At 62.5% G+C, this 115343-nt stretch carries 92 protein-coding genes (2 of these 92 running past the window's edge); 34 read left to right on the top strand and 58 right to left on the bottom strand.

Features of this window, described 5'->3' with window-relative positions; genetic code table 11:
• The 6 genes from CO664_RS11565 to pbpC form a co-directional block, all read left to right on the top strand.
• A protein-coding gene (locus CO664_RS11565; RefSeq protein WP_097538821.1) for a PotD/PotF family extracellular solute-binding protein crosses the window boundary here: on the top strand, positions 1 to 200 show its end. It extends 1090 nt beyond the left edge of the window; the window shows 200 of its 1290 coding nt (coding positions 1091–1290); its start codon lies off the left edge, out of view; the stop codon is at positions 198 to 200.
• Positions 201 to 391: 191 nt separating this feature from the next.
• Positions 392 to 1273, top strand: coding sequence for an ABC transporter permease (locus CO664_RS11560; protein WP_234820266.1), 882 nt, complete (start codon positions 392 to 394; stop codon positions 1271 to 1273).
• Between the two features lies 1 nt (position 1274).
• Entirely contained in the window at positions 1275 to 2096 is an 822-nt protein-coding gene (locus CO664_RS11555) for an ABC transporter permease (RefSeq protein WP_097538819.1), read from the top strand.
• A gap of 5 nt (positions 2097 to 2101) precedes the next feature.
• Positions 2102 to 2839, top strand: a complete 738-nt coding sequence (locus tag CO664_RS11550; protein WP_097538818.1) for an aspartate/glutamate racemase family protein — start codon at positions 2102 to 2104, stop codon at positions 2837 to 2839.
• A gap of 109 nt (positions 2840 to 2948) precedes the next feature.
• Positions 2949 to 8399, top strand: coding sequence for an alpha-2-macroglobulin family protein (locus CO664_RS11545; RefSeq protein WP_097538817.1), 5451 nt, complete (start codon positions 2949 to 2951; stop codon positions 8397 to 8399).
• Between the two features lie 383 nt (positions 8400 to 8782).
• Positions 8783 to 10819 carry a penicillin-binding protein 1C gene (gene pbpC / locus CO664_RS11540; RefSeq protein WP_234820232.1) on the top strand — a complete coding sequence of 679 codons (2037 nt, stop codon included), beginning with the start codon at positions 8783 to 8785 and terminating at the stop codon, positions 10817 to 10819.
• Between the two features lie 77 nt (positions 10820 to 10896).
• Here the strand turns inward: pbpC and CO664_RS11535 are convergent, their stop codons facing one another.
• A complete protein-coding gene (locus tag CO664_RS11535; RefSeq protein WP_097538815.1) occupies positions 10897 to 11202 on the bottom strand; it encodes a DUF982 domain-containing protein in 306 nt (101 codons plus the stop codon).
• A 261-nt stretch (positions 11203 to 11463) separates the two neighbouring features.
• Here CO664_RS11535 and CO664_RS11530 point away from each other — a divergent pair, with 261 nt between their 5' ends.
• On the top strand, positions 11464 to 11943 hold the full coding sequence (locus CO664_RS11530) for an Hsp20 family protein (RefSeq protein WP_097539179.1): 480 nt from the start codon (positions 11464 to 11466) through the stop codon (positions 11941 to 11943).
• Positions 11944 to 12095: 152 nt separating this feature from the next.
• Here CO664_RS11530 and guaD read toward each other — a convergent pair whose 3' ends face one another.
• Both guaD and CO664_RS11520 read right to left on the bottom strand, forming a co-directional pair.
• Entirely contained in the window at positions 12096 to 13442 is a 1347-nt protein-coding gene (guaD, locus tag CO664_RS11525; protein WP_097538814.1) for a guanine deaminase, read from the bottom strand.
• A complete protein-coding gene (locus CO664_RS11520; RefSeq protein ID WP_097538813.1) occupies positions 13439 to 14677 on the bottom strand; it encodes a urate hydroxylase PuuD in 1239 nt (412 codons plus the stop codon). The genes guaD and CO664_RS11520 overlap by 4 nt, the downstream gene beginning before the upstream one ends.
• A 254-nt stretch (positions 14678 to 14931) precedes the next feature.
• Here CO664_RS11520 and CO664_RS11515 point away from each other — a divergent pair, with 254 nt between their 5' ends.
• Positions 14932 to 15882: a LysR family transcriptional regulator gene (locus CO664_RS11515; protein ID WP_097538812.1), complete on the top strand. Its 951-nt coding sequence runs from the start codon at positions 14932 to 14934 to the stop codon at positions 15880 to 15882.
• Between the two features lie 282 nt (positions 15883 to 16164).
• On the opposite strand, the gene CO664_RS11510 is transcribed toward CO664_RS11515, so the two are convergent.
• Together CO664_RS11510 and CO664_RS11505 are read right to left on the bottom strand one after the other, a co-directional pair.
• A complete protein-coding gene (locus CO664_RS11510; RefSeq protein ID WP_097538811.1) occupies positions 16165 to 17016 on the bottom strand; it encodes a hypothetical protein in 852 nt (283 codons plus the stop codon).
• Between the two features lie 251 nt (positions 17017 to 17267).
• A complete protein-coding gene (locus tag CO664_RS11505) occupies positions 17268 to 17747 on the bottom strand; it encodes a RidA family protein (protein WP_037417007.1) in 480 nt (159 codons plus the stop codon).
• A 196-nt stretch (positions 17748 to 17943) separates the two neighbouring features.
• On the opposite strand from CO664_RS11505, the gene CO664_RS11500 reads away from it, so the two are divergent.
• Positions 17944 to 18675, top strand: coding sequence for a TetR/AcrR family transcriptional regulator C-terminal domain-containing protein (locus CO664_RS11500; protein WP_097538810.1), 732 nt, complete (start codon positions 17944 to 17946; stop codon positions 18673 to 18675).
• Positions 18676 to 18747: 72 nt separating this feature from the next.
• On the opposite strand, the gene xdhC is transcribed toward CO664_RS11500, so the two are convergent.
• The 4 genes from xdhC to uraH are packed head-to-tail and all read right to left on the bottom strand — an operon-like array spanning position 18748 to position 23849.
• Entirely contained in the window at positions 18748 to 19632 is an 885-nt protein-coding gene (xdhC, locus tag CO664_RS11495; RefSeq protein ID WP_234820230.1) for a xanthine dehydrogenase accessory protein XdhC, read from the bottom strand.
• A gap of 5 nt (positions 19633 to 19637) precedes the next feature.
• Entirely contained in the window at positions 19638 to 21983 is a 2346-nt protein-coding gene (gene xdhB / locus CO664_RS11490; protein ID WP_097524565.1) for a xanthine dehydrogenase molybdopterin binding subunit, read from the bottom strand.
• Between the two features lie 12 nt (positions 21984 to 21995).
• Complete coding sequence (gene xdhA / locus CO664_RS11485; protein WP_097538809.1) at positions 21996 to 23477, bottom strand: xanthine dehydrogenase small subunit; 1482 nt, start codon at positions 23475 to 23477, stop codon at positions 21996 to 21998.
• A 6-nt stretch (positions 23478 to 23483) separates the two neighbouring features.
• A complete protein-coding gene (uraH, locus tag CO664_RS11480; protein ID WP_097524563.1) occupies positions 23484 to 23849 on the bottom strand; it encodes a hydroxyisourate hydrolase in 366 nt (121 codons plus the stop codon).
• Between the two features lie 166 nt (positions 23850 to 24015).
• Here uraH and puuE point away from each other — a divergent pair, with 166 nt between their 5' ends.
• Entirely contained in the window at positions 24016 to 25431 is a 1416-nt protein-coding gene (puuE, locus tag CO664_RS11475; protein WP_097538808.1) for an allantoinase PuuE, read from the top strand.
• Positions 25432 to 25548: 117 nt separating this feature from the next.
• On the opposite strand, the gene CO664_RS11470 is transcribed toward puuE, so the two are convergent.
• The 7 genes from CO664_RS11470 to pobA all read right to left on the bottom strand — a co-directional run bounded on the left by CO664_RS11470 (position 25549) and on the right by pobA (position 33087).
• Positions 25549 to 26841 (bottom strand): NCS2 family permease, encoded by a 1293-nt coding sequence (locus CO664_RS11470; RefSeq protein WP_097539178.1) that lies wholly within the window; start codon positions 26839 to 26841, stop codon positions 25549 to 25551.
• A gap of 326 nt (positions 26842 to 27167) precedes the next feature.
• Positions 27168 to 27884 (bottom strand): ABC transporter ATP-binding protein, encoded by a 717-nt coding sequence (locus CO664_RS11465; RefSeq protein ID WP_097538807.1) that lies wholly within the window; start codon positions 27882 to 27884, stop codon positions 27168 to 27170.
• Positions 27865 to 28629 carry an ABC transporter ATP-binding protein gene (locus tag CO664_RS11460; RefSeq protein WP_097538806.1) on the bottom strand — a complete coding sequence of 255 codons (765 nt, stop codon included), beginning with the start codon at positions 28627 to 28629 and terminating at the stop codon, positions 27865 to 27867. The genes CO664_RS11465 and CO664_RS11460 overlap by 20 nt, the downstream gene beginning before the upstream one ends.
• Entirely contained in the window at positions 28626 to 29627 is a 1002-nt protein-coding gene (locus tag CO664_RS11455) for a branched-chain amino acid ABC transporter permease (protein ID WP_097539177.1), read from the bottom strand. Before CO664_RS11455 ends, CO664_RS11460 begins: the two co-directional genes overlap by 4 nt.
• A 5-nt stretch (positions 29628 to 29632) precedes the next feature.
• A complete protein-coding gene (locus CO664_RS11450; RefSeq protein WP_097538805.1) occupies positions 29633 to 30496 on the bottom strand; it encodes a branched-chain amino acid ABC transporter permease in 864 nt (287 codons plus the stop codon).
• Between the two features lie 61 nt (positions 30497 to 30557).
• Complete coding sequence (locus tag CO664_RS11445) at positions 30558 to 31730, bottom strand: ABC transporter substrate-binding protein (protein WP_097538804.1); 1173 nt, start codon at positions 31728 to 31730, stop codon at positions 30558 to 30560.
• A gap of 184 nt (positions 31731 to 31914) precedes the next feature.
• Positions 31915 to 33087, bottom strand: a complete 1173-nt coding sequence (gene pobA, locus CO664_RS11440) for a 4-hydroxybenzoate 3-monooxygenase (protein WP_097538803.1) — start codon at positions 33085 to 33087, stop codon at positions 31915 to 31917.
• 152 nt (positions 33088 to 33239) lie between these two features.
• Between pobA and CO664_RS11435 the strand changes: the two genes are divergently transcribed.
• Positions 33240 to 34127 carry a helix-turn-helix domain-containing protein gene (locus CO664_RS11435; RefSeq protein ID WP_097538802.1) on the top strand — a complete coding sequence of 296 codons (888 nt, stop codon included), beginning with the start codon at positions 33240 to 33242 and terminating at the stop codon, positions 34125 to 34127.
• A gap of 76 nt (positions 34128 to 34203) precedes the next feature.
• Here the strand turns inward: CO664_RS11435 and katG are convergent, their stop codons facing one another.
• The gene (gene katG, locus CO664_RS11430; protein WP_176536564.1) at positions 34204 to 36402 is read right to left on the bottom strand and encodes a catalase/peroxidase HPI; all 2199 of its coding nucleotides are present in this window, start codon (positions 36400 to 36402) and stop codon (positions 34204 to 34206) included.
• A 1012-nt stretch (positions 36403 to 37414) separates the two neighbouring features.
• Positions 37415 to 38890 carry an FAD-dependent oxidoreductase gene (locus CO664_RS11420; protein WP_097524557.1) on the bottom strand — a complete coding sequence of 492 codons (1476 nt, stop codon included), beginning with the start codon at positions 38888 to 38890 and terminating at the stop codon, positions 37415 to 37417.
• A gap of 282 nt (positions 38891 to 39172) precedes the next feature.
• On the opposite strand from CO664_RS11420, the gene CO664_RS11415 reads away from it, so the two are divergent.
• Positions 39173 to 39853 (top strand): redoxin family protein, encoded by a 681-nt coding sequence (locus tag CO664_RS11415; RefSeq protein ID WP_037416940.1) that lies wholly within the window; start codon positions 39173 to 39175, stop codon positions 39851 to 39853.
• Positions 39854 to 40023: 170 nt separating this feature from the next.
• Positions 40024 to 40911: a LysR family transcriptional regulator gene (locus CO664_RS11410; protein ID WP_176536563.1), complete on the top strand. Its 888-nt coding sequence runs from the start codon at positions 40024 to 40026 to the stop codon at positions 40909 to 40911.
• Between the two features lie 18 nt (positions 40912 to 40929).
• Here the strand turns inward: CO664_RS11410 and panD are convergent, their stop codons facing one another.
• Both panD and CO664_RS11400 read right to left on the bottom strand, forming a co-directional pair.
• Positions 40930 to 41382 (bottom strand): aspartate 1-decarboxylase, encoded by a 453-nt coding sequence (gene panD / locus CO664_RS11405; RefSeq protein ID WP_037416938.1) that lies wholly within the window; start codon positions 41380 to 41382, stop codon positions 40930 to 40932.
• 549 nt (positions 41383 to 41931) lie between these two features.
• The gene (locus CO664_RS11400; RefSeq protein ID WP_097538800.1) at positions 41932 to 42399 is read right to left on the bottom strand and encodes an SRPBCC family protein; all 468 of its coding nucleotides are present in this window, start codon (positions 42397 to 42399) and stop codon (positions 41932 to 41934) included.
• Between the two features lie 489 nt (positions 42400 to 42888).
• On the opposite strand from CO664_RS11400, the gene CO664_RS11395 reads away from it, so the two are divergent.
• The 4 genes from CO664_RS11395 (at position 42889) to CO664_RS11380 (ending at position 46235) form a co-directional block, all read left to right on the top strand.
• Positions 42889 to 44181 (top strand): CmpA/NrtA family ABC transporter substrate-binding protein, encoded by a 1293-nt coding sequence (locus tag CO664_RS11395; RefSeq protein WP_037416934.1) that lies wholly within the window; start codon positions 42889 to 42891, stop codon positions 44179 to 44181.
• A 63-nt stretch (positions 44182 to 44244) separates the two neighbouring features.
• A complete protein-coding gene (ntrB, locus tag CO664_RS11390; protein WP_037416932.1) occupies positions 44245 to 45138 on the top strand; it encodes a nitrate ABC transporter permease in 894 nt (297 codons plus the stop codon).
• A gap of 17 nt (positions 45139 to 45155) precedes the next feature.
• Complete coding sequence (locus CO664_RS11385; RefSeq protein WP_037384655.1) at positions 45156 to 45956, top strand: ABC transporter ATP-binding protein; 801 nt, start codon at positions 45156 to 45158, stop codon at positions 45954 to 45956.
• Positions 45957 to 46037: 81 nt separating this feature from the next.
• Positions 46038 to 46235: a heavy-metal-associated domain-containing protein gene (locus tag CO664_RS11380; protein ID WP_037416928.1), complete on the top strand. Its 198-nt coding sequence runs from the start codon at positions 46038 to 46040 to the stop codon at positions 46233 to 46235.
• 285 nt (positions 46236 to 46520) lie between these two features.
• Here the strand turns inward: CO664_RS11380 and CO664_RS11375 are convergent, their stop codons facing one another.
• Positions 46521 to 47264 (bottom strand): SDR family oxidoreductase, encoded by a 744-nt coding sequence (locus tag CO664_RS11375; RefSeq protein WP_097538799.1) that lies wholly within the window; start codon positions 47262 to 47264, stop codon positions 46521 to 46523.
• A complete protein-coding gene (locus tag CO664_RS11370; protein WP_037416924.1) occupies positions 47257 to 48006 on the bottom strand; it encodes an SDR family oxidoreductase in 750 nt (249 codons plus the stop codon). Before CO664_RS11370 ends, CO664_RS11375 begins: the two co-directional genes overlap by 8 nt.
• A 224-nt stretch (positions 48007 to 48230) precedes the next feature.
• On the opposite strand from CO664_RS11370, the gene CO664_RS11365 reads away from it, so the two are divergent.
• Positions 48231 to 48962 carry a FadR/GntR family transcriptional regulator gene (locus CO664_RS11365; RefSeq protein WP_097524550.1) on the top strand — a complete coding sequence of 244 codons (732 nt, stop codon included), beginning with the start codon at positions 48231 to 48233 and terminating at the stop codon, positions 48960 to 48962.
• Between the two features lie 154 nt (positions 48963 to 49116).
• On the opposite strand, the gene CO664_RS11360 is transcribed toward CO664_RS11365, so the two are convergent.
• The 7 genes from CO664_RS11360 to CO664_RS30685 all read right to left on the bottom strand — a co-directional run bounded on the left by CO664_RS11360 (position 49117) and on the right by CO664_RS30685 (position 58162).
• Complete coding sequence (locus tag CO664_RS11360; protein WP_097538798.1) at positions 49117 to 50802, bottom strand: thiamine pyrophosphate-binding protein; 1686 nt, start codon at positions 50800 to 50802, stop codon at positions 49117 to 49119.
• Positions 50803 to 50823: 21 nt separating this feature from the next.
• The gene (locus CO664_RS11355) at positions 50824 to 52017 is read right to left on the bottom strand and encodes an FAD-binding oxidoreductase (protein WP_097538797.1); all 1194 of its coding nucleotides are present in this window, start codon (positions 52015 to 52017) and stop codon (positions 50824 to 50826) included.
• The gene (locus tag CO664_RS11350) at positions 52017 to 52829 is read right to left on the bottom strand and encodes an NAD(P)-dependent oxidoreductase (protein ID WP_037416913.1); all 813 of its coding nucleotides are present in this window, start codon (positions 52827 to 52829) and stop codon (positions 52017 to 52019) included. Before CO664_RS11350 ends, CO664_RS11355 begins: the two co-directional genes overlap by 1 nt.
• A gap of 15 nt (positions 52830 to 52844) precedes the next feature.
• On the bottom strand, positions 52845 to 54056 hold the full coding sequence (locus CO664_RS11345) for a pyridoxal phosphate-dependent aminotransferase (protein ID WP_176536562.1): 1212 nt from the start codon (positions 54054 to 54056) through the stop codon (positions 52845 to 52847).
• Entirely contained in the window at positions 54053 to 55711 is a 1659-nt protein-coding gene (locus CO664_RS11340) for a hydantoinase B/oxoprolinase family protein (RefSeq protein WP_097538796.1), read from the bottom strand. The genes CO664_RS11345 and CO664_RS11340 overlap by 4 nt, the downstream gene beginning before the upstream one ends.
• Before the next feature lie 10 nt (positions 55712 to 55721).
• Positions 55722 to 57803: a hydantoinase/oxoprolinase family protein gene (locus tag CO664_RS11335; protein WP_097538795.1), complete on the bottom strand. Its 2082-nt coding sequence runs from the start codon at positions 57801 to 57803 to the stop codon at positions 55722 to 55724.
• A 209-nt stretch (positions 57804 to 58012) separates the two neighbouring features.
• On the bottom strand, positions 58013 to 58162 hold the full coding sequence (locus tag CO664_RS30685) for a hypothetical protein (RefSeq protein ID WP_158254920.1): 150 nt from the start codon (positions 58160 to 58162) through the stop codon (positions 58013 to 58015).
• Positions 58163 to 58166: 4 nt separating this feature from the next.
• Here CO664_RS30685 and CO664_RS11330 point away from each other — a divergent pair, with 4 nt between their 5' ends.
• The 3 genes from CO664_RS11330 to CO664_RS11320 all read left to right on the top strand — a co-directional run bounded on the left by CO664_RS11330 (position 58167) and on the right by CO664_RS11320 (position 61774).
• Positions 58167 to 60665: a heavy metal translocating P-type ATPase gene (locus CO664_RS11330; protein WP_097538794.1), complete on the top strand. Its 2499-nt coding sequence runs from the start codon at positions 58167 to 58169 to the stop codon at positions 60663 to 60665.
• A gap of 82 nt (positions 60666 to 60747) precedes the next feature.
• Positions 60748 to 61230, top strand: a complete 483-nt coding sequence (cueR, locus tag CO664_RS11325; protein WP_097538793.1) for a Cu(I)-responsive transcriptional regulator — start codon at positions 60748 to 60750, stop codon at positions 61228 to 61230.
• 70 nt (positions 61231 to 61300) lie between these two features.
• Positions 61301 to 61774, top strand: coding sequence for a DUF411 domain-containing protein (locus CO664_RS11320; RefSeq protein WP_097538792.1), 474 nt, complete (start codon positions 61301 to 61303; stop codon positions 61772 to 61774).
• A gap of 15 nt (positions 61775 to 61789) precedes the next feature.
• On the opposite strand, the gene CO664_RS11315 is transcribed toward CO664_RS11320, so the two are convergent.
• The 3 genes from CO664_RS11315 to CO664_RS11305 form a co-directional block, all read right to left on the bottom strand.
• On the bottom strand, positions 61790 to 62539 hold the full coding sequence (locus CO664_RS11315; protein WP_097538791.1) for an FkbM family methyltransferase: 750 nt from the start codon (positions 62537 to 62539) through the stop codon (positions 61790 to 61792).
• A gap of 95 nt (positions 62540 to 62634) precedes the next feature.
• Complete coding sequence (locus CO664_RS11310; RefSeq protein WP_037416890.1) at positions 62635 to 63099, bottom strand: Crp/Fnr family transcriptional regulator; 465 nt, start codon at positions 63097 to 63099, stop codon at positions 62635 to 62637.
• A gap of 93 nt (positions 63100 to 63192) precedes the next feature.
• Positions 63193 to 65904: an ABC transporter ATP-binding protein gene (locus CO664_RS11305; protein WP_097538790.1), complete on the bottom strand. Its 2712-nt coding sequence runs from the start codon at positions 65902 to 65904 to the stop codon at positions 63193 to 63195.
• A gap of 307 nt (positions 65905 to 66211) precedes the next feature.
• Between CO664_RS11305 and CO664_RS11300 the strand changes: the two genes are divergently transcribed.
• Positions 66212 to 66886 (top strand): SAM-dependent methyltransferase, encoded by a 675-nt coding sequence (locus CO664_RS11300; protein ID WP_097538789.1) that lies wholly within the window; start codon positions 66212 to 66214, stop codon positions 66884 to 66886.
• On the opposite strand, the gene CO664_RS11295 is transcribed toward CO664_RS11300, so the two are convergent.
• From CO664_RS11295 to CO664_RS11255, 9 genes are all read right to left on the bottom strand, one after another.
• The gene (locus CO664_RS11295) at positions 66864 to 68045 is read right to left on the bottom strand and encodes a glycosyltransferase (protein ID WP_097538788.1); all 1182 of its coding nucleotides are present in this window, start codon (positions 68043 to 68045) and stop codon (positions 66864 to 66866) included. The two genes, CO664_RS11300 and CO664_RS11295, sit on opposite strands and share 23 nt — an antisense overlap.
• Positions 68027 to 69274, bottom strand: coding sequence for a glycosyltransferase family 4 protein (locus tag CO664_RS11290; RefSeq protein ID WP_097538787.1), 1248 nt, complete (start codon positions 69272 to 69274; stop codon positions 68027 to 68029). The genes CO664_RS11295 and CO664_RS11290 overlap by 19 nt, the downstream gene beginning before the upstream one ends.
• Before the next feature lie 7 nt (positions 69275 to 69281).
• Positions 69282 to 70496, bottom strand: coding sequence for a glycosyltransferase family protein (locus CO664_RS11285; RefSeq protein WP_097538786.1), 1215 nt, complete (start codon positions 70494 to 70496; stop codon positions 69282 to 69284).
• Between the two features lie 77 nt (positions 70497 to 70573).
• The gene (locus CO664_RS11280; protein ID WP_037416868.1) at positions 70574 to 71749 is read right to left on the bottom strand and encodes an ABC transporter permease; all 1176 of its coding nucleotides are present in this window, start codon (positions 71747 to 71749) and stop codon (positions 70574 to 70576) included.
• On the bottom strand, positions 71746 to 72744 hold the full coding sequence (locus CO664_RS11275) for an ABC transporter permease (RefSeq protein ID WP_037384592.1): 999 nt from the start codon (positions 72742 to 72744) through the stop codon (positions 71746 to 71748). The genes CO664_RS11280 and CO664_RS11275 overlap by 4 nt, the downstream gene beginning before the upstream one ends.
• 1 nt (position 72745) lies before the next feature.
• Positions 72746 to 74647, bottom strand: a complete 1902-nt coding sequence (locus CO664_RS11270) for an ABC transporter substrate-binding protein (protein ID WP_097538785.1) — start codon at positions 74645 to 74647, stop codon at positions 72746 to 72748.
• Entirely contained in the window at positions 74644 to 76536 is a 1893-nt protein-coding gene (locus CO664_RS11265) for an ABC transporter ATP-binding protein (RefSeq protein WP_097538784.1), read from the bottom strand. The genes CO664_RS11270 and CO664_RS11265 overlap by 4 nt, the downstream gene beginning before the upstream one ends.
• 212 nt (positions 76537 to 76748) lie before the next feature.
• A complete protein-coding gene (locus tag CO664_RS11260; protein WP_097538783.1) occupies positions 76749 to 77720 on the bottom strand; it encodes a polysaccharide lyase in 972 nt (323 codons plus the stop codon).
• Positions 77721 to 77727: 7 nt separating this feature from the next.
• Positions 77728 to 79077: an adenylate/guanylate cyclase domain-containing protein gene (locus tag CO664_RS11255; protein WP_097524536.1), complete on the bottom strand. Its 1350-nt coding sequence runs from the start codon at positions 79075 to 79077 to the stop codon at positions 77728 to 77730.
• Positions 79078 to 79493: 416 nt separating this feature from the next.
• On the opposite strand from CO664_RS11255, the gene CO664_RS11250 reads away from it, so the two are divergent.
• On the top strand, positions 79494 to 80831 hold the full coding sequence (locus tag CO664_RS11250) for a nucleotide sugar dehydrogenase (protein WP_176536561.1): 1338 nt from the start codon (positions 79494 to 79496) through the stop codon (positions 80829 to 80831).
• Here the strand turns inward: CO664_RS11250 and CO664_RS11245 are convergent.
• Positions 80821 to 82008 carry a DUF3095 domain-containing protein gene (locus CO664_RS11245; RefSeq protein WP_097538781.1) on the bottom strand — a complete coding sequence of 396 codons (1188 nt, stop codon included), beginning with the start codon at positions 82006 to 82008 and terminating at the stop codon, positions 80821 to 80823. The genes CO664_RS11250 and CO664_RS11245 overlap by 11 nt on opposite strands.
• A gap of 272 nt (positions 82009 to 82280) precedes the next feature.
• On the opposite strand from CO664_RS11245, the gene CO664_RS11240 reads away from it, so the two are divergent.
• Entirely contained in the window at positions 82281 to 83111 is an 831-nt protein-coding gene (locus CO664_RS11240; protein WP_097524533.1) for an MBL fold metallo-hydrolase, read from the top strand.
• Here CO664_RS11240 and CO664_RS11235 read toward each other — a convergent pair.
• From CO664_RS11235 to CO664_RS11220, 4 genes are all read right to left on the bottom strand, one after another.
• On the bottom strand, positions 83098 to 83868 hold the full coding sequence (locus tag CO664_RS11235) for a polysaccharide deacetylase family protein (RefSeq protein WP_097524532.1): 771 nt from the start codon (positions 83866 to 83868) through the stop codon (positions 83098 to 83100). The genes CO664_RS11240 and CO664_RS11235 overlap by 14 nt on opposite strands.
• Positions 83865 to 84962 carry a glycosyltransferase family 4 protein gene (locus tag CO664_RS11230; protein WP_097538780.1) on the bottom strand — a complete coding sequence of 366 codons (1098 nt, stop codon included), beginning with the start codon at positions 84960 to 84962 and terminating at the stop codon, positions 83865 to 83867. The genes CO664_RS11235 and CO664_RS11230 overlap by 4 nt, the downstream gene beginning before the upstream one ends.
• Positions 84963 to 85036: 74 nt before the next feature.
• Complete coding sequence (locus CO664_RS11225; RefSeq protein ID WP_097538779.1) at positions 85037 to 87142, bottom strand: mechanosensitive ion channel family protein; 2106 nt, start codon at positions 87140 to 87142, stop codon at positions 85037 to 85039.
• 194 nt (positions 87143 to 87336) lie between these two features.
• Positions 87337 to 88515: a glycosyltransferase family 4 protein gene (locus CO664_RS11220; protein WP_097538778.1), complete on the bottom strand. Its 1179-nt coding sequence runs from the start codon at positions 88513 to 88515 to the stop codon at positions 87337 to 87339.
• A gap of 318 nt (positions 88516 to 88833) precedes the next feature.
• On the opposite strand from CO664_RS11220, the gene CO664_RS11215 reads away from it, so the two are divergent.
• Entirely contained in the window at positions 88834 to 90069 is a 1236-nt protein-coding gene (locus CO664_RS11215; RefSeq protein ID WP_234820228.1) for a hypothetical protein, read from the top strand.
• A 41-nt stretch (positions 90070 to 90110) separates the two neighbouring features.
• On the opposite strand, the gene CO664_RS11210 is transcribed toward CO664_RS11215, so the two are convergent.
• The 4 genes from CO664_RS11210 to CO664_RS11195 form a co-directional block, all read right to left on the bottom strand.
• Entirely contained in the window at positions 90111 to 91298 is a 1188-nt protein-coding gene (locus tag CO664_RS11210) for a DegT/DnrJ/EryC1/StrS aminotransferase family protein (protein ID WP_097538777.1), read from the bottom strand.
• 94 nt (positions 91299 to 91392) lie between these two features.
• The gene (locus tag CO664_RS11205; protein ID WP_097524527.1) at positions 91393 to 92079 is read right to left on the bottom strand and encodes a PIG-L deacetylase family protein; all 687 of its coding nucleotides are present in this window, start codon (positions 92077 to 92079) and stop codon (positions 91393 to 91395) included.
• Between the two features lie 34 nt (positions 92080 to 92113).
• Positions 92114 to 92791: a sugar transferase gene (locus CO664_RS11200; protein ID WP_176536560.1), complete on the bottom strand. Its 678-nt coding sequence runs from the start codon at positions 92789 to 92791 to the stop codon at positions 92114 to 92116.
• A gap of 55 nt (positions 92792 to 92846) precedes the next feature.
• Complete coding sequence (locus CO664_RS11195; protein WP_037416830.1) at positions 92847 to 94100, bottom strand: polysaccharide biosynthesis/export family protein; 1254 nt, start codon at positions 94098 to 94100, stop codon at positions 92847 to 92849.
• A gap of 293 nt (positions 94101 to 94393) precedes the next feature.
• Between CO664_RS11195 and CO664_RS11190 the strand changes: the two genes are divergently transcribed.
• Both CO664_RS11190 and CO664_RS11185 read left to right on the top strand, forming a co-directional pair.
• Positions 94394 to 95722 (top strand): lipopolysaccharide biosynthesis protein, encoded by a 1329-nt coding sequence (locus CO664_RS11190; protein ID WP_097524524.1) that lies wholly within the window; start codon positions 94394 to 94396, stop codon positions 95720 to 95722.
• A 48-nt stretch (positions 95723 to 95770) separates the two neighbouring features.
• A complete protein-coding gene (locus CO664_RS11185) occupies positions 95771 to 96607 on the top strand; it encodes a sulfotransferase (RefSeq protein WP_037416824.1) in 837 nt (278 codons plus the stop codon).
• A 19-nt stretch (positions 96608 to 96626) separates the two neighbouring features.
• On the opposite strand, the gene CO664_RS11180 is transcribed toward CO664_RS11185, so the two are convergent.
• The 6 genes from CO664_RS11180 to CO664_RS11155 form a co-directional block, all read right to left on the bottom strand.
• Positions 96627 to 97520, bottom strand: coding sequence for an ATP-binding protein (locus CO664_RS11180; protein ID WP_097538775.1), 894 nt, complete (start codon positions 97518 to 97520; stop codon positions 96627 to 96629).
• A 66-nt stretch (positions 97521 to 97586) separates the two neighbouring features.
• A complete protein-coding gene (locus CO664_RS11175) occupies positions 97587 to 99002 on the bottom strand; it encodes a pectate lyase (protein ID WP_176536559.1) in 1416 nt (471 codons plus the stop codon).
• A gap of 104 nt (positions 99003 to 99106) precedes the next feature.
• Positions 99107 to 100033: a sulfotransferase gene (locus tag CO664_RS11170; protein WP_037416980.1), complete on the bottom strand. Its 927-nt coding sequence runs from the start codon at positions 100031 to 100033 to the stop codon at positions 99107 to 99109.
• 372 nt (positions 100034 to 100405) lie between these two features.
• Positions 100406 to 101710, bottom strand: coding sequence for an O-antigen ligase family protein (locus CO664_RS11165; RefSeq protein ID WP_097538773.1), 1305 nt, complete (start codon positions 101708 to 101710; stop codon positions 100406 to 100408).
• A gap of 12 nt (positions 101711 to 101722) precedes the next feature.
• Positions 101723 to 102922, bottom strand: coding sequence for a glycosyltransferase family 4 protein (locus CO664_RS31680; RefSeq protein WP_097538772.1), 1200 nt, complete (start codon positions 102920 to 102922; stop codon positions 101723 to 101725).
• Positions 102923 to 103068: 146 nt separating this feature from the next.
• A complete protein-coding gene (locus tag CO664_RS11155) occupies positions 103069 to 105069 on the bottom strand; it encodes a tyrosine-protein kinase domain-containing protein (RefSeq protein ID WP_037416977.1) in 2001 nt (666 codons plus the stop codon).
• A gap of 384 nt (positions 105070 to 105453) precedes the next feature.
• On the opposite strand from CO664_RS11155, the gene CO664_RS11145 reads away from it, so the two are divergent.
• The 3 genes from CO664_RS11145 to CO664_RS11135 all read left to right on the top strand — a co-directional run bounded on the left by CO664_RS11145 (position 105454) and on the right by CO664_RS11135 (position 108908).
• Positions 105454 to 106368 carry a methionyl-tRNA formyltransferase gene (locus CO664_RS11145; RefSeq protein WP_097538770.1) on the top strand — a complete coding sequence of 305 codons (915 nt, stop codon included), beginning with the start codon at positions 105454 to 105456 and terminating at the stop codon, positions 106366 to 106368.
• Between the two features lie 138 nt (positions 106369 to 106506).
• Positions 106507 to 108267, top strand: coding sequence for a sensor histidine kinase (locus tag CO664_RS11140; RefSeq protein WP_097539174.1), 1761 nt, complete (start codon positions 106507 to 106509; stop codon positions 108265 to 108267).
• On the top strand, positions 108228 to 108908 hold the full coding sequence (locus CO664_RS11135; protein WP_097524519.1) for a response regulator transcription factor: 681 nt from the start codon (positions 108228 to 108230) through the stop codon (positions 108906 to 108908). The genes CO664_RS11140 and CO664_RS11135 overlap by 40 nt, the downstream gene beginning before the upstream one ends.
• A 3-nt stretch (positions 108909 to 108911) precedes the next feature.
• Here the strand turns inward: CO664_RS11135 and CO664_RS11130 are convergent, their stop codons facing one another.
• Complete coding sequence (locus CO664_RS11130; RefSeq protein ID WP_097538769.1) at positions 108912 to 110285, bottom strand: SGNH/GDSL hydrolase family protein; 1374 nt, start codon at positions 110283 to 110285, stop codon at positions 108912 to 108914.
• Between the two features lie 434 nt (positions 110286 to 110719).
• On the opposite strand from CO664_RS11130, the gene CO664_RS11125 reads away from it, so the two are divergent.
• The 3 genes from CO664_RS11125 to CO664_RS11115 are packed head-to-tail and all read left to right on the top strand — an operon-like array spanning position 110720 to position 113200.
• Complete coding sequence (locus CO664_RS11125; RefSeq protein ID WP_097538768.1) at positions 110720 to 111151, top strand: hypothetical protein; 432 nt, start codon at positions 110720 to 110722, stop codon at positions 111149 to 111151.
• A gap of 57 nt (positions 111152 to 111208) precedes the next feature.
• On the top strand, positions 111209 to 111358 hold the full coding sequence (locus CO664_RS11120) for a DUF5989 family protein (RefSeq protein WP_082912469.1): 150 nt from the start codon (positions 111209 to 111211) through the stop codon (positions 111356 to 111358).
• 9 nt (positions 111359 to 111367) lie between these two features.
• On the top strand, positions 111368 to 113200 hold the full coding sequence (locus tag CO664_RS11115) for a carbamoyltransferase (RefSeq protein WP_097538767.1): 1833 nt from the start codon (positions 111368 to 111370) through the stop codon (positions 113198 to 113200).
• A 7-nt stretch (positions 113201 to 113207) separates the two neighbouring features.
• Here CO664_RS11115 and CO664_RS11110 read toward each other — a convergent pair whose 3' ends face one another.
• Complete coding sequence (locus tag CO664_RS11110) at positions 113208 to 113699, bottom strand: hypothetical protein (RefSeq protein WP_037416798.1); 492 nt, start codon at positions 113697 to 113699, stop codon at positions 113208 to 113210.
• 676 nt (positions 113700 to 114375) lie between these two features.
• Here CO664_RS11110 and CO664_RS11105 point away from each other — a divergent pair.
• Positions 114376 to 115343, top strand: the 5' end (the start) of a protein-coding gene (locus CO664_RS11105) for a nucleoside-diphosphate sugar epimerase/dehydratase (protein WP_234820224.1). Its footprint extends 1144 nt past the window's final position; only the first 968 of its 2112 coding nucleotides appear in the window; the start codon lies at positions 114376 to 114378; its stop codon lies beyond the right edge, outside the window.

Raw genomic sequence — 115343 nt, 5'->3', positions numbered from 1 at the left:
ACGAATGGGGCTTCTGGGTCGAGGGCAAGCCGGCCAAGGGCGACATCCTCTCGCCGGAGGGCAAGGTCATGGAAAAGGCCGGGGCAGTGCGCGACGGCGGCTCCTTCGAGGAACGGATGGGCAAGGTCGCCTGCTGGAACTCGGTGATGGACGAGGACCGCTACATGGTGCGCCGCTGGAACGAGTTCATCGCGGCTTGAGCGAGAGGTTTTGCGCTCTCCCTGGTTTAACTAACCCTCTCCCCGCTCGCGGTGAGAGGGAACCGAGACGTCGCCGCAAGCTCCCTTCTCCCTGCTTGCGGGGAGAGGGTGCCGGCAGGCGGATGAGGGGCTGCCAAAGCTGTATGTATTCGGAAGGATAAATAATGACGGCAGTCGCAACCTCAGGAGAAATGAAAGCCGACAAGGCACGCCGCGGCCTTGCCGCGCCGTCCTGGCTGATCGCCTATCTCCAGGTAGCGCCCCTTCTCCTCATCCTCGGCTTTTTCTTCATCCTGCCGATCCTGATGATCATCGTCGTCAGCTTCTGGGATTACGACTTCGCCGGCCTTTATCCCGACTTCCTGACGATGAACTATACCGACACTCTCGGCTCCTGGGTCACCTGGAAGACCTATCTCAACACGCTGAAATTCACCGCCATCACCTGGGCGCTGACGCTATTCATCGGCTTCTGGGTCGCCTACTTCCTTGCCTTCCATGTCCGCACGACGACGATGCAGATGGTGCTCTTCCTCGTCTGCACCGTACCGTTCCTCACCTCGAACATCATCCGGATGATCTCCTGGATACCGGTCCTCGGCCGCAACGGCCTCGTCAACTCCACCCTGACCAAGCTTGGCCTCGTGGCGAAGCCGATCGAATGGCTGCTCTATTCCGATTTCGCCGTGGTCCTCGCCCTGGTGCATCTCAACACGCTGTTTATGGTGACGCCGATCTTCAACACGCTGATGCGCATCGACCGTTCGCTTATCGAAGCGGCGCGTGACTGCGGCGCGAGCGGCTGGCAGGTGCTCTGGAACGTCGTCCTGCCGCTTGCCAAGCCCGGCATGGCGATCGGCTCGATCTTTGTCGTCACGCTAGTCATGGCCGATTTCTCGACGGTTCAGGTGATGTCCGGCGGGCAGAGTGCATCAGTCGCGCTGATGATGAAGAACCAGATGTCGCTGCTGCAATATCCGGCGGCGGCCGCCAATGCGGTCGTGCTGCTCATCGTGGTGCTGCTGATGGTTGCGGCGATCCTCAGGGTCGTCGATATCCGCAAGGAGCTCTGACATGAAGAACGAGAGACGCGGCAAGGAATTCTACCTGCTCGCAGCCTTCTTCGCGCTGTTCGTGCTGTTTCTCTACGGGCCGCTTTCGGCCGTCCTGATCCTCTCTTTCCAGGGGCCGGACGGCGGCCTCACCTTCCCATTGAACGGCGTCTCGCTTCACTGGTTCTACAATCTCTTCGAAAAGCAGGCCGTCGGCGATTTCGGCGCCTCGTTCCGCCGCTCTTTCACGCTCGGGCTGATGGTCATGGTGGTGAACGTCGCTGTCGCGCTGCTTGCGGGGCTTGCCTTCCGCCACCGCTTCCGCGGCTCGACCGCCCTGTTCTACATGACCGTCGCAAGCCTGGTGGTACCGTCGATCATTATCTCGCTCGGCATTGGCGTCGTCTTCCAGCAATTCGGCCTGAAACCTACCTGGTATTCCTCGGGCTTCGGCGCGCATCTCACTTGGGCGCTTCCCTTCGGCGTGCTTATCATGTTCGCCGTCTTCAACCGCTTCTCGCCGGCCTATGAGGAGGCCGCCCGCGACCTCGGCGCGACCTCCTGGCAGACCTTCCGCCACGTCGTGTTGCCAATGATCGCTCCGAGTCTGATCGGCGTTGGCCTGTTCGGCTTCACGCTCTCCTATGACGAGTTCGCCCGCACGCTGATGACCTCCGGCACCTACAACACCCTGCCGCTGGAAATCTACGGCATGACCACCAACGTTACGACGCCGGTGCTCTATGCGCTTGGCACCGTCACGACGCTCTTCTCCTTCACCATCATTCTCGCAGCGCTCGCCATTATCCTCGTGCTTCGGCGCCGTCACGCAAGGTTAAGCTGACGTCCATGCGCATTCTACTCGTCAATCCCAACACGACCGTCTCAATGACCGAAAAGGCGGCGGCCGCCGCACGGGCGGTGGCGGCGCACGGCACCGAAGTCATCGCTGCCACGTCAAGGAGCGGGCCGGCCTCGATCGAAGGGCACTACGATGGAGCGATCGCCGTCCCCGGCGTGCTCATGGAAATACGCGAAGGAGAGGCGGCGGGAGCAAACGCCGCGATCATCGCCTGCTTCGACGATACCGGGCTTGAAGCCGCCCGAGCCCTCGCCGGGATCCCCGTGCTCGGTCTTTGCGAATCCGCGGTGATCACCGCCGCACTCGTTGCCCAGCGCTTCGCCGTGGTCACGACGCTCGAGCGTTCCCGCGTCCTCATCGAAAACCTTGTGCGCCGCTACGGCATGGGCGACCGGGCGAAGGTCCTTGCCGCCGACATTCCGGTCCTCGCGCTTGAAGACAAGGCGTCGAGCGCTTCCGACAAGCTTAGGCGGCGGATCGAACGGGCGCTAGACGACGGGGGCGCCGAGGCGATCGTCCTCGGCTGTGCCGGCATGGCCGACCTCGCGCAATCGCTGCAGCGCGAATACGACATTCCGGTCATCGACGGCGTCTCGGCGGCGGTCAAGCAGGCCGAAGCGCTCGTCGCACAGGGACTCGTGACCAGCAAGCGCGGCTCCTATGCCTCGCCCCTCTCGAAGGCTTATACCGGGGCGATGGAGGCCTTTGCGCCGGCTCGCAGCTGACCCGTGCCGACGAATCCCTATGGTTGCAAAGCTGGTTGTTGACAACGCTCTTCGAAGGTTGAAAGAGTGGTGCTCACTCGAAGCGGGCAGCGTTGGGAGGACTTTGTCGATGCGCGCGTTTCTCGGCCTTACCACCCTTCTCTTCGCGCTTCTTTCCCTCGGCACTCCGGCCGCGGCCGCCGAAGCCGACCGCAAGGTCGAGGTGACCGGCGACGCCGATTATTTCGGCTTCGATCTACGGACCGAGCAGAATGTCTCGCTCGACGAGTGCCAGGCACGCTGCATCGCCGACCGCGCCTGCAGGGCCTTCACCTACAATCCCAAGGTGAAGTGGTGTTTTCTCAAGTCCGACTTCAACCAGCTGAACACGTTCAAGGGTGCCATCGCCGGCAAGGTCGTCGAGACCGCCGCGGGCGAACCGGATCTCGGCGCCCCGCCACGACTGCCCTTCGTGTCGGACGACCTCCTGCAGCAGGCGCGCGACGTCAAGGCTGGGCTCGCCTTGGCAGACGATCAACTGGGCTTCGGCGTCAACGGGTTGATCGAAGCGGGCCGCAACGAGTTGACAGCCGGCAATTTCGTCGCGGCGCTCAAGGCTTTCCGCGGCGCGCTGGCGATCACCCCGGAGCATGGGGACTTGTGGCTGGAGACCGCCAGAACAGCCAACCGCTTCAGCGGCGGCACGGATCTAGCAAGCGAGGCCGCCCTTGCAGCGCTCAACGGCTACCAGCTGACGAGGACCGCCCAGAGCCGCGCCGATGCGCTGGCCATCCTCGCCCAGGCGCTCGACAACCTGCAGAATTACCGAGCCGCGCTCCAGGCCTACAAGGCGAGCCTCGAGCTCGTGCAGGCCAAGACGGTCGAGACGGCTTATCTCGACCTCAAGGAGCGCCAGGGCTTCCGCGTCACCGGCCACACGGTCGATGCGGATGGCGCAAGCCCGCGCGCCTGCGTGCAATTCTCCGAACAGCTGCTGAAGAACGGCCCCGACTACGCCTCCTTCGTGACGCTCGACGGCGTCGCCCCGAAGGCGGTCGAGGCCAAGGGCAGCGAGATCTGCGTCGATGGGCTCAAGCACGGCCAGCGCTACAAGCTGGCCTTGAGGCCGGGACTGCCATCGTCTGTAGACGAAGTCATCGAGACGCCGGTCAGCCTTGACATCTATGTCAAGGACCGCGCGCCGATGGTGCGCTTCACCGGCGACAGTTTCGTGCTTCCTTCGACGGCGCGGCGCGGCATCCCGATCGTCTCGGTGAACTCGGAAAGCGCCAACCTCAAGCTCTATCGCGTCGGCGACCGCAGCATCTCGTCGTTGCTGACAAGCTCTCAGTTCCTTACCCAGCTCGACGGCTATAGTGCCGAGCGCATCGAGACCGAGAGCGGAGAGCTCGTCTGGCAAGGCAGCATCGACATCAAGACCGACCTCAACAAGGAAGTGGTGACGAGCTTCCCGGTCGATGAGGCGCTGCCGAAGCGCAAACCCGGCGTCTATGTGCTGACGGCGGCTTCCGCGACTGCGCTCAGCCAGGACTGGGACGCGCGCGCCACGCAATGGTTCGTCGTTTCCGATATCGGCATCTCGACCTATGCCGGAACCGACGGGCTCACCGTCTTTGCGCGCTCGCTCGCAGGCGCCAAGCCGCTTGCCGAGGTCGAACTGCAGCTGGTCGCCAAGAACAATGAAGTGCTGGGCACCGCCACGACCGATGCGGAAGGCAGAGCGATCTTCGCCGCCGGCCTGATCCGCGGCACGGCGAGCATGGTGCCCGCCGTGATCACGGCCAGGAAAGGCGAGGATGATTACGTCTTTCTCGATATGACGCGCGCCGGCTTCGACCTTTCCGACCGCGGCGTCACCGGCCGTGCCGCACCCGGCGCGATCGACATCTACGCCTGGACGGAACGCGGCATCTACCGCACCGGCGAGACGGTGCATGCCGCAGCGCTTGCCCGAGACATCAACGGTCAGGCGATCGAAAACCTGCCGCTCACTTTCGTCTTCCTGCGCCCGGACGGGGTGGAGGATCGGCGGATCGTCAGCAATGGCGGCAAACTCGGCGGCCATACACTCGATCTGCCGATCCAGGAAAATGCCATGCGCGGCACCTGGACGATGCAGATCTTCACCGATCCGAAGGGCTCGGCGATCGGCGAGAAGCAGTTCCTCGTCGACGATTTCGTGCCGGACCGCACCGAGTTCGACCTGGCGAGCGATGCGAAGGCGATCGAAGTCGGCACGCCGATCGAGGTCGCCGTCGACGGGCGCTTCCTCTATGGCGCACCGGCTGCGGGCCTGACACTGGAAGGCGAAGTGGCGGTCAGGCCGACGCGTGAGAACGAAGCCTTCAAGGGCTATGTCTTCGGGCTCGCCGACGAGGAGGCGAGCGAAGACAACCGCGTGCCGCTCGAAGGGCTCGAACCGCTCGACCAGGATGGGAAGGCCGTCATTGCACTCGATCTCGGCGAGGTGCCGGCGACGACGCAGCTGCTCAACGCCACGCTCACGGTTCGCATGCGCGAAGGCGGCGGCAGGGCCGTCGAGCGCGCCCTGACGCTGCCGGTCAAGCCGGACGGTCCGATGATCGGCATCAAGCCCGAATTTTCCGGCGAGCTCGCCGAGAATTCGGTCGGCAAATTCCATGTCATCGCCATCGACGCGAACGGCGCCAAGGTCGCGATGCCCGACCTCTCCTGGAAGCTGATCAGCGTCGAGCGGAACTATCAATGGTATCGCGACGGCAGCGCCTGGAAATACGAGCCGGTCATCTCCACGAAGCAGGTGGCAAACGGCACGGTCGACGTGACCGAGAACGGCGCCGAGATCGCCGTGCCGGTCGGCTGGGGCCGCTATCGCCTGGAGATAGAAACCGCGGCGGCGGACGGCCCGACCTCCAGCGTCGAGTTCGACGCCGGCTGGTATGTCGAAGCCACGTCGACGGAAACCCCGGACGGGTTGGAGATCGCCCTCGACAAGGCAAACTACGCGATTGGCGAGACGGCGAAACTCAAGGTTTCGCCGCGTTTTGCCGGCGAATTGCTGGTGACCGTCGGCACCGAAAACCTGATCACGACGAAGACGGCGACGATCGCCGAGACGGGCGGTGAAGTGGAACTGCCGGTCACCGCCGAATGGGGCGCCGGGGCCTACGTGACGGCGACGCTTTATCGGCCCGGCGACGCTCAGGAAAGCCGCATGCCGATGCGGGCGATCGGCATCAAGTGGCTTGCCGTCGACCCGGCCGATCGCAAGCTTGCTGTGGGTCTCGACGCACCGGAGAGGACGCAGCCGCGCCAGCCGCTCGATATCAGTCTCCAGGTCCGCGGCGCGGGCGCCAACGAGGACGCTTACGTCACGGTTGCCGCCGTCGATGTCGGAATCCTGAACCTTACGCGCTACGAGGCGCCCGACCCGGACGGCTGGTATTTCGGCCAGCGACGGCTCGGCCTTGAAATCCGCGACCTCTACGGTCGCCTCATCGACGGCTCGCTCGGCGCCACAGGGCGACTGCGCACCGGCGGCGACGGCGGGCAGATGCCGCTGCAGGGCAGCCCGCCGACCGAAAAGTTGGTCGCCTTCTTCTCCGGGCCGGTGAAGCTCGACGCCGAAGGCACGGCGCATGTCCGCTTCGACATCCCGCAGTTCAACGGCACGGCCCGCATCATGGCGGTCGCCTGGACGAAGTCCGGCGTCGGCCATGCGGTGAGGGACGTCGTCGTCCGCGACCCGATCGTCGTCACTGCCAGCCTGCCGAAGTTCCTGGCGCCCGGAGACCGGGCCGGCCTCAGGCTCGACATCGCCAACACGGACGGCCCGGCCGGTAACTATCAGTTGCAGGTGACGACCAACGGTCCGGCCACGGTCGAACAGATCGCTCCATCCCAGACCATACAGCTCGGTGCCGGCGGCAAATCCACAGTGACGCTGCCGCTCACCGGCCAATATCCGGGCAACGGCCTTGTCACCGTCACCCTCTCGAACGCCGAGGGCCTGTCACTGGAGCAGGCGGTGAACATCCCGGTTCGCCCGGCCGCACTGCCGATCACGCAGCGCCAGGTCGTCAACATCGCCGCCGGCAGCAGCCTGACGGTAGACGATCAACTGCTGGCCGACAGTCTGCTGCAGGGCGCCTCGGTCAGCCTCAACGTGACCCGTTCGGCCGCCTTCGACGTTCCGGCGCTGCTGATGTCGCTCGACCGGTACCCCTATGGCTGTGCCGAACAGACGACGAGCCGCGCCTTGCCGCTGCTCTATCTCAGCGAACTCTCGAAACAATCTGGACTGGCGGAGGACGGCGAGGTGGCAAAGCGCGTGCAGGAGGCGATCTACCGCGTGCTTTCCTACCAGTCCTCCTCCGGCAGCTTCGGCCTCTGGAGCCCCGGTTCCGGCGATCTCTGGCTCGACGCCTATGTCACCGACTTCCTGACCCGCGCCCGCGAGCAGAAGTTCGACGTGCCGGAACAGGCGATGGTCCAGGCGCTCGAAAACCTGCAGAACGCCCTGAGCTACGAAACGAACGTCAAGGACCGCGGCAACGAGATCGCCTACGCGCTCTACGTGCTCGCTCGCAACCGCAAGGCCGCGATCAGCGACCTTCGCTACTATGCAGATACGTTGCTTGGCGATTTTCCGACGCCGCTTGCCAAGGCGCATATCGCCGCGGCACTCGCGCTCTACGGCGATGGCGGGCGATCGCAGGATATCTTCGCGGCGGCGGTCAACATGTCCACCGGCCTCGTCAATGTCAGTCTCGCCCGCTCCGACTACGGCTCGTCGCTGCGCGACGACGCGGCGGTGCTGGCGCTCGCAGCCGAAAGCCGGCCGGTGCCGCCGATCATTCCGGAGCTTTCAAAAATTGTCGCCCGGGAATGGGAGCAGGCCCGCTACACCAGCACCCAGGAACAGGCCTGGATGCTGCTCGCGGCGCGCGCCGTCCAGGGCGGCGACGAGGATATGAAGCTGGAGGTCAACGGCGCCCAGCGCACCGGCAGCTATGCTGCCCGGATAACCGGCGATGCGCTGATCGAGCACCCCGTCGCCATTCGCAACCACGGCACTGACGCCGTTTCCGCCGTGGTGACGACCGTTGCGGCACCCGCCCAGCCGCTCTCGGCCGGCGGCGACGGCTTCACCATCGAGCGGACATATTACACCCTCGACGGCGCCGAGGCGAATGTCAGTGAGGCGCGACAGAACGAACGCTACGTGGTCGTGCTCAAGGCAACGGAGAGCAACGACTGGCCGTCGCGCGTGCTGATCACCGACCTCCTGCCCGCCGGCTTCGAGATCGACAATCCGAGTCTTGTCGACAGTGCCCAACTCTCGAATTTCGAATGGATCGGCGAAGTTCAGGCCGCCCACACCGAGTTCCGCAGCGACCGCTTCGTCGCCGCCTTCGACCGGTCGAGCGGCGACAATCGCGAGATCACGCTTGCCTATGTCGTGCGCGCCGTGACCCTCGGTACGTACGACCATCCGGCCGCAAGCGTCGAGGACATGTACCGGCCACAGTTCTCGGCCCGGACGGCGACTGGGCGCATGGAGGTGCTGGCGGCACAGTAGAACGCGCGATGTCCATTTGGCGACAGTTCATTATCGGTGTGCCGGGGCGGTTTCTTGAGCGATTGTGCCGCCAGGGCGTCGGCCCGGCATCACCCCCCTCTGCCCTGCCGGGCATCTCCCCCAGAAGGGGGGAGATCGGGGATGCGACCGCTCGCTCCACAACCGGCATCGCGCTCAAGGCGCGTCCGCCGATTGTAGACGGAACCACCAAGTTCGACGCGTTTTGGAAGCAGAGACCTAGCAACCGGCCGATCTCCCCCCTTGTGGGGGAGATGTCAGGCAGGACAGAGGGGGATAGCGCCGGCCCGATCCATTGCGATGCTCCTCGAAGCCCAACGCGTTCCCCAGTACGTGCCCTGATCACGCTGGCGATCGTCCTTATCATGACTGTACTTGTGGCGATCGGCCTAGAATGGGCTGACCGAACCTTCCCGCCGCCACTTGAGCGCGCCCAGATCTTCTCCCGCGAGGTTCTCGACAAGGATGGACACCTCTTGCGCGCCTTCGCTACGCCGGATGGCCGCTGGCGGCTGAAGACGAGGGTTGATGATGTCGACCCGCGTTTCCTCGACATGCTGGTCGCCTATGAGGATCAGCGGTTTTACGAGCACCACGGCGTCGATCCGCTGGCGCTCGGACGGGCGGCACTGCAATTCGTCACCAATGGCCGCATTGTTTCCGGCGCCTCGACGCTCTCGATGCAGGTGGCGCGGCTGATCGAGCCGCGCGAGCGGCGGACATGGGCGGCAAAGCTGTTGCAGGTTGCGCGCGCCATCCAGATCGAGCGGCGGCTCGGCAAGGATCAGATCCTCGCCCTTTATCTCACCCATGCCCCCTATGGCGGCAATCTCGAAGGCGTGCGTGCCGCAAGCCTTGCCTGGTTCGGCAAGGAGCCGCGCCGCCTCGCGGTCGGCGAGGCGGCCCTGCTCGTCGCGCTGCCGCAATTGCCCGAGAAGCGTCGCCCGGACCGCAACCTGGCGGCCGCCGATGCCGCGCGAGAACGGGTGCTCGGCCGCGCCGCGGTCGCCAAGGTCATCGGCCAAGGCGAATCTGAGCGTGCGGCGATGACCGCCATACCGACCCGCCGCCTGCAGCTGCCGGCCCATGCGGCGCATCTGGCGGAAGCCGCGCTCCGCAAGGAGCCGAAGGCGCTCCGCCACGAGACGACGCTCCGTCGCGACATCCAGCGCGAGCTGGAAACGGTGGCGCGGGAGGGGGCGCAGCGGTTGGGACCGAAAGTGTCGGTAGCAATGGTGATGGCCGATGCGAGGACCGGCGAGATCGTCGGCGAGGTCGGCTCGGCGGATTATTTCGACGCAAGCCGCTCCGGCTGGATCGACATGGCGCGAGTCACCCGCTCGCCCGGATCGACGCTGAAGCCTTTCATCTACGGGCTTGCCTTCGAGGAAGGCATCGTCAGCCAGGAGACGATCATCGAGGATCGGCCGGCGGATTTCTTCGGCTATCGGCCGCGCAACTTCGACATGAGCTACCAGGGCGATGTCAGCGTGCGCGAGGCGCTCCAGCTTTCGCTCAACGTGCCGGCGATTCGGCTGCTCGACGCAGTCGGGCCGTCGCGTCTGATGGTTCGCTTCCGCCGCGCCGAGGTGCACCCGAAGCTGCCGCCGAACGAAGCGCCGGGATTGGCCATCGGCCTTGGCGGCGTCGGCATCACGCTTCGCGACCTCGTTCAGCTCTATGCCGGGCTTGCTAATCGCGGCTGGCCGGTTCGGCTCGGCGACGGCATCGAAGGCAAGCCGGGGCTGATCGACGGCGAGCCGCTGCTTTCGACGGTCGCCACCTGGCAGGTCGCCGACATCCTCTCCGGCGTGCTGCCTCCGGCCGGAACCCGTCAGCACGGTATCGCCTACAAGACGGGCACCAGCTATGGCTATCGCGATGCATGGTCGGTCGGCTTCGACGGCCGCTACGTGCTCGGCGTCTGGGCGGGGCGGCCGGACAACGGCGCCGTCCCCGGATTGAGCGGCTATGGCGCGGCCGCTCCGATCCTGTTCGAAGGCTTTGCCAAGGCCGGCATCGCTATCACCGCGCTGCCGGACGCGCCGGCCGGCGCCATTCGCCTGGGGCAGGCCGACCTGCCGATCGGTCAAAGGCGCTTCTCGGTGACGGCGAACGGCCTGCCGTCCACATCCATCCGTGAAGCCGCGCCGCGGATCGTCTTTCCGCCGGAAGGCGCGCGTGTCGAGCTTGGTGCCGCCGCCGGCCAGGCAATGATCCCTTTGACCCTGAAACTGCAAGGCGGCCGGGCACCGTTCCGCTGGCTGGCGAACGGCCGCCCGCTGCCGGACGTGACGCGCCGCCGCGTCAGCCAATGGCTGCCCGACGGCGGCGGCTATTCGACCCTGACGGTCATCGACGCGCTGGGCCGGGCCTCTACGGTGCGCGTTTTTGTCGAATGATGCTCAATGTCCGGGTATAAAGCGACGTTAGGCATTGATCGGAAGGCCGGAGCGCTTCCGACCAATCATTCCCTTCATCAGGCTGATATCGCAGTCTTTGCTTCAGCGCTTCGCGGTTCGTGGCGCGGCGTCACCATAACCAGCGGCATGCCCGCCTCCAAGCAGGCCGCGATGAAGGCCTCCCGGGCCACCGCCGCCGGTGTCATCCTGTTCAGTGCCCGCAGGCAGGTGCGCAGCGCGCGCTCGTAGCGCTCTCCTTTGCGCAGCGGCCACTCGTTCTCGAGAAAATCGACAGCCTCGTAAACTGAGGTGAAGGTCCGTTCCAGGCCGTTTGAGAGGCGCACTGTCAGCGGAATCGTCCAGGGAATCTCATTGAGAAGCATTTTTTCCTCCTTTCTGATGCCGTCAATGGTTGGCGTCGAAAAGCCAGATTCAAGAACCCGACAAGCCCGAGCCGCGCACTTCTTCTCCAGGCCGCCGCGGGGCGCCCGAGAAGCGGTGAAATGGGCGTGAAATGCCTCTTGAATCCATGGTTCGAGCAACTAAATCGATCGTGTGGGCCGCCTTTCAGGGGTCTCACTGTCGAGGAGCTCCGGCCTCTTCGGCGCTCCTCATCGTCCATGTTGCTCAAGGAGGATATGGCTATGAGAACAACCTTCGATTTTTCGCCGCTGTCACGCTCCAGCGTGGGCTTCGACCACTTGTTCGAACTGCTCGACTCTGCAAACCGCATGGCGCCGGCTGACAACTGGCCGCCTTACGACATCATGCGCGTTGGCGAGAGCCAGTATCGCATAGCGATGTCGGTTGCAGGCTTCAGCCCGGACGAACTCACCATCACGCACGAGCAGCGGCTGCTCGTCGTCAGCGGTGAGAAGGTCGGCGAGGACAATGCGGAGTATTTGTATCGCGGCATTGCCGCTCGTAACTTCGAGCGCCGCTTCCAGCTTGCCGACCATGTGATGGTCACCGGCGCAAACCTCACCAACGGTTTGCTGACGATCGATCTCGTCCGCGAGCTTCCGGAACAGATGAAGCCGCGGCGCATCGATATCCAGCAGGCCGGCTCGCTGCCCGCCGGCGAGGTGAACAAGCAGATCAAGGGCAACAAGCACGCCGCCTAGCGGCGAAGAAATTCCGCCAAAGCGCCGGCGATGTCGGCACTTCGGCTTGGGGCAAACGGGGGGCGAGGTGCAGAAATCCGGCGACGGGCCTCATCCCGTTCCATCGCTTCTTCCCGTTCGAAACGGGGGCCGGATCTGCCGGCCTCCGGCCTTTAAACCAGTTCCGCCTTCTTCGGGGCCAAGTTCTTGCCTTGTCCTCTCCTGCCGTGCTTCATCGGCCGCCCCGCCACATAGACTTCCGCGACGCAGCGATCGTCGCCCATCGTCTGCAGGACGAAGAGCTCTTCGGCAAGTGAGGATGCCACCTGCATCCTGAGTTCCATCGCCGGCTTGGCACGGCTGTCGAGAATGACGATATCGGCGTCGGCGCCGGCATGCAGCGAACCGATGCGATGCTCGAGGTCGAGGGCACGGGCGTTGCCGAGCGTCATCATGTAGAAGGAGCGGAGCGGCGAAAGCCGCTGGCCTTGAAGGTGGAGCACCTTATAGGCTTCGTCCAGCGTTTCCAGCATCGAGAAGCTCGTTCCGGCGCCAACATCGGTTGCGACTGAATGGCGGGCACCGAGCTTATCGAAGCGGTCGCGATCGAACAGGCCGCTGCCGAGGAACAGGTTGGAGGTCGGGCAGAACACGCCGACGGCGCCGGTCTCGGCAAGCACCGATATCTCGCGGTCGCTCAAATAGATGCAATGGCCGAGCAGCGTCTTGCGGCCCAGAAGCTCATATCGGGCGTAAATGTCGGTATAGTCCTTCGCTTCCGGATAGAGCGAGGTGGCAAAGGCAATCTCGTCCTTGTTCTCGGAAAGATGCGTCTGCACGTAGCAGTCCGGATGTTCGGCGACGAGCGCCCGGCTCATCTCCATCTGCTCGGGCGTCGAGGTGATGGCGAAGCGCGGACCGATCGCGTAATGCGCCCGCCCCCGGCCGTGCCACTTGCCGATCAGGTGCTTCGTTTCGTCATAACCCTTCTGCGGCGTGTCACGAAGCGCCTCGGGGGCGTTGCGATCCATCATCACCTTGCCGCCGATCATCAGCATGTTGCGCTCTTCGGCTGCCGTGAAAAAGGCGTCGACGCTTTCCGGATGGACCGAGCAATAGGCGACGGCCGTCGTCGTGCCGTTCGCGAGAAGCTCGTCCATGAAGCGGCCGGCGACGAAGTCGGCGTGCCGGCGCTCCCTGAACTTCTGTTCCTCGACGAAGATATAGGTGTTCAGCCATTCCAGAAGCTGGGCGCCATAGGAGGCGATCGCCTGCGTCTGCGGGAAATGCAGGTGCGTATCGATGAGACCCGGCAGGACGAGATGAGGGCGATGATCGGCGATGCTGATACCGCGGCCGGTCCGTTTCGCCACGTCAGCATAGGTGCCGACATCGGCAACCTTGCCGTTGCGGACGAGAACGGCGCCGTCCTCGTGATAGCGGTAGGCGGTCGCATCGTCGATGCCCTCGGGCTCCTTGACGAAGGTCAGCACGCGGCCGCGGATCAGCAAGTCATTCATTGAATCGTTCCTTCCTTCACGGCTGTCTCGTACCAGGTGGCCAGCAACTGCCGTTCCTCCTCGGTGACACCGGTGACATTGGCGGGCGGCATGGCGTGCGAACGCCCCGCCTGCAGATAGATTTCGCGGGCGTGCTCGACGATATCGCCGTCGCTTTCGAGGATGACGCCCTTGGGCGGTACGACGATGCCTTCCCAGCCGGGCTCCCGCGCATGGCACATGGAGCAGCGGCCAAGCACCGTGTCACGCACCTTCGAAAAGTCCGCCGCGGCCACGACCGCCCGCTCGGCGGTCGACGCCCTCGCCTCGCTTCCCTCGGTCAGAACCTTGGGCACCGTCGAAAGCCACATGATGACGATGAAGAGGAGCACGGTGACCAGCCAGGTCCAGGTCGGGGCGCCCTTTCGGGCGTGCTGCGTGTTGAACCAGTGGCGGATGGTGACGCCCATCAGGAACACCAGCGAGGCGATGATCCAGCTGTACTCGGTGCCGAAGGCGAGCGGATAGTGGTTCGACAGCATCAGGAACAGAACAGGCAGCGTAAGGTAGTTGTTGTGCGTCGAACGCTGCTTGGCCTGCTTGCCGAGAGCCGGATCCGGCGTGCGGCCGGCGATGAGATCGGCGACCACCTTCTTCTGGTTCGGGATGATGATGAAGAACACGTTCGCCGACATGATCGTCGCCGTGAAGGCGCCGAGATGCAGATAGGCGGCGCGGCCGGTGAAGAGCTGGGTATAACCCCAGGCGACGGCGACGAGGATGAAATAGAGCAGCACCATCAGGCGGGTGTTGTCGTTGCCGAGCGGCGAACGACAGATCGTGTCATAGGCGAGCCAGCCGAAGGCGAGCGACGCCAGCGAGATGGCGATCGCCGTCGGCTTCGACACGTCGAGCACGCTCGGATCGATCAGATAGAGATCCGCGCCGGCATAATAGACGAGGGCCAGCATGCCGAAGCCGGAAAGCCAGGTGACGTAGGATTCCCATTTAAACCAGATCAGGTGCTCCGGCATGTTTTCCGGCGCGACGAGATATTTCTGGATGTGATAGAAGCCGCCGCCGTGGACCTGCCACTCCTCGCCATAGGCTCCGGCTGGCAGGTCCGGCCGCTGCCTGAGGCCGAGGTCGAGCGCGACGAAATAGAACGACGAGCCGATCCAGGCAATGCCGGTAATGACGTGCAGCCACCGCACCGCGAATGTCAGCCAGTCCCAGGCAATGGCATATTCGTACATAGAGGCCTCCCATTTCTCTAAAGTGCGTCGCGTTCAAACGAGTTGACGTGACGCGCTTTAGATCTTTGTCTTCATGCATGCCGTTGTCCCAAAACCGCTTACGCACTTTCGGGCGACATGCATTGGGCCGCATTATGTGTCATTGCTTGGAGGCGCGAGAAATGCCGCGAGATCACCAACTCTTTCAAAAAAAACTATAAAATAGGCGCCTGGCAGGCGCGGTAGTCTGGACCCGGAGGAGCGGAGGCGGGAGCATGTCCTATCTCGATAATGTGCGCGTCTTCGTGCGCGTCGTGGAACTTGGAACGCTGTCGGCCGCGGGCCGCGACCAGCGGGTAACCCCGGCCGTCGCAAGCAACAGAATCAAGGAGTTGGAGCGGCATATGGGCGTGCGCCTGTTCAATCGCACGACCCGGAAACTGACGCCGACCGAGCATGGCCGCGTCTTCTATGACGGTGCCGTAAAGATCCTCGAGGCGGTGAACGAGGCGGAAAGCGCCATCGCCGATCTGTCGCGCAATCCCAAGGGCGCCGTGCGCATTACCGCGCCGCTCGGCATAGGTCGGCGGCTGATCGCATCGGGCGTTCCCGAATTCCACGACCGCTATCCGGATATCGAGGTGCGGCTGCGGCTTTCCGACCGCAATGTCGATATCCTGAGCGAAGGAATCGATGTCGCCTTCCGGCTCGGAATTCTCGAGGATTCCAACCTGCGCATGCGCGGCATCATGAATTGCGATCGCGTGCTCTGCGGCGCTCCAAGCTATCTCGAGAAGCGCGGCGTTCCAAGGTCGCCGGACGAGCTCATCACCGAGCACCACGACTGTCTGCTGCTGCGCTATCCCGGATCGAAGGAATATTACTGGACGCTGCAGACGCCGGAGGGGGTACGCAAGTTCGAGGTCGGCGGTCCCTACGATTCCGACGACGGCGACGTTCTGACCCAATGGGCGCTCGACGGCCGCGGCATCATCAACAAGCCGCTCTTCGAAGTGAAGCAGCATATCAACGATGGCACGCTCGTGCCGATCCTCGAAGACGCGCCGCCGCTCGGCGCACAGCTCGCGGCCATTTACCCGCACAAACGGTTTCAGGATCCCAAGGTGCGCCTGATCATCGACTTCATGGCCGAGCGCTGTCAGCGGCTGATCGGCAAGATGCTGGCCGAGCCCGCGACGGCGCGGCTGGAGGAGAGTGTGACGTAGAGTGGGTCGGGGCGGAACGAGAGCCTCGTCCGGAAACGCAACTAGGCGAAGGAGTACTTGTAGCGACTTGGTGGCGAAACTGACGCTAGTCGCGGAGACGAACTCCCGCTTGGGGTGGGAAGCAGGCACCCCGCTACGGCTAGCGAGAACGGCCGCCATACCGGGGGCCCAAGACATGATATCGGCGGCCGACAGGCGGAAACATCCGTTTTCGCTGTCCGTGGGAATGATTGATAGCTGGCGTATTACCTGAATCAGGTTTCAGGTTCTTGACCGGGCTGCCTATTCTCCTCGGAAGCCGAGTGGTCTCCATGACTTCAGGCATTCTTCCGGTCTACCATCATACACTTGTCGCGCAGGCGTGGGGGCCTCCTGACATTTGGTGAGTGCCTGTCGAGGTGGTCGGCTCGTCGAGCACCCCACGGACGGAGCATTTTGATCGCCCGTACGGGAGGAACCCGGCGGCGCGTGTTCGACCGCCTCGCTTCCCGTTTCTCGCCACAATGCGGTAACCGCAAGGATCAACACGCCACTGGCGCCGAACTCGAGGACTTCTTCCAGGATTGTTGCCTTGTATGACGTCACGAGATCGAGCGTCACGGCACTGGCAAGCATCACGACAGCCACGGCTAAGCGGCATTCAAACGCCCGTGCGAAAATTCGATGCAGGATAGCCCAAACCGTTCGTTGAAACGCGTAAAGAAGCACGACCGCCACGGTCAGGCAAAGCAGCGCCCCAGTCGCTGCCGCAAGGTAGCGCGCGGGCCCAGAGTCTCTCAAGAGCCGGAAGACTACAATGACGATATCATGACCGCCGTCGAACTCGCCTCCGCCGCGCATTTTTGGCATCTGCACATCAAATATGCGGGCGCCGAAACTGATCTCGCTGAGGAACAGTATCAGACACAATCCGCTGGTGCAGACTAGGGTGATCGTCTCAATTGAGGATAAGAATACGCGCCTTCGAATCGCCGTTCCTAATGCGAGCAGAGATGCTGTGCCAAAACCCATGGCGCCGAGATTTTCCACGAGGTTATCCTCAACAATCAAGTCCGGCCGTGAAAGACCGAGGGCGAAGAACAAGGCTACTCCGGCGGCTACCGAACAGAAAAACACAACATTCTCGCGGCTCATCGCTCCTGCCCCTGTCATAAGACTGTCATAAACAAGTCAAGGGGAATTTGGCGAACGTGCGGCGGTAGAAAACAAGCTTACTTCTTCAGCATTGAGGAAGGCTCAAAGTGTGACCGTTCGACTTCATGTCGTCTCTTGCGTCAGTCGGGTTTCGCGGGTGACTGCTCGGCTCCACTCTCGCATGCACTACGGTGGCAAAATATAGGAAACGGCCATTCGGCGTCGTTCCGCCGAACGGCTCGATAGCGTCACTATTTCAGAACGACCACGGCTTCGACCTCGAAGAGCATGGGGTCGATTGCAAGCTTCGGTACCGGAATGAGAGTCTGCGCCGGTAGCGCCTCGCCGAACATGTCCTTGACGTTCCTGGTCAGCACCTCAAGCTTGGACATATCGTGATCGACCACGAAGACCGTAAGCTTGGCAACCTGATCCGGTTTTGCGCCGAGCGCATCGAGGGCACTGCGCAAATTCGCGTAGGCCTGTTTAACCTGGACGGCGAAATCGGGTGACAAGGCTCCGGTGCTGTCCTGGCCGCCCTGTCCGGAGATGTAGGCCACCCGGCCTTCGCGGGGCACGATCACCGCCGTGCTGTAGCCGTTCGGCGTGGGGTCGTAGAGGTTTTGCGGATTGACTATGGTCAGCTTGAGATCATTCGCCGTCGCTGCAGTGGGAATTCCCATGGTCATGATGATGAGCCCTCCGATAAGATGCTTGATTGCGCGTGACATGGCTTTCTCTTGGCTCTGAAGACCGTGAGCAACGCTCCCTGGCGGCCTGCAGGATTGAACTTCCAGACATTGCCATATGAGTGACTCGTACGGCGTACGATTCCATCGCATCGTACACCGTACGAGTCAATCGCCGAGCATCGACATCCGTTGCATTGTTGGTTTAAATCGACGGTCTGATCGGCAGGGAAGACGGATGGCAGCCAAACGTAGCGATGCTCGGATCAACCGCTCTCAACGGAAAGACGTGTCGCTCCCGTCCGCGCAAGAGCAGCGCAGCGAACCGCCTCTCTCCCTCGAAAGGATCGTGGCGACCGCGGTGGAACTGCTGGACGCTCAAGGGATCGACGGGTTGACGATGCGTCGGCTGGCCGATCGCCTCGGCTCGGGCGCTATGAGCCTATATTGGCACGTCGACAACAAGGAAGAGGTCTTCGATCTGGCGCTCGATTCCGTGCTCGAATATCGCGGACCGGCACAAATAGCTGTGTCTCGAGACTGGCGCGGGCAAGTCGTTCATATGCTTGAAGACTGGCGCGCCACCATGCTGCGCCACCCGTGGTCGGCATCGCTGCTGCCGCGCCGGGCGCTCGGCCCGAACATCCTCAATCGTTTGGAACTCTTGAGCAAGACCCTGTCCGGCGCCGGTGTAGCGGATGCAGATTTGAACGTCGCGATATGGTCGCTCTGGAACTATGTAATGGGAGCCACCATCACCCGGGCGAACTTCGACCTCTCGGACGAGGACAGGGCCGCGGCGCAGCAGCGCCTTGCGCGTCTCGACGAACACTACCCAACGATCGAGCGCTCTCGCCTGCTGCTGGATAATGATTGGGACGGCGCTTTCAGGAAGGGCCTGGACTTCCTGCTTGACGGCCTCACTCCTACAGCGCCGCGCGTCCAATCGGACGCGCTAAAGTCGCTGTAGCACTTTGATTGCTGCATGATCCTCAAATCGATTTCGATTTAAGGGGGTCATGCAGTGGCTAATGAACATCCGTCATTTCCTGGAGGAGACGGTGCCGGTCGAAACCCGCATGTCGGCTTTTTTCGGCTCGTCCGCCAACGTGCCCTTTGGCTGCTGCGTGAGGACCGCCGTCATGATCTCGGCCGCGGCGAGTGCAGCGATGACGGCGGGCCGCTTGTCCTTGACTGCGCTGCCGCCGATCGGGCAGACGAGCCGGCCGAAGAGTTCGGGGCGGCCGACATCGCGCGAGAGCCAGTTCCTGAAGGTGGCCCGCTTTGTCTTCGAGCCGATCATGCCGACATATGAGGCATCCTCGCGGCCAAGCGCTTCCGCGGCGATCAAGAAATCCAGGGCATGATCGTGCGTGAGAATGACGAAGGCGCTCCCCGGCGGGGCGTCGCGGACGACCGCCTCCGGCATCGCCGTCAGGCAGGTCTCGATGCCCTGCACGCCGACCGCCGACAGTTCGTCCTCGCGGGTGTCGACGAGTACGGTCCTGACCGGCACAAACGACAACGCCAGGGCGAGCGCATCGCCGACATGGCCCGCCCCGAAGACATAGACATGCGGCCGGCGGGCGATTTCCGTGTCGCTGCGCTCGATCAATGCCGCCCGGGTTTCCGGATCGACAGCCGTGAACGCCAGCGCCACACGCCCGCCGCAGCATTGGCCTATCTCCGGACCGAGCGGGATCGTCAGCCGGTCATCGGCGGCCGTCCCCTTGAGCAATCGGCGGGCATGGTCGATCGCCATATATTCCAGCTGACCGCCGCCGATCGTGGCGAAGGTGCGCTCCTTCGAGACGAGCATCCAGGCATCCGTATCGCGCGGCGTCGAGCCCGCCGCTCCCGACACCTCGACGAGAATGCAGGCCGCTTCCCCGCTCAGAAACTGTCGAATGTCCTCTCTGCCCGTCATGCCGGTCACCCATCCGCCTTGCCGCGCGTCGCGGCGCGCAGCCGCTCTATCGCCATCAGCACCCGTTCCGGTGTTGCCGGGGCATCGATGCGCGGCGGAATACGATACTCCGCAACGCTTGCCGCTGCCATGGATATCGCCTCCAGGACGGAAATCCCCAGCATGAAGGGCGGTTCCCCGACCGCCTTCGATCGGCGGATGGTCTCCTCGCGATTGAGCGACCATTCCACCAGCCGCACGTTGAAGATGCGCGGGCGGTCGGAGGCGAGCGGGATCTTGTAGGTGGACGGCGCATGGGTGCGCAGCCGTCCCTTCGCGTCCCACCACAATTCCTCCGTCGTCAGCCAGCCCATGCCCTGCACGAAGGCGCCTTCGACTTGGCCGAGATCGAGTGCCGGATTGAGCGACTTGCCGACGTCATGAAGGATGTCCGTACGCTCGACCTGGTACTCGCCGGTCAGCGTGTCAACGCTGACTTCGGAGCAGGAGGCACCGTAGGCGTAGTAGTAGAACGGGCGGCCCCGGCCTTCCGCGCGGCTCCAGTGGATCTTCGGCGTCTTGTAGAAGCCGGCCGCCGAAAGCTGCACCCGCGCCGCATAGGCTGATTTGATGAAGTCGGCAAAGGCGATGCGCTCGCTGCCGATCCGCACCACGTTCGGCTCGAAGGCAACATCCGCTTCGCTGGCGCCGTACCGCTGCGCCGCGAAGCCGACGAGCCGTGCCTTGATCTGCTGCGCCGCGTTGGCGGCCGCCATGCCGTTCAGGTCCGAGCCCGAGGAGGCCGCCGTCGCCGAGGTATTCGGCACCTTGCCGGTCGAGGTCGCCGTGACCTTGATGCGGTCGAGGTCGACCTGGAACTCATCCGCGACCACTTGGGCGACCTTGGTATAGAGCCCCTGCCCCATCTCGGTGCCGCCGTGATTCAGCTGGATCGAACCGTCCGTATAGACATGGATGAGAGCGCCGGCCTGGTTGTATTCGGTCTTGGTGAAGGAGATGCCAAACTTGACCGGCGTCAGCGCGATGCCGCGTTTGATCACATGGTTCTCGCGGTTGAAGGCGAGCACCACCTCACGCCGGGCGGCATAGTCGGCCGAGGCTTCGAGTTCCTCGATGACCCGGCCGATGATGTTGTCTTCAACCGTCTGGTGATAGGGCGTCAGGTTGCGCCCTTCGCCGCCGTAGAAATTCAGCTTGCGGATTTCGAGCGGATCCTTGCCGAGCGTATAGGCGATGTCCTCGATCATCCGCTCGCCGCCGACCATGCCCTGTGGTCCGCCGAAGCCGCGGAAGGCGGTGTTCGACACCGTGTTCGTCTTCAGCGGGCGCGATCGCAGCCGGACATTCGGGTAGAAATAGCAATTGTCGGCGTGGAACAGCGCGCGGTCGGTCACGGGACCGGAGAGATCGGCCGAGAATCCGCAGCGCGCCGCAAAGACCGCGTCCACCGCCGCGATGCGGCCATCGTCGTCGAAGCCGATCCTGTAGTCGACGTGGAAGTCGTGGCGCTTTCCGGTCGCCGTCATGTCGTCGTCGCGGTCGGGACGCACTTTTACCGGGCGACGGTATTTCCTTGCGGCAAGGGCAGCAACCGCGGCGAAGAGATTGGCCTGCGTCTCCTTGCCGCCGAAGGCGCCGCCCATGCGGCGGATATTCACGGTGATCGCGTTCGACGGAATGCCGAGCACCTGGGCGACCATGTGCTGCGTCTCGCTCGGATGCTGTGTCGAGGCGATGACGGTCACCTCGTCGTCTTCGCCGGGAATGGCGAAGGAGATGTGTCCTTCGAGATAGAAGTGGTCCTGGCCGCCGATCCGCATCTCGCCCTGGACGATGTTCTTCGCCTTGGCAAAGCCGGCGTCGATATCGCCGCGCTCGAGTTTCAGGGGATCGATCACCAGCGGGTAATTGGCGGCCGCCGCCTCGACGACGTCGGTCACATGCGGAAGGTCGCGATATTCGATCTTCACCCTTGCCGCGGCCCGGCGGGCGGCGTCGCGCGAGGTGGCGATCACCGCGAAGATCGGCTGACCATGGAACTCGACCTTGCCGGTCGCAAAAACCGGGTCGTCGTGCTTGTGGGCCGGGCTGATGTCGTTCTCGCCGGGAATATCCTCAGCCGTGAGAATGCCGACGACGCCGGGGCTGCTCTCCACCGCCTCGAAATCGATCGACAGGATTTCCGCATGGGCGCGCTGGGAGAGCCCCAGATAGCCGTGCAGCGTGCCCGCCGGCTCCGCCATGTCGTCGATATATTCGGCCGTGCCCGACACATGCTTGTGACCGGATTCGTGCCGCTCCTGCTCGTGGACGCCGCCGCGGATGCGGTCGATGGGCTGCATCACATTCATCGTTCCACCCTCCTAGACAGCCACCGCAACCGTGCGGTCGATACGGACAATCCCTTTATCCTGCGTCTCCAGATAGAAGCGACGCAGGAGGTTCTTGGCGACGAGCATGCGATAATCCGCCGAGGCACGCCAATCGGTCAAAGGCGTGAAATCCTGTTCGAAGGCGCCGACGGCCGCTTCGATCGCGGCACCGGTCCAGCCTCGCCCCTTGAGCGCGGCCTCGACATTCGCCGCGCGCTTCGGCGTGCCGGCCATGCCGCCGAAGGCGATCGTCGCATCCGCAACCTTGCCCTCGCTATCGAGCGTCACGCGGAACGCGCCGCAGACGGAGGAAATATCCTCGTCGAGCCGCTTAGAAACCTTGTAGACGGCAAACCGGTCGGCGCCGCTCAGGAACGGGATATGGACGGACTCGACGAATTCGCCTGGATGACGGTCCTGCCTGCCATACTCGATGAAAAAGGATCCAAGCGGCACCGTCCGTCGGGCCCCGCCCTTCCGCAACGTCACCGAGGCGCCGAGCGCGATCAGCGCCGGCGGCGTATCGCCGATCGGCGAGCCGTTGGCGATATTGCCGCCGATCGTACCCATGTTGCGCACCTGCTCGCCGCCGATCCGGTCCCAGAGCTCGCGCAATTGCGGGAGGTGGCGGACGATCACGGTATAGGCTTCGGTGTAGCTCACACCGGCCGCGAGCGTGATGCCCTCATCGTCGACGGAGATCCGGCGCAATTCCTCGAGGTGCGAGAGGTGGACGACCGGGGCGATATCACGCATGAATTTCGTTACCCAAAGCCCGACATCGGTGGAGCCGGCCACGATCGTCGCATTTGGGTTGCTTTCCAGGACATCAGCGAAATCGTGGAGCGAAGCCGGCAGCACCACGCGATCGGCCTCGTTGCCGATCTCGACGCGGCGGCCGTCCCTGAGGGCGGCAAGCTGGCCGGCGATCTTCTCGCGCTCGGCAACCAGCGGGTCCTTTCCGACCTCGCCGATTGACGAAATCGCCTGGGCGGCGCGAATGATCGCCGCATATCCGGTGCAGCGACAGAGATTGCCCTGCAGCGCCTTCTCGATCTCCTGGACGCTGGGCCTTGGGTTTTCCATCCAGAGACCGTAGAGCGACATGACGAAGCCCGGCGTACAGAAGCCGCATTGCGACGCGTGCGTGTCGACCATCGCCCGCTGCACCGGGTGGAGCGGCCCATTCGGCTCGGCGAGCGCCTCGACGGTGACGACATGACAGCCATCGAGCGAGGCAACGAAACGGATGCAGCCATTGACGGATTCGTATTTCAGCCTGCCGTCGTAAAGGCGGCCGACGAGCACCGTGCAGGCGCCGCAGTCGCCTTCTGCGCAGCCTTCCTTGGTGCCGCGGAGATTGCGGTCGATGCGCAGGAAATCGAGCATCGTCTGGACCGGCGAGACATCGGCAAGCTCGACCTGCCGGTCGTTCAGGAGGAAGCGGATCGTATTGCGGATTTCGGTCGTCATTGCCGGTCAGCTCCCGCGATAGGTGGAATAGCCGTAGGGGGAAAGCAGGAGCGGCACGTGGTAATGCGCGTTTTGATCGGCAATGCCGAAGCGGATCGGGATGAGATCGAGGAACGGATTGCTGCCGCTCTCGGCCCCTAGATATTCGCCGGTATGGAAGCGCAACTCGTAAATGCCGGTCGTCATCGCCTCGCCGCTGAGCAGCGGCTCATCGCAGCGGCCGTCGTCGTTCGTCCGGGCCGAGACGAGATGCTCCCGCCACTCGCCATCCAGACGGTAAAGGTCGATGCGCAGCTTCGCCGCAGGCTTGCCGCTTGCCGTGTCCAGCACATGGGTCGTCAGACGCCCCGGGTTTCCGCCTCGAGATCGCATGCGTGTCGCTCCTCCCACTCACTCTCAACGGCTGAAGTATCCAAAGCACCGGTCCCTTTGTGTAGCGGGCGCGAGCTTCGAGACTTTCAAATTTTTCGAGGGGAATGAGCCCGCGGATTTCTCGCTACGACTGGCTATCCAGCGACAAAATCAGGAGGAAAGTTGCATGAGATATCCCCGTGATCTCCTGGGATACGGCCCCAGTCCAAAGGCCGTTTGGCCGAACGAAGCACGGATCGCCGTACAATTCGTCGTCAATTACGAAGAGGGTGGCGAAAACTGCGTGCTGCACGGCGATGCGGCATCGGAGGCGTTTCTGTCGGAAATCGTCGGCGCCCAGGCCTGGCCCGGCAAGCGCCACTGGAACATGGAGTCGATCTACGAATATGGCGCGCGGGCCGGCTTCTGGCGACTGCACCGGCTTTTCACGGAACGTCAGGTGCCGGTCACCGTTTATGGCGTCGCGACCGCGCTGAAGCGATCGCCGACGCAGGTCGCTGCTATGCAGGATGCCGGCTGGGAGATCGCCTCGCACGGACTGAAATGGATCGAGCACAAGGATTTCAGTGTCGAACAGGAGCGCGCCGAAATCGCCGAGGCGATCCGGCTCCACACGATCGTCACCGGCGAACGGCCGCGCGGCTGGTATACGGGCCGCTGTTCGGAAAACACCCTCGACCTCGTCACCGAAGCCGGCGGGTTCGACTATGTTTCCGACTCCTATGCCGACGACCTGCCCTATTGGCACGAGCATCAGGACCGGCATCAGCTCGTCATTCCGTATACGCTCGACACCAACGACATGCGTTTCGCGACGGCACAGGGCTTCAACAGCGGCGACCAATTCTTCAGCTATCTGAAGGACAGCTTCGACGTTCTCTATGCCGAGGGTAAGGCAGGGTCGCCGAAGATGATGAGCATCGGCCTTCACTGCCGCCTCGCCGGCCGGCCGGGCCGGGCCGCGGCACTAGCCCGCTTCATCGACTATGTGAAGAGCCACGGCAAGGTCTGGCTGGCGCGCCGGATCGACATCGCCCGCTACTGGGCCGAGGCCTATCCGTTCCAGCCGCACGGCGACCGCCCGTTCCTGCTTTCCGAAGAGGCGTTCGTCGCCCGCTTCGGCGGCATATTCGAACATTCGGACTGGATCGCCGAGCGCGCCTTCGCCGGCGAGCTTTCTCCGGCAACCGACACGGCGACCGGCCTGCACGCGGCGTTGACCGCGGTCTTCCGAGAGGCGAGCGATGCGGAAAGGCTTGCGGTGCTCAACGCCCACCCGGACCTCGCCGGCAAACTCGCCCAGGCAAAGCGCCTGACCGAGAGCTCGACCAACGAGCAGGCCTCAGCCGGACTCGACGCCCTGACGGACGGCGAGCGCGAGCGCTTCACGACGCTCAATGCGTCCTACGTCGAGAAGTTCGGCTTCCCCTTCATTATTGCGGTCAGGAGCCGCAGCAAGGACGACATCCTCGCCGCCTTCGAAAGCCGCATCGGCAACGACCGCGAGACGGAGTTCGAGACCGCCTGCCGTCAGGTGGAAAGAATCGCCCTGCTGCGGCTTCGCGAGATGCTGCCGGCTTAACCCGCCATCTTCAGCCGATTGCTTGTTGAACGAAAATCGGCCGGACCCGCAATATGACGGGTCCGGCCGATTTCGTTTTGTCATGAGAGGGGCGTTGGTCGCCTCTCCGGAACTCCGTCAACCGCCAAAGAAGGCGAATCGCACGACGAAAAGGGCGGCGACGATCTGCGTGGCGGGATGGATGACGCTCCAGCGGCCGGTGCAGATCTTCAGGACCACGTAGCTCACGAAGCCGAAAGCCAGCCCGTTCGCGATCGAGTAGGTGAAGGGCATTGCGATCGCGGTCAGCGCCGCCGGTGCCGCTTCGGTCAGATCGTCCCACTCGATTTCGGTGAGCTCGCGGATCATCAGCCCGGCCACGTAAAGCAGCGCCGGCGCCGTTGCATAGGACGGAACGGCGGCCGCCAGCGGCGAGATAAAGAGGGCGGCAAGGAACAGCACCGAAATGGTGAGCGCCGTCAGACCCGTCCGGCCGCCCGCCTGCACGCCGGAGGCGCTCTCGACATAGGCCGTGGTGCTGCTGGTGCCGATCAGAGAGCCGGCGATGATCGCCGAGCTGTCGGCAAGCAGGGCGCGCCCGAGACGGTTCGGCTTGCCCTCTTCGACGAGTTTCGCCCGCTTGGCGACGCCGATCAGCGTACCGGTAGCGTCGAAGACCTCGACGAGCACGAAGACGAGGATGACGTGAACGAGGCCACCATGCAGCGCGCCCATGATGTCGAGCTGCATGAAGGTCGGAGCGATGCTCGGCGGCGCCGCGACCACGCCCTTGAACTCGGAAACCCCGAGGAACGTGGACAGGATCGTGACCACGAGAATACCGATCAGGATCGAGCCCCGGACCTTCAGCGAGTCGAGCACTGCGATGACGAAAAAGCCGAGAATGGCGAGCAGCGGCCCGGTCTGCTTGAGGTCGCCGAGGCCGACCAGCGTTGCCGGATTGTCGACGACGATGCCGGCGTTCTTGAGCGCGATGATGCCGAGGAACAGGCCGATACCGGCCGCGATGGCGCTGCGCAGCGAATGCGGGATGCCGGCGATCAGCCAGCTTCTGACCCCGGTGACCGTCAGGAACAGGAAGATGAGGCCGGAGATGAACACCGCGCCGAGGGCCTGCTGCCAGGTGAAGCCGAGAGCGGCCACGACCGTGAAGGCAAAGAAGGCATTGAGGCCCATGCCGGGCGCCATGCCGATCGGCCAGTTGGCGACGAGCGCCATGACGGCGGAACCGAGCGCCGCCGCCAGACAGGTCGCGACGAAGATCGCGTCACGGTCCATGCCAGTGGTCGACAAGATATCGGGGTTTACGAAGATGATGTACGACATCGTCAGGAATGTCGTGAGACCGGCGACCACCTCCGTGCGGATCGTCGTATCGTGCTCTTTCAGTTTGAACAGTCGCTCAAGCATATTTCCTCCCTTGGCAGCCGTCATCTCGACGCAGCCGAACAACAGAGGCCAGGTCGCTGCTCCTCCAGCATCCGGCCGTTGCATTTTTGACCCCTCTCCGGAACTCTTCGTCGGGCGGTCATGGCGACCATTGGGCCGCGCCGGATGGGATCCCCATGCAGCGCCCTAATTGTGCGGCGTCGCGCGCATGATCGCTAGCCGCCCATTTCGACGGCGAAAGCGAAAGACTTTCAAATTTTTGAGGGCATTCCGCCGGATTTCCTTGAGAAAATCCTCCTTAAGTCGGCGATACGACCAAGCGGCCCACAGCGCCGATCGGACGGCGGCTAATGCAAGCCGCCGACTCCCAGAAGCCGCTCGACGGCCGTGTGATCCTTCGTCAGCGCCGCCGGCGTTCCGCTCCACGCGAGCCTTCCCCGCTCGAGAACGATGACGTGGTCGGCGAAATCGAGCGCGCTCTGAATGCGCTGTTCGACGAGCAGGATCGTCATGTCGCCGACCTTTGCAAGTTCGGCGAAGGCCTTCATCAGTTCCTCGCAGATGACCGGCGCCAGCCCCTCGAGCGGTTCGTCGAGGAGCAGGACGGAGGGACGCCCGAGGATCGATCGGGCGGTCGACAGCATCTGCTGCTCGCCGCCGGAGAGCTGGGAACCCAGATTCTTGCGGCGCTCGTAGAGACGCGGAAACATCTCGTAGGCTTCCTTGAGCGCGTTTTTGGGGCGTCCCTTGAGGCCGACGAAGAGGTTTTCCTCCACCGTCAGCGTCGGAAAGACGCAGCGCGCCTGCGGCACGAAACCGAGGCCCTTCAACGCGCGAGAGGCGCTCGGCATCGCCGTGACGTCCGTCTCGCCGAGCCGGATGCGTCCGTCGTAACGCCGCGTCTGGCCGGCGAGCGTGGCGAGCAGCGTCGTCTTGCCCATGCCGTTGCGGCCGAGCACGGCGAGCCGCGCCCCGGCAGGCACCGAAAAGGAGATCCCTTCCAGCACCCGCGTCGGCCCGTAGCCGGCCGACAGGTTCTCGACTTCAAGCGGCGTGGCCGGCATTGGCATAGCTCCCGAGATAGGCTTCGCGCACGCGCGGGTCCTTAGTGACGTCCGACGGCGAGCCGTCGAAGATTATCGTGCCTGCGGCGAGCACGATGACGCGCTTGGCAAAGCGGAAGACGAGGTCCATGTCGTGCTCGATCATCAACACGGCGAGATCGGCCGGAAGGTCTGCGAGCGCCTGCTCGATCCGGCCGGTGTCGCTTTGCGGCACGCCGGCCGCCGGCTCGTCGAGGAGGAGCACCTTCGGCTTCAGCGCCAACGCTACGGCGATTTCCAATAGCCGCTGCTGGCCATAGGCGATTTCGCTGACCGGCCGGTGCATCAGCTCGCGTAGCCCGAGCTTGCCGAGCAGTTCGCCGACCTCCGCCATGACGTCGGGCATGGCGAGGAAATGGCCGAACAGGCGGCCCGCCCGTCCGTCGCGCTGCAACACCGCAAGAGCCACGTGTTCGGCAGGCGTCATCTCCTGGAAGAGGCGCGTCACCTGAAACGACCGTACCAGGCCGCGCCGCACCCGCCCGATCGCGTCGATGCGCGTGACGCTCTCGCTGCCGAGCAGGACATCGCCGGAATCGGGCGCCAGGTTGCCGGTGACGAGATTGACCAAGGTCGTCTTGCCGGCGCCGTTCGGGCCGATCAGCGCGACGCGGTCGCCCGGGGCCATGGCGAGGCTGACGTCGTTGGTGACGGCAAGACCGCCGAAGGATCGCTTCAAGTTCCTGACTTCGAAAATCGCGCTCATCGGGGCGTCCTCCGCCATCTGGACGCCAGATCGGCAACCGTGCCGTAGAGACCCTTCGGCGCGAAGAGGACGACGGCGATCAGCAGGGCGCCGACCATGGTCAGCCAGTGAAACGGGTTGGCGGCGGAGACGAGGTCCTCGAAGAACATGAAGACGATCGTGCCGGTGAGCGCGCCGAACAACGAGCCGGTGCCGCCAAGGACGAGCATAACGAGGCTCTCGGCCGAGAGCGTGAAGGACAGGCTGTCGAGGCCGACGACCTGTGTCGAGATGGCATTGAGCGCGCCGCCCGTGCCGGCAACCGCGCCGGAAATGACGTGCATCTTCATCAACGCTGTCTTCGGTGAGGCGCCCATGGCGCGGATGCGGATCGGGTCCTCCTTGATGCCGCGGCAGAGCATGCCGAAAGGCGAACGGACGATGAGCCGCAAGATCGCGAAGACGACTGAAAGCAGGACGATGCCGAAGACGTAGGCGGTGCGGCCCCATAGGTCGAATTCGAAGTGACCGAGCAGCGGATCGGGCGCGATGCCGGCGAGCCCGTCGCTGCCGCCTGTCCAGGAGGAGGCCTTGTTTGCAAACTCGTGGAACAGATGAATGAGCGCGATCGACAGGACGAGTTGCGGAAGGCCGTGGGCGCGAAGGATAACGACCCCGCAGACGAGACCCGCAAGGGCACCCCCGAGGATGCCGCAGGCAAGCATCAGCAGTGGATCGGTGATGCCGAAGTGCGCCGCCGCAATGCCGGCCGCATAGGCGCCCGACCCGAACAGCGCGGCGTGGCCGAGCGTCGCCACGCCGCAATAGCCGGTCACGAGGTCGAGCGACAGCACGAGGAGCGCGATCGCGGTGATGCGCGTCAGCAGCGCCAGATTGTTCGGAAACAGGAGGTAGCCGAGCACGGCCAAGACCAGAATTGCCGCAAGACCGGCGAGATCGCGGCCGAGCTTGCGCCCTTTGCCGGGCGCGCTCGTCATCGCATCGTTCATCGTTGCCATGGTCACTATCTTGTCCTTCCGGAAAGCCCGCGGGGAAAGACGCAGACGATGGCTATGACCGCGAGGTAGAAGAAAAATTCGCCGAATTCCGGCACGAGATAGCGGCCGGCGGTATCGATGCCGCCGAGCAGCAGGCAGGCGATTAACGCACCCGGTATCGACCCCGCGCCGCCGACGGAAACCACGACGAGGAAGGTCACCATGTAACGTAGCGCGTAATAGGGTTCGACCGGCAGCAGTTCGGCGCCGACGACGCCGCCGAGCGCGGCAAGCCCGACGGCAACGGCGAAGCTCACCGCATAGACGATCTCGGTGCGCACGCCGAGCGCCGCCGCCATCGCCGCATTGTCGACAGCCGCCCGAAGCTTCACGCCGAAGGCGGTCTTTTCGATCAGGTACCAGAGGGCGGCGGCAACGGAGAGGCCGCAAAGGATGGCAAAAATCCTGTGCGTGGCGATCGATCGGAAGCCGAGATCGACCGACCCCTGAAGCGCCGAAGGCAGGGGAACGGTCTTCAGCGTCGGGCCAAAGACGTAATTGGCGATGCCGATGATGCAGAAGGTGATGCCGATCGTCATCAGCACCTGGGTGAGTTCCGGCGCTCCGTAAATGCGCCGGTAAAGCAGGCGCTCGATCGGAACGGCGATGGCGATTGTGCCGAAGATGGCAATCAGCACAGCAAAACCGTAGCCGAGCCCCAAATCACGAGCGGCATAGGACGCGATGTATCCGCCGATCATGGCGAAGGCTCCGTGCGCGAGGTTGACCACACGCATCAGGCCCATGGTCACGGAAAGACCGATCGAAATCACGAACAGCACCATGCCGTAAGCGAGCGCGTCGACCGCTATGCTGAAGACGGTTTGCATGACCCCTATCCTGTTTTGGTAGAGCGGGGCCGGCGGCCCCGCATCCAATTCGCCGAACGGCCTACTTCAGCGCCGCAAGACCGGGATCGCCCTGCTTCTCGAAGGTCGCGATCTCCTTGTTGTAATAGGAGCCGTCCTCGGCCTTGGCGACTTCGCGCAGGTAGATGTTCTGAGTGATGTGGCGCGACTCCGGATCGATCGACACCGGCCCGCGCGGGCTCGTCCAGGATAGCCCCTTGACGGCATCGACCGCCTTCTGGGCGTCCTGTTCGCCGCCCGTCGCCTCGATCATCTTGTAGATGACGTGCATGCCGTCATAGGCGCCGACGGAGGGGAAAGAAAGCTCGGCCCGATTGCCGATCGCCTTGCCGGCTGCCTCGACGAACGCCTTGTTTTCCGGCGAATCGTGTGAGACCGCGTAGTGGAAGGTCGTCTGGATCCCAAGTGCAGCTTCGCCCAGCGCCGGCAAGTCCGATTCCTGCGTCAGGTCGCCCGGTGCGAAGAACTTGATGCCGGCGCCCTTTAGGCCGTTTTCGTTGAAGGACTTGACGAAGCCAAGCGTCGTCGGACCGGATGGCAGGAAGGCGAAGACGCCTTCGGCCCCGGAATCCTTGATACGCTGCATGATCGGCGAGAAGTCATTGGTGGCGAGCGGCATGCGGATCGCCTCGACGATCTGTCCGCCGACCGCTTCGAACCCCTTCTTGAAGGCGTTCTCCGCATCTACGCCCGGGCCGTAGTCGCTGACCACCGAGATGATTTTCGAGACGCCGGCGTCCTTCGCCACCTTGGCGATCGGCGTCGAGGTCTGCCAGAGCGTGAACGAGGTGCGCACGACCAGCGGGCTCTTGGTGACGATCGCCGACGTTGCGGCATTCATGATGACGAGCGGCACGTTGGCCTGCTCGAGCAGCGGCGTTACCGCCATCGCGTCGGGCGTGAAATAGAAGCCGGCGAGATATTGCACGCCTTCCTTGACAACGAGCTCCTGCGCCAGCGCCTTGGATTGAGCGGGATCGGGCTGCGGCACGTCCCGGTAGATGATTTCGATGTCGTCGTCGCCGACCTTGCTGCCGTTCAGCGCCATATAGGCATCGATGCCGGCCTTGAAGTTCTTGCCCTGCAGCGCGAACGGGCCGGAAAACGGCCCGATGACCCCGACCTTGATCGTGTCGGCATGCGCTGCACCCGCAATCGTAAGTGCCGCCAAGGCGGCGAGAATAGTCCGTTTCATTTTTCCTCCCCACGGCACCCGGCTCACTCCCGTCCGGTGCCCGTCCAAGATCAACTGCGAATTGATCGTCGTCAGTTTGCCACTTGAGACGGCGGTGAATAATGAAAGATAGGCCGCCCCACATAACTGCACAGTTATGAATACTCCTCTATCAAACCTCCCTTCCCTCGGCATCAGCACAAGGTCAAAACGGCAACCCGACATAATTCTCGGCGAGCGCCGTCGCCGCGGCCCGCGAATGGGTGAGATAGTCGAGCTCGGCCTCCTGGATTTTCTGGTCGAATTCGCTGGTGTCGGGAAAACGGTGCATCATCGTCGTCATCCACCAGGAAAAGCGAACCGCCTTCCAGACACGCGCGAGCGCCCGGGCCGAATAGGAGTCGACGGCTGCATTGGAGCGGTCCTGATAGTGCTCGAGCAAGCCCTCGAACAGGTAGTGCACATCGCTCGCCGCAAGGTTCAGCCCCTTGGCCCCGGTCGGCGGCACGATATGGGCGGCATCGCCGACAAGAAACATTCGCTCGAAGCGCATCGGCTCGGCGACGAAGGATCGAAGCGGCGCGATCGATTTCTCGAAGGAAGGACCGGTCACCACCCGTTCGGCGTGATGGATCGGCAGGCGGCGACGCAACTCGTCCCAGAAACGCTCGTCGTCCCAATCGTCGAGCTTCTCGTCGAGCGGGGACTGGATGTAGTACCGGCTGCGGCTCAAGGACCGCATCGAACATAGAGCGAAGCCGCGCGGGTGATTGGCATAGACCAGTTCGTGATCGACTGGCGGCACGTCGGCGAGGATGCCGAGCCAGCCGAAGGGATAGACCTTCTCATAGGCGCGGATCGCGCGCTCCGGCACGGACCTGCGGCTGACCCCGTGGAAGCCGTCGCAGCCCGCAATGAAATCGCAGTCGATCCGATTCGTGATGCCATCCTTTTCATAGGTGACGTAAGGCGCATGGCCCTCGAAATCATACGGCTTCACATTCGCCGCCTCGTAGAGCGACGACGCGCCCGACTGTTCGCGATGATCCATCAGGTCGCGGGTAAGCTCCGTCTGGCCATAGATCAGCACCCGTTTGCCGCCTGTCAGACCGTTAAGGTCGATACGATGATCGCGGCCGTCGAAAGCGAGCGAAAATCCGTCATGCGGGAGGCCTTCGGCATGCATCCGCGTTCCCGATTGCGCCTCGTCCATAAGCCGGACGGTGCCTTCCTCCAAAACGCCGGCGCGCACCCGGCCGAGAATGTGTTCCTTGCTGGCGCGGTCGAGGACAAGATTGTCAATGCCCGCCAGTGTCAACAATTGCCCAAGCAGCAGACCGGACGGGCCGGAACCGATGATGACGACTTGGGTTCGCATGTATCTCCTCACCAAACAAGCCGGCGAAGCCGTTGATGTGCCCGCTGCAAAATTGGCCTTTGTCAGGAAGTTTGCGCGCCGCCGGCCCTTGTCTCAATGGACATTTCTGCCATGTTCTTGGACTTTTCGAACATCGATGCTGCGTGAGCCATATGAAGCGACCTGTCCCGACCTACGAGCTCTATGGCGAGGAAGCCGGCGAACGGCCGGATTTCTGGCTGCATTGCGAGACAATCCCTTCGCGCAGCCGCCTGCACCACTGGGAGATCGGCCTTCATCGCCACGAGAGCTTCTTTCAGATCCTCTACATCGCCAAGGGTTCAGGCGATGCGCTGTTCGACGGCACGGCCAGGCCGATTTCGCCGCCGGCGGTGATCACCATCCCGCCCGCCGTCAGCCATGGCTTTCGCTTTTCGGCTGACATCGACGGTTTCGTGTTCACGGTGCTCGCATCGCATCTGCCGGTCGCGCCGGGTGGCCGCAACAGGCTCGGCGGCTGGCTGGCGACACCACGCCTGACGCCACTCGGCGAGAGCGACGACGGCCGCTACATCGCCGAGACATTGCAGCGCCTGGCCGAGGAATGGGACGCGCGCCGCAGCCACCGCACCGGCTTGCTCGATGCCTATCTGATGACGGCGTTGGGATTGGCGGCGCGGCTCGCGGATGAGCCGCGCGACAGCGAGCCAGCCGGGGAGAGCGAAAACGAGCGGCGCATGGAACGCTTCGACGCCCTGCTCCGGCAGCACTATCTGGACCACCGTCCGGCCGCTTTCTATGCGCGCGAGCTCGGCGTCTCGCCGACCCATCTCAATCGCGTCGTCCGCGCAGTCGCCGGGCAGAGCGTGCACGAGGTGATCGCCGGTCGGCTGCTGGACGCCGCGAGGCGCCAGCTCGTCTTCACCCGTGCGAGCGTCCAGGAGATCAGCTTCCGCCTCGGCTTCTCGGACGCAGCCTATTTCTCACGCTTCTTCGTCCGCCACATCGGCATGACGCCGCGGGCCTGGCGGATCACCGAGCGGCAAAGGCTCGGTGTATGACGTGCCTTGCCGTCTGCTGCATCAGTGAGGTGGGCGCGGCCAAGGCGGCCGCGCCCACATGTCTTTCGGCTCGCGATCAGACGAGATCGAAGCGATCGGCGTTCATCACCTTCGTCCAGGCCGCCACGAAGTCGCGGACGAACTTCTCCTGCGAGTCGCCCTGGCCATAGACCTCGGCAATGGCCCTCAGTTGCGAGTTCGAACCGAAGACGAGGTCAACGCGGGTGCCGGTCCACTTGATTTCGTCCGTCTTGCGGTCGCGCCCCTCGAAAACATACTTCGATTCCGCAGAGACCTTCCATGCCGTGCCCATGTCGAGCAGGTTGACGAAGAAGTCATTGGTGAGCGTCTCGGGCCGCGTCGTGAACACGCCGTGCTGGGACTGCCCGGTGTTGGCGTTCAACACGCGCATGCCGCCGATGAGAACCGTCATTTCCGGTGCGGTCAGCGTCAGAAGCTGCGCCCTGTCGATCAGCAGTTCTTCCGGCGAAATCAGATAGTCGCCCTTCTGATAGTTGCGGAAGCCGTCGGAGATCGGTTCCAGTACGCCGAAGGAGTCCACATCGGTCTGCTCCTCGGTCGCATCGGTGCGGCCGGGCGCAAAGGGAACTTCGATGTCGTGGCCGGCGTTCTTCGCCGCCTTCTCGACCGCGGCGGCGGCGCCGAGAACGATCAGGTCTGCGAGCGATACCTTCTTGCCGCCGGACTGGGCGTCGTTGAATGCCTCCCGAATGCCTTCGAGCGTTTCGAGCACGGTCGCAAGCTGGGCCGGCTGGTTGACCTCCCAATCCTTCTGCGGTGCGAGGCGGATGCGCGCACCGTTTGCCCCGCCGCGCTTGTCCGAACCGCGGAAGGTCGATGCCGACGCCCAGGCGGTCGATACCAGCTGAGAGACCGACAGGCCGGACGCAAGAATCCGTTCCTTGAGATCGGCGATGTCCTCTTCGTCGACGAGCGGGTGGTCGACGGCCGGGACCGGATCCTGCCAGATCAGTTCCTCGGACGGAACCTCCGGGCCGAGATAGCGCACCCGTGGCCCCATGTCGCGATGGGTCAGCTTGAACCAGGCACGGGCAAACGCATCCGCGAACTGGTCCGGGTTCTCGAAGAAGCGCCGCGCGATCTTCTCGTAAGCCGGATCGAAGCGCAGCGCGAGGTCGGTCGTCAGCATGGCCGGCGCGTGGCGCTTGGACTGGTCATGGGCATCCGGAACCGTGCCCGCGCCCATGCCGTTTTTCGGCGTCCACTGATGCGCACCGGCCGGGCTCTTCGTGAGCTCCCATTCGTAGCCGAACAGGTTCCAGAAGAAGTTGTTGCTCCACTTCGTCGGCGTGCTCGTCCAGGTGACTTCCAGGCCGCTGCCGATCGTGTCGCCGCCTTTGCCGGTTCCGAAGCTGCTGGTCCAGCCGAAGCCCTGTTCGGCGATATCCGCGCCTTCGGGCTCAACGCCGACATGCGAGGCGTCGCCAGCACCGTGCGTCTTGCCGAACGTATGTCCGCCGGCGATCAGCGCTACGGTCTCCTCGTCGTTCATCGCCATGCGGGCGAAGGTCTCGCGGATGTCCCGGGCAGCGGCAAGCGGATCCGGGTTGCCGTTCGGACCTTCCGGATTCACATAGATCAGGCCCATCTGCACGGCGGCCAGCGGCTTTTCGAGCTCTCGCTCTTCCGTATAGCGCTTGTCGGCAAGCCAGGTATCCTCGGCACCCCAGTAGACGTCTTCCTCGGGCTCCCAAACGTCAGCGCGGCCGCCGGCAAAGCCAAAGGTCTTGAAGCCCATCGACTCGAGCGCAACGTTGCCGGTGAGGATCATCAGGTCGGCCCAGGAAATGCTGTTGCCGTATTTCTGCTTGATAGGCCAAAGCAGCCGGCGCGCCTTGTCGAGATTGACGTTGTCCGGCCAGCTGTTGAGCGGCGCGAAACGCTGCTGGCCCGCACCCGCACCGCCGCGGCCGTCGCCGGTGCGGTAGGTGCCGGCGCTATGCCATGCCATGCGGATGAAGAGCGGCCCGTAATGGCCGAAGTCGGCCGGCCACCAATCCTGCGAATCGGTCATCAGCGCGTGGAGGTCTTTCTTCAGGGCCTCCAGGTCGAGTTTCTTGAATTCCTCGGTATAGTTGAACGCCTGGCCCATCGGGTCGGACAGCGACGAGTGTTGGTGAAGAATCTGCACATTCAACTGGTTCGGCCACCAGTCCCGATTCGACCTTCCGCCATGGGCCGTGTGGGTGTGCGCCACCGGACACTTGCCCGCACTCTCGACCTTGGAATCCATTATGCTCTCCATTGCGCTTGGCTTCAATTGCGCCATCCAGATGACATCGGTCTTCAACCTCGGGCGTTCTGCATGGCGGTGCGTCAGAGCTGGCCGCTGCACTGAAGGGGCAGCAGCTGCATCTGGTGCGACCATACCGATTCAGTTCCATTAGTTTAAGTTGGATTTTCCGATTGCGTCGATAGGATAAACTTATTGTCCAACGAACTTCTCTCTCGTATTGCAGCGAATCTCGCCTGAGGCGTGCATCGGCGCTCTTTCAGGAATGCCAGCGCGCCTAGGACCTTAGTCCGGGGTAGCGGGTCCAAAGGTCTTAGGCCCGTTGCCGAGCGCTGCTCGGCAATACATACTCGATAGTGAGCACCTGCGGAACAACGGCCAGCCCCCCGCCGCCGCGGCCGTGCGATGATCCTGGAGCGGTGCGCCGATGCCCTTCCGCGCCGCTCCAGGACCTCAACTACGGCGCGCGTCCTGCTTGACGCACAGATATCGCTGTCGCCTTTGAATCTCTGCATGTTTTTATCTCCAGAACGGCGATGATCTAGAGGAACATGCAGTAGCGAGCTTTCCTATTGAGGTGTCCGATGAACTCCGAAAAAATGAGAAAGCTCATAGAGGACTGCCAAAGGGACTTATGGGAATACCTATCCTCCGACTGCGGGATCAGCGACAGGGAGATCATTATCGCGCTCCTCAATCGGTTGAATGGACCACAAGCCAAGGATGCGCTGGGGGTGGATTGCGATTGGCGCCCGCGACTTGAGGAACAATGGGTCGGGGAGCGCACTGGAACCAACCAGAACGAAGCAAGGCTCAGAATAATTTTCAACCGTCTCGCAAATGGATCGGCGCATACCTGAGCGTTATCGATGAAGGCGACACGACGCTCTTCCCGCACCGGAAGCGTCATCGATGAAGCGCTTCAACTCGTCATGATGCCGCTCTTACGGCGCCAGGGCTCTGTTGCGGCATCTTCAAGCGTCAGTCGCAGTGAAACTGCCCGTCGCCCTCGCTATAGCTCCGCCGGAGCAAGCGGCTTGCGGGCCGGACCGTGGATCACCGATCCATCTGCTGCGAAAATCGAGCCGTGGCAGGGACAATCCCATGTCCGATCGGCATTGTTCCAAGTCACCGTGCAGCCCTTGTGGGTGCAGGAGGCGGAGACGGCACGCAGGGTTCCGTCATCGTCCCGGCAGACGGCGAGCTTCTCGTCGCCGCGCAGGACGACGCCGCCTTCACCCGGTCGTATGTCCCTCGCGCTGCCGACAATCGACTGGCTGTCGCCATTCTTGTGAAAGCCCTTCGGATAAGGCCGGGTCGGATCATAAAGGCTCCGCCAGGGGCTGGCGCGGCCAAGGATCGTGTCGGCGATCATAATGCCGGCCGCGGTGCCGTTGCTAATGCCCCAGGCGTTGAAGCCGGTGGCGATATGGAAGCCCGGCGCCTTTTCGGGATCGGGTTCGCCAACATAGGGCACCCGGTCGGCGGTGTCGTAGTCCTCGTTGCACCAGTGCCAGGCCAGCTCGCCGACGGCCAGGTTCTGCCGCGCCCACTCCTCGAGTTCGATGAAGCGCGCGGCGACGTTCCCGTCCTGGCCGGTATTGAACTTCGGACCGAGCACGACAAGCAGGGGGCCGGCGTCATCCCTCCCCGTTCTGATCGAGTGTGTCGGATCGTCGATGCCGATGAACATGCCATCGACGGCGAGCGGACTGTCGACGCGGAAGGCGATCGCGGTATGGCACCGCGGCTGTGTGCGGTTTGCCATGCCGACGGGGCTCTTGACCGTCATGTTGGTCGCGACGACCACGTGTTCCGCATGAACCGTCCCGCCAGAAGTGACCACGCGCCAGCGGCTCGCCACGTCGATCAGAATCGCTCGGCTCTGTTCGAACAGGCGCGCGCCCCGGTCCGCCGCGGCGCGCGCCAATCCGACGAGATATTTCGCCGGGTTGAATTGCGCCTCACCAGGAAAACAAACTGCAGCCGTGGTCTCGAAAGGCAGCGGTGCACGATCGAGCACCTGTGCCTCGAGCCCGACCTGTCGCGCCGTCTCCGCCTCGGCAATGATGGCTTCGCGGCCCGCCGAGCTGGTGGCATAGGTATAGGCGTTCTTGCGCTCGAGATCGCAGGCGATCGCATAGTCGCGGATCCAGTCCTTGATCAGCGCGGCTCCGGCCGAATTCGCCTCCGCATAGCTACGCGCCCGTGCCAAACCGAGGCTGTCGATGAGGTGGCGATAGATCAAGGCGTGCTGGGTGGTGATTTTCGCCGTCGAACGCCCGGTCACCTGCCCGCCGATCTCGAGCGCTTCGAGCAGGATCACCGAACGGCCAGCTTCGGAAAGGCGAAGCGCTGCGGTAAGCCCGACGATCCCGCCTCCAACCACGACCGTCTCGGCATGGATCGAGCCGTCGAGCGGAGAATAGCCCGTCGGCCCGGCGCCAGCCACCCAGCAGCTTCCCCGTTTTCCCGGCAGATCGACCATCGTGGCATGTCCTCGTTCAGGTGGTCCGATAACCACGCCTGTTCGGGAATGTTCCCGCCCGGCAGCCCTGCACATATCGAGTGAACCTCAAATGGACATGCCTCCAGGCCACGGGAACGGATCGTGCAGTGTCGTTTAGCGCTTGCTCATGGACCGTTGTGGGGCCATGCTGAATTCAGAAGCTGGCTGTGCGGCAAAGCGAGAGGTCAGGCCTATTCAGCGGCCTCGAAGCCCTGCCGTACTGCCTTTCTCGGCCGTACCTTGACGCGAGGAGTTTGTCCGATGTCTGCGCACGCTGCCAACAATCCCTTGCAACCGGGCGATCAGGCGCCGAACGTCGTGTTCGACGCGATTTCGCGCGAGGGGAAGATCGCACTTGACGATTTTCGCGGCCGCAGCCCGCTGCTTGTGGGCCTGTTTCGCGGCCTGCATTGCCCGTTCTGCCGCCGCCATGTGGCGGCGATGGCCCAGCTCAACCCGGCGCTCCGCGAAAAGGGCGTTCAGACGCTTGCCGTGGTAAACACTCCCGTCGAACGGGCCCGTCTCTACTTCCGTTTCCATCCGATCGCTGGTCTTCTCGCCGCATCCGATCCGGCCCGCGCATCGCACCGCGCCTTCGGCTTGCCCATCGTCGAGTTCACCGAAAACGAGACTGACTGGCCAACCAAAATCGGAATGGACGCGGTCATGGAGATGCGCGTCGACCTGCCGGGCGAATTGCCTGAACCGATGAATCCTCCCGCGGCAGGAGACCTCCTTGCCGAAAAGGACCCGTACGAAATCAAGGACGCCGATAAGCAGGTCAGCCTGGCCAATCATATGCAGCTCGTCGGCCATTTCCTGCTCGACCGTGAAGGCGTCGTGCGCTGGAGCTTCACCGAAGTCGAGGAGAACGGCCAGAATCTTTGCCGGGCGCTGAGCCCCGAAGAACTGATGTCGGCCGCTTCGAACGTTGCCCATTGACCTGGCTCCTCCCTGCGGAGCTCCGCTATGCGAATCGCGCGGGTGTTCGGCTCCGGCGGCGCGATCAGAAGCCCTGCAAAGGGAAGCGCCGCTCCATGCAGATAATGATTGTTCTTCCGGCGAAGCAAGCCTACTTTGCGCCGTCTCCATGTATGGAATACATAGTTCAGATGCGCCCGCGCCGGTTTCTTCCCTCCATCAGTCTCCTCTCGGCCTTCGAGGCGGTCTTGCGTAACGGCTCGATCTCGGCGGCGGCGCGAGAAGTCAATCTGACGCAAAGCACCGTGAGCCGCCTTGTCCAGAACCTCGAGGAGCAATTGGGCCGGCCGCTGTTCGAACGCCACAGGCAGAGGCTCATTCCGACCGAAGCAGCTCAGGCCTATGGACGGGACGTCACCCGGGCGCTCGACCTCATCCAGCGCGGCAGCATGGAGTTTTCCGCCAATCCGGGCGGCGGCGCCCTGTCGCTCGCCATCCTGCCGGCCTTCGGCACGCGATGGCTGGCGCCGCGGCTCGGTACGTTCCTAACCCGGAATCCGGGCGTGACGATCAATCTTGCGACGCGCCTCAAGCGGTTCAATTTTGCCGCCGAGGGTTTCGACGCAGCCATTCATTTCGGAGCGGACGATTGGCGCGACGCGGGGCACATGAAACTCTTCGAGGAGCGTTTGACCGCCTGCATCGCTCCGTCGCTTCTCTCCGAACACCCGGTTCGCACGGTCGACGACATGGCCGGTCTGCCGCTGCTGCAGTTGGAGACACGCGGGAACGCCTGGGAGATCTGGTTTGCCGCTCAAGGCGCCGAAGCCCCGAGCGTCACGGGAATGTTGCTGGACCAGTTCGCCACGATGACGCAGGCCGCCATTTCGGGCCTCGGTGTGGCCCTGCTTCCCGATTATCTCGCCGATGTCGAGATAGAGGAAAAGCGCCTTGTGCCGCTTCTCAAACGTTCTGTTCCGGGTTCCGGCGCCTATTGGCTGGTCTGGCCCGAGTCGCGGGCCAACCACCCGCCGCTCGAAGCCTTCCGCAGCTGGCTCGCCGCCGAGGTCTCCTCCTGAGCCCCGCTCCAGAGTCGGCTATGCTCCTGCCACTGGAAGCGGGATCGGCTGTCTCCTGTCCTCTTCATCGAGAATGCTGAACGTAAACTTGCCCTGCTGGTCGCGCTCGACCGAATAGGTCAAGCGATCGCGAACATGGTTGTTCTCGTCGAAGGTCAGCACCCTCGGTTTCAGCTCCGTCAGCCGGCTCTCGTCGAGATAGACCGAGTTGCAAATGATGACCTGATCGCCCGGCTGGCAGGTGCGGGCGGCCGCCCCGTTGAGGATGCAGCACCGCGAGCCGCGCTCGCCGAGAATGACATAGGTGGAGATGCGCGCGCCGGAGTTCTTGTTCCAGATCTCAACGAACTCCATCGGCAGGATGCCCGCCGCCTCACAGTGGTCCGGATCCAAGGTGATCGAGCCGTGATAATTGAGGTTAGCCTCGGTCACGTGGATGCCGTGAAGTTTGCCAGCAACCAGTTTTCTCATGTTCCTCCCCTCGCTTCCGCCGCGTTGTCATAGAGCAACGGCTGTCGAAGGGAAAGTGACGTCAGAAACGGCGTGTGCTCGCCGGAGGCGCGTGTCGGATATTCGCCGACGTTTCACAATGAATGCGGCGGCTGGATGCCAAGCGGCCTGAGCCGTGATACACGGCTGGAACGAGCATCTTTCCACTCCGCCGCTAGAGGTTGCTGCACGCCCGAACGTGGGCAAAGGATAAGGCGAAGAACACGATGCCTATTGCGAATACGACAAGGTCCATGTCGATAATTCCTGTCTGTTGTTTCTACTGACTGCGCGTCCCCGATAGGCGGCGCCGGCCGCCCGGTAGGTGATCGCGATGGCGTGCATATCCGTCGCCGCAGCGATCGAGGCGATGCGGCGCGTGGATCAATAGAATATGGCTCAAGCGCATAGGACGAGAGAGGTCCAAGAGGAAAGAAATAGGATTCCTATAGGAATTCGGCCGCCTCGGGGCTCATGCACGCAAACGCGCTTCGGCGTGAACATGCGAGACGCGAACGAAGCGCCAATTCCTCAAGCACTCCGGGCGAGGCGACGCACGAGGCCCTGCCGACCGCGTTCCATGACGACGTCATGGTTCCAGCTGAAGACGGGCTTCAGGATGACACCAAGCCTGACCATCCAGGGTTTCGTCACCTTGACGATCCAGTCGTAGCGGATATTGCATACCGCTCCGTCCGGCCGCAGCGTCCATCGACCGGTCCCATCGAGCTCGCCTGAAGCTTTGCCCTCGATAAGCGATAGCGGTTCAACCCTGGTCGTTTCCATGTTGAAGGCCAAGTCATAGGGCAAAGCGGTGGACCATTTCATCCGACGCACGGCGCCGATGCCGGACTCGTCGCCTGGGCGCAGAAGCGTGACCTCATTGACCGAGGGCCACCAGTCCGGCCAGCTCTCGGGCGTGCTGAGCTCCCGCCAGACATCCTGGACAGAGGCGTCGACGGCCCAGGTCGTGACAAGATGAAACTCGGTCGATGCCATCGCGGTCTATCTCGCGGAGGCCGATGAATGGCCCTCACCAATATACGCGATCCGGGCGGGCCGAAACAGCACCGCATGCTGTCGGTCATGCCGCAAGGCAACGATTGGGAGCGCCGCTACTGCCCGTAGGAAATGCGACGGCGCACATAGTTTGCGCGGCATGCAAAATTACTGGATGGTGCAACGCACAATAATTCATCTTCTGCAGGTCATGCTATATTTTTGGGCATATCGGAATTGGCTAATTTTCCCTCGTCAATTCAGCCACATACGAGATCTGGCGGTGTTTGGCACGACGCTTGCATTGGTGTGCTTGCTTCGGTCAACGGCGATTGAAGCAAGTTCAGGCGAAATGCGCCTGCGAAGGACAGTGACGTCGCGACGGTCTTTGCCTCCGAAAGGGATACCTCCCGATCCCCGGAGCGCGATTTCCGAGCGGCGTTTTTTTCGTCGGTTTTCGACCGGCCAACAAGTTGAGGGAACGTGCGCATGACCAAGATATCGATCGGCGGCTTTACTCGCCGCAGCCTGCTGAAGACGACCGCGACGGCCGCCATGGTCGGCGCAGCGAAAACGCTATTGCCCTCCGGGGCCTTTGCCCAGGGGGCTGGTCCGGAGACGGCGAAAGCCATCCTCGGTTTCATCGCGCTGACCGATTCCGCACCGCTGATCATCGCCAAGGAGAAGGGCTTCTTCGACAAATACGGAATGACCGAAGTCGAGGTGGTGAAGCAGGCCTCCTGGGGAACGACGCGCGACAATCTGGTGCTCGGCTCTGCCGGCGCCGGCATCGATGGGGCACATATCCTGACGCCGATGCCCTATCTCATCTCGACCGGCAAGGTGACGCAGAACAACCAGCCGCTGCCGATGGCGATACTCACCCGCCTCAACCTCGATGCCCAGGGCATTTCAGTCGGCGCGGCCTATGCGGATCTCAAGATCGGTCTCGATGCCTCGGTGCTGAAGGACGCCTTCGCCAAGAAGAAGGCGGCGGGTGCGGCGGCAAAGGTCGCGATGACCTTCCCCGGCGGTACGCATGACCTCTGGATCCGCTACTGGCTCGCCGCCGGCGGCATCGATCCGGACAAGGACGTCGAGACGATCGTCGTACCGCCGCCGCAGATGGTCGCCAACATGAAGGTCGGCACCATGGACTGTTTCTGCGTCGGCGAGCCCTGGAACGAGCAGCTCGTCAACCAGAAGATCGGCTACACCGCCGTGAACACCGCCGAGCTCTGGGCCAAGCACCCCGAAAAGTCCTTCGCCATGCGCGCCGATTGGGTCGAGAAGAACCCTCGCGCCGCCAAGGCGCTGGTCATGGCCGTCGAGGAAGCCGCGCAATGGTGCGACGACATGGCGAACAAGGACGAGCTTGCCAAGATCGTCGGCAAGCGCAGCTGGTTCAACGTGCCGCCGAAGGACATCGTCGACCGGCTGAAGGGCGAATACGACTACGGCAACGGCAAGGTCGTGGAGAACAGCCCGCATTTCATGAAGTTCTGGCGCGACCACGCCTCCTACCCCTTCCAGAGCCACGACGCCTGGTTCCTCACCGAGAACATCCGCTGGGGCAAGCTTGCACCGGATACGGATATCAAGGGGCTGATCGCCAAGGTCAACCGCGAGGACATCTGGCGCGAAGCGGCGAAGGATCTCGGCGTCGCCGACATTCCGCCCTCCACCTCGCGCGGCCCGGAAACTTTCTTCGACGGCAAGGTCTTCGATCCCGCCAATCCCGAAGCCTATCTGAAGAGCCTGGCAATCAGCCGCATCGCCTGATGCCGCAATCGCAGCCGGGCCCGGTCCCGGCTGCCGTCGACCGAGAACCCGTAGGAGAAGGGCATGTCCGCCACCAATCTGAAGCTCAAACCGCAGGCGCCGCCGCAGTCCTCGGCGCAGGTGATTGCTCTCGAGGCTACGGCAAGACCGCGCTTTGACAGCCGCCTGCCGCGCTTTGCCGCTCAAACCATCACCAATCTCTTGCCGCTGCTGGTGACGCTGACCTTCCTCACCCTCGCTTGGCAGCTCGCCTGTGCCTCGCCCGATTCGAGCCTGCCGGCGCCGACGCGCGTGCTCGAGGAGAGCTGGGAATTGATCGCGCATCCCTTCTATGTCGGTCAGGGTGTCGACCAGGGTCTCTTCTGGCACGTCTTCGCCAGCCTGCAGCGCGTCGCCCTCGGCTATGCCATGGCCGCCGCCGTCGGCGTGGCGCTCGGCACTCTGGTCGGCCAGAGCGCGCTCGCCATGCGCGGCCTCGACCCCATCTTCCAGGTGCTGCGCACCGTGCCGCCGCTCGCCTGGCTGCCGCTTTCGCTGGCCGCCTTCCAGGACGGCAACCCCTCGGCGATCTTCGTCATCTTCATCACCGCGATCTGGCCGATCATCATCAACACCGCCGTCGGCATCCGCAACATTCCGCAGGACTACCAGAACGTCGCCAGGGTGCTGCGGCTGAACGGCTTCGAATATTTCGCCAAGATCATGCTGCCGGCCGCCGCCCCGTATATATTCACTGGCTTGAGGATCGGCATTGGTCTCTCATGGCTGGCGATCGTCGCCGCCGAGATGCTGATCGGCGGCGTCGGCATCGGCTTCTTCATCTGGGATGCGTGGAACTCGTCGCTGATCAGCGACATCATCGTGGCGCTGATCTATGTCGGCATCGTCGGTTTCCTCCTCGACCGCATCATCGCGCTCATCGGCCGCGCAGTCGCCCGCGGCACGGCAAACGCCTGAAGAAAAGGAGGCTTTTCATGCCCAAGAGCTATCTCTCGCTGGAACTCATCGACAAGACCTTCGAACGTGGCGGCACCCGCAGCGAGGTTCTGAAACAGGTGTCGCTCGCGGTCGACAAGGGCGAGTTCATCTCGATTATCGGCCATTCCGGCTGCGGCAAGTCGACCCTGCTCAACATCGTCGCCGGATTGACGCAGGCGACGAGTGGCGTCGTGCTGCTGGACGGCCAGGTGGTCGACGAGCCGGGACCGGACCGCGCCGTCGTCTTCCAGAACCATTCGCTGCTGCCGTGGCTGACGGTCTACGAAAACGTCCGGCTCGCCGTCGACAAGGTGTTCTCGGCGACTCGCACCAGGCAGGAACGGCATGAATGGACCATGCGCAACCTCGAACTGGTGCAGATGGCGCATGCCGCCGACAAGCGCCCTTCGGAAGTCTCCGGCGGCATGAAGCAGCGCGTCGGCATCGCCCGTTCGCTGGCGATGGAGCCGAAGGTGCTGCTGCTCGACGAACCCTTCGGGGCGCTCGACGCGCTGACCCGTGCCCATCTGCAGGATCAGGTGATGCAGATCCACGCGACGCTCGGGAACACGGTCTTGATGATCACCCATGACGTCGACGAAGCGGTCCTGCTTTCCGACCGCATCGTGATGATGACCAACGGCCCCTCCGCCCGGATCGGCGAAATCCTCGACGTGCCGCTCGCCCGCCCGCGCCGGCGCATCGAGCTCGCCTCCGATCGCACCTACCTGAAATGCCGCGAAGCGGTGCTCAAGTTCCTCTACGAGCGCCATCGCTTCGTCGAGGCTGCGGAGTGATCGAGGGCGCGCCGGGCGCTCTTGACCTTCCAACGGTGGGAAGCCCCATCTTCGGTTCCTAACGAAAATCGGAGACAGGAAATGCACCGCTACAAGATCGAAGACATGACCTGCAGCCATTGCGCAAGCGTGGTGGAAAGGGCGATTCGCGGCGTCGATCCCGCCGCGGCAATCAAGGTGGACCTCGGCAAGAAGGAAGTCAGCATCGAGACCGCGGCCAACAAGACTGCGATCTCCGACGCGCTCAGAGCGGCCGGCTACGAAAGCCGGCCGCTCTGATCCACGCTGCCGGCCAACCCCCTCAGCGACCGGTTCACGATAAGCGAGCTATCTCAATCCTCACCCGGATACTGAAATCCTGGAGGAAGCTGCAGGCTGGCGGCATAGGCCGGCTCAGGCGCGGCGGCCTGCGCATGTTCCCGCGGCTTCATTCAATGGGCCGCGACGACGGAACGGATCGCCAATGGGCGATAGCGTTGGAGGAGATCCGGATTCTTCTCTTCCTTCGCCGCCTCGTCGTTGCGTCCTGACTTTGCTTGCCCCCTGGGCCAGAGAACGGACGGCTCAAGCGGTCACGTGCTTCACCATGGTGCCGCCACCGCTTGCCTGATCGGTCGGGAAGACTTCGACACGGGCGACATCGACAAATACCGGCAAATCGATGACATCGTTGATGATGCGGGCGATATTTTCCGGCTGAATCGAGCGGTATCCGTCGTACAGCATGGCCTTTGCCTGACCATCCGGAATCGAGGTCCGATAGAGAGACGTCTCCACGCGGCCCGGAACGATTTCGCTGACGCGGACGGAAGTCCCCAGGAGATCGCAACGCAGGTTGTCGCAGAAGAGACTTAGTCCCGCCTTCGACGGTCCATAGACCGCCATGTTGGGATAGGCTGCCCGCCCGCCGCTGGAACCCACATAAATCAGATGCCCGCGCTTACGTGCGACCATGCCTGGCAGGAAGACGCGCGTTAAGTGCATCGGGGCCTTGAGATTGATATCGATCATCGCATCGATCTCGGAAGGTTCGATCTCGTGGAATGTGGCGCGGGTGGAAAGAATGCCGGCGTTGTTGACGAGGATATCGACTTCAACATCCTTCAACGCCTCGGCGATGACGGCCGTATCGCGCACGTCGGCCCGCACCGGAACAGCGCCGCACCCATCTGCCAGTTCCGCAAGCAGGCTTTCGTTGCGGCCGACCGCGTAAACCGTCAAGCCGCGTTGCCGCAGAGCCGAAACCGTCGATTTGCCGATACCGCTAGTCGCGCCGGTGACGACTGCCACGCGATAGGTGTCAGACATAGATATAGCCCCCGCTGACGACGACATTCTCGCCTGTGGCATAGGTGTTGCGGCTGGACGCCATCATGACGATCCATTCGGCCATTTCGACGGGCTCGGCGGCGCGGCCAAGGGCGCTCGCCTTGGCCAGCTCCGGCAGGAAGCCGAGTTCTTTAGCGCGGTCCGTCGCAAAGCCTGCCGGCGCCACCGAATTCACGAGGATCTGGTCCTTGGCGCATTCCTGGGCGAAGGACTTGGTGAGGCTGACCACCGCCGCCTTGGTCGCGGCATAGTGGGCATTCTGCGGATGCGCCTTGAAGGCATCGACGGAGGTGACGTTGACGATGCGTCCTGTCACTTCCGGCGCGTTCACGAACTGGCGCATATGCAGCACCGCCGCCACCATTATATGGTAGGTGCCCTTGACGTTGATGGCGTTCTCCAGGTCCCAGTCCTCGTCGGTGATTTCCAGGATCGGCTTGCGGGGATAGATCGCTGCGCTGTTGACGAGAGCATGGATGCGGCCAAGCTTGCCGGCAACCGTCTCGAAACCGCTGTGAGCCGTTTCTGCGCGGGAAATATCGGCAACCGCTACCGCCACCTCCGCGCCGAGTGCTTCCAGCTCCGCCGCCGCGGAGGCGAGCAATGCCTCATTGCGGTCAATAAGCCCGATCTTCGCCGCTCCATGCGCGATCATCAGTTTCGCAGTGGTGAGACCGAGGCCCGAAGCTCCCCCCACGATGACAACGGATTGGGCTTTCACGACGAGCCTCCTGACTGTTTGTATGTTATCACTTATATGCTAGGATAGATCGAGATCAAGCAGTTTTTGTCGGTGCGAAATGACTCCGCCGCGGGCCCAACACCTCCATCTTTGAAGAGAATTCCCGCAAGGCAGGCAATCTATCGAGAAACGCGATATTTCGAGCGGCATGTGGCACGATATGTGATATGTGCCAACGGGGGATTTTCAATCGGAGCAAATAGGTGTCGATTATCACGCAACGTGGCAATTTGGCAGAAATCGTCGTCACAAAGCTTACCGAGCGCATCGACTCCGGGCTCTACGCTCCCGGCGCGAAAATTCCCTCCAGCGCCCAACTATGTGAGGAATTCGGCGTTTCCCGAACCGTCATTCGCGAGGCTCTGACATCTCTGAAGGTGGGAGGACGCGTGACCGCGCGACAAGGCGCTGGCGTCTATGTGACCGAGAAGGACGCGAAGACGCTCAACTATGAAATCAGCCGCATTGAGGACATACGCTCCGCCATGCAGATCCTCGAATTGCGGCTTGGCGTCGAGATGCAATCCGTCGCTCTGGCCGCAGCCAGGCGCACTCCGGAAGCTCTCGCGGAGATTGCCCGCGCCTATGATAATTTGGAAACTCTCAAAACCGACGATGCGGAAGTCGAAGCGCGCGCGGATTTCGACTTTCATCTGGCTATCGCCCGCGCCACCCGCAATCCGCATTTTCCGAGCTTTCTAGAAGCCGTCATGGAAAGCATCAACTTCGAACTGGTGCTGAAACATCGCCAATCGTCGCGCGCCTACAATGGCTATTTGAAGAAAATCAACAGGGAACATGCGGCCATTCTGGCAGCGATCACCCAGGGCGACGTGAAGGCAGCAAAGCAGGCGCTTGCCGTGCATCTCGAGGAGAGCCTCAACAGATACCGGCTGATGTTGGACGAGCCTGAAAGTGTGGAGACGGCGGACTGATCAGGTTCGCAAATTTTCTTCGCGCGCCTGCGGAGACTTCGGCAACTCGTCGACACTGTCGCAGGATGCGTTCACTCAGCCGGCAATCTCCTGCCATTGGGGTCGCCTTGATGGAATGCCACCGTCACCCATCTGTCCGGCAGCAGCCGTATTCTTACCTCCCCAGCGCGATCGCCTGTTCGCGGATCTGCGTGAGGCTCATTTTCGGCGTCAGTGCTTCCGGATCGAGGCGGATTTCGATCAGCGCTGGCTTGCCGGAGGCTTCGCAGCGCTGGAACGCTGGGGCGAATTCCTCGGTCCTCTGCACCGTTTCTCCATGCAGCCCGTAGGAGCGGGCAAGCGCGGCAAAATCCGGGTTGGTCAAACGCGTGCCGGACACCCGGCCCGGATAATTGCGCTCCTGATGCATGCGGATGGTGCCGTACATGCCATTGTTGATAACCAGGACGATGACACGCGCGTCGTACTGCATCGCGGTCGCCAGTTCCTGGCCGTTCATCAGGAAGCAGCCGTCGCCGGCAAAGGCCACAACGATCCGGTCCGGCGCGGTGATCTTGGCGGCGATCGCCGCCGGCACGCCATATCCCATCGAGCCGTTGGTTGGGCCGAGTTGGGTGCGAAACGTCCGGTATTGATAGAAGCGATGCGCCCAGGCGGAATAATTTCCCGCCCCAGTCGTCAGGATCGCGTCGGGCTTCAGATGACCGCGCAGCCACTCCATCACCTCGCCCATCTGCACCGGGCCGGGAATTTCCGGATCCTTCAGGTTTTCTAGATAGTCCGCATGCGCGGCCCTCGTCCATTCCATCCAGCCAGCGGATGCCGCAGGTCTTAGCTTCGCCGCCTGCGACAGGAAACCGGCCACGCTGGCATTGATTGGCAAAGCCGCGTGATAGACGCGTCCGAGCTCCTCGGCGCCCGGATGGACGTGCACAAGCGTCTGCTTCGGAACCGGAATGTCGATCAGCGTATAGGCGCCCGTCGTCATTTCGCCGAGCCGCGCGCCGATCGAAATCAAGAGATCGCAGGCCTTGATGTGCTGGATCAGCTTCGGCCCGGCGGCAAGGCCAAGGTCGCCGGCATAGTTCGGATGCCTATTGTCGAACAGGTCCTGGCAGCGGAAGGAGGCTGCGACGGAGAGCGAGAAGGCTTCGGAGAACGTCCTGAGGTCGGCGACCGCCTGCTGCGTCCAGCCACCACCACCGGCAACGACCATCGGGCGCTTCGCTTCCGCGAGCAACCGGACGAGCTCATCGAGCTGCTGCTCGCCCGAATAGGCCTCGACCCGCTTGTACGCCGGCGTATCGGCAACCGCCACCTCATCGGTCAGCATGTCTTCCGGAAGTGCGACGACGACCGGACCCGGCCGGCCGTTGACGGCGCGATGGAACGCCTGGCTGACGAGTTCGGGGATACGGGCCGCATCCTCAATCTCGACGATCCATTTCGCCATCTGGCCGAACATGCGGCGATAGTCGATCTCCTGAAATGCCTCGCGCTCCATCTGGTCGCGCGCCACCTGGCCGATGAACAGGATCATCGGCGTGGAATCCTGGAAGGCGGTATGAACGCCGACCGAGGCATTGGTGGCGCCCGGCCCGCGGGTAACGAAGCAGATGCCCGGCCTGCCGGTCAGCTTGCCATAGGCCTCGGCCATATAGGCCGCTCCGCCTTCCTGGCGGCAGATGACGAATTCGACCGCGTCTTCCGCATCGTGGAAGGCGTCGAGCACCGCGAGATAGCTTTCGCCCGGCACGCCGAATGCACGCTCGACGCCATGGATGCGCAGGGCGTCGACCAGCACCTGGCCGCCGCTGCGTGTCTTGATTTCGTTGTTCATGAAGTTCCCCTGCCCTTTTGGTCAGATGACGGCGTCTTCGAGGAAAGGACGGTTCGCCACAACCCGTTCGTAGCCAAAGGGCGCAAGGTCGAGCGTGCGGAAGCCTCCATAGGTAATGATTTCGGAAAGCCCACGCCCCATGGCCGGCGACTGCTGCAGCCCATGGCCGGAAAAGCCGTTGGCGAAGAGAAAGTTCTTCACCTCCGTATGCGGGCCGAGGACGACGTTGTGATCGAGCGTGCAGTAGTCGTAGTGGCCGGCCCAGGAACTGACGACCTTGATCGCCTCGAAGGCAGGCACGCGGTTCGCCAGCGTCGGCCAGATCTCCTCCTCGAATTCGTCATGCATCACCTCGAAATCGTTCGGATCGACCTCCGGATCGTGCTTGGGATAGGTGCCCATCAGATAGAACTTGCCCTCCGGACGGAAAAAGACTCCCGTCGGATCGATGGTCAGTCCGACCTTGCCTTCAAGGGACGTGCGGCAATCGACGACGAAGAGCGAGCGCCGGCGCGACTCGACGGGGATGTCGAGACCGGCCATGCGGGCGACGTGTCTGCCGTTGGTGCCGGAGGTGTTGACCACCGTCCCGCAGCCGATCGTCTGGCCGCCCTTTGTCGTCACGGAGACGACGCGGTCGCCCTCGCGGTTGACCGCCACAACCTCGTCTTCGATGTATTCGACGCCGAGCGAACGGGCCTTCTTGCGGAAACCCTGCATCAAGCCGACGCTGTCGAACCAGCCTTCGCCACGCTCGCCGGTGCTGCCGAGCACCAGCCCTTCGAGGTTGAGCCAGGGGAAGCGTTTCGCGAGACCTTCGACCTCGAGCAGCGTCACTTCGGCGCCGCAGGAGACCTGCGTTTCGTGATTGCGGCGCAGAACTTCAGCGCCTCGTTCGTCGCCCGCAAGGAAGAGATAGCCCGCCTCGTGAAAGCCAATCTCCGGCGTATCGTCGTCGACGGCGACGTTCTCCTTGAAGTTGCGGATGAACTCCGTGCCGAACTGGGAGACCTTGACGTTAATGGCGTTCGAGAACTGATGCCGGATCGAACTGGACGAGAGCGCCGTCGCGCATCGTTGATAGGTCCAATCCTTCTCGATCACCAGGACGGAACCGGTGAAGTCCGGATTGGTCGCCAGGAAGTAGGCGGTCGAGCTGCCGACGACGGCACCACCGACGATGACGAGGTCATAGGAGGTCCTGGCAGCCCGCATCACTTGTTCTCGTCTTCGAAGTGGCCGGCCGCACAGAAGCTGCCGCCTTGGAAGCGCACGGCCGGATCGTTCGGATCCCCCTGCTCCGTCTTGGCGAACACCCTTTCCGCATAGTCGTCAGCACTGTCCTCCGGCTTGTAGCCGAGAGAAGCGGCGGTGCGGTTGTCCCAAAAGGCGCGGCTGTTGTTGGACATGCCGTAGGCGACCATGAAGCCGACGCGTTCGGCCGACAGGCTCTTTTCAACGAGTTGGCGGCAATCGCGGTAGGAGAGCCAGGTGATCAGATGTCGGCGATCTGTGGGCTCCGGAAAGGACGAGCCGATGCGCAGGCTTACCGTTTCGAGGCCGAACTTGTCGAAATAATAGCGGGCGAGGTTTTCGACGAAGGTCTTCGACACGCCGTAGAGACTGTCGGGCCGGGTCGGCACGTTGCCGTCGATGGTCTCGGTCCGCTCGTAGAAACCGATGGCATGGACCGAGCTGGCATAGACGATGCGCTTGACGCCATGCTGGCGGGCCGCCTCGTAAATGTTGTAGCTGCCGACGATATTGGCGTCCAGAATGGTCTTCCACGGCGCTTCGAGTCCCTGTCCGCCCATATGGACGATCGCGTCGCAGCCTTTCACTGCATGGGAAACGGCATCGAAATCGGCGAGGTCCGCCGGGGAATCCTCTTCGTGCGGCGCCAGGTTCTGGCACGCCTGTCGGGCCGAGAGCCGAACGATCTTGCCGAGCCTGGTACCGGATTTGCGAAGCTGTGTTCCAAGAGCGCCGGCGGCGCCGGTGAGAAGCGTGCGCTGATAATCGGTCACGAGACTTGATCCTGATTAGCGAAGTCTAGCCAGGGCACCGGCGGTTCGCTCGATGGCCAAAGCGAGGTTTTCGCGCGATGTTGCGAAGGACAGGCGAATATAGGGCTCTACGCCGAAAGCTGAACCCGGCACGGTCGCGACCTTTCCCTCCTTCAGGAGGTACGACGCCAGATCAGTGTCACTGGCGATTGTCGCTCCGTCCGGCGCGGTCTTGCCGATATAGGCGGCGCATTTCGGAAACAGATAGAATGCGCCTTCCGGGGCGCGTACTTCAAGACCGGCAATCGCGCCGAAACCTTGCGTCACCATTTCACCGCGCGCCTTGTATTCCGCCACAGCTTTCGTCACGAAATCCTGCGGGCCGTTCAGCGCAGCCGCGGCGGCAACCTGGGTGATCGAAGACGGACAGGTGGTGCTCTGTGACTGGAGTTTGTTCAACACCTTCGTCAGTTCCTTCGGCCCTGCCGCATAGCCGAGCCGCCAGCCGGTCATCGCATAGGCCTTGGACACGCCGTTGATCAGGAGCGTGCGATTGCGCAGTTCGGGGCATGCATTCGCGAATGAGGTGAAGGGCACGTCACCGCAGACGATGTGCTCGTAAATCTCGTCCGACATGATGGCGACGCGCGGGTGGCGTGCCAGCACTTCGCCAAGGGCTTTCAGCTCGTCGGCGGTATAGATCGCACCGGTCGGGTTGGAGGGTGAGTTAAACAGGAACCAACGCGTTTTGGGCGTAATCGCCGCTTCGAGGCGTTCAGGTGTAATCTTGAAGGCATCCTCGACGCCGCAGGGCACGACGACAGGTAAACCGCCGTGCAGGATCACAATATCCGTATAGGAGACCCAGTAGGGCGCCGGAACCACCACCTCGTCGCCCGGCTCAAGCGTTCCGAGGAAGGCATTGAAGAGTATCTGCTTGGCGCCGTTGCCGATCGAGATCTCGTCCATGGCGTAGTCGAGATCGTTCTCGCGCCTGAACTTGGCGACGATCGCCTCGCGCAGTTCGGGCAGGCCGTCCGGGGCCGTATAGCGGGTGATCCCGCGCTTCATCGCGTCGGCCGCCGCCGCGACGACATGCGCCGGCGTGTCGAAATCCGGCTCGCCGAGCGAGAGGTCGACCACATGCTCGCCCTGGGCCCGCATTGCCTTGGCGGCAAGAGAAATCGCCATCGACGGCGAGGACTTGATCGTCGCGGCTCGGCTGCTTTCGAACGTCATCATGTTCATGCCTTCCCTTCCGCCTTGCCGTAGAGCATGGCCTGATCTTCGGTGATGTAGCCGTGCCTGACGTCATGGGCGACAGCATCCGCAGGGCGCTCCGCCGGATCGCCGTAGCCTCCGCCGCCCGGAAGCGCGAGCACGAGCCTTCTTCCCTCAGGCACGAATTGCAATCCCTTGCCCTTCAGCACCGTTCCATCGTCGAGCGTCACGAAACCGGCCGCCCCGTCCCTGCCCCCGTCGCGGCCGCGCGCCGGATGACCGAGACGGTCGAACATGGCGGAGAAGCGGAAAGAATAGCCCTCGGCCGCCTCGATCTCGATCATCTGGCCGAGGCCGCCGCGCTGTGCACCGGCGCCGCCGGATCCTTCGCGTAACTCCTTGCGCCAGACGATGACCGGGCCGACATTCTCCGTCGCCTCGATCGGCATAGTATGGACGCCGCTGGGGAAAGCAGTGGCGTTCAGCCCATCGAGCGAAGCGCGTGCGCCGGAACCGCCGGAGTTGAACATCAGGATCTCCGCGCCCTTGCCGCCGATTTGATCGGAGACTGGGCGCACGCTCATATGCAGGTTCCAGAGCGCGCTCGCGCCTTCGGCCGGCACCTGACCCGGCAGCGCCTGATGTAGCGCGCCGAGCACCAGATCCGGGACGAAATGGCCGAGCACGTGGCGCACCGCGACCGGCGCCGGACGTTTGGCATTGAGGATGCAGCCTTCCGGCGCGACGACGTCGAACGGCGCAAGCGAGGCGGCGTTGTTCGGGATTTCCGGGGCAACGACGCATTTGATGCCGTAGCAGGCATAGGCCTTCGCATAGACAAGCGGCACGTTGATGCCGAACTTGCTCGTGCCGGAGGTACCGTCGAAATCGACCGCCACGCCCTCGGGGCTGATGGTGAGCTTTGCGGCAAGGTGCACCGGTTCATCGTAGCCATCGAGATCGAGGCTGTACTCCCAGGAGCCGTGCGGCAGGTCCTTCAACCGATCGAGCGTCGCCTCGCGGCTGTTCTTCAGGATGAAGCCGCCGATCATCGACAGGTCTTCGAGGTTGAATTCCGTCAGCATGTCGATGAGGCGGCGGTGGCCGGTCTCGTTGCAAGCTGCAAGCGCATGGAAGTCGCCGACCACCTTGTCGCTTTCTCGGACGTTGTTGCGCACGATATGGATGAGCGTACGGTTCAGTTCACCGCGCTCGAAGAACTTCATGATCGGGATGAAGATGCCTTCCTCGTAGACCTCACGCGCATCCGGGCCGAAGCCGCGGCCGCCGACATCGACGACATGGGCGGTCGAGGCGAAGTAGCCGACGAGCTTGCCGTGGTGGAAGGAAGGCGTGACGACCGTGATGTCGTGCAGGTGACCGGTGCCCTTCCATGGATCGTTGGTGATGTAGACGTCGCCTTCGAAGATGTTCTCCGGGCCGATATCGCGGATGAAGTGCGCAACGGATTCCGCCATGGCGTTGACGTGGCCCGGCGTGCCGGTGACGGCCTGCGCCAGCATGCGCCCTTCGAGGTCGAACACGCCGGCGGAAAGATCGCCTGCCTCGCGGACGGAGGTGGAGAAGGCCGTGCGGATCAGCGTCTGCGCCTGCTCCTCGACGACGGAGATCAGGCGGTTCCACATGACCTGCATGTGGATATCGATCATCGATTGGTTCATGGGAATATCCTCAAAGCCGTGATACGAGCAGGCAGCCGTCGTTCTGAACGATGGCCCTGAAGGCGGAGGTCAGAACCGTCGAGGTCTCTCGCTCCACGATAACGGCCGGACCTCTGACGACGTCGCCGGGCTTCAGGTGCGTCCGTTCATGAATACCCGCTTCGAGATAGGTCCCTTGAGCTGCTTCGAACAGCCGGCGCGTCTTGGCGGGCCCGACGGCCTCGCCTTCAGCAACGGCGGCAACCCGGGCGACCGGCGGCAACGGCGAGCTCGCCTTGACCGACCAGCTGACGATCTCGATATCGAGGCCTTCGATGGCGCGGCCGAAGAAGCGCCCGTATTCAGTCTCGAACAGCGCAGCGATCGTCTTGGCACTGTCGGAGTCGAAGCGGGGGGACTGCAGCGGAACGGGAATGTCCCAGCCCTGCCCGGCGTAGCGCATGAAAAGCATGCGTTCGATCACCGGCTGGCCCATGTCGAGCCCGCCTTCGACGAAGCCGACGGCCTCGGCCAGCATCGCTTCCATAAGCCGGTTCGCCGCCGCATGATCGAATTTCGTAAGGTTGAAGACGGCGCTGCGCACGGACTCATAGCCGAAGGGTGCCTTCAAAAAGCCGATCGCCGAGCCGACGCCGGCGCCCGGCGGGACGAGGAAGGTGGTAATCCCCATCTTCTCGCAGAGACGCGCCGCATGCAGCGGTCCGGCGCCGCCGAAGGTGATCATCGTGAAGTCGGCGATGTTCTTGCCGTTCTCGACCGTATGGACGCGGCCGGCATTGGCCATGTTCTCGTCCACCATCTCGCAGGTGCCGTAGGCGGCAGCTTCCGGATCGAGCGCGAGAACAGAGCCGATATCGTCGCTCATCGCCTTGCGGCTCGCATCGATGGAGAGCGGGATGGCGCCGCCGGCAAAGTTCTCCGGATCGAGCTTGCCGAGGATCAGGTCGGCATCCGTCACGGTCGGGTTCTTGCCGCCGCGCTGGTAGCAGGCCGGGCCCGGCTCTGAAGCGGCGGAGTGCGGTCCGACACGGATCTGGCGCATGCCGTCGACACTGGCGATCGAACCGCCGCCCGCACCGATCTCGACCATCTCGACCACCGGAATCGAGATCGGCATGCCGGAGCCCTTGCGGAAGCGGTAGGTGCGGGCGACCTCGAAGGTCTTGGCTGTCTTCGGCACCTGGTTCTCGATCAGGCAGATCTTGGCGGTGGTGCCGCCCATGTCGAAGGAGAGCACCGTGTCGAGACCATGACGCCGGGCAATGTCTGCCGCGAAGATCGCCCCGCCCGCGGGACCGGATTCCACCAGCCGCACCGGGAACTCCGACGCGCTTTCCACCGAGACGATGCCGCCGCCCGAATGGATCATGAAGACCGGGCAGCCGACGCCGATCTCCTTCAGCGACACGACGAGCCGGTCGAGATAGGATTTGATCGCCGGTTTCACATAGGCATTGGCGCAGACCGTGTTGAAGCGCTCGAACTCGCGCATTTGCGGGGAAACTTCGGAGGAAATCGAGACGGAGACATGCGGCAGCCGCTCGAGCATGGCCTCACGCACCGCAACCTCATGCGCGCCGTTGGCATAGGCATGGATGAACCCGATGGCGACACTCTCGTAACCGCCCGCGGCGATCTTCTCGATGACTGCCGCGACGGATGCTTCATCCAGCTGCAGAAGAACTTTGCCCGACGCGGCGATCCGCTCGCGCACGACGAAACGATCCGCGCGGGCAATCAGCGCCGGCGGCAGCGAGATGTTGAGATCGTATTGCTCGAAGCGGTTCTCCGTGCGCATCTCCAGCACATCGCGGAACCCTTCCGTCGTCACCAGCGCCGTCTTAGCCCCGCGCCGCTCGATGAGCGCATTGGTGGCAAGCGTCGTGCCGTGGATTAGGATATCGATGTCCGAAAGCGCTATGCCGGCCATCTCGGCGACGACCCCTACACCCTTCAAGATCGCCCGCTCCGGCGCCACGTAGTCGGTCAGTACCTTGGTGGAGTGGAGAACTCCGTCCAGATCGAGGGCGATGTCCGTAAAGGTGCCGCCGATATCGACGCCGACCCGGCAGTTTGAAGGGCTGGTTTTCACCGCTTTATTCCCCCGGTTTCGCCACCCGTCCGCATAGGCGATGTGCAATTGAAGTCGACGCTGTTACTATGCACTTATCATATAAGTGTCAACCGGCTGTGGTGACCGGCCATTACCGTTCGAACATTGAAGGTGAGCCCGCTGGTCCTTCGGTCGCGCCAGCTCGTGCTTCAATTTGCCGGTCTCAAGCCGGTGAGCGCTCTCGCTCGTCATAGGGCTTGCGACAGGCCGCCGCAGCCCTTCGAAGCACCGGCGTCATCATCATCATCAAACCCCGAATATTTTTCCAAAGCGTCCGCCTTGACCTTCCCACCGTTGGAAGGCCCATCTTCAATGACAGATATAACCGCAAGGAACATAAGCATGGCATCCCTGAACGCCGCCGGAACGAGGCACGTGGAAAGCACGCAAAACGTCAGCCTTTCCGTGGAGGGCATGAGCTGCGCCTCCTGCGTCGCGCGCGTCGAGAAGGCGATTAGCGCCGTCCCGGGGGTGGTTTCCGCCTCCGTCAACCTGGCAACGGAGCGTGCCGACATTCGCTTCGACGAGACGGCGAAACCATCCGAGATCATCAAGGCGATCGAGAATCTCGGCTACGGGGCGGTTGAAGATGCGCTTGAGCTCGGCATCGAGGGGATGAGTTGCGCCTCCTGCGTGGGGCGCGTCGAGAAGGCGCTGAAGGCCGTCCCCGGCGTCGTCGAGGCGAATGTCAATCTTGCCAACGAGAGGGCCTCGATCCGGCTAGTAAGGGGGCTCGCCTCCACCGAGGAGCTGGTGGAAGCGGTTCGCGGCGTCGGCTACGAGGCACATCAGCGCGGCAATGATCAGGATATCGACCGCGAGGGAGAAAAGCGCGCACAGGAGCTGAGACGCGTTGAGCGGGCCTTCCTGACCGGCGCCCTCCTGACGCTTCCTGTCTTCCTCCTCGAGATGGGCTCGCACTTCGTTCCGGCAATCCATGATTTGGTGATGACCCGGATCGGCATGGCCGAGAGCCGGTACCTGCAGTTCGCTCTGGCGACGATCGTTCTCTTCGGCCCCGGCCTCCGCTTCTTCGCCAAGGGCGTGCCTGCCTTGTTGCGCGCCGCACCCGACATGAACTCGCTGGTGGCGATCGGAACGGCCGCCGCCTGGGGCTATTCGGTCGTCGCCACCTTTGCGCCCCGGCTCCTGCCGGCCGGCACCGCCAATGTCTACTACGAGGCGGCAGCCGTCATCGTCACACTGATCCTGCTCGGACGGCTCCTCGAAGCGCGCGCCAAGGGCCGCACATCGGAGGCGATCAAGCACTTGATGGGCCTGCAGCCCAAGACAGCGCGCGTCCGGCGCGGCGGCGAGATGCTGGAAATCCCGGTTCCCGAGTTGCGCGTGGGCGACATGGTGCTGGTGCGGCCCGGCGAGAAGGTCGCCGTCGACGGCGTGATCGTCGAAGGCCAATCCTATGTCGACGAATCGATGATCACCGGCGAGCCCGTGCCGGTGGAAAAGACGAAGGGTTCGGATGTCGTCGGCGGCACGATCAACAGGACCGGCGCCTTCACCTTCCGTGCCACCAAGGTTGGCACCGATACCATTCTTGCGCAGATCATCCGGATGGTCGAGCAGGCGCAAGGCGCGAAACTGCCGATCCAGACGCTCGTCGATCGCGTCACCGGCTGGTTCGTGCCGGCCGTGATGGCGGTCGCCGTGGTGACTTTCCTCACCTGGCTCGTTTTCGGGCCGGACCCGGCCCTCACCTTCGCGCTCGTCAACAGCGTCGCGGTACTGATCATCGCCTGCCCCTGTGCCATGGGTCTCGCCACGCCAACTTCGATCATGGTCGGCACCGGCCGGGCCGCCGAGATGGGCGTGCTTTTTCGCAAGGGCGAAGCGTTGCAGACCTTGCGCAATGCCGCGGTCATCGCCATCGACAAGACCGGCACGCTGACCGAGGGACGGCCGGAGCTGACCGATCTCGAGACCGCGCCCGGTTTCGAGCGCAACACCGTCCTGGCTCTAATCGCCGCCGCCGAAGCACGGTCCGAACACCCGATCGCCGAAGCGATCGTTTCCGCGGCCGAAGCCGCCGGCCTCGAATTGGCCGAGCCTGAAAAGTTCGAGGCAATTCCGGGTTTTGGCACCAGAGCCGAGGTTGCCGGAAAGGACGTCCACATTGGCGCCGACAGGCTGATGGCACGTCTCGGCCTCGACGTCTCGCACTTTGCCTCCGAAGCCGCCCGGCTCGGCGACGAGGGCAAGAGCCCGCTCTATGCGGCGATCGACGGCAGGGTCGCCGCCATCATCGCGGTTGCCGATCCGCTGAAGGAGACGACGCGAGAGGCCGTCCGAGCGCTGCATGACCTCGGCCTGAAGATCGCGATCGTCACCGGCGACAATCGCCGAACGGCCGAGGCGATCGCCCGCAAGCTCGGCATCGACGAGGTGCTCGCCGAGGTGCTGCCGGACGGCAAGGCCGCGGCGGTCAAGCGCCTGCAAGCGGACGGCCGAAGAGTCGCCTTCGTCGGCGACGGTATCAACGACGCGCCGGCGCTTGCCGCCGCAGATGTCGGAATCGCGATCGGCACGGGAACCGATGTCGCAATCGAGAGCGCCGACGTGGTGCTGATGTCCGGCGACCTCGTCGGCGTGCCGAATGCGATCGCCCTTTCGAAGACGACGATCCGCAACATCAAGCAAAACCTGTTCTGGGCCTTCGCCTATAACGTGGTTCTGATTCCGGTGGCCGCCGGCGCGCTCTATCCCGGCTATGGCGTCCTGCTCTCGCCGGTCTTTGCCGCCGGAGCAATGGCGCTTTCTAGCGTCTTCGTGGTCGCCAATGCGTTACGCCTCAAGGGATTCCGAGCTTCGGAGCGGCAGGCGTGAACGGCAGCGGGTCCTTATTGGCGTCCGCCCCGGCAAGTTCCTATATTTCGGCTTGGCTGCCGGCTGTCGAAAGGATGACGACATGAATATCGGCGATCTCGCACGCGCCTCGGGGGTTTCGGCGAAGATGATCCGCTATTATGAGAAGATCGGCCTCATTCCGCCGGCCGACAGGGCCCAATCCGGCTATCGCAACTACGGCGACAACGACGTCCATACGCTGCGGTTCATCCGGCGGGCCCGCGACCTCGGCTTCACCGTCGAGCAGATGGCGGAACTTCTGGCACTTTGGCGCGATCGTTCGCGCGCCAGCAGCGAGGTGAAGAAGATCGCACTCGATCAGGTCGCGATACTGGAGCGCAAGGCGGAGGAACTGAAGGCGATGAGTCTGACGCTGAAACACCTTGCGGCCCATTGCCACGGCGACGCGCGGCCGGACTGCCCGATCATCGACGATCTTGCCGATGCAGACAACGAACCGAAGAAGTCGCCCGAGCCGGCGCGTTTCGGCCGCGGCGGCGAGCCGGTCCGCGGCCTGCGGCGATCTGGTGCATCGACACGCTGACCATTCGGGCGTCTAATTTCATGCGATCCGCGGCGCGCTGGAATGAACAGCGCGGGGAAGGAGTGATCCGATGACCATCCACCGCAGAGATTTCCTGGCCGGCACCCTGGCATGCGCCTGTGTTGTCCTACTCGGCGCTCCGACCCCGCTGGCAGGCGCCGTGCGCATGGTGATCTACAAGGATCCCGGCTGCAGCTGCTGCGAAAGCTGGGCGGCAGCCATGAGGGAAGCGGGCTTCGCGGTCGAAGTCCATAACGAAAGCGACATGACCGCGATCAAGCGGCGCTTTGCCGTGCCGCCGGACATGGCGGCCTGTCACACGGCGGTGCTCGACGGCTATCTGATCGAGGGGCACGTGCCGCTCGAGGCGATTAGAAAGTTGCTCGCCGAGCGCCCGAACATTCCCGGGCTCGCGGTGCCGGGCATGCCGGTGGGTTCGCTCGGCATGGGCGACGATCCGCAGGCTGCCTATGAAGTCTATGCGCTAAGCAGGATACCCGGCGCCGCGCCGACCATCTTCCATAGCGTCCGACCGGCAATCTGACACGCCGTCCCTTACTCACTTGGGAAGGAAGAGCAGGTCGAAGCCTTTGAGTTCGCGTCTTGCGATCGATTTGCGCAATGCCGCAAAGATCGCCGACCTGTTCTCCAGGCGAAGTCCGCGAAAGCTGCGGATCAAGTGCACCGTCGCAGCCATGGTCCGGATGGCTCGAAACAGCGCAGGACCGGAAAGCGAGGCAGCCAGGATCTGCGGATGCACCGCAAGGAGCACACCCGCCGTTCGCCTGCGGTCGATCGCCCGGAACTGGTCCAGCGCCTTGTATTCATAGCCTTCGATATCGATCTTGAAGCAGAGGCGCTCGGTCTTTGCCATTGCCTGGAGCTTCTCGATCGTCACGGTTTCGGCGCTGATCGCCATGCCGGTGTCGTCGGCGATCAGCGCCGAGGTCTCCGAGCTGCCGAAACCGCCGCCGACGGAGTTGAGCACCAGGCGTTCGTCCTGCGACAGGGCGGCATTGACGAGTTCCACCTCGCCGGCATTGCCGGCCTTCATCTGTGTCAGGATGTCGAAGCACACCGGGTCGGGCTCGACGACGATAACATTGTTGGCGATCTGCGCCGCCCAATAGGGGGTGACGCCGATCCAGCCGCCGATGTCGATGAAGGTGGTTTTTTCGTCGACCAGGCGCGCGATGTTCTGGAAGGTGCCGGGTTCCCATTGACCGGCCTGCAAGCGGGCGAAAAAGCGCTTCTTTTCCGGCTTGTCGGGGAAGTGAATGGTCTTGTCGAAATAAGTTATGGCGCGCATGGCGCCTCTCTACTGCATGATTCCGGAAACCGGAACCGGAATATCGCCCACCCGCGCACGGGTACCAGCGCACGCATCGGAAATGTCTGGGAACCCTACGCCTCGGCCCGTTGGGCGCGGCTGCGGGCTTCGGTGAGCTCGGACGTCGTCTGGCTGAGACGGTCGGCGAGCACGCGCATGATCTCAACCGCCATCTCGGGGAAATCGGCCAGCAGCTTCAGGAAATCGTCCTTGCGGATCCGCAGGGCTTCGAGCGGAGTGGTCGTCTGGATGGTTGCGGTGCGCGGCGTGTTGCAGAGGATTGCAATCTCGCCGACGATCGAATTCTGCTCGACTTCGGCGACCTTCAGCTGGCCGGTCGGCGTCGATACCAGTACGTCGGCCTTGCCGGACAGGATGACATAGGCGGCGTCTCCGATATCTCCTTGGCGGAACAGGTTTTCGCCGGCGCTGTACATCACCCGGTCGGAGGTGAAAGCGAGTAGCTTGAGTTTCGCAGGCGGCAGACCGGAAAAGAGCGTTATCCGGCGCAACATTTCCACTTCGTCTTTTAGGAGCATATCAGTCCGCTTCTCCGAATGTGCCGCGGGCGCGAAGACGCCCGTTCCCGACCGGCCGGGAAATTACGCCTGCCACCCTATGCTAATATTACATCAAGACGCCAGTTCCTTATAGTCGCTGTCTTTTGAGGGCGTTTCCACAGATTCGTCGTGCACCAGCCGGCCGTTTTCGAAATGCACGACGCGATCGAAGAGTTCCGATAGGGCCGGATTGGAGAGAACCCACACGATCGCCGGATCCCGCTTTTCGTCGTGGAGAAAGGCGAAGACGTTGCGGGTAATCTGGTCCTGGGTGCGCTGGTCGAGCGCCGCCAGCGGCTGGTTGATGATGTAGAAATCCGAAAGCCGGATCAGGGTGCGCGCCAGATTGAGCTTCTGCCGCTGGCCTGCGGTCAGCCGCTTGCCGCCGGCGCCGACGTCGAAATCGAGACCGAAGGCCAGCACCTTGTTGTAAAGGCCGAGCGCCTCGAAGAGATCGCGAACGATCGCCCGGATCTTGTCCGATCCATCCGTGTGCTTGTGGCCGATGCGACCGAAAAGCACGTTGTCGAGGATGGTGGCCGAGGCCATGTAGCGGTTCGGCTGGTAGTGCTCGATGACGCCGACGAGATCGGCAGGCAGTCCGTCGCTGAACTCACGCCGCGCCTCGACGATCTTTTGCATAAGCTCCTCAGTCAGCAGGCCGAAGCGATGCCGCGGCTCGATATAGCCGAAGCACAGTCGGATGATCCGGATCGCGTCCTCCTCCGAGACCTCGTCGAGCGGCCGGCCCCTGACCTTCTGCAGAAGCGCTTCATAGCCCGGGATTTCCTCGCTGGTCATGAAGGTCAGCTGCTGGAAGAACGGATGATCCGGCGGCAGGTCGCGGAACAATTCGACGACGTTCTCGGCAATTTCCAGCCCCATCTCGTAGAAGGTCTCGTGCAGGCCCGCCCGCTTCAGCACCGTCTTGAAGAAGGGATGATTGTCGAGCGCTTCCTCCCACCTTGCCCTGTCGGTGACCGTGCCGAAGAGCAGGTTTTCGCCGACCGTCGCCTCGATATTGTAGGAGCCCGGCTCGAAGAAGACGACGAGGTCGCTGAGCTTCTCGGCCTCGAGGCGCCGGCGGAGCGCTGCGCGCATTTCGACGATTTCATGGGCAAATGCCTCATGTTCGACGGGATTGATCGTCGAACGGACCGCCAATGCCGAAATGTCGTTCGTCAACAGCACGACGTCGAGCACCGCCCTGACCTTGTTGAAGAGATCCTCCGGCCCCGTCGCTCCGGCCGCTCCATAGTCGATCCAGTCGCTATTGAGGTCGAGCGAGGGATTGCCGGCGAGCTTCGCCTCGAGCAGTTCCCACCGGCGATGGGCCGCCTTGTCGCCCTCATAGACGACCTCGGTCAGCGGCGCATGCTTGAGACCGTAGAGCAGATTGTCGCCGAGACTGCCTTGGAAGGTGTAGACCTCTGAGGAGGCATAGGAGATCCGCCGGCCGATGACGGACTCCGGCAGCTCATGGATGTCATCGTCGCCGACGACGATCCTGCCGCTTGCCGGCCAAGCTAGGCGGCCGAGGGCCTCGGCCAGAGCCTCTCCGCCGCCACCCGTGCCGCCCGTAACCGCCACCGTCTCGCCCGGGCGCACCTGAAAGGAGACATGCTCGATCAGCTTGGCGCCGCCGTCGTCGGCAAGAGTGAGATTGACGGCAGCAAGAGCGCCGGCGAGCACCGGGGGCGACGCAAGGGAAACCTCCTGGACCTTCGGGTCGATCAGCGGCTCGACGCTGAATTGTTCGACGACCTGGGTGTATTTGACCTGCACGTCCTGGCGCGCCTGGTCCCAATCGATCAGTTCCTTCAGCGGTCCCGGCAGGTCCTTGTAGGCACCGATCACCGCGACCAGCTGGCCGATGTCAAGGCGCCCCTGGAGGGCGAAATAGCCGCCGATCGAATAGAACAGGAAAGGCGTGACCTGGGCGAGGAAGTTGTTCAGGAACTTCACCAGGAACTTCCACTGGTAAAGGTCGTAGCGGATCTTGAAAATCCGGCCGAGGCGGGCGGCAATGTCGGCGCGCTCGTAGTTGGACGTATCATGGCCGCGGATCGTGCCGATGCCATCGACGATTTCGCTGACCCGTCCGGAGAGCTCGCGTGCCGTCAGCTGCCGCTCGCGGCCGAGCACCAGCAGGCGCCGGCGCATGCGCGGAATGATTATCGCCTGAATCGCGACGATGACAAAGGCGATGATGCCGAGCCAGAAGCTCTGGATCAGGATGAAGATCAGCGCCGTCAGCGCCTGGCCGCCGAGCAGCGCAGGCTGCACGAAGGCGTCGCCGGTGAAGCCGCCCATCGGCTCCACTTCATCCTTGATCATCGTCGAAATTTCTGCGGGCTTCACGCGCTTCAAGTGATGCGGCGGGAAGCGCAGGACGCGGTCGACGAGCTCGAAACGGATGCGCCTGAGGAGCCGTTCGCCGAGCCGGCCCTTGTAAGTGTTGATGTAGAACTTGAAGAGCCCGTTGATGATCACCAGCAGGAGAAAGACGAGACTGAGTGCCAGCAGCGTCCCCTGCCGCCCAAGTTCGATTCCCGAAAACAGATTGACCTCGCCAAAATACGGCAGGCTGAAGGAAATCGGCAGGAAGAGCTGGGTCGCTCCGGGCGTCTCGAAGTCCTGTCCCTGGATCGGCCCGTTGACGATCTGCTTCGGCAGGTCGAAAGACATGAAATAGGGGATCATCGACAGCGCCACGATCAGGAGGATCCAGAGCTGCGACTTTCGGGTATGGGTCCAGATGTAGCGGGAAAGACGGGGTTCCATGAGAGGGTAATGAGACCTAATCTGAAATTCGGGATCGCAGGGCCGCTCCGGAGGCGGACACTAGCCGCAAATGGTTTCTCTCCACCAGATCTTCAATGGCGTTCGCCTCTTCCACGAACTCGGTGACTGCCTGCCATGAGAGCAGAGGCATGCTCCATGTCAAGCGCTTGGTTGGACAAGCGGACTTCTTCAGTCGGATATCGAACTGCCCTGTCGTTCCGGTGCGGCTCGGCTCCTTCGGCAACCGGCCAGTCGCGGTGTTCTTGCGCGCCTTGCGCTTGCCGGACCGTGAGCTTACAACAGCCGCATGACGCATGCCAGCCACTCCCCCCGCACATCCGACGATTGGCACGAAAACGGTTATGACCTCGCGCGGGGTCTCGCCGCATACACGGGCAGCACGCTTGTCGCCGGCATAGCCAAGGTCATTGCGAAGCATCCGGAAGCGAATATCGCCAATGCCTTCAACCACAAGCAGGTTCTCTGCAAGCTCTGGGCCCGCGAGGAGCTCTTGAAGAGCGGCGGCTCCGACTACAGCAGGATCGCCGTTCTCGGCGGCTGGTACGGCATTCTGCCGGCCATGCTGCTCGAAGATCGACGCTTCATGATCGCGGCGATCGAAAGTTTCGACATCGATCCGGCGGTCCAGCAGGTGGCGCTGACGCTGAATGCCGGCTTCGGCGACCGTTTTCGCGCCGTCACGGCGGATATGTATCAGATCGACTATCGCGGCCTTCGGGCCGATCTCGTCATCAACACGAGCTGCGAGCACATCACCGATCTTGGCGCATGGCTCGGCCTCGTCCCCTCCGGCACCCGCGTGCTCTTGCAGTCAAACGACTATTTCAGCGAGCCGACCCACATCAACTGCGTTGCCTCGCTCGGGGAGTTTCAGGCCAAGGCCGGCCTTTCCCGGGTCAACTTCGCCGGCGCACTGCCGATGAAGAAATATACGCGCTTCATGCTGATTGGTGCGGTCTGACGCCTTCCATCCGATTCAGATGCTCCTCGACAATTGCCGCCGTATTGTCGGCCCCGTCGAGATCGAGCGGCGGAATATCGGGTTTCGAACGCGCAAGCGACGCCTCCACCCGACGGGCGAGTTGCCGCGCGGTGATTCCTTCCTCGGGCAGGACGGCGGCCAGCCCGAGCCTCTCCAGTCTCGTTGCCCGCGTGCTCTGCTCCGTTTCGCCGCCGGCGGTAAAGGGAATGAGCAGCGCGCTGCATCCGGCCCGCAATATGTCACAGACGGTGTTGTAACCGGCCTGTGACACCGAGAGACGCGCGCCGGCAAGGAGGCTTGCGAAATCCTGGCGGAAACGAAACAGGCTGGCGTTTTCCGGTGCCGAGATGGCGAGTTCGTCGAAGTCCGGCTGCGGCAGGTTCGGGCCGGTTACCAGGCACCAGCGGAGCTCTTGCGGCAAGAGCTTCGCAGCCCCGAGTGCAGCGCCGATCAGTTCCTTGCCGACGGCCCCGCCGCCCGCAGAAACCAGAATGTCGAAGGTCTCGACGGGCTCGCCCGGCGATGGCGGGGCGACAAGGCCGGTATAGGCCACCCGCCCGGCGATCTCGCTTGCCAGGGGAAAGGTCTCCTCGAGCCGGGCAAAAGCCGGGTCGCCGTGGACGAGCACGAGGTCGAAATGCTTCTTCACCAGTTCGACCGTCTCCTCGGCCCGGCCTGGCTTCGTCCGTTCCTGCAGAATGTCGCGCAGCGAAGTCGCGACCAGCGGGCGGCGTTGCATCGCTTCGATCGCCTCGAGCAGCGGCAGAAGCTCGAAGCGCATCTGCCCGCGGCCGAACGGAAAGGCCTCGATGATGACGATGTCGGGTTCCGCACGGCGGAGTGCATCCAGGAGCAGATCCTTGCGACGCTCCTGGAACGCGGCGGTCACCGGATTGCCCTCGGCGTCTGTCAGACCGGAGAATCCCTTGTCCCCCGCCGTCACCGGCGGCAGGACGACCGTCCTGATGTCCTCTCCGGGAAAGCCCTGAACCGGCAAGCCGCCGGTGACCATCGTCACGTCGAAGCCGCGCTTCAGCAGCGCCTTCGCAATGCGGCTCGCCCTTGCCAGATGCCCGATACCGAGCAGGTGCTGCACATAGAAAAAAACGCGCCGCTTGCTCAAGGGGCCCTTCTCCATTCGCTTTCGAAAAGATCGCTCAACTGGCTGACGCTCGAGTGGTGGTCGAACTCGGCCCGCACGCGCCTTTCCGCCGCAGCGCCAAGCCTCCTGCGCAAAGCCGGGTCGCGGATAAGCCGCTCAAGCGCGGCTGCAAGGGCACGCGGATCCTCGGGCGGCACGACAAGGCCGTTCTCGTCATCCTCGAGCAGCTCGGGAATGCCGGACACCTGGGTCGAAACGCAGGCAAGCCGCTGGCTCGACGCCTCGACCAGCACGTTCGGCAAGCCGTCGCGATCGCCGTCGGCCGCAACCCGGCAGGCAAGTGCAAATATGTCGCTCTCCCGATAGCGCGCGAGCACGTCCTTCTGATCGAGCGCGCCGTGCCAGGTCACGCGATGGGCAAGGCCGAGATCACCGGCGAGTCCCCGCATATCCTTGGTCAGATCGCCCGCCCCTATGTGGTCGAAACGCCAATTGAGATCGGCGGGCAATATCGACAGCGCCTTGAGGAGAATGTCGTAGCCCTTCTTGGCGACGGCCCGCCCGACGCTGACGATGCGCACCGGATCGCGGGGATCATATCCGTCGCGGCTGGAGTGATCGCCCTCGAAGCTTGGGAAGCGATCGAGGTCCAGGCCGTGATAGCTGAGATGCACCCGGGATTTCTCGGCCGCCAGGCTCTTCAAGTGCTCGAAGCCGCTGCGCGTGCATGTCACCGTCCAGCGCGCCCGACCAAGCTTCTCCGACAGCTCCCAGTCCGCGGAAGTCCAAATGTCCTTGGCATGGGCCGAGCAAGTCCAGGGAACGCCGGCCATGATGCTCGCATAGGCCGTCACCGAGGCGGGCGTATGGATGAAATGCGCGTGAAGCCAACGCGCCCCGGTCGGCCATTCGGCGAAGAGCACCAGCGCCTGGCCGAAGCGGCGGAAGCGGTTGCGCGTCCAGTCACGACGGAGATCGCCTATGAAGGGACGGAGTGCCCGCCAGAAGCGGCCCTTCGGCAGCGACGTCAACAGCGCGCGAAACACCCGCCAGGGTTCGTCATGCAGATACTCCGGGAGATAGAACACCTTCGCCCGGATCTCGTCATGCACGGGGTGGCGCTTCGCGTCGGTCGGGCGCCTGAGGGCGACGAGCACGAGATCGTGCCCCGCCCTTTCGAGACCCAACAGTTCCTGGGCAATGAAGGTCTCGGAAAGGCGTGGGTAGCCCTTCAGAACAACGGCGATCTTTCGAGTTTCGGGCACGGGTATTTCAGCTTGTCTGCTTGACGACGCTCAGGTGATCCCTCGATCGGTGATCGAGCCAGTCTCCGACGATCCCGGAGATATGGACAAGGCCCTCCAGCCTCAGTTCGTGCCTGTTGCGGGAGGGGGCGGCACGCTGCGGCAGGGCCTTGAGCGCGGCGGCGAAGCGCAACGGGTCCTCCGCCTCGTGGGGCAGCAGCATCTCGACCAGGCCGAGCTCCGAGGCGCGGCGCGCCCGGATCAACTGCTCCTCTCGCGGTTGCAGCCGCGGTACGATCAGCGCCGGCTTGTCGAAGGAGAGGATCTCGCAATAGGTGTTATAGCCGCCCATCGAGATGACGGCCCGGGCGCCGGCGACCAGTTCCTCCATGCGATTGTCGAACTCGATGATCTTGATGAACGGGATACGGCCGCCCTTCCGGATTAGCTTGTTGCGCTGCTTGGCGGGCATGTAGGGGCCGAGGACGACAAGTGCGTTATGCGTGAGGTTCGGGTCCTGCTGGTAGGCGTGGATGACGTTGTGGATGAGCTCGGCGCCGTCGCCACCGCCCCCGGTGGTCACCAGAATATAGTCGCCCTCCGGCCGGTGATCGGGCAATCCGTCATGCGGAACGCTTCGCTGCAGGAAGCCTACGAAATTCATGCGGTCGCGCACCGCCGCCGGCACGTCAATCCCGACCAGCGGGTCATAGAAATCCGGCGGCCCGTAGACCCAGATCGAATCGTAGAACTGCTCGATCTTGCGCATCGTGTCGCGGCGCTTCCACTCTTCCTCGAGCAGGTGCGGCGCATCCATGATTTCGCGAAGGCCGAGAACCAAGCGGGTCCCGTGCGTCTTCAGATAGGTCAAGGTGTCCTCGACCTCCCCGCGCAGCCCCATCGGCTCCTTATCGACGATGAAGATGTCCGGTTTGAAGGTCTCGGCGGTCGAGCGAATGATCGACTGACGCATCTTCAGCGTCTCGTGCAGGTCGATATGGCGGTCAAGGGAGGTGTATTCGCCATTCCTGAGCTTGATGACGCTCGGGATCTTCACGAAGTCGACGCGGGCCCGATAGTCGAAGGCGCCGGCGATGGTGGCCCCGGAAATGATCAGCACCTGCAGGCCGCTGTAGTCCTCGACGAGCGCATGCGCGATCGCGCGACAGCGCCGGAGGTGCCCCAGGCCGAACGTATCATGGCTGTACATGAGAATCCGGGCATCTTCGAAGCGCCGTATCATACGAAGAACCTTTCTCTCATACGGAAACGCCAAGTCCGCTGCAGCGCCTGTTTTTTGATCGAGCGACGGTACCGGGGCTATTTGTAGGGATCTGCGGCGTCGCGCAACCCGTCTCCCAGGAAGTTGAACGCCAATATCACAAGAATGACTGGTATAGTCGGAAACAGCAGCCAAGGATAGAAGGCAATCACGCTGACACTCTTTGCCTCGGTCAGCAGGATGCCCCAGCTGGTGATCGGCGGGCGCAGCCCGAGGCCGAGGAAGCTGAGCGCCGTCTCGCCGAGAATCATGCCGGGAATCGAGATCGTCGCTGTCGCGATGAGATGCGACATGAAGCCCGGCACCAGATGCCGCCCGATGATGCGGCTGCTTTTCGCCCCCATCAGCTGCGCCGCAAGCACATAGTCCTCTTCCCTGAGCGCCAGCAGCTTGGAGCGGACGGCGCGCGCCAGGCCGGTCCAGTCGAGAAGCCCGAGAATGACGGTGATGCCGAGATAGATGAGGATCGGGCTCCATGTCGCCGGCATGATCGCCGCCAGCGAAAGCCACAGCGGAATGCTCGGTATCGACTGGAGAACTTCGATCAGCCGCTGCACGACGAGATCGAAAACGCCGCCGTGATAGCCGGCAAGGCCGCCGATGACGATGCCCAGCACGAAGCTGACGGTGATCCCGAGCAGGCCGATCGTCAGCGAGATCCGCGCGCCGTAGATGATGCGCGACAGCACGTCGCGCCCCAGCCTGTCGCTGCCGAGCAAGAACATCTGGCCGTTTTCCGCCGGGCAGACGAGATGCAGGTTGCTTTCGAAAAGTCCCCAGAAGCGATAGCTGTCGCCGCGGCAGAAGAAGCGGATCGGCTGCACGTCCGCCCGGTTGTCCGTGTAGTTTCGCTTCAGCGTATCCATGTCGAGCTGCATCGTCCGTCCGTAGACGAAGGGGCCGACGAAATCTCCCTCATGGAAGAAATGCACCCGCTGCGGCGGCGCGTAGATGAAATTCATGTTGCGCGTGTGCAGATTGTAGGGCGCCAGGAACTCGCAGATGAGAATCATCCCGTAGAGCACCGCCAGGAAGATGCCGGACGCCAGCGCAACCTTGTGCCGCTTGAACTTCCACCACATCAGCCGCAGCTGCGACGCCTGGTTGACGCGCACCTGCTCCTCCGTCATCACCTCGACGGAATAGGGATCGAAGGGGGCGGTCGACACGTAATGCGGTAGCGGTTCGCCCGGGGCAGGAATCGGTGACGTCACTTGGTGCTCCTGCCTTGCAGGCGAATTCTGGGATCGAGGACGGCGAGCGCGAGGTCGGAAATCAGGACACCGATGACGGTGAGGAACGCCAGGAACATCAGGAACGACCCGGCGAGATACATGTCCTGACTTTGCAGCGCCTTGATCAGCATCGGCCCGGTGGTCTCGAGCGACAGCACGATCGCGGTGATTTCAGCACCGGAAATGATCGCCGGCAGGATTGAGCCGATGTCGGAGATGAAGAAGTTGAGCGCCATCCGCAGCGGATATTTGACAAGGGTCCGGGTCCGCGAGAGGCCTTTGGCCCGGGCGGTCACCACATATTGCTTCTGCAACTCGTCGAGCAGGTTCGCCCTCAAGCGCCGGATCATCCCGGCCGTGCCGGCGGCGCCGACGATGATCACCGGAATCCAGATGTGTTCGAGGATCGACTTCGCCTTCTCCCAGCTCATCGGCTCGGAAAGGTATTTCTGGTCCATCAGGTGGCCAATCGAGGTGCCGAACCAGATATTGGCGAAATACATGAGGATCAGCGCCAGCATGAAGTTCGGGATGGCGATGCCGATGAGGCCGACGAGCGAGAGACCGTAATCGCCCCAGCTGTATTGGTTGGTCGCCGCATAGATGCCGATCGGGAAGGCGATGATCCAGGTGAAGATGATGGTGAAGAACGACACCAGGATCGTCAGCCACAGGCGGTCGCCGACAACCTCGCTCACCGGCAACTCATATTCGAAGGAATAGCCGAAATCCCCCTGCAGCATGCCGCCGACCCAATAGACATAGCGCAGCAGCGGCGGCTGATCGAAGCCGTATTGCTGGCGCAGCGACTCGATCTGCTCCATGTCGACGCCTTCGCCCTGCGCCCTCAGCTCGGCGATGTAGCTCTCGAAATAGTCGCCGGGCGGCAGCTCGATGATGGTGAAGACGAGTGCCGAGATGATGAGCAAGGTCGGCACCATCACCGCGATGCGCCAGAGGATGTACCGCAGCATCTCAGCTATCCTGTTCCAGCCAGAAGGTATCCGCCTTGTAGACGCCGAAATAACTCGTCGGATCGAAGCCCCACAGCGCCTCATCCGGCATGTTGCGCAGCTTCGTCGAAACGAGGATCGGCTGCAGCGAAGCGTTGACGAGGCCGATCGAGAAGACTTGGTCCGTATAGATGGACAGCATCTGCCTCCATATGTCGGCCCGCTCCGCGTCGTCGGCGGAATGCCGCCAGCGCTTGAGCAAGGCGAGCAACTCGACCACCGGCTCCAGGTCCGGTGCCTCGCCCATTTCGCCGTGCGAAATATAGTTCAGGCCCCATACCGGCCATTGCAGCTGGTCGTCGGCGGTCGGAGCGAGCTGGCCCGGGTTCATGTCCGCCGTCGGCACGCCGTTGTCGATGCCGAACCACATGGACATGACGATCTCGCCGCCGACCGCCCGGCTGCGGAACGTGTCGCGCTGCGAGGTGCGGATGAAGAGCGAGATGCCGACCTTCTGCCAGTAGTCGGTGATGAGCTGCAGCACATCCGTGTCGAGTGTGCTTTCGCCGGGCGTTTCCACGACGATCTGCGCACGCCGGCCGTCGGGAAGGATGCGGATGCCGTCGCTGTCGCGTTTCGCAAGGCCGGCCTCATCGAGCAGGGCGTTGGCCTGGTCGGGATCGTGGGCGATCCAGGCGCTCGCGTATTCGGGACGGAACAACGGACTATCCGGCAGGACCGTATCGGCGCTCTCCTTGGTCAGCCCGTAAAAGGCCGCCATGTTGATCTCACGCCGGTCGATGGCCAGCGACAGGGCCCGGCGGACCCGCACGTCTCTCAAGAGCGGCCGCCACACCGGATCGGCGCAATTGAGGTTCGGAAGCAGCGCCAGGCGCGAGCCGGTGGTCTTCTTCCACAATTTGACCTTCACCGGATAACGCTTCTCGGCATCCTTGAGGTAGGTATAGTCGACGAAGTCGATGCCCGCCGCCTGCAGGTCGCTTTCGCCCGTGCCGGTCTTCGCCGGGATGAGCGCCGACGAACTGACGCTCAGCACGAATTTGTCGATATAGGGCAGTTGCAGGCCGTTCTCGTCCACGCGATGGAAGAACGGATTGCGCTCGAAGATGAATTGTTCGGCCGGCAGCGGCGTCGTGTTGCGCCACGGATCGAGGGTCGGCAGGTCCGGGTTTTCCGGCCTGTAGGAGCGCGCCATGCGTTGGTGGAGCTGGTGCCACTTCTTGACCCGCTCTTCCTTCATCAGCGCCTTCAGCTTATCCTCTTCCTGGTATTTCTTGTGGAACTGCTTGAGATAGGCCGAGGGCATGGCGAGAACCAGCGGCTGCGGCGCCGCCAGCTTCTGCAGGAAATCCGGATTGGGCATCGCCCAGGAGTAGCGCAGCGTGCGCTCGTCGAGGACCTCGAACTTCGCCGCCTGACCGTCCATGACCATGGCCGTCGGCAGGCCGGCCGGCGACAGGTCCTCGTTGAGCAGCACGTCCTCGAAACAGTAGCGGAAGTCCTCGGCGGTCAGCGGCGTGCCGTCCGACCACTTGTGCCCCTCGCGAAGATGGAAGGTGAAAATCCGGTCCTCCACCGTCTCGAAGCGTTCGAGCACGTCCGGGTGGAGGTTGAGCGCCTCGTCGTAGCCGACCAGCCGGGCATAACCGTAGATCGTCATCAGGCGGATGTCCTTGGCGCTGCCGATCAGGCTGCGGATCGTTCCGCCATGCCGGCCGGGCTGCCTCCCCATCGCTGCGACATTGATCACTCGCGGCGTTTTCGGCAGGCGTTCGTTGAGCGGCGGAATCTTGCCTTCGGCGACAAGCGGCGCCGAGGCATCGACCCCGCCCGCCGCGGCGAAGAGGACTTTCGGCAGGGCGGTTGAAGCGAGGATGGCGAGTGCTGTTCTTCGGGTAATCACGGGCGCAACTCCCTAGCATCTGCCGATTTCCTGGCGAGCACGTAATGACCACCGCCAAGATCGGCCGGAAAGAGAGCGTTCTCCTCGCCGCCGTCCGAGAATTGCACTCCCCACTGACGCTGGTCCGAACACCCGCTCGCCTGGAGCGCGTCGAAGTCGAGCTTCCGATCCAGATCGGGATAGGGCACGGCTGCCAGCAGTGATTTCGTATAGGGATGAACCGGATTGCGCATCAGCACCTCGCGCGGTGCGAGCTCGACAATCCGCCCCGAACACATGACGGCAATTCGGTCGGCCATGTAGTCGACGACCGCCAGATTGTGCGAGATGAACAGCATCGTCAGGCCGAGTTCCTTCTGCAAATCTTTGAGAAGGTTGAGAATCTGGGCCTGGACTGAGACATCGAGGGCCGAGACGGGCTCGTCGCAGATCAGGAGCTGCGGAACCAGCGCCAGCGCCCGGGCAATGCCGATGCGCTGCCTCTGACCGCCGGAAAAGCTGTGCGGATAGCGATTGATGAAGCGCTGGTCGAGGCCGACCGCCTGCAGCAGGGAGCGGACGGTTTCGACCCGCGACTTCGGATCGCCCCGGCCGTGAATCTCGAGCGGCTCGCTGAGGATGTTCTTGACCGTCATGCGCGGCGAAAGCGACGAGACCGGATCCTGGAAGACCATCTGGATCTTGGCGCGAAGCGCCTTGAGCTCGGCGCCATCGAGCTTCAGGACGTCGACGGCGCCTTCCCCGTCGTCGAAGGTGACCGAACCCTGATCCGGCGTCACGGCGCGCATCAGTATCTTGCTGACGGTCGTCTTGCCGCAGCCGCTTTCGCCGACCAGCCCCAGGCACTCGCCGCGACGGATGTCGAAGCTGACATCGTTGACGGCGCGGTGGCGCGACGTGGTGCCGCTGCCGAACCAACCGGACGAGCGCGTCGAGAACGTCTTGCACAGATGGCGGACCGAGACGAGGACATCCGGCCCGGCGGCCTTCTTGACGTGCTGGGTTCCGAGGAGCGTCCCGGCCTTGACCGGCACTTCGCGAAGCGCCTTCAGCCTTTCACCCGGCTTCATGTCGAAATGCGGCACGGCCGCCATCAGCCCCTTGAGATAGGGATGCTGCGGATTGCGGAAGATTGCCTCGACCGGCCCCGCCTCGACGATATCGCCGTGATAGATGACGACCACCTCGTCGGCCATGTTGGCGACGACGCCAAGGTCGTGCGTGATCAACAGCATGGCCATGTTGAGCTTCGACTGGAGCTCGCGCAGCAGCTGCAGGATTTGCGCCTGCACCGTCACGTCGAGCGCCGTCGTCGGCTCGTCGGCGATCAGCAGTGCCGGGCGGCAGATCAGCGCCATGGCGATCATCGCCCGCTGACGCATGCCGCCGGAAAGCTCGAAGGGGTACATGTCGTAGGCCCGCTTCGGATTAGCGAAACCGACATAGCCCAGCAGCTCTTCGGTTTGCGCCCGGCGCTCCGCCTTGTCCGCATCCGTGTGGATTTTCAGCACTTCGGAAATCTGGTTGCCGATCGTGTGGAGCGGCGACAGCGAGGTCATCGGCTCCTGGAAGATCTTGCTGATCCGAGCGCCTCGGATTTCCTGGATCTCGCTCCCGTCGGTTTCGAGCGAGAGCAGGTCGACCGGCTTTGCCCCGGCCGCGGTGTCGTTAAACAGGACCCGGCCGCCCACCTTGGCGACACTGGGCAAAATGCCCATGATCGCCTGGCTGATGGCCGACTTGCCCGACCCGGACTCGCCGACGAGCGCCGTCACCTTGCCTGGCAAAATTCTGAAATTCGCTCCCCGGACGGCCTCCACGTTGCCGCCAAGCACGGAAAATGTGATCCGCAGACCCTCAACCCTTAGTAGGTCCGCTCCTGAAGTCATTGCAACACACCGCCCTCATTACCCCTCCTGCATGATCCCCTCCCTTATGGCAGGGATATTATGCAGCAATTTCAAGTGTCACAGCGACCTTGACATGCCCCGCGGCGCTGTAGCGTCCGCCACCGTCGAAACAGTAGCTTAGCTTCCGCGGGCTGTCCAGCGCACCGCCGGTGGGGTACGTGGAGGGCGTTGGCAAGTGGCGCGCGGACCTTTTACGGAAAGGGGCAAACGCCGTCCGTCAGGACATCGGCACAACGCGATGAACGGCGGAAGTCGTCGTAATAGAGCGTCCAGTCGGTCGTGTCGGCGGCGCGATAGGGGCCGAACTTGAAATACTGATTCTCTCCCAGGCCTTTGTCGGCGTGGCCGATATGGCCCTTGACCGTTATGATCGGCTTACCGTTGGCAAACAGCTCGATGTGCCCCGTGCCGTCCGGCCCGGGTTTGGTGAAGATCGCGAAATCGATCCAGCCGGAACCCGGCTCCGGGAGCGGATTGCCGTGATCGGTGACCGTCACCGCCTTCGTGCACGAGTTGAAAAGGCTGCTGTCCTCAGTCGTCCAGTTCGGGTCCGTGGCCACCAGGATGCGCACCTGGTTCACGTCGGGGCGGGCCCAGGCCGGCACCTCGCCCGGCCCGCAGCGGGCCGGCTTTCCTTCGGGGCCGGTCGAAATCGGCAGCTGATAATTGGTCTCGACGGTGGCGAAGAGCTTCCCGAGGTCCATGCGCAGCGCCAGAAAGGGGCTGAAATCCCCATCCGCGCCAGGATCGATCTCGCGCTTCCATTGTGCGATCAGATAGCGATGGTCGCCGCTCGGAATCGGGTCGTCGAACTTGACCGCGAAGCCGTACCAGACGCCTTGGTCATAGGGAACGCGCAGAGCGGTCTTTTCCCAGATTTCCGCCCGCTCGCTGCAGCCGTCGTTCAATGTCGGGCAATGCGGCACGACGCTGAGCTTCAGCCCGCCATTGCCCGTCCGTTTGACCGCGGTCTGGAACTCGACGGTGCCGGCGCTCTGCTCGAAATTCTCGCGGTAATAGAGGCCGCCTTCCGGCGCAAAATCCTTGCCTTCGAAACCGTCGACCAGTTTCTGCTCCAGAGGAGGTTGTTGTTGCTGCAGCGCTTGAGCGTTTGCGATGGTCGGCAGGAGAAGAGTGGCGGCCAGAAAAGCGACGCGAAGCATATATCCCTCATTGGAGCATCTTGTCGATCAGGCCGCGAGGCCCCGGCGGCCCGATCTTGTTGCGATAGAGCAGCATGACATGCTCCGCTTCGGAAAGTCCATCCTCCGTCTCGTCGAAGGCGCGTTCCTGTGCGATGGCAGCGAGGGCCGCGTCCTTGGGATAGAGAACCGTAAACTTCTGGCGCACGCCGCGCAGCCTCTCTTGCCCGAGGGTCAGCCAATCGCCGCCGCAATAATTGACGAAGGCTTCGCTGGCGACGACGTTGTGGCCGTATTTCTTCGTGAGATTCTGCAGCCGCTGCACCTCGTTTACCGCCGAGCCGAAAACCGAGAAAGTCAGCCGGTCCCGCAATCCGACATTGCCGAACATGACGTTGCCGACATGCAGGCCGACGCCGTAGCCGATCGGTTCGCGGCCCTGCCTCTTCCGTTCGGCATTGAGAGCGGCGAGCCGGGCGCGCGCCGTACCGACTGCGGCGAAGGCTTCGCGGCTCGCAAGCTCGGAAGGCTCCTTGTGCCGGCCGCAGGGATAGACGGCGATGAAGCCGTCGCCGACGAAGCTCAGGATCTGGCCGCCATGGCGGTTGAACGGCGTCGCGATCGCGTCGAAGAAACCGTTCAGCGTCTCGATATAGGCTTGCCGGCCTTCCCGCTCTGCAAGAACGGTTGAGTCGCGCATGTCGGCCATGACGAGGACCGCGCGAACCGTCTCGCCATCTCCCCGGCGCACCTGGCCGCTGAGGACCCGCCGGCCGGCATTGGCGCCGAGATAGGTGGTCAACATGTTGTCGGCGAGCTTGCCGAGCACCGCGACCTTGGCGGCGATGGCCAGATGGTTCTGCAGCCTCAGCAAGGCGGCGATGACGTCATCGCTGAAGCCGCCGTGACGATCGGTCGTCCAGGAGCCGACCATGCCATGCTCGGAGACGGCGCCGAGCGGCTGCATGAAGGCGATATAGTCGGTCGCTCCCTGTTCCTTGAGCTCATCGAAGATCGGGAATTCCGACGGCTGTGCCGGATCGATCCGTCGCCGCACATGGTCGAGATTATTGCTGAGCAGGTAATAATAGGGGCTGCGGAGGAACCGATCGGGATTGAGCGCCAGTTCCTCATGGCGAAGGCCGCTGACCTCGACGCCGCGGCCGCGCCACCAGGTGAAGCCGAGCGCGTCATAGAGCGGGTGGAGCATCGAAAAGGAGAGGTGAACGCGCATGAGCGGCAGGCCGGCCGCTGCCAGCCGCTCGCAGAAGCCGCGCACGATCGTCTCCAGCGATTCGTCGCTGAGGGATGTCCGCATCAGCCAGTCCGCGACCTTGTCCAGGAGGATTTCGGAAACATTGTCGTTGATCGCACTCATTCCACGTCCTCATTTGTCGCGATGGCGGATGTCGACAACGCTCCAGCGGCACCCGGCGAACTACATCGCCTGCCCGGCAGCACTGGCTGTGGCACCCGTCACTAAAGAAAGGCTCCGGCCGCATCTGACGGCGGCGGCGGCGGCGCGCAGCGATCGGATCGCCACGATTTCGCCTTGCAGATATTCACCGCCGGCCCCGATTTCCAGAGACGTTCGCAATTTTTAATCGTGGGAGAATGCTACACGGAACAGGCCCTCCGATTACACCCTGCAATTGCCGGGGTTGCCGATTGGACGCCGCTCCACGATGCTGCCCGCGCTTGACTTCGCGCCGCTTTGTCGCCAACAAAACCGGACCAGCTCGCGCGGCCGTCGCGTCGAAAGAGCGGCGCGTCCGCCAACACTTGGAAATGATCTTGACCTCCTCTCATCACGACAGGCTGCTCGAATCGATCGGCGGGCGCACCGCCAAGATCGGCGTCATCGGCCTCGGCTATGTCGGCCTGCCGCTTGCCATCGCGGTTGCCCGCTCGGGTTTTCCGGTCACCGGCTTCGACATCGACCCGGCAAAGATCGTCGCGCTCGACGACGGCCGCTCCTATATCGAGGCCGTCCCGGACGATGCGCTGAACCGGGAGGCCGCCGCCGGACGGTTTCGCTCGACGACCGACTTCCGCGAGCTCGGCATCTGCGACGTCATCGTCATCTGCGTGCCGACGCCGCTCACCAAGCACCGGGACCCAGACCTCTCCTTCGTGGAGAAGACATCGCGGTCGATCGCGGCCTGCCTGCGGCGGGGCCAACTCGTCGTTCTCGAGTCGACCACCTATCCCGGTACGACGGACGGGATCGTCCGTTCGATCCTGGAAGAGACCGGCCTGAACTCGGGGGTGGATTTCTTCCTGGGCTTCTCGCCGGAGCGCGAGGATCCCGGCAACCGGAAATTCGAGACGGCGAGCATCCCCAAGGTCGTGGCCGGAGACGGACCGCTCGCGGCAGCGCTGATGGAACGCTTCTACGCGGCCGTGGTCGAGACCGTCGTGCCCGTTTCGTCCAATGCGACGGCCGAGGCGGTGAAGCTCACGGAAAACATCTTCCGGGCGGTGAATATCGCCCTCGTCAACGAGCTCAAGGTCGTCTACGAGGCGATGGGCATCGACATCTGGGAGGTCATCGAGGCGGCGAAGACCAAGCCGTTTGGCTACATGCCGTTCTATCCCGGCCCGGGGCTTGGCGGCCATTGCATTCCGATCGACCCCTTTTACCTCACGTGGAAATCGCGCGAATACGAACTGCCGACCCGCTTCATCGAATTGGCCGGGGAGATCAACTCTGCCATGCCGCGCCACGTGGTGACGCGGCTCGCCGAGGCGCTCGACCGGAGACAGGGCAAGGCGCTCAGCCGCGCGAGCGTGCTGATCATCGGGCTCGCCTACAAGAAGAACGTGCCGGACATTCGCGAAAGCCCGTCGCTGCGGCTGATCGAGCTCATCGAGGAACGCGGCGGGAAGGCGGCCTTTTACGATCCGCATGTCGAGGAAGTTCCGCCGACCCGCGAGCACATCGCACTCAAGGGCCGGCGGTCGATCGTCTTCGACGAAAACACCGTGCGCAGTTTCGATGCCGTGCTCGTCGCCACCGACCATGACGCTGTCGACTACCCCGCACTTCGCGACTGGGCGCCGTTGATCATCGATACGCGCAATATCTTCGTCCGCCGCGGCCTCGCAGGCGATCACATCGTCAAGGCGTGATCGCGCGCGCTTGCGGCCCGTCTTCGGCAAGCGTTGCCTTGAGGTTCGTTGCCGCCATGGCATAGCCGCCAGCCGCTCCATCGATGAAGTGCATGTGGTCGCGGCTCATCGGAGACGGCACGATGCAGGTCATTAGGGCGGAATCCTGCCGATGCAGCCCATAGCGGCAAACGCCCGCTTCGGCGCCTCGCTTCAACCGCTCCTCGATCCGGTTCAGGCGATCGGCGCCGACATCGATCGTCATCTTCAAGCCGTCGTCGAATTTGCGGAAGTCGGAATTATTGGCAAGGTCGTGCTTGTACTGGGTGACATCGAACCTGCCGATATTGAGGCCGAGCCTGAAGCAGACGAACAGCAGGGCGCTCTGCAGCGCGATCCATGGCCAGGCCAGGAGGCGCTTGCCCGGTGAGGCGATGGCGCGCGATTCCATGGCGATCCCACGCATCGAAAGGCGAGGCTCGGGACCGCCCTCCGGAACCGGATGGCCGCCGCGCTCCTCGCTCTCGGCGAGCGCCACGACCTCGGCGATCAGCGCCTGAAATTCCGGGCCGTTGCCACGCGCGCCGGGGACCGCGATGATCGACACGATGGCGCCATGATGAGAGACGATCGGATTCCAGCGGCAGGAAAGCCCGCTCAAGTCCGGCCTCGTCCCCGGCGCCGCAGCGTCGATCTGGTAGCGCCCCGCCTTCATCTCCGCTTCCGCCCAGCTTGCGCCGCCGCCCGAGAACATCGCGTAGGAAACCTCTTCGCTCGCCTTGAAGCGGGCGACGCGCATATCGAGACCCTTGGCGCGAATGTCGCCGACCGGAACGAGGGCGGCGCGCAGTTCAAGGCCGAGCTCTTCGGCCACCCAGGTCTTGGCCGCGGCGAGAGCCGTGCGCGCCTTTGCCGACAGGGCGGCGGGTATGGCGGCGAGCGCCCCATCGCCGCCGAAGACGAAAGGCAGGTCCCTTTCCTCAAGCGCGTTCATCAGGGCCGAGATCACGCTGGCGCCCGCCATATTGACGCTCTTGTAGCGTCCCTCGGCGATCGCGCCGGTCGAATTGACGATGTCGGCTACGGCCAGCGACCAGCCCTCCGGCAGGGGCCGGTAATTCGCCTCGTCGGCCACGCCTTCGAACGCTTCGAAAAGCGGCAGGCTCTGGTAGAATTGCATTTCGGCTGGCTCTGCCATCGATGCTGAACCCTTTGGCCAGGGTGGAATTTGGCCGCCACCAATTTTCAGAGTGGGAGCGGAACGCCTCAGTCCTGAATCGCCCCATACAACTTTTAAATCACGTTGGGGCCGACGGTAAGGCTTTCAATTCAGGACCGGCACAGAAATCGTCGACAAGCATTCCGTGGCCGCGAGTGCCAATGGCATTGCAGGACCCTCATGATTTGTGCTTGTCTAGTCAGCGCGCCGGGGCAAAGTGCCCGAGGCGGGCAGGATGAAACCGAAACGGAATGCGGGACGACACCTTTCGAGTGAAGTTTTGGGGCGTCAGAGGCAGTTTGCCGGTGTCCGGCGAGCAGTTCCTGCGCTATGGAGGCAACACGCCCTGCATCGAAGTCCGTTGCGGCGCCGAGGTGCTGATCTTCGATGCCGGCTCGGGACTGCGCGAGGCTGGCCTGTCGCTGATGTCCGAGGGCGTCTCGGAGTTCGACGTCTTCTTCACCCACACCCACTACGACCACATCATCGGGCTGCCCTATTTCAAGCCGATCTACCGCTGCAGCTCGGCGGTGCGTTTCTGGTCCGGCCATCTCCACGGCACGATGTCGACGGCCGAGATGATCAACGACTTCATGCGGCCCCCATGGTTTCCGGTCGGCCCGGGCATCTGTCAGGCAAGCCTCGACACGGTCGATTTCCGTCCGGGCGACACGCTTTCGCCGCGCAAGGATGTTTCGATCCGCACGATGAGCCTCGTCCATCCGGGCGGCTGCGTCGGCTACAGGGTCGACTGGGGCGGCCGCGCCGTCGCGCTCATCTATGACACCGAGCACGAGCCGGGCATACTCGATCCCACCCTCCTCGATTTCATCGCCGACGCTGATCTGCTGGTTTACGACTGCACTTATCTCGAGTCGGAGATGGCGGCCTATCGCGGCTACGGCCACTCGACCGGGATACACGGCTCGCGCCTGGCGATGGCCGCTGGCATTCCGCGGCTTGCCATGTTCCACCACGACCCGTCGCGCACCGACGCGGCGCTTGCAGCGATCGAACAGGAAGTCCAGGCATTCTTCGCGGGCGCCTTCGCGGCCCGCGACCACCAGGTCATCGACCTATGAGATCCGACACCTTCCGCCAGCGACTGGCCGGATGGGTGACGGTAACCTCGAACAGCTTCGACAGAAACGCCCAGACATTCTCGTCATGGACAAGGTGATGCGTCAGAATACCGACTGAGCCGCCGCCGTTCACCACCTGCTCCAGTCTCGCGAGAATGTCTCGAACGATCTGCGCATGATCGCGGCAGCCGCGCGTTCCGCGCCAGTCGATGACATCCACATGCGTGTTGATGATCTGGAGGCCGGGCCGCAGGAGAGCGGTGGCCTTGCCGCTCCTCTCCGAACCGAAGACCGACAGCGCCCTGAAGCCGCTTGCGCCGAGCCCGGCGACGATTTCCGCATCGATCCGGTTCCATGGCGGGACGAGCAGCGGCACGAAGGAAGCGGGAAAGAGGGTTTTGAGACGGGCATATCCGGCCCGCAATTCGTCGGAGACCGTTCCGCCCTGTCGGTGGCTCCCTAGTTCCTGGCGCTTCTCTCCTGCGGGCGCATGGTTCTCGTGCGACCAGCCATGAACCGCGACGCCGATGTCTCTGCGGCCGGCGAGGCAGCGCTCGAGACGCGCGTCGGTATGTGCAGGAATCACCGCCAGGGTCAGCGGCACCGAAAACCGGTCCGTCAGGTCCAGCAGTCGGTGAAGCGCCGCCGTCGGTTCGACCGCATCGTCGTCGCGCAACCAGAAATCCGCGCTCTCGCCGGCTTCCTGCATCTGGTCGAGCCTGTCGATCAGCGCCTGCCAGATGGCCTCACTCTTCATCCTGCCCTCCTGACGAACGTGCCGAAAATAGTGTCCAGACGCCGAGCGGCGGCAGTGAGCGAGCGCTCTTCGAGCACGAAACGGCGCGCCCGATTGCCGAACTCGGCGCGCTTGGCAGCGTCGCCCAGCAAGACCCGGATCGCTTCGGCGATGCTGGCGATGTCGCCCGCCGCGGTGAGCAGCCCGGTGTCCCCGTTTCTGACGACCTCGGGGACGCCGGCGGTCGCCTGCGCCACAACCGGCAGGCCGGCCGCCTGCGCCTCCAGATAGGAAAGACCGTAGGCCTCGCCGCATCCGGGCCAGACATAAAGATCGCTTGCGAAGAGCAGCTCCGCAACCGCTTCGGGTGCATTTTCGCCGGCCCAGGCGAGCCGCTCTTCCGGCAGACCTGCAAAGGCCTGCTGCACCTCCGGGCGCGTCGGGCCGTCGCCGACGACGGTCAGCGTCCAGGGAATGTCGACGATCATTTCGAGTGCGGCCGCGAGCATCCGGTAGCTGTCCAGCTTGTCGCCGGGCCGCATCATGGCGACAGCGATCAGTCGGGCCGCATCCGGTTTTTTCCGCGGCGTTCCCTCAAATTGGGTCGTGTCGATGAACGGAGGCAGCATGGCATATCGCCCCTCCGGTATCGCCTCATCGAGCCCCTTGCGGTCGCGCTCGGTAAAGCAGATGTTCACCGCCGCCTGCCTTGCGCCGGCTGCGATTGCCTCCTGGGCGAGCTTCCACGCCCCCTCGTTGCGACGCGACGAATAGGAGCTTTCGGCCGTCACATAGGGAACGGAAAACTCAGCGGTCAGCGGAGGACCGATCAGGTCGGCGGCCTTGTAATAGGGATGGTAGCAGAACCATGCGTCCGGCGGACCCTCGCTCGCCCACCTCCGGCGAAGCCGGGCGATTTCCGCGTCCGCTTGCTTGCTGAGATCCAGATAGGCCGCGTCAGACGCTTCGCGCGAAAAGGCACGCAGTCGCGACGAGATATCGACCTCATGCCCGCATAGCCCAAGCGCCTCGGCCAGCATGCGCGCCATCTGCCTGTCGCCAGAGGGGACGGGATGATCCGGGGACTTCAGCGGCGCGTAGAAGGCAATCCTCATGCGCCGCGAGCTATCCCGCCTTCTCCTCCTGATGTCAACACGGACCGCCAGGCCGCGGCGCCCCCTGCCCCGATCTACTCGGCCGCGGCCTCCCCTCCTTGCTGCGCGGCCAGAGCCGCCTTTTTCTTCTCTATCGCATCCCGGGTCGCCGCCGCGGCGGCGGTCGCTTGCCCCTCATCACCGGCGACCTGAACGGTCGGCGAGGCAAAATTGATTCCGTTGGCGTCAAACGCCTCCTTGATCATCGCCTGAGCCCGGCGCCTGATCTGGGTCTGGTGACCTGGCTTGGTCGTCATGGCGAAGCTCAGGGTGATGCCGTAGTCGCCAAACTGCTCAACGCCCTTCATCTTGACGGTCTCGATGATCAGCGGCCCGAGTTCCTCATCCTCGAGGAGCGCAGCACCGATGCCCTTCACGACCTTCTTCACCTTGGCCACGTCGGCATCGTAGGAGACATTGATCATGAACTTGTCGATGACCCAGTCGCGGCTCATGTTCTGGACCGCGCCGAGCGAGCCGAAAGGCACGGTGAACACGGGCCCCCGGTGGTGGCGCAGCTTGACGGAACGGATGCTGAAGGATTCGACCGTTCCCATATAGCTGCCGCTCTGGATGTATTCACCGACCCGGAAGGCGTCGTCCATCATGTAGAAGATGCCGCTGATGATATCCTTGACGAGCGTCTGCGAGCCGAAGCCGATCGCGACGCCGAAGACGCCGGCGCCGGCGATCAGCGGCCCGATTTCGACGCCGAGACCGGAGAGCACCATCATGCCGGCGACGACGGCGATGAAGGCTGCGAGAAAATTGCGCAGGATCGGCAGCAGCGTGCGCAGCCGCATGCCGCGAGCTAGCTGAACCGGGTCGGCGACGTCAACGCTTGCCCGCTTGACGTGTAGATTGATGAACTCCTTCGTCAGTTGCCAGATCAGATCCGCGGCGAGCAGAATGACGATGCCGGAAAGCACGCCCCGGAAGATGCGGTTGAAGACGTCGTCCTGCATCATCTCGCTGCCGTTGAAGCGGAAGACGATGGCGAGCCAGGCGGCCGCGAGCGCGATGATGGCGAACCGCGCTCCGCGGTCGATCAGCACATTGCGCATTACCCGGACATTATCGGCCGCCTCTGCGTCCAGCATCGTCCGCGTCGCGGCACTGACGAAACGCAGCAGCGGCGGCAGGCCGAGGAGATAGACCCCGAGCCAGAACAGCACCTTCATGCCGGCAACCCAGACGACCCACAGCAGGATGAGGAAGGCAACGAGCAGCGCGTTGCGCAGGATGCGCCGGCCGCCCGTCAGTTCCTGAGCCGGCCGGCGGAGCACCGTGTCGATGCCGATGCCGAGCACGACGAGGCCCAGGCCGGCGCCGGTGAGGTCCCGGACGTCGGGGAGGAACGAAAGGGCCTGCATCATGTCCATGACGGCCCACAGGACAGCGACCGCACAGACCATGACGACGAAGCGCTTGTGCCAGAACCTTGTCACGTCGGCGGCGGGCGACACGCCTGCCTCCTCCGCATTCTCATCTGCCGGCTTCGCCAAGGCCGCAGCGACAGTGATCAGCAGGCGCGCGACGATCAAGGCAATCAGGAGCGGTGCGACCGCCGCCTCCAGCCGGCTCGGCCAGTCGGCAAGGACGAAGGCGGCGATCGCCGAAACTGCAAAGACGACGAGCGGCGCGATGCGAACAAAGGCCGCAAGGCCTGGCCCAGACTGTCCTGCGCTTCGACTTGCACTCCGCCGCAGCAAGTAGCGGAGAAGAAATTCGGCACCGTAGCCGACGAGAAGCACGAAGCCGAAGCCGCGCAGGATCGGCATCGTTCCTTGGTGCATATCTGCCGTTATGCGCTGTCTTGCCGCCATCCACTCGGGAACCAGCCGCGGGGCCGCTTCACGCATGCCGCCGAGGTGCCTTCTGATTTGCGCGACCCATCGCGAGGCAACGCCGCTCGGCGGCGCGGCGGCCGCAGGCGGAGGCGTGATCTGCCTGGCAGAAAGCCATTGCCGCACCTCGGGATCGTCCAGCAGTTCGATCAATTGCTGGACCTTGGCCGGCGGCGCCGTCGCCGCGGCCTCCTGCGCAGCCAGAGGAGAGCGGGAACCCAAACCCAGTTGAAGAACGAAGACGAACAGGGCCAGGACTGCACTTTGCCCAACAAGCCTAAACATCGAACTCATGCAAGCGCCCCCTCATAGCGCGGGACAATCGCGCGAGATAAATTGTATCAAATATTTACGCATACCGCAGGTCAGAAAGCCCGAGGCGCTCAGACAGGCAGTGCAACGGCGCGAGGTCGAAAGATGCTCGGGATCGCTTCGGCCACAGCGCGAACCGGCCTGCCCGGTGATTTTGCCGCCGACCAAAGCGCAGATTAGCCGGCACTATCAAAGGCCTGCAAGGGCGTCTTCAAGGACTGCGTCAACACGCGTGCGGCCAGCATGTCCCACTCGGCAAGGATCTGCTCAGGCATGTATCTTTGGGCGCTGGCCGCAGCCCTTGCCCCCAGTCGTTCCCTGAGGTTACGATCGGAAAGCATCCTGTCGAGGGCTCTAGCAAGGGCTTCGACATCCTCCTTCGGCACAAGTATGCCGTCGCTCTCATGCGTGATCATAGCCCGTGGACCCCATTCGCATTCGAAGGAGACAACGGGCAGGCCGGCAGCCATGGCTTCCAGCAGCACAATTCCCCATCCCTCGTAACGGGAGGAGAGGACAAACGCATCCGCGGTTTCAATCCAAAGGCCCGGCCTTTCGGTGACCCCGGGCATGTCGACCCGTTTCTGCAGACCGAGCGTCTCGCGCAGGGTCTCCAAGCTACGCCGTTCATCGCCCTCACCCCAGATGACCAACCGCCATGCGGGGTGAGCGCCAGCAATCCTGGCGAAGGCTTCGAGCAAGAGGTCGAAGCCTTTCTGGGGCGTCAACCGGCCGACCGCAGTCAGGATGTTCTTGCCGCGCCTGTTCCGCCAATCCCGCGGCAAGTCGACGGGATTGGCGATGACCCAGCCTTTTTTGCGAATGCTCGGCGGAAAGTAATCCAGCGCCCCTTGGGTCATCGTCACCAGGCCGAATGCTCGAGGGTATAGGCTTGCCTGAAGCCGCCTCCAAAACAGACCGAAGGGCTGTAAAGCCGGGTTGTTGCGCTCGGAGACGACGACCGGAATCGCGGAACCGATCGTCGCCAATAGCGTCAAGACATTCGTTCGCGTTAGAAAGCTTAGAACAAAATCCGGGCGAGTGCGCCGAATGGCAGAGCGCAAGCGTCCCAACCGCTGCAGCACCAGGAGGGACGACCGCAGCTTCGAGGCTTTGCGGGGCGGTACGCCCAGGCGGACGATCTCGATCTTGGGATCGAAATCGTAATAGGGCTGCGCATCCGGACGCTCGAGGGTGATGAGCGTCACTGCGCAGCCGGTGCTGTTCCAGTGGTTGGCAACGAGATTGACGATGTGCTCGGTTCCGCCCGCGCCGAGCGCCGGAACGACGATCGTTATCCTTGCCCCGGCGATCTGCGGCGATGCGAGCGCTCGAGAATCTGAACGTTTGTCCATCCAGAATTGCCCTCCCCATGCCGAGGTTTCTACTGGCCGCGTGACTAAACACATGGTAGAAATTACGGGAACAAGACTTTGCAATATAGCCGCACTTGTATTTCTCGACAGTACGTAAAATGCATTCCTTGGGGCACACCAAGTTTCGTTCCCTCATAGAGCAACTGTGAATTGCAGAAGGGACGCTAACACTAACCGCTTCGTCTAGCTTTTTAAAAGCCGCAGGCATCCGGCCGTAGTCGGGCCGCGGTCGACACCAGCCGGATCGCAATGGGAACGCGATCTCGCCTGATCGTTGCGAAGAGGCGGGAGGGGCAGTTGAAAAACCTGATCGCACTCCTGGTTTCGGTGATCCTGGCGTTCGGAGCCGGGGAGGCGATGCTGCGGTTGCTTACGCCGTTTCCGATCGGCACGCAGTCGCATCGCCATATCGACTCCAAGTACGGCTATCGCCTCGATACCACTCTCGGCGACGTCGACGAGGAAGGCTTCCGAAACCCCGCCGGCGCGCATCACGGCTTTCAAGTCGCGGCGGTCGGCGACTCGATGACATACGGCAACAACGTCGAAAGCGCCCATTCCTGGCCGGCGGTCTTCGAGGCAATCACGGGTGAACGCACCTACAACTTCGGAATTGGCAGCTACGGCATCTACACCTATCACGCGATCGTCGTCGATGCGCTGGCTGCCGGTGCGAAAGGCGCGATCGTCGCCGTTTACCCTGCCAACGACTTCGCGATCGTATTTTCCGCATGCGATATCCTGGACGCGCAATCCGACTTCTGGCTTGCAGAACAGAAGCGACTTCAGCTGCAAGCCTTCATCGGTCAGTCCGGAGGTCATTCGCAATGCACCAAGGCGCGGTCGGCAAGCCTCAAGACGAAGCTCTTCGAGAATGTCGCCATCTTGAGCGCCTATCACTACGCGATCAGGGATCGGGCGAAGAGCTTGTATGGTCGCTTCTTCGCAACCAGCGATCAGGAACTATCCGAATATTATGGGTTTCCGGACGGATGTCCGCCAGTGTCGAAGCGCTATGTCGACGAAGCTGGTCGAATGGCCGATCCGACCTCGCCCGAGGTCGCTGCAATGCTGGCGGATTTCGAGCGCTTTGCGGCCGATTGGGCTGACAGAGGGCGGGGCCGGATCGGACTTTTGGTGCTTCCGACAAAAGAGCGGGTGATCTACGAACATCTGCGCCGCCGTGGCCAGCTCGCAACCGCCGAACCTGGCTTTGTCGCCAGCGTTGAAACGCAGATCGCGCTCGAGGAAGAAATCCGGCAGATCGCCGACCGGCTCGACTTGCCGCATCGCAGCGCCGTTGCCGCAACTGCCGACGCTTTGCAGGCAGCTATCCTGGCCGGGCAGCGTTTTTATCCGGACAGCGACGGCCATCCGTTCGAGTCCGGTTATGAAGCTTTTGCAAGAACCGCATCGTCGCTGTGGGAGGAAATGAAGGCGGCGGCTTCCGAGACACCCGGCATTGGCTGCGAGGGCAGCTGCCCGAGCACGATGCTGCAAAAAGAAGGAGCCGGCGTGGATCAACATCGGTAGCGAGGGCTTGCTGCCTGTTTGTTCAGTTCGCTCTTGCGGAACTATGACCTCTGACGGCGCGCCTCTGCCGTTGAACTGGCGCTTGCCATGACTTCCCGGAGAACCTGTGCCGCCCTCCCGACGGCAGCCGTGTCTAGAGCGGGATCGACCAGGAATGCGAGGCTCGTCTCTCCGAGCTGCCGCGCGTTCGGCAACCGCTTAACCGGACCCATGTTCATATCCACGAATGCCTTCTCGAGGTAGATCTCCGGGCAACTGCCGCTGAAGCAGGCGACCCCGGCACTGTTAACTTCCGCGACGATTCGGTCTCTGCTCCATCCCGGCAACAGTAGCTCCGGCTTCAAGAAGGTGTAGAACCTATACCAAGCATGCCGGACGCCTCGGGGAGGAAGGGGTGTACGCAGAGCGTCTATCCCGGCGGCCGCCCTGGCGAGAATGGCGGCATTCTGCGCCCTGATGCTGTGCCATTGCTCGAGGCGCCGCAACTGCCGCGACCCCAACACCGCCTGGAAGGAAGTCATGCGCCAGTTCGTCCCGATCGACTCGTGCAGCCAGCGGAACCCCGGCGGGTGCTCTCTGTTGTAGACGGCATCGAAAGACTTGCCGTGGTCCTTGCGGCTCCACGCCTTCTTCCACAGCTCCTCATTGTTCATCGCCACGAGGCCGCCTTCGCCTCCGGTGGTGATGATCTTGTCCTGGCAGAAAGAGAAGACGGCAATGTCGGCGAAGCTGCCGACCGGGCGACCGTCGATTTCGGCGCCATGCGCCTGGGCGCAGTCCTCGATGACCCACAGTCCGTTTTCGCGGGCAAATTCCATGATCGCCGGCATGTCACAGGGCCAGCCGGCAAGGTGGACGGCGATAATGCCCTTGGTTTTCGGTGTCAGTTGCTCCCTGATGCTTTCTACGGTGATGTTCTGGCTGTCGCGGTCGACATCGGCAAAAACCGCGACCCCGCCCGCCATCGGCACCGAAGAGGCCGAGGCGATGAAGCTGCGTGGCGTAACGATCACTTCGTCGCCGGGCTGAAGTCCGAGCGCAAAGAGCGCCAGGTCCAGCGCCACGGTTCCGTTCGCCAGAGCCACCGCGTGCTTCACGCCAAGAAAGCGCTCATAAAGCGCCTCGAAGTTGCGGACATGCGGTCCCGTCCAGGCATTCACCTCGCCCGATCGAAGCACCGAGACGACATCCTCGATCTGCTCCTCGTCGTAGATTGGCCAACGCCCCATGTTTCCCTCCCGCTCGTATTCATCCGCCTCCGGCCATGGCCGAAACAGTGTATCGAAAATCCAACGGACACTGCCGCGGTCGGTGGTCTCCGCTTCAAACGACGTGCCGAACCAGGACGAAGGCCTCGGCCGCAGCACACATCACGGTTGCCCCACGCAAGGTGGCGAGGGCCCGTAGGGCCGCTATGGAACGCTCGTGCGGTGGTTCGCGCAGCTGCGATGCAAAGAGCTGCATTGCCTCAACCTTCGCCTCTAGATGCTCGCTGATGTCGACAAAAAAATTCGGCAGAAATCCCGGGGACAAGTACGGGGCATTCCAGTTCGTTTCCGAAAGCGTTTCGTAGGCGAGGATCAGTTTCGGAAACCCCGCCTGGTGCGGCCGACAGGCCACCAGGGCCGAGGTGAATGTCAGCTGATGGTCCATATGCATGTCGCCCGCGAAGGGAACGAGCACTGTTTGCGGGCGTAGACGAAGAACAAGGTCGAGCAGCGCACCGTTGACGGAAGCATGTGCGGTTTCGGCAAGCTGTGCAGCAGGCAAACGCAGCCAAAGGGTTTCCCGCACGCCCAAGACCCGGTGCGCCTCCATCGCCTCGGCCTGCGTCCTGGCGATCGTTGCGGCGTCGAAAGTCGGCGGCTTTCCCTCGGTTACGATGGCGACGAAGACCTCCTCGCCCCGCGATGCCAGCTTCGCGATGGTCCCGCCGGCGCCCAGCACCTCATCGTCGGGATGCGGAGCAACGACCAATGTGCGGCCGAAAGAGAAATGCGAACCGTTCATGGAACCTCCGAGAGCCCCTGCCGCCATCGCATCGCTATCCGTGGCTGCGGCCCGCACGAATGACGCGCAGAAAATCCTTGGCGACTTTCAAATGCATTTCATCGACACGCTCGCCCAAGACGATCGTCTTCAGTGTCAACAGGAGAATTCGCCCATCAAGCCAAAGACTGGCGTGCGCGACATACCAGAGGTCAAGCGCGATCTTCTCCTCGTCCGACAGCAACGTATTGCCATTCACCTGCGCCCAGCCAGTCATGCCGGGAGTGACCAGTGAGCGCAGGCGGCCGAGATCGCCGAAGCTTGCGACCGTGGCCAACGGAAGCGGGCGGGGGCCCACGATCGACATGTCGCCTGCCAACACCGCAAGGAGTTGCGGGAGCTCGTCGCAGCGGAGCCTGCGCAGCAGCGAAGTCGCAGCCGTCTGTCGCATGTCGTCCGGCAACAATGTGCCGTCCGGTCCGCGCGCGTTCGTCATCGTCCGAAACTTGGTCACCGTGACGGCACGCATGCCCGCACCGGCGCGCGTCTGGGTGAAGAGCAACGGCAAACCGAGGCTCGCCCAAACCACCATCGCCGTTACCGCCATCAGCGGCAGGCAGAGGACGACGAGCAAGCCGCCAAGAGCGCACTCAGCTATTCGCTTGAGACGGTATGATCCCGACGGGGCGGGCAGAGCAAAAGGGAAAACTGCCTGCTCTCGACTGGGCTTCACTTCGATGTCCCCTGGCGCGTGGAGCACGGTTTCCAGTATCACTTGTCTAAGAATGCTACATTCCGGCGATACTCACGACGACGACATCGCCTGGCAGCAATTCTGTGACGAGGGACGCCTGCAGGCTGGTCGGCTTGCCGCCAACTGCGCTTCGACGGACCTCGTAAGCATAGGAGATCTGATTCTTCTTCGATTCATCGCGGGCCACCGCGGCGAGGAGAAGGATCTGCTCTTCAGCCGAACGTTGCTCCGCAATCAGCTTTTTGATGGCAATTTCACGCTCCTGGAGCTGGGTCAGAATATCCTTCTTCCTGTCAGCTGCGAGCTTTGCCAGCTGCAGTTTCAGCTCGCTCATCTCCTGGCGCGTACGCGCAAGGGTCGCGAAGGTTTCCAGCAGTTGCGCCTTTTCCGTTGCCGCACTGTTCTCCGCGCGAGAAAGCTCGCTCTCAGTGTTCAACCCGCGCTGCCGGAGCGCGCCGACGCGCGCCACATCGTCGACGCTGTTGCTCACGATATCTTTCTGCTGCTGCACCAGCTCGTTCAGGATCTCTATCCCACCCTCGGCCTGGGCAATTCCTTCCGTCAGAATTTGCGCTTGCGATCGATAGGCGGCGAGATCCTCCTTCAGGATCTTCTCCTCCAGCTCGATGACGCCGTCGACAGGCAACTCCTCGACATGCGTGCGGGCGACTTCCGGGACGTCTTTCAGGTCGACCTTCTCGCTGGATTTCAACTGCGCCGCAAGTCGCGCCGCATAGACGGCCTCGTGAACGATTTCGGCTTTTGCGGCCTCTATCTCGGCGCGCAGGCGGGCGCGTACGATCAGCCGGTCGGACGCGTTCGCCGTCACCACCTGCATGCCGCCCGCAAGGCCGATCGCCTGCTCGACCGTCAGGCCGCTGTAGAAGGGAAACGAACCGGGGCTCCTGACCTCGCCGAGGACGAAAATCGGCCGGAAGGTCGAAATATTCAGAGACAGCTTCGGATCGACGAGGATGTCGCGTCTCCGGTACTCGCTGCCAAGCTTTTCAATCGCCTCCGTTATCGTGAGACCCACGACGTTGACGCCGCCGATAAGGGGGAACTGCGCTTCGCCGTTGCCTGAAACGGTCGCCGTTATCGGCAGCTCGGCATCGTCGAGGAAGTCGAAGGTCAGGACATCTCCGGCGTTGAGCCGATAATCACTGGCAGACGCAGGCGGGGCCGGGCCTACCACGAGTCCGACTGCCAACAGCACGATCGCCAAAAAATACGTGCCCCAAACCCTTAGGGACAAGCTCGTGGCCGATAGCGGAGGTAACGTCCCCATCGCAACCGCCCTCCAAAAGCAACAAAGAAAAGGCTATCAAAATATCTCGCGCGACTATATTCTCCCTCATACTGTCCCGTCAAAGGATTTTAGTTGTTTTTTGCGCCGGTGACCGGCAAGGCGACTTACCTGGACGCTCAAACACGACTGCGCCCAGGGGGCCGCGCGGGTGTTCCTGCCCTGCGGAGTCAGGCTCACTCCCGATAGATTTATGAGTGCATCGGCCCTGCGCCACGGGCGAAGGGCGGCGCGTTTTTCGACAGGGCGGCCTCGCTAGAGGCGGGAGGTCTCGTTTGGCGATACGAGAAGAGCTGGCCAAATATTTCAACCGCCTCCACAAGATGCTCGCTCGGGAAAAAGGACTGAAGGGTCGCCTGGGAAATATAAGGCACCTCCTTACGGGGAATGCGCTTACCTCCCTGCTCGGCCTTGTTGGATTCGCCTTGACGGCCAGGGCGCTTGGTCCGTCCGAGTATGGCATCCTGGCGCTTTGCTTCACCTATACGGCCGCCATAGAGCGGCTCGTGAACTTCCAGTCCTGGCAACCACTGATCAAGTTCGGCGCCGAATCGAAGAGCGCGGAAACGCTTGCTTCGTTGTTCAAGTTCGGGCTTCTGCTCGATGTTTCTGCGGCTGCGACCGGATGCGTGATTGCCGTGGCGCTCGTGTGGGCCTTCGGGCCGTGGCTCGGGATCTCGTCCGAGATGTCCGGACTTGTCACGCTTTTTTGTGCCATTCTGCCGTTTCGCATCTCCGGCATGCCGCTGGCCGTGCTGCGCCTGTTCGGGAAGTTTCGAACAATCGCCTATGGCCAGGTCGCCTCGAGCGTTTTCCGCGCGGGATTGTGCGCAATCGGCTTTGCCTTCGGCGGTACCTTGCAGGACTTCGTGCTGATATGGATGGCGGCCCAAATCTTCGGCTCGCTGTCCGTTCTCTTCCTTTCGCTTGCGGAGTTGCGAAGACAGGGAATGCTGGCGAGCATGCTTAAGGCTCCTGTCCGCGGTATCAGCGCTCATTTTCCAGGCCTCTGGAAATTCGCGATCTCGACGAACCTGTCATTGACCCTGCGTTCGAGTGCCAACCAGCTCGACACGCTTCTCGTCGGCTACCTGGCAGACCCGACCGCGGCAGGTCTTTATCACATCGCCAAGCGCATAGGCCGAATGACCCTGCAGATCGGAGATCACGTGCAAGCGGTGCTCTATCCGGATCTGGCCCGGGCCTGGGCCGCGAGCGCAATCGAAGCGTTTCATCGGGCCGTCACACAGATGCGAGTGCTTCTTCTCGGCTTCGGAATATTGCTGGTCGGCGCCGTGTCTTTGACGATCGATCCGGTGCTGAGACTGGCTGTCGGTCCGGATTTCGAGGCGGCAGGGCCCTTGGTCATCGTTCAATCGATCGCGGCGACCATGACGCTCTATGGTACTATAACGCGCTCAGCGCTCCTTGCCATGGGGCGGGAGGATCGGGTTCTAAGCAGCGTGCTCGTCGCGACAATCGCGTTTCATGGCACCGCGTTGGCGCTGATCCCGCGGATCGGCCCGATGGGCGCCAATTTGGCCCACATTGTCATGGCCGCCATCTGGCTCTGGATGATGGCAGTGGCGTATCGGCAGACATAGGCAAGATCGCCAGAAGCTTCTCTCGACAGCTGTGACGGAGGGAAATCCATGAAGCTGCACGATATCGATTTCCTGATTATCGGCGCCACCAAGAGCGCCACGACGTGGCTGCAGCAATCGCTGCAGCAGCACCCGCGCATCTACATGCCGGCTCCAGAGCTGCATTATTTCAGTCGCTACTATGACCGCGGAGACGAGTGGTATCTGTCGAACTTCGAAGGGCCCAAGGATCGACGCCTCGTCGGCGAAAAATCCAATTCCTATCTGGATACAGAGGGCGCAGCTGAGCGGATATGCCAGAAACTTCCAGGCGCGATGCTGATCGCCCAGTTGCGCAATCCGATCGAGCGGGCCTACTCGGACTACTGCATGCTATACCGCCGGGGCGAAGTCGGCCGCGACATCGCCACATATCTTGACCCGCGCATGGGTGCCGGCGGGCGCTTCCTGAACGGTGGTCTCTACTTCCAGCAATTGCGCGCCTATTTTGATCGGTTTCCGGCCGAGCAGATCCTCGTCGTTCTTTATGAGGACATGCGAATAGATGCGTCTGCACAGCTCGATCGCATTAGCAAGTTCATGAAGATGACGGACGACATGCCGCTCCAGCCGCTGGAGAAAAAGGTCAAGGACAAGGCGGAGCCGATGATCAACCCTACGCTGCGCCGTCTGCTGCGCCCGTTGAAGCCGATCGTCGCTCCTTTCAGGAACAATGCGGGATTCAAGAGACTGCGGTCGATCGCCGCTGCCGAAGTCGAGTATGCGCCGCTGACCCGAGAACTCAGGGAACGCATGGGCGACTTCTACGCCGCCGAGATAGAAAAGCTCGGCGCCATTGTCGGCAGAGATCTGAACGGGTGGCTGAAAAATGGGGGCGTTCACTAGTTCAGCTGGCCCGGCTACGCTACTGGCGCCCGATCGACAACGCTCCGATAGCCGTCGACGGTTGCGGCCCGCGGAAATCCAGCACGAGCCTTTCGATCTCCGACCCGCCGCCCACGCGCTCCAGTGCGGTAAATGATCCTTCCTCGTCTAGCTCAAACAGGGTGGCAGCGTTTTCCCCAGCGCGATTGGTGCGGGCGATCATGAGCAAGGCGCCAGGACCGTGGAGATAGGCTTGAATATTCTCAATTGCGACATGAAGCTGATCCGCAGAAAAGTAGCCCGTATTCAGAATATTGGCGGCGCGTATCATGTCGAACCGGCGGATAAAGCGTTCCGACTGACGCATTATGTCATTTTCAACGAACACGATCGCACCATTAGGCGGCAGCGACCGGGTAACCATTCGCACCGGCGTGCTCACACCCGCGCTTATGCGCGATCGCAGGCGTGATTGTAGAATGCTGCGGCTAAGCATGAGCGGAATAAATGCAAGCGTCACGTAGTCCAGTCTTCGGATCCAGGGACGGATCGCGATACCCCTGAGGTCATATTGCAATGGCCAGCCCCCCGGATCGCAGAACACTCTGAACCACGGAAACAGTTCGACGATGTGGGCCTCGATGAAGAGATCGGTTGCCGTGATGCTGGCAGCACTGCCGCAATCACTCAGGAATCTGGCGAGTTCCACGGTTGTCAGCCCGGTCGAAACTCCGACGTCCAGAACCTCGCGAAGCGAGCCTGCCCGCTCCTGGGCATGGGGGCGGAACGCGACCTCCAGCTCCTGAAAGCGCGACGGCTGGGTCAGCTTGAAGGTGCCGTTTCGCATCTTGAGCTTGGCAAAGAAGGCAGACTCCAAGACTGCATCGGTCGTATCCACGCCCGATGAATAGAACTCGCTGGCACTCAGGTTCATGCCCCCCTCAACCCTGCTGCATGTCTTACCCCTAGATCGAAACGATTTAAGGACGTCTAAGGTAGCTCATTGCGGATCCGGCAGCGGCCGGACATCGCCGTCTCCCGGATCGCCGGCCATGACGTGGAGAAACTCTTCGAGGTTCGACCACCCGTCACCATCCATGTCCTGCTGACCATCGTCGGCCTTTGCCGGATCCAGGCCGTATTTCACCTCCCAATCATCTGAAATGCCGTCCATGTCCCCGTCCTCGTATGGCGTTCCAGCATCAAGATCGGGCCATCCGCCAACCTCGCGCGGATCCGTTTTCAGCAGGCGCCCGCTGCGACTTTTCACATCCTCGACAATGCGGCTGTCGGCCTCATCGCGCTCGGGCTTTGTGGCACCGGCATTCTCCAGGACCTCCTCGAAGGCGGCCATGGGCGCGGACGTCCGGATGGCCGGCGCCTCGAACGGCGCCTTCACAACAAAACGTCTTTGATCCTCGGCGAGAACTAAGCTGTCATCCTGGTGAGGCGTAGTTCGATAGGGTTCGTCATAGTTGTCCTTGACATAGATCGAGTGCCCGAGGCCGCTTTCGGGGAAAAGATGCACCAGGTGGTCGTTGCGCAACTTTTGTCCTGCGATCTTATAATTGCCCACCACATTGGCCTGAATATGCGTCCATTCATCGCCAAAGCTAACGACGTATTGCCACTCTGGCGAGAAGAGAACATTATTCACGACATCCGCAACCGCGCCGGGAAGTTTCATCTTTATCTGCGGATTTCTGAACCTGCCGAACGCGAAGAGCGAGTGGTGCACCGAGACGTTGCCACCTTTAGTGAACAACATGTTGCGAGCACGATTGTTTTTCCCCGGCCCGCCTTTCAGCAGCGGCTCGCTGGCAATTCCCCATTGCCAGGTGAAATTGCTGGCGTCTTCCGAATCTACCGTCTCGTCCGATCCCCAGCTGGCGGAGATATGATCGAGCATGATGTCTCTTGCCGCCTCCGAGTACATTCCGAGACCGCCGGAACAACACGCCTTGCGCGCATGCGGCCCAGGTCGAAGGCGAATATGCCTGATGATCACGTCGTTGGTCCAAATTTCAATGGAAGGACGAATCTGTGTCTCACCGTTGCGAATGGCGATCCCGCCGCCCGGAGCAGTCTCCCCGGCAATCGTCAGGAACGGATTTCGAACCAACAGCGATTTCTCGCGCAGCGTGATCGTGCCGCCGGTGCGGAAGATGCAGACGCGCGGTCCAGACGCTTCTATGCACCCGCGCAGAGATCCTGGGCCCGACTCGTTCGTGTTGACGACATAGATGACCTTACCGCCGCGGCCTCCAACGGCACCGGCGCCGAAGCCTTCGGCCGTCGGAAAGGCACGCTGCCTGCCGTCCGGCAGCTTGGGTGAAAGAGGTTCCTGCACTGCCGTTGCAGCTTCGGCCTCCCGCACCGGCCCGACCTGCGATCCAAGGAGCAGCCCTGCCAACATCAGCTGAGCCGCGACAATGTCGGGGCGCCTCCAATGTCGGGACCTTCGCGAAACAGCTGAACGCGCAGCCAGCATAGGTTTTCCCTCGCTCCTGCAGGCGATGCTTAAAGATAGCCGTAGCGTCTGAGCATCCAGCCGCACAGCCGCTCGAACGAGAGCTGCTGGCCGGCCGGCATCCGCGCCCGCCAAGACTCGTCCCTCGTGAGTGCGACAGATCCATTCATGCGCAGCCGATTGCCCGCGACCTGGTGCCCTGGACCGACCGGCTCGCCATTCCGCAAAGAAGAACCGATTTGTTGGAGGTCGAGCTCCAGAAACGCCCCGATCTGCCGCATGATGCCGACGGGGTCGGAGACGAAATCCTCATACCTCACACGCAGCACTTTATCCGGGCCCAGTTTTCGCGAGAGATATTCGACCGCAAGATTGACTATGCTCCATCGCAGCGCCGTTCTAAGTACCGATTTTGGCCGGATCTCCTTCTGCAATCCCGAGTTCGCGTCGCGCGCATAGGGTTTCAGCAATGACCAGGCCACGCCGCGCCCGTCACGCACCATGTGGATGACCCGCATGTCAATTCCCGGTATCTGCGCAAGCGCCATCGCCCTTCCCGGCAATTTCGAAGAATCGACGATGACCTGCTTGCCGGAAGAGGTAAGCATCGCGTTCATCAGACGCTCCGTGTGCAGCGCATAGGCCGCAAATTGTTTGCCGAGACTGAGCCCGGAAAACATCCGTGCAAGTACGGGCAGACCCTCGAATTTTTCTTGAAGGCCGCAATACTCCGACATGAGCGTCGGGTCCGAGTTCGCCAGCCATTCCTGGCAAACGGTGCTCCAGAAACGGCAGTCCCGAATCCGATTGCCGCAGGCACAATATTCGTTGTGACGCCAAACATGCCGTGTGAGCGACGTTATCTCACCCGCCCCCAGCACGGCATCGTGCTGCCCCAACGCAATGTCGAGCAAGGTGGTCCCGCTGCGTCCGTAACCTGCGATGTAAGCAATGCGAGCGGGCTGCGAGGGCATCATCATAGCCTTTCATATGAGCGGCTGCTTGAACTTGCCTTCAATTATGCTTGCACGGATCGCGGACGTCCCACCAGCAGATGCGATCGACTACAATCTTCTAGCCGCGGACGTCAGCACGCGCCGACCAGTTATTTCAAATTCATGCGGGGGAATTGGCTGCTCTCGTTCACAAAACAAGTGAAACAAAGAATATATGATAATGCATGCACGCCTGATTAGCAACCCGGCCAGCTTTACTACCGCTCGGCCCTGAACGTACTTCCTCTCCAACTATTCGCCAACTATTTTTTCGACATAAAACCGCTACACATGAATAGATATGATGCGACGCGGTTAGCCGGCTGATTCCGTGAACGACAAAGCCCTCGGGCCTTAAGCTCCGCGCCTTCTAAATCTTTCGGTCTGGCGGAATTGCGCGAGGCCGAGTCCGCAGCACAAGAAAATAGGGATCGTCCAATACCGCGCGTACATATGCGGATTGAACAGGGCAATCGTCAGAAAAACCACAATGGTCGTCGTCATCGCTGCCAGCGCCCTCTTATCTCCTCCGCCCCTTTTGAGCGTCAATCCATGCAGCAGGAGGACGGCCGAAAACATGATCCAGCCCAGGAGCGCGAGCAGCCCGCCTTCGACCCAGAGGAGAAGATAGAGATTGTGAACGGGAGCGGTTTGTACACTTCTCTCCCGGAACTCGTCCGCTCCTAAACCCACAAAGGCAATCTGCTTATCGGATATCGTCTGGAGTGCTTCCTCGATCAGCGCGGCTCTCGAAACGAACGTTCCCGCTTCGGATATGTCGCCGGAGGAAAGCGCGCCCAAAACACGCGTCTGAAATGTCTTGGGCAACAGGTCCTTGCTTCCAAAGCCCGCCACAGCCGCAGCAAGTATGCCGCCGGCAAGCGCCAACCGTAGCAACAGCTTGGGCGTCGAAAGAAACGCCGTGAAGACGCCTAGACAAAGCAACGTTACGAACAGACCGCTATTCGAGCTGGTAAGTATCACCGTACCTATGAATATCGCTATTACCGGTAAGGCGACGTATGACTTGATCCGGCCGGTCGCCCACAAGAAGAGCGGAATTGGCAGCGTCAGGGCATTCATCGCCGCAGCCAAGTTCGGGTTGCGAAGGACTGTCGCCAAACGCCGTCCACCGGTAACGACGCCCTTTCCTTCTCCAGGCACATAGCCAACCGTGTAGAAGGTAATGATGCCGTGAATATCGATGAGAACCATGCTGACCAGGAAAATGGCCGCCAAACGATAGGCTACCCTGGGCTCATCTCGGATCAGAATGAACATCAGGAATACGTAGGCGAACAAATATTGCGCCGTCACGATCAGCCCTCGTTCGGGGCTGTCATTCAAGAGGCTGCCGACCATTAGCCCGACGAACAAGAGCGTGAACGCGATAAGCCAAAGCGGCGTTGCTTCGCCGAGCGGCTTGCTCCATATCCGCCCGGTTATGAAAAGAAGAGAAAGACTGAGGCAGAAAAAGAAATCGCTGAGCGTAAAGAATAGCTCGGAAAACCGCAGTGTTGCATAGGGCGCCAGGAACACGCCCATATAGAGGAAGGCACGTTCGATTGCAGGCAAGGCCGGCGCGCGCAGGTGGGTATCGGAATGAACGTGAAGTGTCGTTGTTTTGCCTAGGTGTGACACTGTCGCCTCGCGCCGCATATCGCTGCCCCGTCACCGGCTATGGGCCTGCACTCGGTCGGCGCCCTTAATGCCGCCCGTGCGCAGCAGGTCTTCGTAGACCGCCGTGATTGCGTGCACGTGGCGCTCTATGCTGAAGCGGGCGCGTGCTTGGTTGCGCGCCGTTTCCACGATGTGCGCCAGATAGCCTGAGTCGCCGAACAGTTTTAGGCAAGCTCTTGCGAATTCGTCCGGATCCTCCGGGCGAACGAGCATGCCCGTTTCGCCGTCCTCTACGACCTCGGGATTGCCACCCGAATCTGCTGCAATGACCGGCGTTCCGAGCAGCATTGCTTCGACGAGCGTTCTTCCGAGCGGTTCGTTCACCGCCGTCACCAAAAGAGCATCCAGCCCCGCGATCCAAGGCTCGCCCGGATAGCGGAAACCCATGAAATGCACGCGGTCGCCGACCCCAAGGGCTTGCGCGCGCGATCTTGCGGCGTCGTCAAGCCCGTTCAGAGCGTTTCCCAGGAACAGCCCGGCAAACTCTAAACTCGGCTCCAGCCGCCGCAGGGCCGCGAGCACCTCGACGAAAAGGATTGGCCGCTTGCGATCGACCAGGGTTCCGACATATCCGAGGAGCCTTGTTTCCGGCGCGCACCCAATCGTGGCGATGATGTTTCTTCGACTGTCTTCCCGCTCGACCTCTTTCGCTTTCATGACGTCGAATGGACTATGAACGACGCTGCATTTGGCCGCCGCTGAAATAAATCCAGGGCGTGGCGAGGCAAATTTCGAAACGGCCACGAGACGGTTCGGAAGCCAGGGCGCGATGCGTCGCAAGCCGAAGGACGTCGCGTCGCCACGGTGGTGCCAGAGGTGCTTCGATCCCGCCAATCGAGCTGCGAGACCCCACATGAGATGTGCGCGACCGTCGTTGGTGTGCACGATTGCGACGTCCCTGCCCCGCAAATATCTGACAAGCGCCGGAAGAGTGCGGGCGACATTGAGCGCCGCCGTGCAGTTGCGCGCGCCGGCCCGCTCCAGGCGGTTCAAGACGGGCGCTGGTTCAAAGTCGATACCTTCGCGGCGAAACAGTTCCGCCACCGGCCCCTCGGTATCATGGAGGACAACGAGCGGCGCGAACAACGGTTTCGGAAGATTTCGTATCAGTCCGAGGGCGGACAGATGACTGCCGCCTATGAAATCCCCGATGAAAGGAAAGCACACGGTCCGCGGCCGCCCGTTGCTCATGTTGGATTCTCCGTTCTACAACAAACGCTGGAGCCGAGACCGACGGAAAGCTTGTGGGCCCGCCCTTTCAGACGATCTCCCTCCGACAGACGAGCCTTGCTCGGTTTCAGCAAATACGAGCGCCGGCCCGGCTTCGGGTTGCCGAATTACACCATCTTCGACGGAGAATTGGGCGCGGCTCTCACCGAAAGGACCGACGAGGTATTCGTTTCCTTGATCGGGCGGTCGGCGATCGCACCATTTCCGCGGGACCGGCTCCTGATCCATCCACCCGCCGGAAAACGCCTCGAGGTTATCACGTAGCCTCCGTAGCGGTGGCGTCTATGAATGTCAGGATTGACTTGATTGATTGCCGTGCCGATCAGTGGCGCATGATTCATCCGAAGCTGGGAAACGGCCACCAACAATTGGTCCTCGGTTGTCTCGCCCCAGGACACCATCAGGATGACCCCGTCGACAAAGGGTGCGAGCCAAGTCGCATCGCCCGAGCTGAGGACGGGCGGGGCGTGAAGCACAATGAAATCATACCCGCTCTGCCTGAGCGCCTGGATCAGTTCACATAGCTTGTCGGAGTCGATGAGTCTGAACGGCTCCGTCATTGCCAGCGTCGCGTCGAGATAACCTAGGCCCGGCAAGGTCGGAATCGTTTGCACGACATCGGCGAGGGTCGCTTCATTGTTGAGATAGCGCTCGAGGAGTTCGGGTGAGCGCCCCATGCTCTTCAAAAAGGGAATGCTGTGCTGATGGAAGTCCAGGTTCACGAAGGCGGTGGGGCGGCCGTCTGCGGCCGCCGCCGTTGCAATTCCCCACGCAGTCGATGCGTTTGCAATGTTGTGACGGCATGAGGTGACCATCACGACGCGATGCAGCTGCTTGGCTTCCGAGAAGCGGGACGCCATATAGATCGAACGCTCCGCTTCGGCCGATGTCACATTGCTCCAGTCCGGTATGCATGACGATCGCTTGGTGCCGTGCGACGAAAAATGTTTCGGGATTTTCGGCACATAGCCCAAGTTGGGAATTCTCAGGAGTTCGGCGGTGCGCTGGCCGCTGCGGATTCGCGTATCAGTCGCCTCGAACAGGAGGGCGAGCAAGAAGGCCAACAAGGTCGACCCGGCAAATGTCGCCGGAACAATGATGCTTGCCTTGGGAAAGGATGGTGAATTCGGGAGTTCCGCCGCCGATACGATCCGGGCGCTCGGCTTCAGCGATTCCGCCTCAAGGTCCAACAAGATGCGCCGAACCTCCTCTTCGATCATGCTGCGTACGCCCGCGATTTGCGAATCTGCATCGATCATCTGAGGGTGGTTCTTGCCGAACTTCGCCGCGATCTCCGCTTTGCTCTGCAGCAATCGGGCCTCTTCTGCCCGCAATGTGACCAGAAGCGGCTGCGTCATGCTTTGCCGGAGGAACCCGACCGCGCCGCCCGTATTAATGGCCCGCTGCTTGTCGGCGATCCGCTCGTCCTGCTTGAATTCGAGCGAGGATTCGACGTACAGCTTGGCAATCGTATTGGCGATTTCCTGAGCGAGCCTGGGACTGGGATTCGATACGGTAATTCTTACCGCAAGGCTCTCTCCGGTCCGGCTGACATTGAGCTGGGGCAGCAGTGTCGAGATTGCGCGGTCCCGTTGAGCTTTCAGATCCGGCAGAGTTCTGACCGGATCGGGCGACTGATCGATTCCGATTATTCCCTGTAAGTACGCAAGAAGTCCGCCACCGATGTTTTGCGGTTGTTTGGCCTGGCGAGCATAGGGGTTGAAGCTGGGATTGTTGATGAGCTCCAATCTGTCGACCACGCGGCCGGCAAATTGTCTGGACTGCAAGACATCCATCTCGGTTTCTGCTGCAGAGCGATCACGGTCGACGGTCGTCAAAGAAGCGTCAGTAGCAAACGGTCGAACGTCTTTCCGCTCGAGCACGACTTCAGAACTGGCCGTGTAGGTTTTTGGCAGCGTGAATGATGCGATCGCAGAGAGCAAAGTGCACCCGACGATCACTGTCGCAAGGAGCCGCATGCGCCGTTTGACGAGCGCCCAAGCATCTAGCAGACCTACCGAATTCCCATTGCGCTGAACGGCAAGCTCAACGCTTTCTCGGTAGTGGGAGCGAGCAGAGAGGCTGCCATTAGAAACGAACGTCGTCATGGAAACCATCTTAAGCAACAATTTTCGCTATCGTTCTAGATTAGTGAAATGTTTAGTAGGGCGCAATAATTTAGTTCGCCCCATCGCCACCTGTAGTTTCGGAAGTGACGTATATCTTATTCAATCGCTTCATCTTTTAGCCATTTCTTGGCGCGAATACGGCGGGTCACCAATTCTGAAACGCCGCTTCATCCGAGGGCAAGGGCGGCCGCCTTCTCCTTTCGCGGCGCAAATCCAAGGTGCTGTCGCGGCGGACTTGTCTGGTTCCTGCACTGGACATCATGGTCGTCCTTGGAGTTCAATGCGGCCAGCATAGCATCACATCGTTCGTTGCCGCCGGGAAATGACATCCCGCGCTCGTCGATAGTCGGCGGTTGTTGGTTCATGCGTATCGTTTTCGTCGGTGCCGTGGAGAGCTCCGTAATCGCTCTCGAAGCGCTCATAAGGATGGGGCGCGCTCCTACGCTCGTTGTCACCCTGCCGCCTGAGCTGGCCGGGCGCCACTCCGATTTTGCCGATTTGGGGGCCATGGGGCGCGCCGCCGGTTGCGCCGTTCGCTACGCGTCGGATATCAATCAGCCGGACGTGCTGGAGGCGATGGCGGCGGTCGAGCCCGACCTCACCTTCGTCATCGGCTGGTCGCAGGTCTGCAGGCAGGCCTTTCGAGATGTCGCGCGCCTGGGTACGATCGGGTTCCATCCTGCCGCCTTGCCGCGTCTGCGCGGTCGCGCGGTCATTCCCTGGACGATATTGCGCGGCGAGGAAGTGACCGGATCAACGCTGTTCTGGCTGGATGAAGGCATCGATTCCGGCCCGATCTTGCTTCAGCGGCTGTTCGCCGTCGCGGCCGACGAAACCGCTCGCAACCTCTATGCAAAGCACACAACGAATTTGCGCGAGATGGTGGTCGAGGCGATCGCGCTCGTCGAGACGGATAATCCCCCACGGAGAGAGCAGGATCATGACCAGGCGAGCTATTGTGCGAAGCGAAGCGCCGAGGACGGCCTGATCGACTGGAATGCGCCCGCCGTCTCCGTGCTCCGGCTGATCCGTGCAGTCGGCGCCCCCTACCCCGGTGCATTTTCCTTTTACAGCGGCGAGCGGGTCCGTATCGACGCAGCCGTGGAGTTCGAGAACGCCGGCCGTTACATCGGTTTGGTCGGACAGGTTCAATGCCATTCAAAACGCGGATTCGTCGTTCTATGCGGCGACGGCGCGTGCATCGAGGTGGTGGCCTGGGCCTCCCGGACTGGCAGGCGCCCGGCGGTACACGGCAGATTCCGTCCACATGCGCCTTAGGACTAGCCGAGGCGGCTTTCGTCTCCAGAGCCGGAAAGTCGGCAACGAATCTGGTCTTTGGAAATGCAATTCGACATAATCCCCTCTGGCCTGCCGAAAGACCGGGGTTGATTGCCTGCCTGAAGAGAGGACTTGGCGGTGAAGTACTGGGCCTCCGCGATTTCCACAGTGCGGGCCGAAAACGGGTTGGCCCCGGCGACCAATCGACAGACTTGGATCAATACATTCCGGGCTCGCTCGGACGCGGTCATCGCCATCGCTCGCATCGTCCTGGCGATCGGCAGCCTGTGGATTACATGGCTCGATGCCGCCATCTGGCCCGCGCGCTCGCAACTCGTTTTCTGGCTGCTCGTCGCTTATCTCGCCTACGCCATCGCTGCAGCCCATTTCGTTTGGAAGGCCCAGGTCCATAGGGTCCGCGGGACCCTCGTGCGGCATATCATCGACGTCGCCACTTTGGTTGCCCTGGCGCTGCTTACCGGCCGGGTGTCTGGCCCGGTCTTCATGCTCATGCCGTTCGTCCAGCTGACAGCGACGCTGCACTGGCTCTGGCGCGGTGCCTTGTGGACCGGTTTCATCGGCGTCGCGATCCTCGCATATCTGGCGCTTTCGAATACCGTCTGGCCCTCCAACTCGGGCGTCGACGCGGCAGTCGCGCTGTCGTTCATACTCTTCCTGCTGACGGCAACGGTTCTTCTCACATGGCTCGGGACTCATCAGGAGGCGGTGCGCTCCGAGTTGTTGCGGCTCGTCGAGCGGACGCCCGGCGCGCCCGACGGGCGTGATTGGCCGGCCGAGGCGGCGCTGGATTATGCCGCGCAGGTGATGCGCGTCGGCCGCGCACTACTGATCTGGAGTGACGGCGACGAACCCTGGACCCATCTTGCCACATGGGAGAACGGCGCATGCGAGGTGAGGCATTTGTCGCCGACCACCTATCTGCCGTGGACACCCGAAGCGCTGGAGCATGCAAGTCTTCTGATCATCGACGCAAAGCGATCGCGAGCCCTCATTCACCGCGGCGAGGGACGTTTCGATCGATGGCGCGGAGACGAGTTGCCGGCGTCCCCCGCCCTCGTCGCCGAATTCTCGATCACTTCGGCGATTTCGGTGCAGTTCCACGCGAGCGACGTCGAGGCGCGCCTGTTTCTCCTCGATCCCCCTGCCCCGACACTTGACGACGTTGCCATGGCGGAAATTGTCGCCGACCGGCTGAAGGCGCTTTTCGAGCAAGCAATTTTGCTGCGCCGTCTCAGCGACGCAGCCGCCCTTGAGGAACGCATCAAGATCGGACGAGATATACACGATGGGGTGCTGCAAACCCTGGCGGGCATGGCCTTGCAGCTGCAAAGCCTGCGCTCGTCGAAGGCCGAGCCAGAGGAGATCGACAGGCGTCTGATGGCCTTGCAAGCCATGCTATACGACGAACAAAGAGAGCTCCGCGCTCTCATTCGCGCGCTCGAACCGGGATCCGATCACGGCGGCGCGAAGGACTCGCCGCTGGTGGCGCGATTGGAGGCACTGGCCAAACGCTTGCGGCGGCAATGGTCGATCGACTTTCGCTTCCTTCTGGAACCCGAAGACCTCCGCTTGCCGTCATCGATCATCGACGAACTGATGCGGATGATTGCAGAGGCGACGGCCAATGCGGCACGTCATGGGCATGCAAGAACGCTCGAGGCCCGGCTCCGGCTCGACGGCGGGGCCGTGGTCCTCACCGTGGACGATGACGGAACGGGCTTCGGCTTTGACCGGCGCCTCGAGCATGCGGAGCTGGAGAGCAGCAAGGTCGGTCCGCGGAGCCTTCGAGAGCGCGTGGCGACCTGGGGAGGAGAACTCTCGATCGACAGGGTGGAGCAATGGACTCGGATAACCATCAAGATACCGGCCCATCCGTGAGCCCGCGTATCGTGGTCGTCGACGACCACCTGATCGTCCTGGACGGGTTGCGCCGCTTGATCGACGCCGAGCCCGGCTGGCAAGTGGTTGCAACATGCAAAACGGCTGCCGAGGCGCTCGAGGTCGTCTCGACCCGGCCGGTCGACCTGGTCGTCGCCGATCTGCGAATGCCCGAAATCGACGGCCTCGACCTCATTCGCCGCCTGCACGGCGATCGGCCGGAACTCGCCTGCGTCCTTCTGACCGCCGATATCAGCGATCAGGAACTTGCCGAGGCGATGAGAATTGGTGTGCGCGGCATCGTTCTCAAGGAACAGGCGCCAAGTGCGCTTGTCGAGTGCATTCGGGCGGTGATGGCCGGCCGAACGTCTGTCGTGGATCAAGGTTTGACTGCGGAGATCGATCGAATTCGTGAACGCGACATCGAACGCCGCGCGGTCATGCAGAAGTTGACCCCGCGTGAACTCGAGATTTCCCGCCTTGCGGCAGCAGGTTTGCGCAGCCGTGAAATAGCCCTGCGGCTTGGAATAGCACCCGGCACCGTCAAGCTTCACCTTCATAGCGTCTACAGCAAGCTCAACATCACGACCCGCGTGGAGCTCGCCAATATTTCTCAGCGGCTGCAGCTAGGTTCGAATTGATCATCACGGGGTCGCCATCGGAGGCAGGCATGCTTCGCCGCAAGGTCGTTTAATCGCTGCGGTGATCGGAAGGCCAGTCTCCTTCACCGCGATGGAGCGGAGGATTTCCTTCGCAACGAATTTGGCCCCGGCACGACTGAAATGAGCATCGGGCGCATACAGAAGAATAGGGTCGGGCTGGGCGCGTATGGCCTCGTGAAGATCAAGCACGGGAATCCCCTCTGCCGCGGCAGCATCGAGTACCCTCCTCCGCAGCGGATCGAAGGGGCGATCCGATGAGAACGGCCCGATGAACCTGTCCATCCTCGGCACGTAGACCAATGTGAAAGTGCCGCCCCAGCCCTTGGCCAGTTCTTTCGCGCGGTGCAGTATCTTTCTGAACTCCGGCGTGTCGCCGGCAATCTTCGGATAAACCAACCCCAGCCGTGCGAGAGTTTGCTGCAGGGCGACGAAATTGCGCAGCAAGGATGTTCTCGTGAGCAGGTCGACACTCGTGACCGGGGCATTTTTTCGCTCCGCCAGAATGCTGCGAGCCTCGCGCATGGTCGCTTGCGCCGTCGACTGCAAACCGAAGTTCGCATCCGGCGAAAGCGCTTGTCGAAGCCAGGGCACGGCGAGTTCCCGCTCCAGATTCTCCCAGTCGTTGCCTTCAACAAAAACCATCATCACGTGGCGGGGACGCAAAAGCTCACCGAAACGACCGAGCATTGCGAGTTCGACCAGAGGACCATTTCCGCGAATGCCTATGCTCGCTGTGGTAGCGCCACCCGCCCGCACGCTGGATGCAAGGTCCTCGCCCGGAGGCAGGCAGAAGCCTTCGACGAACGAGTCTCCGAGGAGCATCAAATCCAGCCGGCGATTATACACGTCGTCGGGATTGTTGAAGCCGTACCGGTCCGCCGTGTAGCTGACGATGCCGTCCTTGGACGTGCACAGCACCACCTGCGTTGCCGGAAAGCCGGACAGCAGCGCCTCCGGGAGCTCGTCGGTGCCGGAAAGCCGGTTCAGGCTCCGGAGCGTGAAACCAGGGACGATGTTCTTGTTGCGCCTGAGCGTTTCGGACTGCGCCTCGCTAAGCTGGCCGAGCATTTCCAGCCGGACTGAGACGACAGAGACCGTATGCATCGCCTCGAAGAGGAAGAGGCCGAGCAAGATGCTCGAGGCACAGATGCCGACAAGCGCGGAAATACGCGGCTTCGCAAGCAGGCCGATGGCGATCACGGCGGCTCCCAGCACGCCCGGAATCAGCACGTAGCGGATGAAATGCGGGGGTTCAGCTGCGAAAAGCTGGTAATGCAACACAGCGTAGACGGGGCTTAACAACAGATACAGGCCAGGAACGGCGCATGCCACAAGCCCGAGATGCCGCTTCGTCATGACATCTTGTCCTCTCTGACGAGCCGTCCAGCAAGCCGTGCCTTTGCAGACCGCCTTGTTCAGGCGGCCGATCCCGACTTGTCTGTTCTGACAGCTTTGGCAGATAAGAATCGTATCTCTTGCACTTGAACTCACACAAATGAATTCAGAATAGGAATTTGATACGAAAGCATTTTTGTGCGGCGGAATATACGGCGTTTTGCCGATAGAGTCTCCCCCCAAAAAATGGCCGGGCGCGCAAGTTTGATCAATGCCGCTGTACCGCTTGGGCCGCGACCAGGCGTCGCCTGCTCTCTATATCCAATGGTATATTGACCGGATCGGTCGCCGCTTGTTCTATACGATGCGTCCTATATTATTCCTCAATGCAGGCGATTGCATTTCGAGCAGTATCCTATTTTAGAGATTAGCACTGGCCGCTGAGGGCGTTCCCGATGAACCAGGCGCACGAGTCTTTTTCCGAGCATGCCTTGGAGGGGCCGTCGAACCGCAGCTTCGGCTACACGGTCGGTGGCATCCTCCTCGCTTTTGTTCTCGCGCGGTGGTTTATCAGCGGCGGGCTCACTCCGATCACCACGGGGCTTGCAGTCATCGGCTGTATCCTCGTCCTGTTGGCGTTTGCCTCTCCCGACTGGCTCGCCTTGCCGAACCGGCTGTGGATGAAACTCGGCCTGTTGCTGTTCAAAATCGTCAATCCCGTGGTGATGCTTCTGATCTATGCGGTAGCCTTCGTTCCGATCGGGGTCTTCTTGAGGCTGCGCGGCTACGATCCGCTCGTCGCCGCGTTCGACAAAGGTGCGCACACGTACTGGAATGAGCGGCAACCGCATGAACCGGACCCGACGACGATGCGCAATCAGTTCTGACGCAGGCGGTTGTAAAGCGACAAGAGCGTTGTCGGTTGATGAGTGGAGGAAATGGATATGGAACTGATCCGTGAACTCTGGGCCTATATGGGCGTCCGCAAGAAGTTCTGGCTCCTACCTATCTTCATCATACTCGGAGTGTTTGGCGGATTGGTGGTGCTGACGCAGGGTACCGCGGTGGCGCCGTTCATCTACACCCTGTTCTGAGCCGACGCCATGCGCATTCTCGGTATCTCGGCATTCTACCACGACAGCGCGGCTGCGATGATCGAGGATGGGCTGATCCTCGCTGCCGCGCAGGAGGAGCGGTTCACGCGCAAGAAGCACGACGCCGGATTTCCGGCAAATGCGGTGGCCTATTGCCTGGCTGCGGCCGAATGCGACATGGCGGACGTCGATCACGTCGTCTTCTACGACAAGCCATTCCTGAAATTCGAGCGGTTGCTGGAAACCTATCTTGCCACTAGTCCGCGCGGTTTCCGTTCCTTCAGGATGGCGATGCCGCTGTGGATCAAGGAAAAGCTGTTTCAGAAGAACCTGTTGCGCAGGCAATTGGGGAAGCTTTCCGGATCAAAGGAATGGTCAGGTTCGCTCCTGTTCACGGAGCATCATCTGGCGCATGCGGCAAGCGCCTTCTTTCCGTCGCCCTTCAAGAGCGCCGCGGTGCTGACGATGGATGGAGTTGGCGAGTGGTGCACCACGTCGCTCGGCCATGGCCGGGACAAGGATCTCGAGATACTGAAGGAGATACGCTTTCCGCACTCCCTCGGGCTGCTCTATTCCGCCTTTACCTACTACACCGGATTCAAGGTCAATTCCGGAGAATATAAGGTGATGGGCTTGGCGCCCTATGGCCGTCCGCTATTCGCGCAGAAAATACTCGATAACCTGATCGACCTGAAGGAGGACGGCTCGTTTCGGCTCGACCAGCGCTATTTCGACTACTGCACCGGTCTCACCATGACATCCTCCGCCTTTCATCGTCTGTTCGGCGCCGAGCCGCGAAAGCCGGAGTCGCCGCTGACCCAGCGCGAGATGGATCTCGCCGCTTCGATACAGGCCGTCACCGAGGAAGTCGTTCTGAAACTTGCGGGTTATGCCCGGCGGGAAACCGGCGAGCGTCACCTATGTCTTGCCGGCGGGGTTGCCTTGAATTGCGTCGCAAACGGCAAGCTTCTTCGAAAGCGGATCTTCGACGACATCTGGATCCAGCCCGCGGCCGGCGATGCGGGCGGCGCGGTGGGTGCGGCGCTGGCCGCATGGCACGGCTATCTCGGACACGGCCGCACTCCCGACGGGCGGGACCGCATGGCCGGCGCCTATCTCGGTCCCGCCTTCGACCAACGCGACATAGAGAAGCGTCTGACGGCCGTGGGCGCCGTCTATACCGTCCTCGACGACGACCAGGTGATCGCGCGCACCGTCGACTCTTTGGTCGACGAGAAGGCGGTGGGATGGATGCAGGGACGGATGGAATTCGGACCGCGGGCGCTCGGTGCAAGGTCGATCCTGGGTGATCCGCGCTCGCCGACGATGCAAAAGACCCTCAACCTCAAGGTCAAATACCGCGAAAGCTTCCGTCCCTTTGCCCCTTCTGTCCGCCGCGAGGACGTGGCGGAGTGGTTCGACATCGATGCCGACAGTCCTTACATGCTGCTCGTCGCCGATGTGCTCGGCGGGCGGCGATTGCCCCTCGCTCCCGACGAGGCTGCATTGTTCGGCATAGACCGCCTCAACGTTCCACGATCTAATATCCCGGCGGTGACGCATGTCGATTATTCCGCCCGGGTGCAGACGGTGCATCAGGATACCAATCCACGGTACTGGGAACTGCTGAGCGCATTCAAGGAGCGGACAGGCTGCCCTGTCCTCGTCAATACCAGCTTCAATGTCCGCGGCGAGCCGATCGTCTGCACCCCGGAGGACGCATTCCACTGCTTCATGGGTACCGAGATCGAATGTCTCGTCGTCGGCAACTGCTTTCTGCGAAAGGAGGATCAGCCGTCGCACCTGCGGCAGGACTACAAGGAGCATTTCGAACTCGACTAGAATCGGTTCAGATGGCGATCTTGGTCGGATGCCTGCTCGACGTGTGCGACGCACCCCAGCGGATGTAATGGATGGCCGGGATCGGCATGAGAAGATGGGGCCTGGCGATCTTTGGCGCGCGGACGTCTCTTTCGGACTGGAGCGTGCGACTTTCCAGTCTCGGAATGGCGGTCGCGACGGACCGGATCAGGGTCGGTGCGATGCCGTAATGCGCCGTCAGACGACGGAAAATGCCGGTCGCAGCATAAATCTCGTCGGCGCCTCGTACAGCCTCGCAAACGCGTGCCTTGTCGTTGAGGCTGACATAAAGCACGCCAGGGATCGACAAAGGCAGCGTCGTCACGATCGGGTCCAGAACCAGATTGATCGCTTGGGGGGTGACGCCATTCAGAACATAGACCACAACACCGGCCTGGCTTGCCCAGTACCCGGCCACGATAAGTTCAGCAGGCAGCCGCCCGCGAGACTCCACAATCTCGATAACGCTTCGTGCTTGCATGTTTCCGCCCACCTCGGTGAAAAAAGAGGGGCTGACGCCATGACCATTATGGCAATGCGCCGGATGGCGCCTGATCGATTACACTTTCATCGAAAGCTTATGTCTAAACCTCAAGTACGGCGTAGAAGACTAACTTCTTCATCCGGGTTACGCCATATGCCTTTAGATATACTCTTGCCGAGCGTCACACCTTTCTCGTGAGATACGGATCGGCCACGACCCGATCGCCGCAGGTGGCGAATTCATCTCCCGGGGACCTCGATTTCCTGACCCGCCCTGGTGGCGTTTGCATGCCAGGGCGCCTGACCGCCCAGCAGCCAGTAAACTTTTGTGAAAAACTATAAGCCTGCGATTTATAAGCATTTACAACTACTGAATTACGTGTTTCTTATTATAGACCATTTGATCGCGATCTAGCCCACCGCGATGAGTAACCTTTTGTCGAAGTAGATTTATCAAGCCTTTCGAGCTGGTCGACAACAAGACTTACAGACGCACCGTTCTCTACCCCACCATTAAGCCTTCTTGAGGGAGGTGCGGTTCTCGTTCGGCGGCACGGCAGGCTTGCAGAAATTAGGAAGGGCCCGTCATGCAGCGTTTTTACGACGCCGCGAAGGCAGTGCGCGATAGTTTCCTAATGTTGCCGAAAGGCGGAACAGCAAGAGCATCGGCCAAAATGTTGCTACCGGTGTTCGGGGCGGCCCTCGATATCGGCTACCGGCGTCTGCGAGGGGCCGTTTTCAGCATTCAGAAATATCCGGCCTTGTATCTTGCAGACCTTGGCTCCGCAGGCGTGGCGCTGGCCGTGGCGCTGTTGCTGCGTTACGGCTTTGCCGAGCTCAGTACGAGGCCCGAAACCGCCTCCGTCCTGTTGTGGTCCGGTGCCCAGTATCTCGCGATTTGCGCGATCATTTTTCCGTTGTCCGGGCTTTACAGCCGAAACTGGAAATATGGCTCGATCTCCGATCTCCTGATCATTCTTCGCGCAGTCCTCGCGACGTCGCTATTGCTGATTTCGCTCCTGTTCTTTTCGACAAGGCTGATCGACATGCCGCGATCCGTCGTGCCTATGCAGTCGCTGCTCCTGATCGCCTTCCTTGCCGCCGCGCGGCTGAGCTTTCGCGCCGACGAAATCCCGCTGGCGCGGCCGGTTTTCAAGAATGGGCGCCACAAGGGAGTGGGCCACGATCACCAGGTGCCGTTGCTGCTCGTCGGAGCGGGCGACGCCGCCGAGCTTTACCTGCGGGCACTCGCGCGCGATCCAAATGCCACTCATGTGCCGGTGGCCTGCCTCGACAAGAACGCAGACCAGCTGGGGATGAGCTTGCGCGGGGTGCCGATTGCCGGGCGGATCGAGGATTTCGAGCAGGTCGTGGCGGAACTGCAGCAAGCCAACAGGCGGCCGCGCCATGTCGTCTTCACGGAAGCGCCGGCAAACTTCGGCGAAGCCGCGTCGGACGAGCTGCTGCGGTCGGCCGAAAGGCTTGGCATTGCCGTGTCGCGCCTGTCGCAGCCAACCGAGTTCAAGCACGCCAAGGGAGACAATCCTTATGAACTGCGGTCGGTAGAACTCACCGATCTGCTGGAGCGCCCGCAAGCGGCACTCGACCGCGAGGCGATCGCCCGGCTTGTCCGGGGTCGGCG

The organism is Sinorhizobium sp. NG07B, from assembly GCF_002532005.1.
GTDB classification, from domain to species: Bacteria; Pseudomonadota; Alphaproteobacteria; order Rhizobiales; family Rhizobiaceae; genus Sinorhizobium; species Sinorhizobium fredii_C.
Note: the sequence above shows the minus strand (reverse complement) of the source record. Positions and strands in the feature narration are given on the sequence as shown.

What these genes read in the sequence shown, in the direction of transcription:
- CO664_RS11560 (WP_234820266.1), top strand. Translation starts at nt 392, where the DNA reads ATGAAAGCCGACAAGGCACGCCGCGGCCTTGCCGCGCCGTCCTGGCTG.
- CO664_RS11555 (WP_097538819.1), top strand. Translation starts at nt 1,275, where the DNA reads ATGAAGAACGAGAGACGCGGCAAGGAATTCTACCTGCTCGCAGCCTTC.
- CO664_RS11550 (WP_097538818.1), top strand. Translation starts at nt 2,102, where the DNA reads ATGCGCATTCTACTCGTCAATCCCAACACGACCGTCTCAATGACCGAA.
- CO664_RS11545 (WP_097538817.1), top strand. Translation starts at nt 2,949, where the DNA reads ATGCGCGCGTTTCTCGGCCTTACCACCCTTCTCTTCGCGCTTCTTTCC.
- pbpC (WP_234820232.1), top strand. Translation starts at nt 8,783, where the DNA reads ATGACTGTACTTGTGGCGATCGGCCTAGAATGGGCTGACCGAACCTTC.
- CO664_RS11535 (WP_097538815.1), bottom strand. Translation starts at nt 11,202, where the DNA reads ATGCTTCTCAATGAGATTCCCTGGACGATTCCGCTGACAGTGCGCCTC.
- CO664_RS11530 (WP_097539179.1), top strand. Translation starts at nt 11,464, where the DNA reads ATGAGAACAACCTTCGATTTTTCGCCGCTGTCACGCTCCAGCGTGGGC.
- guaD (WP_097538814.1), bottom strand. Translation starts at nt 13,442, where the DNA reads ATGAATGACTTGCTGATCCGCGGCCGCGTGCTGACCTTCGTCAAGGAG.
- CO664_RS11520 (WP_097538813.1), bottom strand. Translation starts at nt 14,677, where the DNA reads ATGTACGAATATGCCATTGCCTGGGACTGGCTGACATTCGCGGTGCGG.
- CO664_RS11515 (WP_097538812.1), top strand. Translation starts at nt 14,932, where the DNA reads ATGTCCTATCTCGATAATGTGCGCGTCTTCGTGCGCGTCGTGGAACTT.
- CO664_RS11510 (WP_097538811.1), bottom strand. Translation starts at nt 17,016, where the DNA reads ATGAGCCGCGAGAATGTTGTGTTTTTCTGTTCGGTAGCCGCCGGAGTA.
- CO664_RS11505 (WP_037417007.1), bottom strand. Translation starts at nt 17,747, where the DNA reads ATGTCACGCGCAATCAAGCATCTTATCGGAGGGCTCATCATCATGACC.
- CO664_RS11500 (WP_097538810.1), top strand. Translation starts at nt 17,944, where the DNA reads ATGGCAGCCAAACGTAGCGATGCTCGGATCAACCGCTCTCAACGGAAA.
- xdhC (WP_234820230.1), bottom strand. Translation starts at nt 19,632, where the DNA reads ATGACGGGCAGAGAGGACATTCGACAGTTTCTGAGCGGGGAAGCGGCC.
- xdhB (WP_097524565.1), bottom strand. Translation starts at nt 21,983, where the DNA reads ATGAATGTGATGCAGCCCATCGACCGCATCCGCGGCGGCGTCCACGAG.
- xdhA (WP_097538809.1), bottom strand. Translation starts at nt 23,477, where the DNA reads ATGACGACCGAAATCCGCAATACGATCCGCTTCCTCCTGAACGACCGG.
- uraH (WP_097524563.1), bottom strand. Translation starts at nt 23,849, where the DNA reads ATGCGATCTCGAGGCGGAAACCCGGGGCGTCTGACGACCCATGTGCTG.
- puuE (WP_097538808.1), top strand. Translation starts at nt 24,016, where the DNA reads ATGAGATATCCCCGTGATCTCCTGGGATACGGCCCCAGTCCAAAGGCC.
- CO664_RS11470 (WP_097539178.1), bottom strand. Translation starts at nt 26,841, where the DNA reads ATGCTTGAGCGACTGTTCAAACTGAAAGAGCACGATACGACGATCCGC.
- CO664_RS11465 (WP_097538807.1), bottom strand. Translation starts at nt 27,884, where the DNA reads ATGCCGGCCACGCCGCTTGAAGTCGAGAACCTGTCGGCCGGCTACGGG.
- CO664_RS11460 (WP_097538806.1), bottom strand. Translation starts at nt 28,629, where the DNA reads ATGAGCGCGATTTTCGAAGTCAGGAACTTGAAGCGATCCTTCGGCGGT.
- CO664_RS11455 (WP_097539177.1), bottom strand. Translation starts at nt 29,627, where the DNA reads ATGGCAACGATGAACGATGCGATGACGAGCGCGCCCGGCAAAGGGCGC.
- CO664_RS11450 (WP_097538805.1), bottom strand. Translation starts at nt 30,496, where the DNA reads ATGCAAACCGTCTTCAGCATAGCGGTCGACGCGCTCGCTTACGGCATG.
- CO664_RS11445 (WP_097538804.1), bottom strand. Translation starts at nt 31,730, where the DNA reads ATGAAACGGACTATTCTCGCCGCCTTGGCGGCACTTACGATTGCGGGT.
- pobA (WP_097538803.1), bottom strand. Translation starts at nt 33,087, where the DNA reads ATGCGAACCCAAGTCGTCATCATCGGTTCCGGCCCGTCCGGTCTGCTG.
- CO664_RS11435 (WP_097538802.1), top strand. Translation starts at nt 33,240, where the DNA reads ATGAAGCGACCTGTCCCGACCTACGAGCTCTATGGCGAGGAAGCCGGC.
- katG (WP_176536564.1), bottom strand. Translation starts at nt 36,402, where the DNA reads ATGGATTCCAAGGTCGAGAGTGCGGGCAAGTGTCCGGTGGCGCACACC.
- CO664_RS11420 (WP_097524557.1), bottom strand. Translation starts at nt 38,890, where the DNA reads ATGGTCGATCTGCCGGGAAAACGGGGAAGCTGCTGGGTGGCTGGCGCC.
- CO664_RS11415 (WP_037416940.1), top strand. Translation starts at nt 39,173, where the DNA reads ATGTCTGCGCACGCTGCCAACAATCCCTTGCAACCGGGCGATCAGGCG.
- CO664_RS11410 (WP_176536563.1), top strand. Translation starts at nt 40,024, where the DNA reads ATGCGCCCGCGCCGGTTTCTTCCCTCCATCAGTCTCCTCTCGGCCTTC.
- panD (WP_037416938.1), bottom strand. Translation starts at nt 41,382, where the DNA reads ATGAGAAAACTGGTTGCTGGCAAACTTCACGGCATCCACGTGACCGAG.
- CO664_RS11400 (WP_097538800.1), bottom strand. Translation starts at nt 42,399, where the DNA reads ATGGCATCGACCGAGTTTCATCTTGTCACGACCTGGGCCGTCGACGCC.
- CO664_RS11395 (WP_037416934.1), top strand. Translation starts at nt 42,889, where the DNA reads ATGACCAAGATATCGATCGGCGGCTTTACTCGCCGCAGCCTGCTGAAG.
- ntrB (WP_037416932.1), top strand. Translation starts at nt 44,245, where the DNA reads ATGTCCGCCACCAATCTGAAGCTCAAACCGCAGGCGCCGCCGCAGTCC.
- CO664_RS11385 (WP_037384655.1), top strand. Translation starts at nt 45,156, where the DNA reads ATGCCCAAGAGCTATCTCTCGCTGGAACTCATCGACAAGACCTTCGAA.
- CO664_RS11380 (WP_037416928.1), top strand. Translation starts at nt 46,038, where the DNA reads ATGCACCGCTACAAGATCGAAGACATGACCTGCAGCCATTGCGCAAGC.
- CO664_RS11375 (WP_097538799.1), bottom strand. Translation starts at nt 47,264, where the DNA reads ATGTCTGACACCTATCGCGTGGCAGTCGTCACCGGCGCGACTAGCGGT.
- CO664_RS11360 (WP_097538798.1), bottom strand. Translation starts at nt 50,802, where the DNA reads ATGAACAACGAAATCAAGACACGCAGCGGCGGCCAGGTGCTGGTCGAC.
- CO664_RS11355 (WP_097538797.1), bottom strand. Translation starts at nt 52,017, where the DNA reads ATGCGGGCTGCCAGGACCTCCTATGACCTCGTCATCGTCGGTGGTGCC.
- CO664_RS11345 (WP_176536562.1), bottom strand. Translation starts at nt 54,056, where the DNA reads ATGAACATGATGACGTTCGAAAGCAGCCGAGCCGCGACGATCAAGTCC.
- CO664_RS11340 (WP_097538796.1), bottom strand. Translation starts at nt 55,711, where the DNA reads ATGAACCAATCGATGATCGATATCCACATGCAGGTCATGTGGAACCGC.
- CO664_RS30685 (WP_158254920.1), bottom strand. Translation starts at nt 58,162, where the DNA reads ATGTTCCTTGCGGTTATATCTGTCATTGAAGATGGGCCTTCCAACGGT.
- CO664_RS11330 (WP_097538794.1), top strand. Translation starts at nt 58,167, where the DNA reads ATGGCATCCCTGAACGCCGCCGGAACGAGGCACGTGGAAAGCACGCAA.
- cueR (WP_097538793.1), top strand. Translation starts at nt 60,748, where the DNA reads ATGAATATCGGCGATCTCGCACGCGCCTCGGGGGTTTCGGCGAAGATG.
- CO664_RS11320 (WP_097538792.1), top strand. Translation starts at nt 61,301, where the DNA reads ATGACCATCCACCGCAGAGATTTCCTGGCCGGCACCCTGGCATGCGCC.
- CO664_RS11315 (WP_097538791.1), bottom strand. Translation starts at nt 62,539, where the DNA reads ATGCGCGCCATAACTTATTTCGACAAGACCATTCACTTCCCCGACAAG.
- CO664_RS11310 (WP_037416890.1), bottom strand. Translation starts at nt 63,099, where the DNA reads ATGCTCCTAAAAGACGAAGTGGAAATGTTGCGCCGGATAACGCTCTTT.
- CO664_RS11305 (WP_097538790.1), bottom strand. Translation starts at nt 65,904, where the DNA reads ATGGAACCCCGTCTTTCCCGCTACATCTGGACCCATACCCGAAAGTCG.
- CO664_RS11300 (WP_097538789.1), top strand. Translation starts at nt 66,212, where the DNA reads ATGACGCATGCCAGCCACTCCCCCCGCACATCCGACGATTGGCACGAA.
- CO664_RS11295 (WP_097538788.1), bottom strand. Translation starts at nt 68,045, where the DNA reads ATGGAGAAGGGCCCCTTGAGCAAGCGGCGCGTTTTTTTCTATGTGCAG.
- CO664_RS11285 (WP_097538786.1), bottom strand. Translation starts at nt 70,496, where the DNA reads ATGATACGGCGCTTCGAAGATGCCCGGATTCTCATGTACAGCCATGAT.
- CO664_RS11275 (WP_037384592.1), bottom strand. Translation starts at nt 72,744, where the DNA reads ATGCTGCGGTACATCCTCTGGCGCATCGCGGTGATGGTGCCGACCTTG.
- CO664_RS11265 (WP_097538784.1), bottom strand. Translation starts at nt 76,536, where the DNA reads ATGACTTCAGGAGCGGACCTACTAAGGGTTGAGGGTCTGCGGATCACA.
- CO664_RS11260 (WP_097538783.1), bottom strand. Translation starts at nt 77,720, where the DNA reads ATGCTTCGCGTCGCTTTTCTGGCCGCCACTCTTCTCCTGCCGACCATC.
- CO664_RS11255 (WP_097524536.1), bottom strand. Translation starts at nt 79,077, where the DNA reads ATGAGTGCGATCAACGACAATGTTTCCGAAATCCTCCTGGACAAGGTC.
- CO664_RS11245 (WP_097538781.1), bottom strand. Translation starts at nt 82,008, where the DNA reads ATGGCAGAGCCAGCCGAAATGCAATTCTACCAGAGCCTGCCGCTTTTC.
- CO664_RS11240 (WP_097524533.1), top strand. Translation starts at nt 82,281, where the DNA reads ATGCGGGACGACACCTTTCGAGTGAAGTTTTGGGGCGTCAGAGGCAGT.
- CO664_RS11235 (WP_097524532.1), bottom strand. Translation starts at nt 83,868, where the DNA reads ATGAAGAGTGAGGCCATCTGGCAGGCGCTGATCGACAGGCTCGACCAG.
- CO664_RS11230 (WP_097538780.1), bottom strand. Translation starts at nt 84,962, where the DNA reads ATGAGGATTGCCTTCTACGCGCCGCTGAAGTCCCCGGATCATCCCGTC.
- CO664_RS11225 (WP_097538779.1), bottom strand. Translation starts at nt 87,142, where the DNA reads ATGAGTTCGATGTTTAGGCTTGTTGGGCAAAGTGCAGTCCTGGCCCTG.
- CO664_RS11220 (WP_097538778.1), bottom strand. Translation starts at nt 88,515, where the DNA reads ATGGACAAACGTTCAGATTCTCGAGCGCTCGCATCGCCGCAGATCGCC.
- CO664_RS11210 (WP_097538777.1), bottom strand. Translation starts at nt 91,298, where the DNA reads ATGGGGCGTTGGCCAATCTACGACGAGGAGCAGATCGAGGATGTCGTC.
- CO664_RS11205 (WP_097524527.1), bottom strand. Translation starts at nt 92,079, where the DNA reads ATGAACGGTTCGCATTTCTCTTTCGGCCGCACATTGGTCGTTGCTCCG.
- CO664_RS11195 (WP_037416830.1), bottom strand. Translation starts at nt 94,100, where the DNA reads ATGGGGACGTTACCTCCGCTATCGGCCACGAGCTTGTCCCTAAGGGTT.
- CO664_RS11185 (WP_037416824.1), top strand. Translation starts at nt 95,771, where the DNA reads ATGAAGCTGCACGATATCGATTTCCTGATTATCGGCGCCACCAAGAGC.
- CO664_RS11180 (WP_097538775.1), bottom strand. Translation starts at nt 97,520, where the DNA reads ATGAACCTGAGTGCCAGCGAGTTCTATTCATCGGGCGTGGATACGACC.
- CO664_RS11175 (WP_176536559.1), bottom strand. Translation starts at nt 99,002, where the DNA reads ATGTTGGCAGGGCTGCTCCTTGGATCGCAGGTCGGGCCGGTGCGGGAG.
- CO664_RS11170 (WP_037416980.1), bottom strand. Translation starts at nt 100,033, where the DNA reads ATGATGCCCTCGCAGCCCGCTCGCATTGCTTACATCGCAGGTTACGGA.
- CO664_RS11165 (WP_097538773.1), bottom strand. Translation starts at nt 101,710, where the DNA reads ATGCGGCGCGAGGCGACAGTGTCACACCTAGGCAAAACAACGACACTT.
- CO664_RS31680 (WP_097538772.1), bottom strand. Translation starts at nt 102,922, where the DNA reads ATGAGCAACGGGCGGCCGCGGACCGTGTGCTTTCCTTTCATCGGGGAT.
- CO664_RS11155 (WP_037416977.1), bottom strand. Translation starts at nt 105,069, where the DNA reads ATGACGACGTTCGTTTCTAATGGCAGCCTCTCTGCTCGCTCCCACTAC.
- CO664_RS11145 (WP_097538770.1), top strand. Translation starts at nt 105,454, where the DNA reads ATGCGTATCGTTTTCGTCGGTGCCGTGGAGAGCTCCGTAATCGCTCTC.
- CO664_RS11135 (WP_097524519.1), top strand. Translation starts at nt 108,228, where the DNA reads ATGGACTCGGATAACCATCAAGATACCGGCCCATCCGTGAGCCCGCGT.
- CO664_RS11130 (WP_097538769.1), bottom strand. Translation starts at nt 110,285, where the DNA reads ATGACGAAGCGGCATCTCGGGCTTGTGGCATGCGCCGTTCCTGGCCTG.
- CO664_RS11125 (WP_097538768.1), top strand. Translation starts at nt 110,720, where the DNA reads ATGAACCAGGCGCACGAGTCTTTTTCCGAGCATGCCTTGGAGGGGCCG.
- CO664_RS11120 (WP_082912469.1), top strand. Translation starts at nt 111,209, where the DNA reads ATGGAACTGATCCGTGAACTCTGGGCCTATATGGGCGTCCGCAAGAAG.
- CO664_RS11115 (WP_097538767.1), top strand. Translation starts at nt 111,368, where the DNA reads ATGCGCATTCTCGGTATCTCGGCATTCTACCACGACAGCGCGGCTGCG.
- CO664_RS11110 (WP_037416798.1), bottom strand. Translation starts at nt 113,699, where the DNA reads ATGCAAGCACGAAGCGTTATCGAGATTGTGGAGTCTCGCGGGCGGCTG.